This is a genomic window from Photobacterium sanctipauli (assembly GCF_003026495.1).
Classification (GTDB): Bacteria; Pseudomonadota; Gammaproteobacteria; order Enterobacterales; family Vibrionaceae; genus Photobacterium; species Photobacterium sanctipauli.
The window spans coordinates 1-112,760 of record NZ_PYMA01000007.1; the positions used below are offsets into that span (position 1 = coordinate 1).

Sequence of the window (112,760 nt, forward strand, 5' to 3'; positions counted from 1 at the left end):
TGCTCCGAAGAGATTATGCGGTATTAGCTATCGTTTCCAATAGTTATCCCCCACATCAGGGCATATTCCCAGGCATTACTCACCCGTCCGCCGCTCGCCGCCCACCAACGCACCCGAAGGATTGTTGCTGTCGCTGCCGCTCGACTTGCATGTGTTAGGCCTGCCGCCAGCGTTCAATCTGAGCCATGATCAAACTCTTCAATTAAAGTTTTGTTGGTCTCTCGACCGGCTCAATGAATACTGTTAATCCATTACCGAAGTAATGAATGAATTGACTGTGCCGAATCTTGCGATTCGATTTGGTCACTCAGTTTCATTGATAAATCTTTTGACTATCATTTCACGAGTGCCCACACAGATTGCATGGTCAAATTGTTAAAGAACAAATTATTCAACTATTTAATTACCGCTTAGCGAGGCAATCCATCGTTGAACAGGGCAGCCATTCTATCCAAACAAACTCTCGTGTCAAACACTTTTAAAATTTATTTTTTCAGGCTTTCCTTTACCGATTAGATACTGGCTTTCAAATGCCGTTCTCCGTGTCGGTGATGCGGCATTATAGGGATGAGATATTTATTGGCAAGCTTAAAATTAAAAAAAAATGGCAAGCGAACAAAAAGCAAACAAAACATAAAAACTGGTTTATTTAAACGACAAAACATTCAGCACGTCACGCCCTACGGCCTTAAACCTACGCATCTCGGGCTGAAAACAAAGCACCAGTAATTCTTGGAATATCGAATAGCGGTACTCTTTGAGTATCCGGTTGTATTCCGCCTTTCCTGTTACCCAGCGTAAGTATCCAAATAGCAAAGCCGATGGAAACACCCTCAAACTAGATTGATGGCGATCCAAAATACACTTCATGGCCGCAAGTCGCTTATATTGGTCACGGCTGATCGCCCCCGACCTATCCGTTATATAGTGACACAACGATAGATTAACGACTCCAACACTGCCAAGCTTGGCAACTTTGAGCCACAAGTCCCAATCTGAAGCTGATTTCAATGTTGGATCAAAGCCTCCAACAGCGAGTAAGGTTTGCTTCTTTACTATTACGGTACTTGTACCTATTACATTTTCTGCAAAGAGCTGTGGCGTTAAGTTAGGAAAAACAGTTACCGGCCCATCGTTCAATTGCTTTCGAAAGCGGGGCCAGTAATCGAAGCAACCAATGATTTGCTTTCCAGCTTCAGTCGTATGCATGTAATCAGTAAAACTACAAACGACATCAGGGCAATGCCGGTGGATCTCTAATTGCTGGGCTAATTTGTTGTCCAGCCAATAGTCATCAGCATCAAGAAACGCTATTAACTCATGTGAGCATTGTTCAATTCCCAAATTTCTTGCCCGGGAAGCACCAGCGCGTTCCGAATGCAGCAAGGTAATATCAGGCTGGTCAAGCAACCACTCCACTGAGCCATCTGTCGATCCATCGTCAACCACAATAATCTCCACATCAACCTCCTGAGCACGAATACTGTTTATCGCTCGAGGCAGCGTCGGCAGACAGTTGTAGTTTGGCAGCACAACACTTACTTCTATCTCTGCTCGCATCACATTCACCTTATCTTTCCGATGTAGCGTTAAGTGAATGCAATCCACACGCCAATACGTGTTGGCATCAATATTGGATAACAAGAATACCTACGCAATGAGGATGGAGCCATGAAGAAGATAGGCTATGTGATTCCGGTATTTCCCACGTTATCTGAAACATTTGTGGGGGTTGAAATGAGGGCAATGGCATCATTGGGTCACTCCGTTCAACCTTATGCATTTAGCTCTGGTCAGCACTTTCAATCTGCAGATCGCGAATTAAAACAGCAATGCCGTTATATCTCGACGTCCCCGGCCTATCCACTAAGGGGAGTGTTGAAAACTTATCGGTGCCATTCATTCATCAAGCAACAGCAAGGCTTCTCCTACCTATCACTGCTTCGGCAAGGGCTACAGTTGGCTTATTGGGCTAAACAAGATAATTGCCAACATCTTCATGCCCACTTTGCATGGCATAGCACGGCAACAGCCATCGTGGCTGCAAAGCTACTCAATATCCCGGTCTCCTTCGTTGGTCATGGCGCAGATATTTATGCCTCACCGCAAGATATCGAGAGCAAACTAAAAGCCGCTGATTTCATTTGCGCGGTGACCCAGGAAATGCAAAATGAACTTCAGAGTGCAACGGAGCGTCCTGTTTTGCATATTCCTTGCGGGATTGAAGCAAAAAAATACCCGCCACTTCCGACCCAATGGCATCCCCAAAAAGACTTTTTATTTATCGGGCGACTGGTTGAAAAAAAGGGCCTCGACACATTATTCAAAGCATTTAGCCACCTTCCTTTAGGGACCGAACTTGATATCGTCGGTGACGGACCTCTACGCAATACTTTGGAGCAACAAGTCCACCAGCTCGCCCTCCAGAACACCATTCACTTTCTTGGGGGTAAGGATGCCGCTTGGTATCAGCAACATGCCCAAAACTATAAAGCCCTTGTTGCCCCCTTCACTATTGCACCTAATGGCGATAAAGACACAGGCCCACTGGTCGTTAAAGAAGCAATGGCTTTGGGGCTTCCCGTCATTACCAGCACGCTTGCCGGCTGCAATGAAATCCTTGACCACCACTGCGGGCGGCAAGTCCCCATGGATGATCCAGAAGCCCTCTTTCATACCATGGCGTCTCACCTAAAACGATCTGTGTCATCACTGGAAAAACAAAGGCAAAGTGCCTTTCAACGCGTCACAACGACATTTGCAGCCACGACGATCGCTAAACAACTATCGAAGCAAGTGGAGGCATTATGACACCAGCATTAACCATGGGGATCTATGCCGTCGGCTTAATTGGCAGCAAGCTTATCGCCTTGGGGTTACAGCCCCTCGTAGCCCAATGGCTTGGCACAGAGCAATTTGGCCGATTGGATGTCTTAGTCACGCTCAGTTGTTTACTGACACTACTCATGACATTTGGGATCAGTGATGCCATCTATCGCTTTGCCCACGACCAACCAAAGCAAGACAGCTTGATTGGCAACGCACTCGCGCTCCTTGTTGTTATTGCAGGTTTGCTCACCCTTGCCGGGCAGCTAGCGGTACCCTGGTTACAGCAAACCCTACCGGGCGAGCCGCCAACATTTGCAATACGCTGCCTACTCATCACCCTATTTCTCAATACACTGTGCTGTGTCCCTTTCGCTATTCTTAGGCTGAAAAACAAAGCCAAACAATTTGTCACAGCCCAACTTGCCTTTGCCATCACCCAAGGAGGGGGCATTGTTTTGCTGGCGCCCAGTCACGGGGTTAATGGCATCATTGCAGCAGGACTTATTGCCCAAGCCATACAAATCCTCATTTTATGGCGATACTTCCCACGCCTCCAACTAGGCAGTACGTTATTACTTCTTCGCTATGGCCGGGCAATCACGTTCGCGGGCGTGCTCAGCTTCGTGGTACTAGGAGCGGAAAGGTGGGCAATTGCACACAGCCTTGGGCTTGACTTGCTTGCCCCCTACGCCGTAGCCATACAATGGGCTATTGCGGCAAGCTTATTACTCGAACCATTTGGGCTCTGGTGGTACCCAAAACGTTTTGCCCTAATCGACACAGCGGAAAACCGCAAGCAAGCCGCAACCATCAGTGTCATCGGCTGCCAGTTAAGTTGTTTGGTTACTGCAGGGATCATCACCATCGGCTCGCGATTTTTATTATGGTGGCTGCCCGAAGATTTTCATCCTAGTGCCGGCTTACTGCCACTGCTCGGTGTCATGGTCATGGTTAAACATGCGACGACCTTGCTTAACATCGGTTGTTACCACCGTAAAGATGGCCATAGCATCATGGCAATCGGCATAGTCAGCGCGATAACTGCGGCGGGGATTTTGCTCTTTGTCCTTCCCCAATACGGCCTCTATGCTTTTATCGGTGCCGGAATTGGATTGCAACTGCTAAGGCTTGGCCTGTTTTATTTCTGGAGCCAATACTACCTTAAGCTGCCCTACCCTTTATCCAGGCTTGCTGTTAGTTATAGCCTCATCATCCTGCTACTCATCGCCCACTACCACGCATCGGTTATCTACGAGCTAAGCTGCATCTTGCTACTTATCACCCAAGTCAGCTGGCCTTGGGTAACTCGAAAGCTCAGCATTCTTCGCCCAAAGCCACTCGATAGCTCATTAAGATCAGGTTGAAGCGTATGAAGAAGCAAAACCAATGGCTGCTAGCCCTAACCAGTTGTGGATTAGTCTTCTTTTTCTGGATGACCCAGGGAAGCTTAGTACTGCTGGTTAGCTTGCTATTCGCTTTGCCTTTCATCATTAACCAAGCCTTTCTTGTCTGTGTGGGTTTTATTATTTTTTCCTATTTCAGGATCCATGAAGCCTTTCCGCTATTGATGCCACTGAAAATTCCCCAACTATTAGCCCTTGCCAGTTTGGCAGGACTTGGCTGGCAGCTATGGCTAAATAGGGAATCAATTAGCTGGCACCGATTGCAAACCCTGCTTCTACTATTTAGCTGCTGGGTACTCATATCTTGCTTATTTGCCAGCAACCGCAGCGAAGCCTTTGCCAGTTTTAATGGTAACTTTATTAAAATCTTCATCATGGTTTTTGCGATCAGTTGGTTGCCGCAACGATTGCCACAACTCAAAATCATTCCTTCCCTCTTAATACTCAGCGGATTATTAATTGGTGGTTTGGCTCTCTACAACAAAGCTAACGGCATTGGGCTTGTTGAGGGAACCCGGGTCACAATCAGCCGAGATATTGGCTCCATGTTAGGCGATCCCAACGATTTGGCATTGGTGCTTCAATTCCCGGTGTCCTTTGCCATGGCCTATTGCTTCTACGGCCCTAAATGGCAACGAATTCTCGCCCTGCTTTCACTGCTCGTCATGATAATGAGCGTACTTGCTACCCAAAGCCGCGGTGGCCTTCTTGGGATAGCCTGCGTGTTTTTTGCCATGACGCTACTCAAAAGCCGCTCAATCATATTACCGAGCATCATTAGCGGTATCGGACTTGCCGCCTTGGTGCTACTGGCAGGGATCAGTGACCGCAGCTCGGGCGGTGCAGCTGAGTCAGGTATTGACGAGTCGGCAATGGGACGAATTTATGCCTGGCAAGCCGCAATCAATATGGCAGTCAGTAACCCCTTCACCGGTGTCGGCCTCAATAACTTTTACTACAACTACTATTTTTACTCTCCGCACTGGGATGGAAAAAACCATGCTGTTCACAGCACTTGGCTACAAATCACAGCCGAGGCGGGGTTTGCCGGATTGGTACTGTTTCTGCTTATGGTTATAGGTGCTCTGCGAGTGAGCTTTTCATTACTGAAAAGACTAGAAAAACATGAGATGCAGCCGCTGGCACAAGGCTTATGGCTTGGCATGCTCTCATTCTGCGTCAGTGGCACTTTTCTTACTCAGGGAACAACTTGGCCTCTGTATATATTAATTGGACTGTTGTTGGCACTGGATCGGCTAACCGTAAACCAGGAGAGAACATATGCGCGCATTGGTTAAAGAGCACCTTCCGGCGAATCAGCTTGCCCGCCTTAAAACATACTGGCAACACCTTCGCGGTAGCTACCTTCCCTGCATACCAATCATTCATAAAAGCTTGTACCACTTACATCTGGCAGGAAAGCAAAGCCTGCATTGCATATTGCAAAAAACCTACTTCACGCCCATGTTCATCTCCCGGCTATCAACTCGTCCACGCCAGCTGCACCTAGATTGCGGAATGCCGCAAATCCTTGGCCAGCTTGACATACAACTAGGCGAAGCCTGCCGTCTATCTGGTATTGCCACTTATTGCGGCCGAGTTTGGGGGGGAGCCACACCACAACTGATTGTTGGCAATAATGTGGATATTGGCTGGCAAAACACCATAGCCGTTGGGCGGACAATACGGCTCGACGACAATGTAAGGCTCGCCGGGAAAGTTTTTCTGGCTGGTTTTCCCGGCCACCCGTTAGACCCGCTTGCCCGAGCTGCTGGCGAACCTGATACCGAGCAGCAAGTGGGTGATATTCACCTTTGCCGTAATGTTTGGCTAGGGACGGGCGTCATGGTCATGGCTGGCGTCACCATTGGTGAAGGCAGCGTGATTGCAGCAGGGAGTGTGGTCACCAAAGATATTCCTGTCGGTGTTTTAGCCGGCGGCAACCCGGCCAAAGTCATCAAGCAATTGGAGTATTGATATGGAATTTCTTGTTTTTGGTGAAGACTGGGGGCGCCATCCATCCAGCAGCCAACATATACTTCAGGTTATAAGCCAAGACTATGACGTTCATTGGATCAACTCCATCGGGTTACGCCAACCCAAAATTGCACTTCGCGATCTGAAGCGAATTTGGGAAAAAATACGTGCGAGGGCAACACCGCCCCGACAAGTCACGCCAGCGAATACCACTCCCCCAGCAACCATTATCAAGCCGCTGGTATGGCCAATGGCACAGCATGCAATATTAAAAGCACTCAACAATTACTTATTGCAAAAGCAGCTAACAGAAAAAAAATACCGGCGTGTTGTTTGGGCTGCACTACCGAGTGCGATTGACTACCTTGATATCTGCAACAGCGACTTGGTGATCTACTACTGCGGTGATGACTTCTCTGCGCTTGCCGGCGTTGATCATCAATATGCCGAGATGGCCGAACAACGCCTGGCCGAGAGGGCCGATATCATCTTGGCTTGCAGTCCAGCGCTGCAACGCAAGTTTCCTAAAAATAAAACATTCTTGCTGCCGCATGGGGTTCATTTATCGCATTTTGCAAAACCGGCGATCGCGCCTAGTGATATAAACTTATCCCGCCCAAGCATTGGGTTCTACGGCAGCTTGAATAACTGGCTTGACCAAGCGCTGATTGTTAGCCTTGCTCACGAGCGCCCAGGAATCGATTTCTATTTTATCGGACGCCAAGATACTGATATTTCATCACTTCATAAACTCGACAACATCCACATTCTGCCAGTCAAACCCCACCACCAGCTAGCTGGTTATTTACAGCATTGGACGGTGGCTATTCTACCGTTTATCGATAACGACCAAATACGCGCATGCAACCCGCTGAAACTAAGGGAGTATATTGCTGCTGGGTGTCCGGTGATCAGCAGTGACTTTCCAGCGGCCAAGCCATATCGCTCAGTATTAACGACTGCCACCAGCAAAACGCAATGGCTTGCTGCTATTGACCACTATTGCCAATGGTCCCCATCAAAAAGGCAAAACCACTCTCATCAAGCTCAAGCGATGGTACTCAACGAAAGTTGGGAGAACCGTTCATCCCAAGTTATTGAGATAATAAAAGAAAAGATGCACAGCTGATGCTATGTCGAATTTTACAGGCACAAGATCACCACTTCCCCAACTTTGGGCATTCATCTTGCTTCCTATACAGGAGGAACCAGAAGTCCAATCTATGAGGGGGAAAAATGACAAGGACACTAACAATGCTCGGTTGCTTGCTGTTGTGGGGGTGCGCCTCACAACAACAAGCGACATCCCTCACCCTGTTCTTTAGCCCAGAGCAAGTCTCTCTTAATGCCGATCAGCAGCGTAAAATCGTCGACTTCCTTAACCAACATCCGTACCACCAGCTGGTTGCCCAAGTTGCCCCCGCCGAACTGGATAATCCGTTCGAAGCACTCATGCAGGGGCAGAAACGCATTCAAGCGGTAAACAAAGTAACAACCAGCCAAAATATTCCGATTCATCTGGAATATGCGCCGGAGCAAACCGCTGATACCCTCATTCTTAAAAGGCAGTCGCCATGAGACATCGCCTCTTTGCCAAGCTTTACCCACTCCTGCAAGCACTGTGGAACCACCGTTACCTGCTGCTGCTTCCCATGCTCATCATGCCTCTGCTCATGACGGCTGGCGGTGCGGTAAAAGCCAAGCGCTACTACGCCCAAACGACGATTTTGGTTCAGGAAGCAGCGATGCTAAACCCGTTTCTTGAAGATTTATCCATCTCGATGAACCTAAAAAAACGTATCAAGGCACTGAGAGTACTGTTACATAGCCAATTCGTTCTGGAACAGGTTGTGCTCGACCTTGGGTTAACCCCAGTCGGCAACCGAAGCCAAATTAACGCCGTTGTTAACAACCTCAGCAGCAACTTAACCGTCAACCTTATAGGCAACGATCTGGTCCAGTTGGGACTTAAATGGCATGAGCCAGAAGAAATGCCAGCAATCCTCAACAAACTATCGGCACTTTTTCTCGATAAGCTTCGTGCACCCGGCCGTGCATCCATTGATGGATCAGAGCAATTTCTCCGGCAACAACTCGAAGCCACCCTCTTTGATCTTGAGAAAGCGGAAGCCGCATTGGCCACCTTTAAGGCGGATAACGCCGGCAACCTGCCCCAACTGCAAGGTAGCCGAATTCAAACCGACGCCCAAATTAATACCCTGATTCAGGAAACTAGGCTCAAGCTGCTCAATGCGCAAGCCAAGCGGGATAACTTCTATGGTCGCCTTGCCAGTACCAATCCGGTTGTTGGTATGCTTGAAGCGGAAATCGTCAAAGCAGAAGCTGAATTGACGATGCTCCGCGCCAGCTATACCGACCGCCACTCATCCGTTAAGGCTGTACTAAGAAGGCTAAACCGGCTTAAGCAAGAACGTGTAAAACTGGTTGATCAGCAGCAATCCCTCAGCGCCCAGGAGGTCGGCCAGCTATGGCAGCGCGTTGCGAGCAATACCCAGCAACTGGACTCGCCAAGCCAACCAATTTTGATCAGCCAATTTGAACAACTACAGCAAGCAGAGAACCAAATTCAATCATTTGAAGGTGAGCTCAAATTGCTTGAAACCCAAGCCAGCCGACTGCAAGAAAAACGTGCTGAGTTTGCCCAGCTTGAGAAAGAGCTCACCATCTTGCAACGTAACTATGATGTCAAAGCGAAGATATACAACCAGCTACTTGAACGCTATGAGATGGCCAAAGTAACGGGTCAACTAGGACGATTTGAAGAGCCCGATAAGCTCAAGATCATCTCCCGCCCCAATACACCAACCCAACCTCTCAATTGGCCATGGTGGCTCAATTTTGCCATGGGGATCGGCGCCGGGCTTGGCCTTGGGCTTTCCCTTGTCTGCGCAGTGCAACTGCTCGACACCCGGTTATACCAAACACGGCAAATCGTTCGCCTCACCAACGCACCAGTATTAATCCGAGTGCCTAATTTTTCCGAGGAGATATCATGAAAACCACAACATTACAGGTTGTCCAACATCTCAGCCCAGGTGGAATAGAACGACTGGTACTCAATCTGGTTCGCTTTGCCGATCCAAATAACCAAGTATACGTTGTCGCTTTAGAAGGCGAGCAAAAACAAGCCATTAAACAATGGCCTGAACTGGCTCCCTTCCAGGGGCAATTGTATTTCCTCAATAAACCCGCAGGCCGCGATCTGAAAACAATCTTCAAGTTGCGACGGCTTATCCAAACCCTACAAGCTAACATCATCCACTCCCACCATCTGGGGCCATTGCTATATAGCCGAATCGCTTGCTTGGGAATAAACAATATTGCCCATATCCAAACCGAGCATGACAGTTGGCACCTTGATGATCCAAAGCAACAGCTCCTAACCCGGGGGCTGCTTACTGGTAGTAACATCAAATTGGTTGCCGATGCCCCCCGCATCGCCGATCAACTCAAAGCAAAAGGGATCCATGCCGATCAAACCATCATCAACGGGATCGACACCCACCACTTTTCGCCTGGCAAAATCCACACGGCCCGGCAGCAGCTTAAACTTCCGAGCAACGGGCCGATCATTGGTTGCGCGGGCCGCCTCGTGCACGAAAAAGGGATCGATACCCTGCTCGAGGCATTGGCCAAAATGCCGGAGTGCTACCAACTGGCTATTGCAGGGCAAGGTTCAAAGCAAGCCGAATTGCAAAAGCTAGCACAGCGCCTTGGCCTCGCCGGCAGGGTTCACTGGCTTGGCTACTGCGGTAACATGCTGAACTTCTATCATGCGATTGATGTTCTTTGCATGCCTTCCAGGCAGGAAGGGCTTCCACTCGCACTACTCGAGGCACAGGCCTGCGGCAAGACCGTTGTTGCGACCCATGTTGGCGGGATCCCCGATTTAATCTGCCCGCAAAGCGGACAATTGATCCCTCCCGAGCAACCAACACTACTTGCCCAAGCATTGTTAGATAAGTTGAGCCAAGCCCACCATTATTGCCAACAAACCGTGGAATACATTCGTAAAACGGCCGATGTTCGCATCATGGCGGCATCTTATGAATCGCTGGCCAAACAGTAGGGAGATCGATCATGAGCACCAGTTGGACTGTATATATCATCCTGACATTTGTGATCATCTATCACCATGTTATCTATACCGGGATCATGCTGTGGCTTGGAAAGCGCTCCCAACCAGCATCAAAGCAAGATAATAAAACTGAGCCCCACACCACCTCACCCAAGCATCTTCCTTCGGTAGCCATTCTTATCCCGGCGCACAATGAGGAAGACTTTATCGAGGATAAGCTTTCCAACCTACTGATGCTTGACTACCCACCAGCCCAGCTATCGGTATGGATATGCTGTGATGGCTGCAGTGACAAGACCGCTGAAATCATACAAACATGGAAAGAAAAATTTACCCAAGCTGGTATCCGGCTAGAGTGTAAGGTGGAGTCCGAGAACTTGGGTAAAGTCGTCCGGATCAACCAGCTGCTGGGCCAAGTGCAGGGAAGCGTCGATCTGATCGCCATGTCTGATGTCTCCGCCCTGTTGTCGATCGATGCCCTGCTCCAAGCGACTAGTAGTTTTCGCGATCCGACCATAGGAGCCTTGACCTGCAACTACCTACTCGCAGAAGCAACTGCCGGCGAGCGGCAATACTGGCAGTTGCAAAATACAATCCGGCAAACAGAGTCGCATCTGGGCAGTGTCATGGGGGGCAATGGCGCCTTTTATATCGTTCGCGCTCCGCTATTTTCACGCCTGCCCGAAGACACAATCAACGATGACTTCATTCAAACCATGCTGGTGATCAAGCAAGGCTATCAAGTACAGTTCAACCACTTTATCAATAGCGTCGAACTCTCTCCTTCCAGCGAGCAGATCACCTACCAGCGCCGGCAACGCATTGGCGCGGGCAACCTCCAGCAGTTGATCCGCTGCCGCTTCGTCTTCCGCCATTCGCATAGCGGGGCCCGCTGGCTGTTTGCTTCGGGTAAAGCCCTAAGAACCCTGATGCCCTTCATTCTGGTGAGTTATTTCCTGCTATCACTGTCCCTATCCATCCAGGGTTCAACGGCGGCAATTGTACTGACAGCACTGCAGATACTCGGTTATCTACTTTCAGCTCTGCCGCTTATTGGTATTAAAAATAAGCTCATTAACAAGCTGCATTATTTTGTCAGCGGCTATGTGGCCTCTTTAGTTGGAATGGTGCGCTTTTTACTGGGCCACTTTCAAGATGGTTGGCGCCACATACCGCCCGTCTCTAGCTACCAGGCCCAATCAACCCAGCTACTAAAGCGCGGTAGTGATCTCCTCCTTTCCGTAACCGGCCTACTCATCACCCTACCGCTATGGCCGCTCATCGCCCTCTTGATTAAGCTAGATTCCCCCGGGCCTGTTTTTTATCGCCAAATGCGGGTAGGTAAAATTTGCGAGCAACATGTCGAGTTGTTTGAGGTCATCAAGTTTCGGTCGATGTCAGCCAATGCAGAATCAAACTCTGGGGCTGCATGGGCCCTGAAAAATGACCCAAGGATCACTGGTATTGGCCACTTTCTCAGAGCCACGCGCCTTGATGAGCTGCCGCAATTTATCAATGTACTAAAGGGGGATATGTCCTTGATCGGGCCGCGGCCTGAACGACCTGAGTTTTGCGGTCGTTTGCAAAATGCATTGCCTTTCTACTTAGAGCGTACGGCCGGGTTAAAACCTGGGTTAACCGGGTTGGCGCAGGTCAACCAAGGCTACGATAACAACTTGGACGATGTAAAAAACAAAATCGGCTGGGATCACGCTTATGCACTGGCTTTAAGCTCACCATTGCAATGGCTAAAAATGGATATCGCCATTATCTTCAAAACAATTTACATCATGGTAAGAAAGCGCGGGCAATAGTTGGCATAGGGCTTGTATAAGTTAATAGACACACTACTCATTAGAAGGTCTGTTATGAGTTATACAGTTAACAATGCCAATATTGCCCTGACGCTGGAAAGTGAATTTGATGCTCACCTTGCCAGGCAGATGGAGCCAGAGTTTGAGGCTTTGAGCCAAACCGACCAAGATGAAGTGATCATCGACCTGACCCAAGTGCAGTTTATTGATTCCTGCGGCATAGGCGCCATTGTTTTCTTATACAAGCGCCTAAAAAGCAGAGGAAAAAGCTTACGCCTGCTCAATGTAAATGGTCAGCCCCGACAGCTAATGAAGATGTTACGGATAGACAAAGTGATCCCGTTAATCACCTCTGCGGAGCTTCATTGATATGGATAAGCTATCGAGCCTGCTACTGGTTGTCTTCGCCAGCGGATGTACGACTTGGCCTACATCAGGCGATAACCCCTATTCCCCCCCCAATGTTGAGCAATGGCATGAGCTGGAACACCATGGCTTCGAGCTACAGTTGCTGGCAACCCGAGGCGCTAAAATGTGCTTGCCCGGGCAATACCAGCAACTGGCAAACCTCCATAGCCAAGCCAGCCAAGAAGCGTTGGCAGGGTTTAAAGACGATGCCGACGTTACCTTGCTGGCCTACCAAACCCAATTTGCAAAAATCCAACGCCAAATGGATTGGCTCGAACACCATACCGAGTGTTTAGACACCCGCTATTCGGAAATCCAACTCAGGGATCAATTTCTGCTACTGATGCGGGTGGACAACCAGTTTGCCTTTAACCGCGCAGAGCTATTACCTGATTACCAACAAGCCTTGCGACGTGCCGCCACCATACTTAAACGCCAGGAACACTGGCACCTGCAACTCACCGGGCATACCGATACCATAGGTTCGGCCCAGAGTAATTATGACTTAGGGATGCAACGGGCTTATGCAGTAAGGCGCTATTTGGTAGCACAAGGCGCCGACACCAACCAAATTGCTATCTTCAGTGCAGGGGAAAGCGAATCGATAGAAGATCCGCAATCCCGCACCCAGCGACTCAGCAACCGCAAAGTCGAAGCCCAAGTGTTGGTCGACCACCATACCCGCTCGCCACACCGTATCTACTCGTTAAGTGACTGGCATGCAGTAAAATCACAGCTTACTCCGGGGTCATTATGAGTCGGTTACTATTGCTCCTCCTCATTTTATGCATCCCGCCAGCACTCGGGGGAAACCTCACGCCGGGAGACAGGGTCTTCTTACAGTTACCCGGGGAGAGTGATTTTGACAAGCCATTCACCATTGATGACCAAGGCCAAATCCAGCTACCGGAAATCGGCTTGGTAAATATTGCCGGCCTGAGCCTGAAAGAAGCCGAACAACGCTTACGAGACCGGCTCAATACGGTTTACCGTAACCTCGATGAGTTCAAGCTCAGCATTTTAGAGCAAGTACTAAGGGTGCAAGTACTCGGCTATGTCGAAGAGCCGGGCATGATTTCCCTGAAGCCGGACAGTAATATCCAAATGGCTATCACCGCAGCTGGCGGGGCTCGCCCCGGAGCCCAACTTGATCAGTTCAAGCTGATCCGCAACGGCCAAGCACAACAGTTCAACTACAAAGCCTACCTTGATGGCGGCGGCACCAACCTACTCCCTTCCTTGCAAGGCGGCGATACCATTTTTGTTCCAACCTCTCCTCTGCTCGGCAATGTCGAAGTCGACTTTGACGCGGCCTCATTACGCGAAGGGGGAGATGCCAACGAAGAACAAGGCATCACCATTTTCGGAGAGCTGCGCAACCCAGGTACATTTAGCTTCAAGCCCGGCATGACCGTGGTTGACGCCCTAATGCGCGCCGATGGCGTCACCCGCTATGCCGATGTCACCAAAATCCGGGTGATCACCGACAATGTCCCCTATCAATTTGATCTCAAGTCCTACTTGGATACCGGGGAAACCAAAAGCTTACCCCCAATCGCTCCGGGGTCTACCATCTTTGCCCCAATAGAAGTGGAAGATATCAATACCACGTCTAGGACCGTCTATGTGATGGGGGAAGTAAAAGCCCCGGGAGCCTATGAGAGCACACCAGACACCGGGTTTGTCGACGTCTTGGCCAATGCCGGTGGGCCAACCCGGTTTGCCGATACAACCCAGATAAAACTATTGCGAGCTGCAGGCGCCCCGATAGCTCTCAACCTAGTCACCTACACCCAAAACCCTGCCAGCTATTCATTGCCTGATATCGCCCCCGGGGATGTCATCTTTGTTCCGGAAAAAATCGACTTCAATGAAAAGTCTTGGCTCAAAGTGACCGGTGATCGCGCCATTAAAATCATTGGTGCCGTCAACAACCCAGGTCGCTTCGAGTGGAATAACAGTATGGGATTTTTGGATGTCCTCTCCCATGCCGGCGGTCCCAAACAACAGGCCAACCTAAGCAACATCAGGCTACTGCGCGATCAGCCTGGCGGGGGCAACAATGTGATCTATTTTGATTTGGAAAGCTTCATCTATGAAGGGGGCAGCTTCTCCCAACTGCCCAGCCTCTCAGCAGGCGATACCATTATCATTGACGAATTGCCCCATGATCCCACTGACAACAAATCCAGCTGGATCCGCCAGTCTGCCGACGACTCTATCTATATCTTCGGCCAAGTGGGAGCGCCAGGCCGGTATGCCTTCAATAAAGAGCTGGGGTTCCTCGACATTTTGTCAGCCGCTGATGGCCCTAACGGCGATGCCGACTTGAGGCAGATCCGCATCAGCCACCGTAATGAAAATACAGCCAAAGTCAGCCACCTTAACCTCTCTTTGTATTTCGAAACCGGGGACGAGAGCCTGCTGCCAAAAGTCGTGCCCGGTGATGTGATCTACGTTCCCAAGGAGCAAGGCAACTGGCTGGATAAGCCCGCAGAGCAGGTGGTCAGGCTAATGGGCTCGGTTAACAAACCCGGCCGCTATACCTTCAACAACCAAATGAACATTTTGGATTTGCTGGCAGAAGCTGGCGGGCCGTCCGATAGCGCGTATATCGAACGGATTATGATCGTCAATACCTCTTGCTGCGGCGATAAAACCCAAACATTCAACTTGCGCGATTATGTTATCGACCCGGCGCGTTATCCCCTGCCACTGCTTCGGCCCGGCGATACGGTATATGTGCCGAATATCAACGATTCTGTCGGCGAACAATGGCGTCAGGGGCTGAGGGACATATTGGGGATCTTCACTTTAATCGCGCTAGGAGCAGCACTATGAAGCCTTGGCTAAGCGATGAATACGACCAGCTCTTTCACCAAATACACCAACGCAGCACCCGCGTCATCACACTCTCGGGCGCATCGGGCCAATGTGGCACCTCAACCCATTGCTACTGGCTGGCCCGCCGCTGCGCCGAAGACCAACACAAGGTTTTGTTGGTCGACCTAGACCAATCCGGTACCGGCCAAGGCATGGCAGCACAGCCCTGGCACAGCGATGGCCGCGGTGAGACTGAAGCCCTTGTCCACATAACCGAGCAATTGGCGGTACTTCCGCGCCCAAGCCACGAGCGAACCATTCTCGATTTGCGTCAGCCGCAATTGCTATTCAAGGCGCTCGAGCGCTGGAAAAGTGACTACCATTATATCCTTTGTGATGTGGGCACAATGACCCATACCAACTGGCGAAATTTGCCAATCAGCGCCATTAGCCATGCCAGTGACACCAACATCCTTTGCCTTGCCGCAGGCAAAACCACCGAAAGTGAATTGCTCGCCTGCGTCAATAAGTTCGAGCAAAACGGTATCCCTTTGCTCGGTACGCTTATCAACGATAAATCCAATCCTTCGCTAGCCGATGAGATAGCCCGAGTCCTCGCAGGCAAAGCACGTTGGATACCTACACGGATCAAGGCGAAATTACTCGATATACTTAATAACAACCCTCTGCTGCAGGGCAAGTACCAATGAATAAAGGATATAGGCGATAGTCACTGGCAACTTCACTATTCTCGACAAGGCAGTCTTTATGAATCAGGTTTTATTTCAGCGTGAATTTATTCTTAGCTATGAAAATCTGCCAAGCATCCGCAAGATGCTAGATGATAAGGCGCCATCGCTACAAATCTCCCCTGATCTGTTGCAAAGCCTCAAATTGGTAAGCAGTGAGTACTGCGCCAACCTACTCGAGCACCAGCAAAAGCCAGCCGATACAATCACGATCAGTTACGGCAAGCACGAAGGACTATTCCAATATTCGATCACGGATAATGGCACCGCCTGGCCACAGCAGCAACAAAGACTGGCAGAAGCAAGCCTGCCCAATGAGCCTTGCGAGTCGGGTATGGGCTTGGCGCTGATCAAAGCCACCTTCCCCGAGTACCATTACACCAGTCACCCTGAATTCAACCAGATCACCTTTAGCCTCCCGCAACAACCGAGGCAAAACCATCTGGTCATTGTCGATGATAACCGTAGCCAGCTGGCGATCCTGACCAGCTACCTAGAGCAGCATTACCAGTTAGCCGTTTTTAGCACCGCGCAAGATGCATTAAGGTGGCTCAACACCAATCACTGCGACTTAGTGCTGACGGATCTCCACATGCCAGGTATCAACGGCATTGATTTTCGCCAGCAAGTAGCCGCTCTTGCCCAGCACCGCCTACTGCCATTTGTATTTATTTCCGGCGATAGCGTGACAGAAACCATGTCTACCGCCGCCCAATCCGGGATTGACGACTTCTTAACCAAGCCTATCAACAAACAGCACTTACTCCAGGTGTTGGCGCGTATCCTGAAGCGGCACCAACACCTCACCCAGGCTTTTGAAGATAATATCTTGCAGCAATTGGATTACTCACCTTTGGTAGAGGGCACCATCAGCGCCGCCCATTGCCATCCCGACGTCGTTATTCAGTTGGATCAAGATCCTACATTTAGCGGCGACTTTTTTGTTCGGCATACGCTTTTAGATGGCTCGTCATTGATGATCCTGGGCGATATGATGGGTCACGGCTTGATTGCAAAAGCCAATGGAGGGATCAACCTTGGCATGATCCAGGGAATACTCATGGATCCAGCCATCACGCCCGATCAACTTTGCGAGCGGCTAAACCAATACCTATTTTTGTCAAAGCCGAACAGTTTAGTCTGCCTGCTCATCGTTCACTATGGGCTCGACCATACCGCCACCCTCTACAATGCCGGTATGCCCCGGCCACTCGCTTGCCAAAATGATTGTCGGCATATCGACAACACTATTGGCCTCCTGGGCCTGTTTGAATCGATACAACTGGAGTGCCATCAAATCGTTTTAGCAAAGGGAGACAGCTTGCACTGTTACAGCGATGGCTTAATAGAATCATCCCTGCCAACGGCTCTTCGGAATAAGCTCATATCGCTCCCCGCTTCCGAACGTCATCAATGGTTATGGCGGCAAGATGCAGAAACACCGCAAGATGATCGCAGTCTATTTTCCCTATACTGGAATAGTTAGGTGGCAAACACCATCCGTGGCACTAGCAACTAAGAGGAAGCGGAGTGGAGGCGATAAATTTTTGCCAGCTGCTGCCAGCAAGCCTCGCCACTGTAGTTAGCTTTGACTAACTGTTGCTGTTGGCGCGATAGGGCTAGCCAGAACTCAGCAGGTTCATTGACGCACTGCTCAAGCTTGAACGATAGCTGTTGCCAATTATCCTCAGCAACCAAGCAGCAATTATCGACCAACGCAGGCATTTCACCGACATCGGTAGAGATAACCACCACCCCATGGGACATCGCTTCAAGGGCTGCCATCGGCATTCCTTCTGCCCTAGAGGTAATGAGCAACACATCTAGCTCCTGCCAGTGAGGCACCATCGACGGCACAGCCCCATGCCACTTAACGCCAGCACCTTCTAATAAATAAGACTGCTCCCCATCGCCATAAACATGGAACTCGCAGCCAACCGTATGCTGGTTAATCGCAATAAAGCGATCGATCCCTTTTTCATGGCTAAGCCGTCCAACAAATCCCACTTGCAGTTGTGAATGACGCTGTCGATTTGGTGGCGAGCCATCACAAGCCACAAAGTTGCGTAGCAATTCGCAATGAAACGGCTGATGCCTTTTTATTTTGGTACTGACAGCCAAGTTATACGATAGCCACCCCGTGTAGCGGTTGAGCCATTCGTAACAGGCGAGCCGACCTGATACCGATTCGCCAGCATGGTAGGTCGTCACGAGGTGATAACGCGCCAATAGCCGGCAACAACGTGAAAGTATGGATGCCTTATAGCCATGGGCATGGACAACATCTGTTGCCGCTAAGTTTTTAAAAAAGCCGATTAATGAATAACTTGAAAGAAAGCGATAAGGAATTTGCTGCCGCTCTAATTGGGCATATTGCGGGTGCGAGGGGTAATGCCTGAGGTAGACAACTTCAACCTCAATGCGCTGTGATCGCAAAAGAAGGGCCAGTTGTTGGATATGGCTTTCAATGCCACCAAAACCTGAACTGTCGACAAGCAAGTAAACCATGTATCCATTTCCTTAGGTTGATCACCTGATAAGAAAATGAATGCAAAAAAAAAGCCGAGTCTACGACTCGGCTTCTTCTTATTTAACGCGCTAGTGCTTATTCAGCAGCAGCTTCTTCCTGAGCTTCAGGACGATCTACTAGCTCGATGTAAGCCATAGGGGCTTTATCGCCAGCACGGAAACCGCATTTCATGATGCGAGTGTAACCGCCTGGACGCTGAGCAAAACGTGGACCCAGTTCGTTAAATAGTTTCGCTACTACTTCGTTATCACGAGTACGAGCGAATGCAAGACGACGGTTAGCAACACTGTCAGTCTTTGCTAGGGTAATCAATGGCTCAATTACGCGACGCAGCTCTTTTGCCTTAGGCAGGGTAGTCTTGATAAGTTCGTGACGTACCAGAGAGCCAGCCATGTTGCTGAACATCGCTTTGCGATGGCTGCTGTTGCGGTTGAGTTGACGACCACTCTTACGATGGCGCATGACCTAATCCTTCTAACTAGATATCAGTAACTATTAATCTTCAGCAATTGATGCTGGCGGCCAGTTTTCTAGGCGCATACCTAGAGACAGACCACGTGATGCCAGCACGTCTTTGATTTCTGTCAAAGACTTCTTACCAAGGTTTGGCGTTTTAAGAAGCTCAACCTCAGTACGCTGAACAAGATCACCGATGTAGTGGATCGCTTCTGCTTTTAGACAGTTAGCAGAGCGAACAGTTAGTTCAAGATCGTCTACAGGACGCAGTAGGATCGGATCGAACTCCGGCTTCTCTTCTTTCTCTTCAGGAACACGTACATCACGTAGATCTACGAATGCATCCAATTGCTCAGCTAGGATAGTAGCTGCGCGACGGATCGCTTCCTCAGGATCAAGAGTACCATTGGTTTCCATATCAATAACTAGCTTATCAAGGTCAGTACGTTGTTCTACACGTGCTGCCTCAACCGCGTATGCGATACGGTCTACTGGGCTGAATGTTGCATCAACTAGTAGACGGCCAATTGGACGCTCATCTTCTTCAGTGTGAATACGAGCAGACGCTGGTACATAGCCACGACCACGCTCTACCTTGATGCGCATGCTGATTTCAGCATTGTCATCAGTTAGGTGGCAGATTACGTGCTCTGGGTTCGCAATCTCAACATCACCGTCGTGGGTGATGTCACCTGCAACAACAGGGCCTGCACCAGATTTATTCAGAGTAAGGATAACTTCGTCTTTACCCTCAACCTTAACGGCTAGACCTTTAAGGTTTAGAAGGATCTCAAGAACATCTTCCTGTACCCCTTCTTTGGTGCTGTACTCGTGTAACACACCGTCGATTTCTACTTCAGTTACGGCACAACCCGGCATTGAAGATAGAAGAATTCGACGTAGAGCGTTACCAAGAGTGTGGCCGAAACCACGCTCAAGCGGCTCAAGAGTTACTTTTGCATGCGTAGTGTTAACTTGTTCAATATCAACAAGACGCGGCTTAAGAAATTCTGTTACAGAACCCTGCATTGTGTCCTCTCTTAACTATAGCCTTACTTAGAGTAAAGCTCGACGATCAGGTGTTCGTTGATGTCGGCAGACAAATCAGAACGTTCTGGAAGACGCTTGAACGTACCTTCCATCTTGCTGCTGTCTACTTCGACCCAAGTCGGTAGTTCACGCTGAGTAGCAACTTCTAGAGCTGCTTTAATGCGTGCTTGGTTCTTAGCTTTCTCGCGAATGCTAACAACGTCGTTTGCCGCTACCTTGAAAGAAGGAACGTTTACGACTTGACCGTTAACTAGGATCGCTTTGTGGCTTACCAGCTGACGTGCTTCAGCGCGAGTTGCACCGAAACCCATGCGGTAAACTACGTTATCTAGACGACCTTCAAGAAGCTGAAGCAGGTTTTCACCTGTGTTGCCTTTAAGGCGAGCAGCTTCTTTGTAGTAGTTACGGAATTGCTTTTCTAGTACGCCGTAAGTACGACGAACTTTTTGCTTCTCACGAAGCTGAACGCCGTAGTCAGATAGACGACCGCGACGCGCACCGTGCATGCCCGGTGCATTATCAATTTTACACTTGGTATCAATCGCGCGTACACCAGACTTAAGGAATAAGTCAGTGCCTTCACGACGGCTAAGCTTCAGCTTAGGACCCAAATATCTTGCCATGTTCTTTCTCCAGTTTTCCTAGAAACGAAACGTTATACGCGACGTTTCTTAGGTGGACGACAACCGTTATGAGGGATCGGAGTCGCATCAACAATGTTAGTGATACGGAAACCCGCAGCGTTTAGAGCGCGGATAGTAGACTCACGACCAGGACCTGGGCCCTTAACCATAACTTCCAGGTTCTTAACGCCATACTCTTTGGCCATTTCGCCAGCGCGCTCAGCAGCAACCTGTGCAGCGAACGGAGTAGACTTACGAGAACCACGGAAACCAGAACCACCTGCAGTAGCCCAAGATAGAGCGTTACCCTGACGGTCAGTAATGGTTACGATTGTGTTATTGAAAGAAGCATGAATGTGCGCAACGCCATCAGCTACTTGCTTGCGTACGCGCTTACGAGCGCGAGTTGGTTGTTTAGCCATTGTACTCTACCTTCCGATTATTTCTTGATCGGCTTGCGCGGACCCTTACGGGTACGAGCGTTGGTTTTAGTACGCTGTCCACGTAGTGGTAGACTGCGACGATGACGAAGACCACGGTAACAACCAAGGTCCATTAGACGCTTGATGTTCATGGAAACTTCACGACGTAGATCACCTTCTACAGTGTACTTAGCTACACCATCACGCAGTAGATCGATCTGCTCTTCAGTTAGTTCACTGATCTTAACATCTTCAGCGATACCCGCTTCAGCTAGGATAGCTTTTGAGCGAGTTTTACCGATGCCGTAGATCGCAGTTAGAGCGATTACAGAATGTTTCTGATCAGGAATGTTAATGCCTGCAATACGGGCCACTATTCACTCCTAGTACTTTTCAAGAATAACCGCTGCAAAGCCCGTCTAGGATACGCAGCGGTGGAACAATTCTTTTGCACACACAAAAGATTGGTTGGCTAATTTAGCCAACCTACCTTCAATTTGCAAGAAATATTTCTGCTAATTAGCCTTGGCGCTGTTTGTGCTTTGGCTCACTGCAAATTACACGCACAACACCGTTGCGCTTGATAACTTTACAGTTACGGCAGATTTTCTTAACGGAAGCACGAACTTTCATTGCTAAACTCCGTAAATGGGATAACCAGTCTTAACGGCCTGAGCCTTTAAGATTAGCCTTTTTCAAAACAGACTCATATTGTTGAGACATCAAGTGTGTCTGAACTTGAGCCATGAAGTCCATAATAACTACAACTACGATAAGTAGTGATGTACCGCCAAAGTAGAAGCGGACATTCCATGCAATCATCATAAACTCGGGGATCAGACAGATAAAGGTAATATACAACGCGCCAGCTAAAGTTAGGCGAGTCATTACTTTATCAATGTATTTCGCGGTCTGTTCACCCGGGCGAATACCAGGTACGAACGCACCAGACTTCTTCAAGTTGTCTGCCGTCTCGCGAGGGTTGAACACCAACGCGGTATAGAAGAAACAGAAGAAAATAATCGCAGCAGCATAAAGCATCACATAAAGTGGCTGACCTGGGCTTAGTGCAAGCGAAATATCACTCAACCAACCTAGGTTTTCATTCTGACCGAACCACTGAGCCAGTGTGCCCGGGAACAGAATAATGCTTGATGCAAAAATCGCTGGGATAACACCCGCCATGTTTATCTTCAACGGTAGGTGAGTGCTTTGCGCAGCAAAGACACGACGACCTTGTTGACGTTTCGCGTAGTTAACCGTAATACGGCGTTGACCACGCTCCATGAACACAACGAAGTATATAACAGCGAAAGAAAGAACCGCAATTAATAGCAGAAGAAGTACGTGCAATTCACCTTGACGCGCTTGCTCCACTGTCTGTCCAATAGCAGGTGGCAAACCTGCAACGATACCAGTAAAGATAATTACCGATATACCGTTACCGATGCCGCGCTCAGTAATTTGCTCACCTAACCACATTAAGAACATGGTACCGGTCACCAAACTCACAACCGCAACAAAGTAGAATCCAAGGCCTGGGTTAACGACCAAGCCAGGGATCATACTTGGTAACCCCGTCGCAATACCAATTGCTTGGAAGGTTGCCAAAACAAGCGTGCCGTAGCGGGTGTACTGGCTAATCTTACGACGACCAGACTCCCCTTCTTTCTTCAACTCGGCCAAAGCCGGGTGAACAACCGTTAGCAACTGGACAATAATCGAAGCCGAAATGTACGGCATAATGCCCAGCGCTAAGATTGAAGCACGCTCAAGTGCACCACCAGAGAACATGTTAAACAGTTCAATGACGGTGCCCTTTTGCTGTTCGAACAGATCGGCAAGTACAGCAGCGTCAATACCAGGAATAGGCACAAAAGAGCCCGCTCGGAAAATTAAGATAGCACCTAATACGAATAGCAGGCGAGTCTTAAGCTCTGCTAGGCCACCTTGTGCACTACGAAAATCTTGTCCTGGTTGTTTAGCCATCTGTACCTCATCCTCGAGTTAATTATTCCTCGATTTTACCGCCTGCAGCTTCGATAGCAGCTTTAGCGCCTTTAGTAACGCGAATGCCTTTAACTGTTACAGAGCGAGCGATCTCACCAGAAAGTACAACTTTCACGAACTCGATGTTCTTAGTGATCACGTTTGCTGCTTTAAGAGTTTCTAGGCTTACTACGTCACCTTCAACTTTCGCTAGCTCAGCTAGACGAACTTCAGCTGTTACAAGGCTCTTACGAGAAGTAAAACCGAATTTTGGTAGACGCTGTTTCAAAGGCATTTGACCGCCTTCGAAGCCTGGACGTACAGAACCACCTGAACGTGATTTCTGACCTTTGTGACCACGGCCACAAGTTTTACCCAGACCTGAACCGATACCACGGCCTACGCGCTTCGCAGAAGGCTTAGAACCCGCAGCCGGAGATAGAGTATTCAAACGCATTCTGATTACTCCTCAACTTTAACCATGTAGTAAACTTTGTTGATCATGCCGCGTACGCAAGCAGTATCTTCAAGTTCTACAGTGTGGTTGATGCGACGAAGGCCTAGGCCACGCAAAGTAGCTTTATGCTTCGGTAAACGACCGATAGAGCTCTTTGTTTGGGTTACTTTAATAGTTTTAGCCATGTCGATTACTCCAGAATTTCTTTAACAGAAAGACCACGCTTAGCAGCGATCATTTCTGGAGAGTTCATGCCACTCAAACCGTCAATAGTCGCGCGAACGATGTTGATTGGGTTTGTAGAGCCGTATGCTTTAGCTAGTACGTTGCGAACACCCGCAACCTCTAGCACTGCACGCATTGCACCACCGGCGATGATACCTGTACCTTCTGAAGCAGGCTGCATGTACACTTTAGAACCAGTGTGGCGACCTTTAACAGCGTGGTGTAGAGTACCGTCGTTTAGTGCAACAGTAACCATGTTACGGCGTGCTTTTTCCATCGCCTTCTGGATTGCAGCAGGTACTTCACGTGCCTTGCCGTAACCAAAACCGATGCGACCGTTACCGTCACCAACTACAGTTAGTGCAGTAAAGCTGAAAATACGACCACCTTTAACCGTCTTAGATACACGGTTAACAGCGATCAGCTTTTCATGCAAATCTGATTGAGTTTTTTCGTTAGCCATCTTCCGCCTACCTTAGAATTTCAGACCAGCTTCACGAGCAGCTTCTGCTAGTGCAGCTACACGGCCGTGGTATTGGAAACCAGAACGATCGAATGCAACTGTAGAGATGCCTTTTTCAATCGCGCGCTCAGCAATAGCTTTACCTACAGCTGCAGCAGCGTCTTTGTTACCAGTACTCTTAACCTGCTCGCGGATCGCCTTTTCTACGGTAGAAGCGGCAGCGATAACCTCAGAGCCATTTGGTGCGATTACCTGAGCGTACACGTGACGTGGAGTACGGTGTACAACTAGGCGAGTTGCGCCCAGTTCAGCAATCTTACGACGTGCTCGGGTCGCACGACGGATACGAGATGCTTTCTTATCCATAGTGTTACCTTACTTCTTCTTAGCTTCTTTAGTACGCACGATTTCATCGGCGTAACGAACACCTTTACCTTTGTAAGGCTCAGGGCTACGGTAAGCGCGAATATCAGCCGCTACCTGACCAACAACCTGCTTATCAGTACCAGTTAGTACGATTTCAGTTTGTGAAGGACATTCAGCTTTGATACCTGCTGGCAATTCGTGCTCAACTGGGTGAGAGAAGCCTAGAGTTAGAGCTACAGAGTTGCCTTTAATGGCAGCACGGTAACCTACACCCTTAAGAGTAAGCTTCTTAGTATAGCCTTCAGTAACACCAACAACCATGTTGTTAACTAGAGCACGTGCAGTACCTGCCTGTGCCCAAGCCTTATCGAAACCTTCGCGAGGACCGAAAGTGATGGTGTTCTCTTCCTGGGACAATACAACTGCTTCGTTGATAACGCGAACTAGTTCGCCTTTACCACCTTTTACAGTGATTTCCTGACCGTTAAGTTTAACTTCTACGCCGGCAGGAATAACTACTGGTGCTTTTGCAACACGAGACATTTCCTACTCCTATTATGCTACGTAGCAGATAATCTCACCGCCAAGACCCGCTTTGCGAGCAGCGCGGTCGGTCATAAGACCCTTGGAAGTGGATACAACAGCAATACCAAGGCCACCCATCACTGATGGAAGTGCATCTTTTTTCTTGTAGATGCGCAGACCAGGACGTGATACACGTTGGATTTGCTCGATAACTGGGTTAGCTTCGAAGTACTTAAGAGTAACTTCTAGCTCAGGCTTAACTTCACCAGATACAGTGTAGTCAGCCACAAAACCTTCTTCTTTTAGAAGAGCTGCGATAGCAACTTTCATTTTTGAAGATGGCATTTTAACAGCAACTTTTTTCGCTGCCTGACCGTTACGAAGACGGGTCAGCATATCCGAGATCGGATCTTGCATGCTCATAAGTCAATACTCCGTGATTCTAAAATGGATAACTGGGATTACCAGCTAGCCTTGCGCAGACCCGGAATCTCGCCTTTCATGCAAGCTTCACGAACCTTGATACGGCTTAGACCAAACTTACGTAGGTAGCCGTGTGGACGTCCAGTCTGGTTACAGCGGTTACGCTGACGAGACTTCGCAGAATCACGTGGTAGTGACTGAAGCTTAAGCACTGCATTCCAGCGATCTTCTTCAGACGCATTCACGTCGCTAATTAGAGCTTTAAGTGCAGCACGCTTTTCAGCGAACTTAACTTCTAGCTTGGCACGTTTAGCTTCGCGTGCCTTCATTGATTCTTTAGCCATTAGTAACCCTTACTTTTACTTACGGAATGGGAAGTTAAAAGCAGATAGTAGAGCATGAGCTTCTTCATCAGACTTAGCAGAAGTTGTGATAGTGATATCAAGACCACGTACACGATCTACTTTATCGTAATCGATTTCTGGGAAGATGATCTGCTCACGAACGCCCATGCTGTAGTTACCACGACCATCGAATGATTTCGGGTTTAGACCACGGAAATCACGAATACGAGGTACAGCAATTGAAATTAGACGCTCGAAGAAATCCCACATGCGCTCGCCACGTAGGGTTACTTTACAGCCAATAGGGTAGCCCTCACGGATCTTAAAGCCAGCAACAGACTTACGAGCTTTAGTGATTAGCGGCTTCTGACCTGCGATAGCAGTCATGTCAGCAGCAGCATTCTCTAGAAGCTTCTTGTCGTTGATCGCGTCACCCACACCCATGTTAAGTGTGATCTTTTCGATCCTTGGGACTTGCATGATACTCTTGTATTCGAACTTTTCAGCAAGTTCTTTAACTAGAGTCTCTTTGTAGTAATCATGCAGTTTCGCCATAGTACTACTCCAAAAATTACTTGATAGTTTCGCCAGTCGATTTGAAGAAACGAACTTTTTTGCCGTCTTCGAATCGGAAGCCTACGCGGTCTGCATTGCCTTCACCGTTAACGATGGCAACATTTGAGGCGTCGATCGCAGCTTCTTGCTCTACGATGCCACCCTGAACACCCATTGCCGGAACCGGCTTCTGGTGTTTCTTAACCATGTTGATACCTTCAACGATAACTTTACCGGTTGCTAGGACCTTAGTTACTTTACCTTTCTTACCTTTATCTTTACCAGTAAGAACGATAACTTCGTCGTTACGACGGATTTTAGCTGCCATTTTAGTCGCTCCTTACAGTACTTCAGGCGCTAGTGATACAATTTTCATGAACTTGTCATTACGAAGTTCACGAGTCACTGGGCCAAAAATACGAGTACCGATTGGTTGCTCACTAGTGTCGTTCAACAATACGCAAGCATTACGGTCAAAGCGAATGACAGAGCCGTCTGGACGACGAACGCCTTTACGAGTGCGAACAACAACCGCCTTCAGTACATCACCTTTCTTAACTTTACCGCGAGGAATCGCTTCTTTCACAGTAACCTTGATGATATCACCGATGTGTGCATAACGACGGTGTGAACCACCCAGAACCTTAATACACATTACGCGACGAGCGCCGGAGTTATCGGCTGCTTCAAGCGTACTTTGCATTTGGATCATGTTAGTGCTCCGCTTATTTTAAAAATCTAGACCCTAAACGAGTCGATAGCCTTTTCTTTAAAGGCGGCGAATAATAACACCATTTTCGACTGTTGGGTAGACAAAAAATAAACGGCCCCAATTTTTTTTCGGGGCCGCTGTGTTATCTAGTAGTTAAGTTCGCTTAGATGCGAGCTTTTTCTACTACGCGTACCAGTGTCCAAGACTTAGTCTTTGACATTGGACGACACTCACGAATCTCAACAGTATCGCCTAGGCCACACTCGTTGTTTTCGTCATGTGCGTGAAGTTTAGTCGTGCGAGTGATGTACTTACCGTAGATTGGGTGTTTCACCTTACGCTCGATTGCAACAACAATAGACTTGTCGCCTTTGTCGCTAACAACACGACCAAGCTGAGTACGAATTTGTTCGCTCATTATGCGCCAGCCTTCTCAGTCAGAACGGTTTTAACACGTGCGATATCGCGACGTACAGCTTTAAGAGTGTGAGTCTGCTGTAGTTGACCAGTCGCAGCCTGCATGCGCAGGTTGAACTGTTCACGTAGCAGGTTCACAAGCTCAGCATTCAGCTCTTCAACGCTTTTAGCGCGCAGATCTTGTGCGTTCATCACATCACCGCCTTAGTTACGAAAGTGGTCTTGATTGGTAGCTTACGTGCAGCAAGGTTGAATGCTTCACGTGCTAGTTCTTCAGGAACACCATCCATCTCATACAGAACTTTACCTGGTTGAATCTGAGCAACCCAGTATTCTACGTTACCTTTACCTTTACCTTGACGAACTTCAAGAGGCTTAGATGTAATAGGTTTGTCTGGGAATACACGAATCCAGATTTGGCCCTGACGTTTGATATGACGAGTCATAGCACGACGAGCTGCTTCGATCTGGCGAGCAGTTAAACGGCCGCGGCCAACTGCTTTAAGACCAAATGAGCCGAAGCTTACGTCAGTACCGTTCGCTAAACCGCGGTTACGACCTTTGAAAGTCTTGCGGAATTTAGTGCGTTTTGGTTGCAGCATCAATAAACTCCTTATTTACGGCTCTTGCGCTGCTTCTTAGGCTTGTCAGCCTTAGGCTCAGCAACTGGCATACCGCCTAGAACTTCACCTTTGAAGATCCAAACTTTAACGCCGATTACACCGTATTGGGTGTGAGCCGAAGAAGTTGCGTAATCAATGTCAGCACGAAGAGTGTGTAGAGGTACACGACCTTCACGGTACCACTCAGAACGTGCAATTTCAGCACCGCCTAGACGGCCGCTTACTTCTACTTTGATACCTTTAGCGCCAAGACGCATAGCGTTTTGTACTGCACGCTTCATAGCGCGACGGAACATAACACGACGCTCTAGCTGAGACGCGATGCTGTCTGCAACTAGTTGACCGTCTAGCTCTGGCTTACGAACTTCAGCGATGTTGATCTGAGCTGGAACACCAGCGATCTTAGACACGCGAGCGCGTAGTTTTTCTACGTCTTCACCTTTCTTACCGATTACTACGCCTGGACGAGCAGTGTGGATAGTCACACGGATGCTCTTAGCAGGACGCTCGATAACGATGCGTGATAGAGACGCTTTTTTCAGTTCTTTAGTAAGGAACTGACGTACCTTGAAGTCGCCGTCTAGGTTGTCAGCGAACTCTTGGCTGTTAGCAAACCAAGTGGTATTCCATGGCTTAACGATGCCAAGACGAATACCATTAGGATGTACTTTTTGACCCATTGCTTTCTCTCCTAGTCTCTTAGCGGTCTGCTACAACAACAGTGATGTGGCTAGAACGCTTCAAGATGCGATCGGCACGGCCTTTAGCACGAGGCATAATACGCTTCATGGTAGGACCTTCGTCAACGAAGATTTTAGCTACTGATAGATCATCAATATCTGCGCCTTCGTTGTGTTCTGCGTTAGCGATAGCTGACTCTAGAACTTTCTTGATTAGATCAGCAGCTTTTTTGTTGCTGAACTGAAGAATTTCTAGAGCTTGAGCAACTGGCTTACCGCGCAGTTGATCAGCAACCAAACGAGCTTTCTGCGGCGAAATGCGAGCAAAGCGATGTTTAGCGATAGCTTCCATTACCTACTCCTTAGCGCTTCTTAGCTTTCTTATCCGCAGCATGACCGCGGTAAGTACGTGTTGGTGCAAATTCGCCTAGCTTGTGACCGATCATTTCTTCAGAAACGAAAACAGGAACGTGCTGACGACCATTATGGACAGCGATGGTCAAACCGATCATCTGAGGGATGATCATTGAGCGACGGGACCAAGTCTTAACAGGCTTTTTGTCACCGCTTTCCAACGCTTTCTCTACCTTCTTCAGCAAGTGTAGGTCAATAAATGGACCTTTCTTGAGAGAACGTGGCATGGCGTATCCTCTTTAAAATTACTTATTACGACGACGTACGATGTACTTGTCGGTACGCTTGTTCTTACGAGTCTTGTAACCCTTAGTTGGAACACCCCAAGGTGTAACTGGGTGACGACCACCAGAAGTACGGCCTTCACCACCACCGTGTGGGTGGTCAACTGGGTTCATTACAACACCACGTACAGTTGGACGAACACCGCGCCAACGTGAAGCACCAGCTTTACCTAGCTCACGTAGCATGTGTTCAGAGTTACCAACTTCACCTAGGGTCGCACGACCTTCAGCAAGAACTTTACGCATTTCACCAGAACGTAGACGTAGAGTTACGTAAGTACCTGCACGTGCAACGATCTGAGCGTATGCACCAGCTGAACGAGCCAGCTGAGCACCTTTACCAGGCTTAAGTTCAACACAGTGTACAGTTGAACCTACTGGGATGTTGCGCATTGGTAGTGTGTTACCAACTTTGATCGCAGCATCTGCACCAGACTGGATAGTGTCACCAGCTTGGATGCCTTTAGGTGCGATGATGTAGCGACGCTCACCATCTGCGTAAAGAACTAGTGCGATGTTTGCACTACGGTTTGGATCGTATTCTAGGCGCTCAACTTTCGCTGGGATACCATCTTTAGTACGCTTAAAGTCAATGATACGGTACTGGTTTTTGTTACCACCACCGATGTGACGTACTGTGATACGACCGTTGTTGTTACGACCACCAGACTTAGATTTTTTCTCTAGTAGTGGTGCGTACGGCTTACCCTTATGCAGGTCAGAGTTAACCACTTTAACTACGTGGCGACGACCTGGGGAAGTCGGCTTACATTTTACAATAGCCATTCTTCTTTGCTCCTAGCCTTACTCTGCACTACCAGCGAAGTCGATGTCTTGACCTTCTTTCAAGATAACGTACGCTTTCTTCCAGTCGCTACGACGGCCTTGGCGCATACCTTGACGCTTGGTCTTACCCTTGGCTACAAGAGTATTTACAGACTTAACTTCAACCTCGAACAGTTTTTCAACTGCTGCTTTGATCTCTTTCTTAGTTGCTGTCATCGCTACTTTGAATACGATAGTGTTACCGTTTTCTGCAGCCATGGTCGCTTTTTCAGAGATGTGCGGAGCACGTAGAACTTTTAAAATACGCTCTTCAGTGATCATGCTAGCATCTCCTCAACTGCTTTAACTGCAGCAGCAGTCATTACAACTTTATCGAAAGCAATCAAGCTAACTGGATCGATTGCCGCTGCATCACGTACGTCTACTTTGTATAGGTTACGTGCTGCAAGGAATAGATTTTCATCTAGCTCGCCAGTTACGATTAGCGCATCAGTTAGCTCAAGCTCGTTTAGCTTAGCAACTAGCGCCTTAGTTTTAGGTGCTTCTACAGAGAAGTTATCAACAACGATTAGACGCTCTTGACGAACTAGCTCAGAAAGAATGCTCTTCATAGCACCGCGGTACATTTTCTTGTTAACTTTCTGGCTGTGGTCCTGTGGACGAGCAGCGAAAGTTACACCACCAGTACGCCATAGCGGACTGCGGATTGTACCTGCACGAGCGCGGCCTGTACCTTTCTGGCGCCATGGTTTAGCACCACCACCAGAAACGTCAGAACGAGTCTTCTGAGCACGTGTACCTTGACGAGCACCTGCTGCGAAAGCAACAACTACTTGGTGTACAAGCGCTTCATTGAAGTCACGCCCAAAAGTAGTTTCGGAGACAGTTAGCGCATCAGCGCCTTTGACTACCAATTCCATTACCAACTCCTCGACGTTACGCTTTAACAGCTGGTTTAACGATCACGTTGCCACCTGTAGCACCTGGTACTGCACCTTTGATAAGAAGCAGATTGCGCTCAGCGTCAACACGTACGATCTCTAGGTTTTGAGTCGTTACACGCTCAGCACCCATGTGACCAGCCATTTTCTTGCCTTTGAATACGCGACCTGGAGTTTGACATTGGCCAATAGAACCAGGAGCACGGTGAGACAAGGAGTTACCGTGGGTCATATCTTGAGTGCGGAAGTTCCAGCGCTTAACGCCACCCTGGAAGCCTTTACCCTTAGATGTGCCAGTAACGTCTACTTTTTTAACTTCGTTGAACAGCTCAACAGTTAGCTCAGCGCCAACAGCGAACTCTTCATTGTTCTCTAGACGGAATTCCCAAAGACCGCGACCAGCTTCAACACCTGCTTTCGCAAAGTGGCCAGCTTCTGGCTTAGAAACACGGTTAGCTTTCTTAGCACCAGTAGTTACCTGGATTGCGTTGTAGCCGTCAGTTTCTACAGATTTAACCTGAGAAACGCGGTTTGCTTCAACTTCAACCACAGTTACTGGGATAGAAACGCCATCTTCGGTAAATACGCGGGTCATGCCCACTTTACGACCGATTAGACCAATCATTCTCTTATCTCCCCTTAACCTAGGCTGATCTGAACATCAACGCCAGCAGCTAGGTCTAGACGCATAAGAGCGTCAACAGTTTTGTCTGTTGGCTCAACGATGTCAATAAGGCGCTTGTGAGTACGGATTTCGTACTGGTCACGTGCGTCCTTATTAACGTGAGGAGAAATAAGAACAGTGAAGCGCTCTTTGCGAGTAGGTAGAGGGATTGGACCCTTAACCTGCGCGCCAGTACGCTTAGCTGTTTCAACGATTTCCGCAGTTGACTGATCGATCAGACGGTGATCGAACGCCTTTAGGCGGATACGAATACGTTGGTTCTGCATGAGACAGAGCTCCAATAATAAAAATTACACAAACAATATCGCCACTCACACTCGCTAAGGCGAGGGAATGCCGATTGATTTATGTGAACGTAGTATCCCTATCGGATACATTGTCAGTCAATTTAATGACTGCGAACATAAGTCAGAGTATACATTTTAAGTTGCTAGGCAACTTCTTCCTCAACGCTTATTGGTTCACAACTGCAGTTACAAGACCTTTGTTGGCTTAGGCAGTGGCGAGCATTATACAGATCACAGTTTTGAACGCAAGCCCTGTTGGAAAATTAATCAAACAAGCGGTTAAGGCGTTGATGGAAACGGTTCTGAGGTTCTGAGGTTCTGAGGTTCTGAGGTTCTGAGGTTCTGAGGTTCTGAGGTTCTGAGGTTCTGAGGTTCTGAGGAAAAGCCTATTGAACTATACGGTGCAGTCAACGACGGTGCCGCGATACTTTGGTATCACAGCACCGCTTATTATCAAAAAGGTTTCAGCCCGCTTCGATGACACAAATCACCAGGCCCTAATCTTCCTCATCAACAATCTGAGCTTGGTTGTAATTGGCAATGCCCATTTTTTCAATCAAGCCAAGTTGAGTCTCGAGCCAGTCAACATGCTCTTCTTCATCTGACAAGATATCTTGGAACAAGTCGCGGGAAACATAATCGTGAACATCTTCGGCATAGGCGATGGCATCACGCAAATCGGGAATGGCCGCCATTTCCAAGGCCAAATCACACTCGAGCATTTCCTGGGTATCTTCGCCAATATTGAGCTTGCCGAGATCCTGCAAGTTCGGTAAGCCTTCAAGGAACAAGATACGTTCAATTAGGTGATCCGCATGATTCATCTCATCGATAGACTCGTGGTATTCCTTATCGGCAAGATGTTTTAAGCCCCAGTCTTTGTACATACGGGCATGAAGGAAGTATTGGTTTATTGCAACTAATTCGTTACCGAGGACTTTATTGAGGTGTTGGATGATTTTCGGATCAGCTTTCATTACAAAACACTCCTCTGTCAGTTCCCATAAGCATAGAACCGATTAGAAGAGTGTCAAAAGACACTTTGATAAAGCGTGGCGAGTTAGCTCGCTTTTTTATAACGTTCGATAGTCACCTGCTCGAGAATTTCCTTTGTTTGGCGGATGCATTTACCACACTGAGAACCTAGCGGCGTCACTTGGCGAATACCACGGATATCACTGATCCCGTGTTGGTCGGCTAGCTTCATGATTTTTTTGTCGGAAATTCCGTGGCAAAGGCAAACGTACATCTTCAAACCATCTGATTAAGTAATGGTCAAAATATAAACGAGAATAGTTTGCATTACCAGTCGCAAATATAATTACTGTTAGATTTATTAGTAATAGAAAATAGCTGGTTATTCTTAATTTAAATATGCCTACATGAAAGCCTTATTTTTAAGGCAGCCATAAAATGCAAAAAGGGAAGCCGAAGCTTCCCTTTTCTTAGTGTCGTTAGACTATTGCAAATTAAGCAACGATCTTAGCAACAACACCAGCACCTACTGTGCGGCCGCCTTCACGGATAGCGAAGCGTAGACCTTCGTCCATCGCGATAGGAGCGATTAGAGTAACAACCATCTGGATGTTGTCACCAGGCATTACCATTTCAACGCCTTCTGGTAGTTCGATAGTACCAGTTACGTCAGTTGTACGGAAGTAGAACTGTGGACGGTAGCCTTTGAAGAATGGCGTGTGACGGCCACCTTCGTCTTTAGATAGTACGTATACTTCTGATTCGAAAGTAGTGTGCGGAGTGATTGAACCTGGCTTAGCAAGAACCTGACCACGCTCAACTTCGTCACGCTTAGTACCACGTAGTAGAACACCAACGTTCTCACCAGCACGGCCTTCGTCAAGAAGCTTACGGAACATCTCAACACCAGTACAAGTAGTTGTAGTAGTGTCTTTGATACCGATGATTTCTACTTCGTCACCTACAGTGATGATACCCTGCTCAACACGACCAGTTACAACAGTACCACGGCCCTGGATTGAGAATACATCTTCGATAGGTAGGATGAACGGACGATCGATCGCACGCTCTGGCTCTGGGATGTAAGAATCTAGCGCTTCAGCTAGCTCAACGATCTTGTCTTCCCACTCTTTCTCGCCGTTTAGAGCGCCAAGAGCAGAACCCATGATTACTGGGCAGTCGTCACCTGGGAAGTCGTACTCAGAAAGAAGTTCACGAACTTCCATCTCAACTAGCTCTAGAAGCTCTTCGTCATCAACCATGTCACATTTGTTCATGAACACGATGATGTATGGGATACCAACCTGACGGCCTAGTAGGATGTGCTCACGAGTCTGAGGCATTGGGCCATCAGTTGCAGCAACAACTAGGATACCACCGTCCATCTGCGCAGCACCAGTGATCATGTTTTTAACGTAATCGGCGTGTCCTGGGCAGTCTACGTGTGCGTAGTGACGAGTTGGAGTATCGTACTCTACGTGAGAAGTAGAGATTGTGATACCACGCTCGCGCTCTTCTGGAGCGTTATCGATAGATGCGAAGTCTTTAGCCTCACCACCGTATACTTTTGATAGAGTAGTACAGATAGCAGCAGTTAGAGTAGTTTTACCGTGGTCAACGTGGCCGATAGTACCAACGTTAACGTGCGGTTTCGTACGTTCAAATTTTTCTTTAGACACGATCGTGTTCCTTCCTAGTTATGATACGCCCCATGGACATTATTTATGGGACGCGTCAGAAGTTGCTATTTTATGCGCCAACCGCAATTGGCGCAATATAGATCTTGTGATTAACCACGCTCAGCAACAATTGCGTCGGCGATATTCTTCGGTACTTCAGCATATTCGCTGAATTCCATCGAATAAGAAGCACGACCCTGCGTTGCAGAACGGAGGTCAGTTGCGTAACCAAACATCACAGATAGTGGTACTTGAGCACGGATAATTTTCAGGCCAGCAGGGCCATCATCCATACCTTCGATCATGCCGCGGCGACGGTTTAGGTCACCAACAACATCACCCATCCAATCTTCTGGTGTTGTTACTTCAACTTTCATCATTGGCTCAAGGATAACAGGGTCTGCATCAAGCGCGCCCTTCCTGAAAGCCATTGAACCGGCAATCTTAAATGCCATTTCGTTGGAGTCAACGTCGTGGTAAGAACCGTCGAACAAGGTCGCTTTGACATCCAGTACAGGATAGCCCGCAAGCACACCGTTGTTCATTTGCTCTTCGATACCTTTAGCAACAGCACCAATGTACTCTTTCGGTACCACACCACCAACGATTTCATCCACAAATACGAAGCCTTCATTAGGTTCTGAAGGTTCGATTTTCAGCCATACATGACCATATTGGCCGCGACCTCCAGACTGGCGAACAAATTTACCTTCCACTTCCGTCTTACCACGGATAGTTTCACGGTACGCCACCTGAGGCTTACCAACGTTACATTCAACACTGAATTCACGTTTCATACGGTCAACGATGATATCAAGGTGAAGCTCACCCATACCTGAAATCAATGTCTGACCAGACTCATCGTCTGTTTCGACGCGGAACGATGGATCTTCTGCTGCTAGTTTACCTAGCGCGATACCCATCTTCTCCTGATCAGCTTGAGAACGAGGCTCAACAGCAATCTGAATAACTGGCTCAGGGAACTCCATGCGCTCAAGGATAACGCGGTTATCCTGATCACACAGTGTGTCACCCGTTGTCACGTTTTTCAGACCAATCGCTGCTGCGATATCACCGGCACGGATTTCTTTAACTTCTTCACGCTTGTTTGAGTGCATCTGTACGATACGACCAAAACGTTCGCGTTTCTCTTTCACTGAGTTATAAACAGTATCACCTGAGTTTACAACACCAGAGTAAACACGCATGAAAGTTAAGCTACCAACGAATGGGTCAGTCGCGATTTTGAATGCCAGCGCTGAGAATGGTTCGTCATCGCTTGAGTGGCGCTCAACTTCGTTACCGCTTTCGTCTTCACCGCGGATAGCTTTCACTTCCGTTGGCGAAGGCAGGAATTCGATGACTGCATCAAGTACAGCCTGAACACCCTTGTTCTTAAATGCAGAACCACAAGTTGCAAGTACGATTTCGTTCGCTAGCGTACGCTGGCGAAGACCGCTCTTGATCTCTGCTTCGGTCAAGTCGCCTTCTTCAAGGTACTTGTCCATCAGCTCTTCAGAAGCTTCAGCCGCAGATTCAACCAGGTTCTGGCGCCATTCCTCAGCAAGCTCTTGCATGTCAGCCGGAATCGCTTCATAGGTAAATGACATACCCTGATCGCTTTCATTCCAGTTGATAGCCTTCATCTTGATAAGGTCAACAACGCCTGTAAAATCTTCTTCAGCACCAATATTCAGTTGAATAGGCACTGGATTCGCTCCAAGACGACTCTTGATCTGGTCAACTACACGTAGGAAGTCGGCACCAGCTCGGTCCATCTTGTTGACGAAAACCATACGCGGTACTTCGTATTTGTCAGCCTGGCGCCAAACGGTTTCAGACTGAGGCTCAACACCAGATGAACCACAGAAAACAACAACAGCACCATCAAGTACACGTAGAGAACGCTCTACTTCGATAGTAAAGTCAACGTGTCCTGGGGTGTCAATGATGTTTACGCGATGCTCTGGGAACTGAGCTTCCATACCACGCCAGAAAGTCGTAGTTGCAGCAGATGTGATAGTGATACCACGCTCCTGCTCCTGCTCCATCCAGTCCATGGTAGCTGCGCCGTCGTGAACTTCACCGATTTTGTGAGACAGACCTGTATAAAACAGGATACGCTCGGTCGTTGTAGTTTTACCGGCGTCGACGTGAGCACAAATACCGATATTACGGTAGCGCTCGATAGGCGTTTTACGAGCCACGGCAGTATCCTCTTACTAAGGGGAACCTTAGAGTATGGTTTAGGCGCAGCAAGCCAAGCTTGCTGCGCCCTATCGTTATTACCAGCTTTATTACCAGCGGTAATGTGCGAACGCTTTGTTCGCGTCTGCCATACGGTGAACGTCTTCACGTTTCTTAACAGCAGAACCTTTGTTGTCAGCCGCATCAAGCATTTCGCCTGCTAGACGCTGAGCCATAGATTTTTCACCACGCTTACGCGCAGCTTCAACCAACCAACGCATAGCTAGTGCGTTACGACGTACTGGACGTACTTCTACAGGCACCTGGTAAGTTGAACCACCCACACGGCGAGACTTAACTTCTACCGCTGGACGTACATTTTCAAGAGCTTTTTCAAAGATAGCTAGGTGTTCTTCACCAGAACGCTCAGCCATAGTTTCTAGTGCAGAGTAAACGATTTTTTCTGCAGTAGATTTTTTACCGTCAACCATTAGGATGTTAACGAATTTTGCCAGCAATTCAGATTTGAACTTTGGATCTGGAAGGATCTTACGCTGACCGATTACGCGACGACGTGGCATGGATATTCTCCGTTGTCTTCTTCAGGTTATCCAAAACTTTACAGTTTCTTCAAAAATTAAATAATTTTAGTGTTTGGCCTTACTTAACGGAATCCATTAAGACTTAGGACGCTTCACACCGTACTTAGAACGACCTTGTTTACGGTCATTAACGCCTGCACAGTCAAGTGCACCACGAACAGTGTGGTAACGAACACCCGGAAGGTCTTTAACACGACCACCGCGGATAAGAACAACTGAGTGCTCCTGAAGGTTGTGGCCTTCACCGCCGATGTATGATGTTACTTCGAAACCGTTTGTTAGACGAACACGGCACACTTTACGTAGTGCTGAGTTTGGTTTCTTAGGAGTAGTAGTGTATACACGAGTACATACACCACGCTTCTGTGGGCACGCTTCTAGTGCAGGCACGTTGCTTTTTACAACTTGCTTAGCACGTGGCTTACGTACCAACTGGTTAATAGTTGCCATTAAATAGCTCCTGAAATATTACTTTCGTAAAGATGAAAAATCTGCCTCCCAACAACAGGAGGACGCGAAATTTTAGGCATCGCACCCAAGGGTGTCAAGATGTAACCAACGATCAATCAAATGATTATTTCTTAAACACCCTAAATTTAGCTTAAATTCTCAGTAGTGAACCAAGTATTCAGCCCCACTTCATCTGAGTTTCATGGGTAACCGTTAGCGATACAAATCCTTTGTAATCAATAATTTCAGCATCGGCGCATACACGTTCACCCAAGCCTCTGGCGGTAAGATCTGCCGCCAGTAAATAAATTTTTACGCCGGTATTTTTTATTGCCTCAAAGGCTGAATTTTGACCAACCGCTGCAATAACAGCATCTTGGATCAGCAAAATAGCGTCATTTTCAGTCACGAGCGGCACGCATTGTTGGAATGCTTGGGTCTGATAAGGAGAGCTGGAAATGATATGGAGCATAGTCGCCTCAGAAAGTCAGAATGCGCTGACAGGCATGCAGATGAGAAGTCAAAGCCTCAGAATCGCAAACAGTGACATCGATGAGCAAGTCATCGCTGGTTAAACCGCGCTCTTGCAACGACGCGGCACAGACATAGACATTCTCAATGTCATAAAGATCGAACATTTTGAACGTCGAAATATAATCTCGCGACAAAATCGCCTCTGGCTGTTGTGCCTTGAGCAGCTGAAAGACGCCATCACCGATAAAGAACACATTGATATCTTCGCTGTAGGCAGAGGTTGCCAGTACAGCATCAAGCCCTTCCCTACCGACAGCCTTGCCGTGGGGAACAGAGCGGAATACAAACCCTAACGTTGTCATAATTATGCCTGCACTAGAACTGGATAACCCGGTCGGCGGTCAGCATTGCTTCTGCCAGCCCGCCTAAACCAGCCTGCTCGAACCCCTCGGCCAAGTTGGTGGCCGAAAGCTGGTTTTGCTCGGCTTCCTGCTCACCCACCACCCCGCGGCGCAGTGCCGCCGCGACGCAAGTTTGCAACTCGATATTGTGCTGCTTGGCCAGGGACTGCCATGCCGCAACCAAGTCGAACTCGTCGGAGGCCGGCGCGGTCAGTGCCGAGCCGTTATGCACGCCATCTTGGTAAAAGAACACCCGCGACAAGCGGTGCCCTTCGCCCAGCAATGCCTCGGCAAACTGGTAGGCCGTACGCGCTGACTGATCACCGTAGGCCGGCCCTTCAATTACCAGCACGTAATTCAGGCTCATTTATCGCCATCCTCGGTTTTGCGCTGGCGGATATAGAGGTATACCGTGTGCTTGGAAATATTCAGCCGCTCGGCCACGCGGTTGATCGCATCCTTAATGTCGAAAATCCCCTTATCAAACAGCTCCATCACGATCTGACGGTTTTTGGCGTTGTTCGATACATTCTTGTCGGCATTGATTTCTTCAATCGTGCGCTCAACGGTTTGGTCCACCAGCTCGTCAACATCACTGGCAAAGTTCACTGACGATGCCGCCTGCTTGGCTTCATCGGTCGGCATGAACGATTGCAAGATTTGCGAGAAAGGCGCATCCAGGTTTACGTTGATACACAGCAGGCCGATAATGTCGTTGTCGCCATTGCGAATAGCGATAGTGATCGACTTCATCAGGTCGCCGCCCTTGGCACGGGTGAAGTAGGCACGCGAGAAGTTGCGTTCAGATCCCTCGATATCCCTAAGCATGCGCAGCGCGAGATCCGTGATTGGCGAGCCAACCTTACGGCCCGTGTTTTCACCGTTGGCGATCTTGATGGCCGAGGTGTTCAAGTCAGCCAGCGAGTGCAGCACGATTTCACAGAATGGGCCGATCAGTGCTGCCAGTCCATCCACCACCGCTTCGTAAGAACGTAGGATAATGTAATCGTGCTCGGTAAATGCACGTGGCTCGATCAGGTCGTTCTCTACCATGACGTCAGGGCCAAAGTTTTCTGTAGATACCACTATCTTTCTTCCTTGCTCATTCCCATTATATTTAGCTTCAGTTGCCGCTTGGGAATATTGAAAATAAATAGAATGGGCCATAGCGCGTGACTTAGCTGGGCTAATACGACGCGGGTTGTAAAATTTCAAATCTTGCTAGCAAGTTTATCAGATTAATGACAAGAGCCTGAACATTTCTCGTTGCATATCGCACCAAGAAAACAAAAAACCCAGCAAAAGCTGGGTTTTTCATACCATTGGCTAGCGGTATTTCAATTCAATTATTTTTGAAAATCATGCCAACAGCCATGCTAATAAGCGATCACACGGGCTTATTGTACCGCTTCTTCGCTTTGCTCTGCTGGCTCGTCCGCCTTAACGATATCTAGCAGCTCAACTTCGAATACAAGCGTTGAGTTTGCTGGAATGCTTGGGTTCGCCTGAGAGCCGTATGCTAGCTCAGGTGGGATAACGAAAGTGAACTTCGAACCCACAGGCATTAGCTGAACACCTTCAGTCCAACCCGGGATCACCTGGTTTAGCGGGAATGTCGCTGGCTGGTTACGCTTGTATGAGCTATCGAACTCAGTACCGTCGGTTAGCATGCCCTTGTAGTGGACTTTTACTGTATCTGTCGCAGCCGGCTTATCGCCTTCACCCTGCGTATCTACTTGGTAAAGTAGACCAGATTCAGTCTTCACTACGCCTTCCTGCTTTTCGAACTCGGCACGGTACTCTTCACCCGCCTTGATGTTCTTCTCAGCTTCAGCCTGTGCTTGCTGCTGAACGATTTCAGATACGCGCGTATCTAGATCCTGCAACGCCTGCTGGGTTTCTTCCGGCGTCAAGCGGCTCTTGTCGGCAAATACATCACTCACACCCGCCAATACGTGCTCGCGGCTAAGCTCTAGGCCCAGCTCTTTCTGCTGGTCAAGGTTGGCAGCTAGGTATTGTGCTAGAGACGCACCGATTGCGTATGCTGCTTTTTCATCTTCAGAGGCAAATTCTACTGGTGCTGCTTCTGTTTCTGCGGCTACCTGCTCAACTTTTGCAGGCTCTGCTGGCTTAGTTTCTGCAGCTTTTTCATCTTGGCAACCAACAGCAAGTAGGATAGTTGCAGCCAAAACAGACATCTTAAGAACAGGTTTCATGTATTTCTCCATCATATACTGAGGAATGCCTCAATTTTTAATCGGCTTTTCACATTATGAAAAGCACTTTAATTCAATATACTAGTAGTGACTTCATTAATTAACCGTAGCAGGCTAATGAATAAAGTCCTACTGACACATTTCTTAACAGACCCAAGCGGAACAACACCTTAATGCTAACCAAAAGATACGTGCCTTGTTTCATTGTGGCACTTCTCCTCCTGAGCGGCTGTCTCTTTTCTGGCTCGGAGCTTAAGCGCACGGTTTTAGCCCCTGAGGGCGCCACCAGCTTGAGCCTTAGCCGTGATGGGCGCTTTGCGATCTATCACTCGACCATACAAGGTATCGTGCTATGGGATATACAGCAAAACAAAAAGTTAGCTGACTTCGGTTCTCAAGATCCACATCACAATACGGTACTTAGCAGCAAGATCTCAGACAACGGCCGCTACGCGATCACCGCCACCGCCCAAAACTTTGCGGTTTGGGATCTAGCCTGGGGGCAATCCGAAGGGCTCTGGTCTATCTCCGACGGGATCATCCGCGACGTTGCCCTGGCCAATAATGGCCAACACGCCCTGCTGGCCCTTTCCAACGGCAAGGCCCTGTACATCGACTTGGGCACCGGAAGGCGACTAGAGTTCCTTGCCCACCGAGAAAAAGTCAATTCCGTGGCCATTTCGCCCAATGGACGCTATGCCCTGTCGGGCGGCAATGATTACTTCGCCTACCTCTGGGATACCCAAAGCGGGCAAGTGCTGTATAGCTTTGAGCATGACAGCCGTATCAGCCGGGTTAGCCTACAGCGCGATGGGAAACTGGCCATGACCGCCGACGGCGGTAATGATATTACTATCTGGGATCTCACCACCGGCGAGCAACAGGCGTCGCTAGCGGTAAGGCTGCGCCAACAGAACCTGTCCAGCGCCCGTTTTTCCGATGATGGCAATATGCTCGTGACCGGCACCCCTTCCCGCAGGGTGGAGTTATGGGATACGGCAACCGGTGATAACATCGGCCGCTGGGAAGCGGCACCGCAACAAGATACTCGACCACCCGCCGCGGTGGTGTATGATGTGGCCATTACCCCAGAGGGGCTCGTGACCTCAGGAACTTCGGCAGGTATCGTCCAGCTATGGACGACGGAATAAAGCAATGACAGAAATCGAACAGCTACAGGCTCGCATCGACGAGCTAGAAATGAAGCAAGCCTTCCAAGAGCAAACCATCGAAGACTTGAACCAGGCACTGACTGCCCAGCAGTTTGTGTTGGATAAAATGCAGACACAAATGAAGTTTATGATTGGCAAAGTCAAGGGGATGGAGCCATCCAACCTCGCCAGCGAGTCGGAAGAAACACCGCCGCCGCACTATTGATAGACACAAAAACATTGATAGAAACAAAAACGGGAAGCCAGCGCTTCCCGTTTTCTATTGACTTAACCGCCATTGCGATTGGTCATTAGCAGCCGCAGCCGCCTTTTTCTTCGCCGCCGCAGCAGCCTTCTTCTTTCTCGCCGTGCTCGTGGTCGCCGCAGCTACCACCACCACAACAACCGCCACCCTGGTGGATGTGGCCGTGCTCGATTTCTTCTGCAGTTGCTTCACGCAGTGCAACAACTTCAGCGTTGAATGTTAGCGTCTGGCCAGCCAGCATGTGGTTACCGTCAACAACAACGTGGTCGCCATCAACTTCAGTGACTTCTACCGGGATTGGACCCTGATCAGTGTCAGCCAGGAAGCGCATGCCAACAGTGATTTCGTCAACGCCCTGGAATACGTTAGCAGGTACGCGCTGAACCATCGCATCGATGTGCTCACCGTATGCTTCTTCTGGAGCAACAGTCACTTCAAACTTGTCGCCAGCTTCACGGCCTTCCAATGCTTTCTCAAGACCTACGATCAGGTTGTTGTGACCGTGTAGGTAATCAAGAGGTGCTTCCGTTGTAGACTGATCAACAACTACACCATCTTCTGTTTTAACTTGGTAAGCCAGGCTTACTACGATGTCTTTAGCGACTTTCATGTTTACTCCAATATTGAACTGGGTATCAAAGGATTTCGCCCGCATGATACCGGATAAAGGCACTCAGATGCCAATATTCTGTCGAGATCTTACTCGTCTGGCTTGAAGATCCCAATAACCTGTTGTTTCGTCTGAGTGGACAGTTGCTCCGATTGCTCGACCGATTGCGGCGCCCGCACATCGGTATGCTCACAGGCCACACACTCCACCCGCTCAACGTCGTTTTCCTGCCACCAGCGCAACGTGTCCTGCTTGTTGCATGAAGGACAAACTGCACCAGCGATAAACCGTTTCTTTACCATGTTCCGCTCCTTGCCATTCCATGTTCTACCAACCGGGGTTAGTCCCAGCCATTATGCCGTTCTCTTTCCCCGCGCATTTCGCGGTCAAAGATCTCCTCCAGCTCCTTACGTGCTTCCTTAGCCCGGGATGCCAAATGGACATCCTCCGAATGCTGTGGCAGCAAGTCGCGCAAGGCGGTGGTATCGAGCTTGCGAAAGTGCGCTTCGGCCCGCTTCGCCTTATACGGATGCATACCCAGAGATATGAGGGCTTGGCGGCCAAGATCAAGGGCGCCGGCAAAAGTTTCCCGCGAGAAATGCTCCACCCCATGGCTGAGCAATTGATGGGCCTCAACCCGGCTTCGTGCCCGCGCCAAAATTTTCAGGTTCGGGAAATACTGCTGGCAAAGCGCCACCACCTCCATCACCTCATCGGGCTCATCGGTGCAAATGATAATGGCCTCAGCCTTGTCCGCCCCGGCGGCCCGCAGCAAATCCAACTGGGTCGCGTCGCCGTAGTACACCTTGTAGCCAAACTTGCGCAAGAACTGGATTTGGCTCGGATCCCGCTCCAATATCGTCACCCGGATCTTGTTGGCAAACATCAAGCGCCCAACCACCTGGCCAAAACGGCCGAACCCGGTGATGATCACCCTTGGCTCGCGGTCAATGACATCGCTTTCCAGATCGTCTTCCGCCTCTGCCTTAAAGGTATGCATAAACCATTTGTCTTGTAGCAACAGGATCAGCGGCGTGGTCATCATCGACAAGCTCACCACCACCAGCAAGAAAGAAGACAGCTCCCTGCCCAATAGCCCCTCGCCCAGCGCCGCGGTAAACAGGACGAATGCAAACTCCCCGCCCTGGCTCAATATGGCCGCCATCTGGCTGCGGGATTTTGCCCGGATACCAAACGCCCGCGCCAAGCCATACAGCAATAAGCCTTTAAGCGAAATCAACCCCAATACCGCCAACAAGATCTGCAGCGGGTACTGCAACAACAAGCCGAGGTTGACCGCCATCCCGACCGAGATAAAGAACAAGCCCAGCAGCAATCCCTTAAATGGCTCGATGGCTATCTCAAGCTCGTGGCGGTATTCACTCTCGGCCAATAGCACCCCGGCCAAGAAGGTGCCGAGTGCCATGGACAGCCCCAATGACTGCATGCCAACGGCAATACCAATCACCAACAGCAGGGCCGCGACGTTGAACAGCTCGCGCACTTCACTCAGTACCACCCAACGGAATAAAGGGCGCAATAGAAAGTGGCCGCCGACCAGCAGCGCAATAATGCCGCCGATCATCCAAGCAAAGTCGAGCCAGCTGCCCCCGCCGCCCCCTGCCAATACCGGCAGGATAGCCAACATAGGGATCACCGCAATATCTTGGAACAACAGCACCGCAAAACCCGACTGCCCGGTTTCGCTGCCGCCGAGGTTCTGCTCTTCAATAACCCGTAGTGCGATGGCTGTTGACGACAGCGCCAACCCCATCCCGACCACCAAGGCATCGCGCCAAGTAATTGCAGGCAGCCAGCCGCTGAATGCCATCACCACGCCGGCAATCACAATGCTGGTGATCACCACTTGGCTACCGCCCAAACCAAGAATAGGTTTTCGCATCTGCCACAGTTTCTTCGGGTTCAGCTCAAGCCCTATCAAAAACAGCAGCAGCACCACCCCAAATTCCGAGAAGTGCAATATCGCATCGACATCGGATATCAAGCGAAGCCCCCACGGGCCAATGGCGATCCCGGCTAGCAGGTACCCCAGTACCGACCCCAGCCCCAAACGCTGGGCGATGGGCACGGCCACCACGGCGGAGGCAAGGAACACCACACTCACCGATAAGATATCACTTGCCATATTCCACCCCGCCAAAATTGTTACCCAAAGGGGAAGTTAGCCATTGGCTGTATGCCTTCGCGTGTGCCTGCCGCTCCCCGGCAGGTACCCGCCGCGCCCAGTGCAAAACAATCGGCTTGAGCCACTCCATCCGGCACAAGGCCGCAGACAACTCGAACGGCTTGAGGATGTCGTCAATCGAGCATCGGTTGTAGCCGTCGGGGGTGTAGGCTTCTGCCGCCCCGCCCGTGGTGATCACCGAGCACCAATACTTGCCTTGGGTTTGGTTGCCTTCGCCATGGGCAAAGCCCTTGCTCAGCACCATATCCATCCACTCCTTTAAGAGCGCCGGGCAAGAATACATATATAGCGGGTGCTGAAAAACGAGGATGTCATGCGCCAATACGCGCTCGCGCTCGGCAGCCACATCGATAAAGAAATCGGGGTACTCGGCATAAATATCATGCACCGTTACATTGGGCAGGTTGGTAATCGCTTCAAGCATTTCGCGGTTGGCAACCGACTCCTGGGGATCTGGGTGGGCATAGATCACCAGAATGCGGGGCTGTCCTTGTGTTGTCATGGCATTCCTTTTCAGCCCAGGGCAATGGCCTTGGGTTGATAACTTTTATTCCTGTATATGCACATAATACATAACTTGCTGTAAATAGGATCGTTTATTCGTTTTGACTTCACGGCAAAATACCGGAATTAGCAGTCGGGGCCGCTTTTGGGGTAGACTGCCGCACAGATTCTGGCGTTAAGTATTTGCGGAGCGGGGCAACCCGGCACAGTCGATGATCACATTTTCTGAAATCCAACTTCTTCGGGGCGGTAAAATCCTACTCGACCAAGCAACAGCAACCATCCATCCGGGCGACAAGGTCGGTTTGGTTGGCAAAAACGGCTGTGGCAAGTCGACGCTGTTTGCCCTGCTGAAACATGAATTAAGCGTGGATGCCGGCAGCTGCCAGTACCCGGCCAATTGGGAGTTGGCATGGGTTGCTCAGGAAACCCCGGCCCTTGAGCGCGCAGCACTTGAATACGTGATCGACGGCGACCGCGAGTATCGCCAGCTGGAAGCCGACCTTCAGGCCGCCGAGCAAGCTGACAACGGCAACCGCGTGGCCGAGCTGCACGGAAAACTCGAAGCCATTGGCGGCTATAGCATCCAAGCGCGAGCGGCCGAGTTGCTGGATGGCCTGGGCTTTTCCCAAGAACAGATGCAGTGGCACCTCAGCCAGTTTTCCGGTGGGTGGCGTATGCGCCTTAACCTGGCGCAAGCCCTGTTATGCCGCTCCGATCTACTCCTGCTCGACGAACCGACCAACCACCTCGATCTTGATGCCGTGATGTGGCTGGAGAAATGGTTGCAAAACTATCGCGGGACCTTGGTGCTGATCTCGCACGACCGTGATTTCCTTGATCCGGTCGTGAACCGTATCATCCACATCGAAAACCAGACTATGAACAGTTACACCGGTAACTATTCGTCGTTTGAAACCCAGCGTGCCGAGAAACTGGTACTGCAGCAAGCCATGTACCAGAAGCAGCAAAAGCAAATGACACATATGCAGTCTTATATCGACCGCTTCCGCTACAAGGCGAGCAAGGCGCGCCAGGCTCAAAGCCGTATCAAGGCGCTTGAGCGCATGGAAAAGGTGCTGCCGGCCCAGTTCGACAACCCATTTAGCTTTGAATTTCGCGAGCCTAATGCCCTACCCAACCCGATCCTGATGATGGATCAAGTGGCGGCGGGCTATGACGACAACCTGATCTTGGAAAAGATCCGCCTTAACCTTGTGCCAGGCAGCCGGATCGGATTGCTTGGCCGCAACGGCGCGGGCAAGTCCACCCTGATCAAACTGCTCTCGGGCGATCTTCCCGCCAAGGCCGGTGATCTTGCCTATTCGCAAGGGGTGAAAATTGGTTACTTTGCCCAGCACCAGCTGGAAACCCTGTACCTCGACGACACGCCGGTCCAGCACATGGCGCGTATTGCCCCGCAGGCAACCGAGCAACAGCTGCGTGATTACCTTGGTAGCTTTGGCTTCATCGGTGACAAGGCACTTGAAAAAGTCGGCCCGTTCTCCGGTGGTGAAAAGGCCCGCCTGGTATTGGCGCTGATCGTATGGCAACGCCCGAACCTGCTGCTACTCGATGAGCCGACCAACCATCTAGATTTGGACATGCGCCAGGCGCTGACGCTTGCCTTGCAATCTTACGAGGGGGCGATGGTTATCGTCAGCCACGACCGTTACCTGCTGCGCGCGACCACCGATGACCTGTACTTGGTCCATGACCGCCAGGTCGTGCCGTTCAATGGCGACCTGAACGACTACCATAAGTGGCTAACCGAACAGCAGCGCAACGAGCGTCGCGAACAGCAGGCCGCCAAGCCTGAAACCAACAAGGAAAACAGTGCCGCCTCGCGCAAGGAGCAAAAACGCCTTGAGGCCGAGTTCCGTAAACTAACGGCACCGCTGCGCAAGCAAATCGACAAACTCGACAAGCAAATGGAAAAACTGGGGGCAGCGCTGGCCGACGCCGAATCGCAACTGGCCGATGCCACCATCTACGAAGTGGAAAGCAAAGCCCGCCTCAACGAGCAGCTGCAACGCCAGGCCAAGGCAAAATCCGAACTGGAAGATGTCGAAATGGAGTGGATGGACTTGCAAGAGCAGCTTGAGGCCATGGAGGCGGAGCACAACAAAGCTTAGTTAAACGGCAATATAGCAACGAGGGAGAGCAAGCATGCAACAAGGGTTTAGCGCAGACGCATTCTGGCAATTTAGCCTTGAGCACTATAGCAAAACGGGCGTGCAAGCCGCTTGCCTCTCCCTGCAAGACAATTACCTGGGCAACGTTAACCTTGCCCTGCTATTGCTTTGGCTCGATAGCCAAAATATGCCACTTCCCCCAAGCCGCCTCAACCAACTCCAAACAGCGCTGACCCGCTCAGATAAGCTACTGGCCAGCTATCGCCATCTGCGCAAGCAACTCAAGCCCTCCGTATCCAAACCGGAGTACGAGCAGCTGCTAGGGTTCGAGCTTTTGCTTGAACGCAGCCAACAACAAGATTTGATCGCCAAGCTCAACCAACAGCCTATTCCCCACAAGGTTGACACTGTTAGCCCAACAGGGAATGTGGATGCGTATTGCCAATTGCTCAACGTCCCGCAGTCGTTGATAGCCCAGCTGCAAGGCCTGCCCGGGTAATGAAGCCGGCAGCAAGCCAGAACCAACAAGCGCCAACAAGCTATGCTAGGATCCATTCCGCGCGCTATTGCGTAATAACACCGAGAAGGCCTAAAAGCCCAATCCGGCTGACAAGGAGCCCCCATGACCCCGTTCGAGCCTGCAAGTGGACTGGCAAACGCCCATGTCCAGACATTGTTGCCACGATTTCTGCGCCGCAACCCGCTATTCGAGCCGCTCACCCAGCGCATCGAAACACCCGATGGGGATTTTCTCGATCTCGCCTGGACTGCCAGTCCCGAGACTTGCACCGATGCACAACCGGTCATGATCCTGTTCCACGGCCTGGAAGGCAGCTTTCATAGCCCTTATGCCCACGGCTTGCTGCATGCCGCCCACCAGCAAGGGTGGCTAGGGGTAATGATGCACTTTCGCGGTTGCAGTGGCGAGATAAACCGCCAACCGCGCAGCTACCATTCGGGGGAAACCCAGGATGCGCGCTACTTTATTGAGTGGCTACGCCAACGGTTGCCGACCCAACCCTTATTCGCCGTGGGCGTCTCGCTTGGCGGTAACATGTTGGTGAACTATCTGGCCGAGCACCAGCACGACTCGCACCTCACCGCTGCCCAAGTGATCTCGCCGCCCTTGGATCTTGCCTCTTGCTCCAGCCGGATCCAGCAAGGCTTTTCCAAGGTATACCAGCAATACCTGCTCGGTTCGATGAAGCGCAACCTTGGCAAGAAGATCCAGGCCTTGCCGGAAGCCATGCCGCTCAAGCACGATCAAGCCGAGAAGATCCGCACCCTATGGCAGTTCGACGAGCAGGTGACCGCCCCGCTCCACGGTTTCGACAATGCCGACGATTACTACCGCCGTTGCAGCGGGCTGGGAAAACTGGCCAAGGTCTCGATCCCGTTGCGGGTGATCCATGCCAAGGATGATCCCTTTATGACCGATGCGGTCATTCCCTCCGAACCGCTGCCAGAGCATATCGACTACGATCTTTGCCACAAGGGCGGCCATGTCGGCTTTGTGTCCGGTTCGTGGCGCAAGCCGGATTTCTGGCTCGACCGTACGGTACCCGAGTGGTTCGGCAAATTTGTTGATAGTGGTATCTGTTAAAATAAACAATATAATCAGCCTATACTCCTTGGCCTACAGCGAGATAGCCGAATGATTATCCCTTGGCGAGACATCGCCCCAGAGACCCTGACCAACTTAATCGAGCACTACGTGCTGCGCGAAGGTACCGACTACGGCGAGCAAGAGCTCAGCATGGAGCAAAAGGTACAACGGGTACGCCAACTACTCGAAAGCGGCGAGGCCGTTATCGTGTTCTCTGAATTGCACGAATCCATTGATATCAAGCTGAAAAACCAGATGCGATAGGTGCCTTCGGGCACCCATTGCACCCCGCGCCCGGTAGCATTTTTGACATTCCAGCTTGACCTTACCTCACCACCCTGTTAATAACTCTTTCCGTTAATGTTAACGACAGGGTTTGTCATGTCTGCAAAACATCCAATTATTGCAGTAACAGGGTCTTCGGGTGCTGGAACGTCCACCACCTCTGAAGCGTTTCGCAAAATGTTCAATATGATGGGCATCAATGCTGCCTGGCTCGAAGGTGATAGCTTCCACCGCTTCACCCGTCCCGAGATGGACGTTGAGATCCGCAAAGCCAAGGAGCAAGGGCGCCACATCAGCTATTTCGGCCCACAAGCCAATGACTTTCCCCTGCTAGAGAATTTCTTCCGCCAGTATGGCGAGGACGGCAGCGGCAAGTTCCGCCGCTACCTGCATACCTTCGATGAAGCCGTGCCCTACAACCAAATGCCGGGCTCATTTACCCCGTGGCAGGAGTTGCCGGAAAATACCGATGTATTGTTTTACGAGGGGTTGCACGGCGGGGCGGTAGACGGCGAGACCAATGTTGCCCAACACGTTGATTTATTGATCGGCATGGTGCCAATCGTCAACTTGGAGTGGATTCAGAAGATTGTCCGGGATACCCGAGACCGCGGCCATTCGCGAGAAGCCGTGATGGAGTCTATCGTCCGCTCGATGGACGACTACCTGAACTACATCACGCCGCAGTTCTCCCGTACCCATATCAACTTCCAGCGGGTACCCACGGTTGATACCTCCAACCCGTTCAGCGCCAAGGCCATTCCCAGCCTCGACGAGAGCTTTGTGGTAATCCGCTTTCGCGGGATCAAAAATGTCGACTTCCCCTACCTGCTGTCAATGATCCAGGGCTCGCACATGTCACGCCACAACACCTTGGTGGTGCCAGGTGGCAAGATGAGTTTTGCAATGGAGCTGATCATGCGGCCGCTGATCCAGCAGCTGATTGATACCGGAAAAATTGGGTAGGAACTTTAATGATAAAGGCAACGTCATAGCGTTGCCTTTAGTTTCATGAGGCCAATGGCCCTATGGCCAGGCCTTCGTGCCGCTCTTACTCAGCAACCACCTCGTAAGAGTGGGTCATTTCGACGCCTTCACCCAGCATCAGGCAAACCGAGCAGTATTTCTCCAGCGAGTCTGCGACTGTTTTTGCCACCAAGGCTTCATCCAGATCATGGCCCGTGACCACAAAGTGCAGATTGGCCGTGGTGAAAATGCGCGGGGCCTGCTCGCGGCGCTCCGAAGTAATCTGCGCTTCACAGCCGGTAATATTTTGTCCCGCTGACTTCAAACCATCGACCACATCGACCGAACTGCAACCGCCGGCAGCCATCAAAACCAACTCCATCGGACTTGGTGCTTTTTCACCCCCATTGCCGTCCATTACGACACTGTGGCCAGAATTTGACTGGCCAAGGAAAGTCATATTTTCGACCCATTTCACTCGCGATTGCATTGTATTCTCCTTACTACTATTAGGGTGTTTTGCCATTATCTGACAACTGTGTGATCATGTGCACACTTATGACTACGAAATGACCATTCTCGATAGATCAATATCAAGAAATGCACGCTGAAAAAAGATAAACTTTGAACTAATTATTCACGTGAGCTTGCAGCCCAGCTGTTGACTGAATATCCTAAACGACGAACAGATATTATGTGGCCCATCCCAGATTATATGGACGTCGTTATTGGGCAACAAACGCAGAGGAAGTTAGTAATATGGTTCCAGGTAAACCTCAAACAGATCCAACTCTAGAGTGGTTTCTTTCGCATTGCCACATTCACAAATACCCATCAAAGAGTACTTTGATTCATGCGGGTGAAAAAGCAGAAACTCTCTACTACATCGTTAAAGGTTCTGTTGCTGTCCTAATCAAGGATGAAGAAGGCAAGGAGATGATCCTGTCTTACCTAAACCAAGGTGACTTCATTGGTGAGCTAGGCTTGTTCGAAGAAGGCCAAGAGCGTACAGCTTGGGTTCGAGCAAAAACCCCTTGTGAAGTGGCAGAGATTTCATTCAAGAAATTCCGCCAGCTTATCCAGGTTAACCCTGATATCCTAATGCGCCTGTCAGCTCAGATGGCAAGCCGCCTTCAGGTAACTAGCCAAAAAGTTGGTGACCTTGCGTTCCTAGACGTGACTGGCCGTATAGCCCAGACGCTTCTAAACCTTGCTAAGCAGCCGGATGCAATGACGCACCCAGACGGTATGCAAATCAAGATCACTCGCCAAGAAATCGGTCAAATCGTTGGCTGTTCTCGCGAAACCGTTGGTCGTATCTTGAAGATGCTAGAAGAGCAGAACCTCATTTCTGCCCACGGTAAAACTATCGTGGTTTACGGCACGCGTTAATCCTGCCGTTGACACCATAATGCTAAAAGCCGCCGCCAAGGCGGCTTTTTTATACCCAAAGGGCATTTCTGCCAGCGCCCTCACCTTTTCTCCCTTGTATCCCCGCCCCTAGATGCTACATTGTGCATATCTACGTTAATGGAAACACGTACTACCAATTGGCATCAGCCATGGGCGATGGCATTGGTATCACCAACATGGATGCTAGAGATATGGATATCGAGCGCTTTTCACCTAACCACTACGCTGCCGGCAATACTGGCTATCCCGCAAGTACCATTGCCCCATTGCCGCCAACAGTAGAAATGACCGGCTTCAGTGGCAGCCGCCATTACCATGAGCAGCAAGCCGCAGCCAGAAGCAGCAAAGGGCAGCTACCCAAAAATGAGCTTGGCTTTCCGCCACTCGACAGCCTGTACCACTAGCAACTAGCAACTAGCAACTAGCAACTAGCAACTAGCAACTAGCAAATCACTATCCAATAAAGAGCCCACAGCGCGAGTGCAACTGTGGGCTGTATGTACTTTGCTGCTGTTGCCCGCCAGCGCTAGCCACTGGCCAACGGAGCGGCTAACCGCTAGTCTTGCCCAGAATGGGTGCTTTCGAAAATCTTGTCTGCCGAGGCTTCAACAAAACCGCGGTACAACTCACCGTCGGCGGTTGGGTAGCGCTTGGCAAACTCATAAAAGCCACCGGGGATAGCGTACACGCCATCGGTAAACCCGACCTCGACCTTGTCGGCAATGGTCGACGATTGCTCCAGCATCACTTCAGGATTGCCCTTCACTTCACCGCCTGACTCGTTAATGCTAAAGCCATTGTGGCGCAGTAGGTGGTTGACCTCGGCAACTTCGGTAAACTGCTCCAATTGGTTGATGCTCACAGTAAAGTGGTTAGCACCAAAGCCATGGGCAGCCAGCCAGCCCGCGTATTCACTTTCTGCCGCAAGCAACTCGTAGGTCGCGTAGTCGAGATCCCAGTACCGCCCACCGGAAAGGAAGGCCGGGTTATGCATAACTTCCTCAGGAACCTGATCCACCAACTCGCGAACGGTTTGCTGCAGCAGCGAACTGAACTGGCCGACAAGCAATTCGCTAATGAACACCTTGGGCAGATCAGGGTTCGGATGCTCAAAGTGCTCGGCATACAGCTTCTTGGCTTCAAAGTGGTATTTGCCGCAGGGCTTGTAGCCCATTGCGATAAATGGCGCCGCCAACCTATCCAGGCCAACCTTGGGCAAGTTAAACGTGCGCAACGCAATATGGTCGTTTAACAGTGGCTCATCTTCGGTTAATAGATCCTGCACCTGAGCCGCCGACGGGCATAGCCGCTGGGTATAGTCTTGCCATAGCTGGTCAAATAATTGCACTACCCTTTCCATGACTCTCATATCCTCTTCACTAATCGAAAATACGCTCTGTGTTCGTATACTATAGGCTCAGGCCCGGAGATAGCTGTGCCGGCAACTCGGTTTGCTCACCCTCCATCGATGCCATCGGGTAAGCACAGTAGTCAGCCGCATAATACGCGCTCGGGCGAAGGTTGCCGGAAGCACCCGGTCCGCCAAACGGCGCATCACCACTGGCGCCCGTGAGCTGGCGGTTGCGGTTAACGATCCCCGCTCGGATATTGTCGATGAAGTACTGCCACTCGCCGTCATCGGTCGATACCAAGCCTGCGGACAAGCCATAGCGGGTGTCATTCGCCAACTCGACCGCTTGGGCAAGATCATCGTAACGAACCACCTGCAGCAGCGGCCCGAAATACTCCTCATCCGGCAGCTCGGCAACCGCGCTAACCTCGATGATCCCCGGTGTCACTATCGCCCCCTGACCGCGAGTCGCCGCCAGCAAGGATTCGCCGCCCAGTGCAACCAGCTGCGCCTGCGCCGCCAAGATATTTTCCGCCGCCACATCGGAGATCTGCGGCCCCATAAACGGTGCCGGCTCATCAAACTGGCCACCAACCCGGATCTGCTTGGTCATGTCGACCAACCTTGCCAGCAAGCGATCGCCCACCTCACCTTTTGGCACATACAAACGGCGCGCACAGGTACAGCGTTGGCCGGCACTGATAAATGCCGATTGAATAATAGTGTAGACAGTGGCATCCAGCTCGCCATATTGCTCGGAGATCACCATCGGGTTGTTACCCCCCATCTCCAGCGCCAGCATCTTGCCCGGCTGGCCAGCAAACTGGCGGTGCAGGATATGCCCGGTGTTGGCACTGCCGGTAAACAACAAGCCATCAATGCCCTTGTCGCCTGCCAGCGCCTCGCCCGCCGCCCGCGCCCCCTGTACAAGGTTAATCACCCCATCAGGCAAGCCGGCTTGCTGCCACAGTTTCATCGTCACTTCGGCAACCTTAGGGGTTAGGTCCGAAGGCTTGAACACCACGGTATTTCCCGCCAACAATGCCGGCACAATATGACCGTTCGGCAGGTGTCCCGGGAAGTTATAAGGACCAAACACCGCCATCACCCCCAGTGGGCGGTGGCGCAACACGGCCTGACTTCCCGCCACTTCCTTCTGCTTGCCACCAGTACGCTCGTGGTAGGCACGCAATGAAATAGCAATTTTCCCCACCATAGCACCGGCCTCGGTGCGCGTTTCCCACAATGGCTTACCCGTTTCCTCGGCAATCACCATTGCGATATCTTCGCTATTGGCTTTCACCAAGTCGGCAAAGCGCTCAACGATAGCTTGTCGCTCGGCAAGGTCGGTATTGCGCCACAGGCCCAGTGCATGACGGGCACTGGCAACGGCTTGCTGTACTTGCCCAGCCGTGGCAGCGTTACCCTGCCAAATCACGTCACCGTTAAACGGGTTAAGCGACTGCATGGCCTCCCCCTCGCCTGGCAACCATTGTCCGGCAATCCATTGTGTCATTGTCGTTCTCCTTACTGGGTGATCAGGCGTACCTGATCACCATCTTGTACTTGCAGTGCTTTTGCCATTTCAGCCGAAATGACCGCGGCTTCGCCTTCGATACCCACGGTGCCAGCCACCGCACGGAAGTGCTCAAACGAAGTATTGCTAATGATGCACTCGCTCCCCTTGCCCGGTAAGCCGATTTCAACCCGGCACAGCTGCGAGTGTCGTACCGACTCAATGTTTCGGACATCGCACTCAACCGTCGGGCCGGCGTCAAAAATATCGACATAGCCCCGGCAGGTGAAGCCTTCCTTCTCCAGCAGGCGCAACGCTGGGCGGGTTTTCTCGTGTACCTCGCCGATCACCGCTTGGGCCTCTGGGCTCAGCAGGTTGACGTAGATCGGTAGCTTGGGCATCAGATCGGCAATAAAGCCTTTCTTGCCAATCCCGGTCAGGTAATCAGCAAGGGTGAAGTCAATCGAGAAGAAGTGCTGTTTCAGCCATTCCCAGAACGGTGAGTTACCGTTTTCATCCGACACCCCGCGCATTTCGGCTATCACGGTATTGTCAAACCGCTGCGGGTGCTCGGCCATCATCAAGAAGCGGCATTTGGACAACAGTCGGCCATTCGCCCCCTCCCGCCACTCAGGGCGAAGAAACAAGGTGCAAAGCTCACTGACACCGGTGTAGTCGTTGCCGAATGTCAGCACCTTCACCGCATTGTGGACATTCAGCCGGCGGGACGAGTGCACGACTGTGCTCAGGTGATAGGTGTAGAAGGGGTTATCAAGGCCGATTGCCGCCTCTATTGCTGTCGTCCCGGCAATTTCCCCGGTTTCGGTATCTTCGGCCACCATCAGGTAGCCTTCCGGCCCCGCCTTGGTCACAGCCTTGGCGAAGCTTTCCTCTGAATGCTTGATCCGGTTAAGCAAGATCTCGTCATTCACAGGCAAGGACGTAAAACCGTGCCCGGACTCTTCGGCACATTGCAATAGCGCCGGAAGATCAGCGGCAGTAATAGGACGTATAACCAGCATCGAATTCCCTCCTGATGCAGGATGCAGCCAACCACGCCGCATCCCTATTGATATGGTTCTGGCTAATGCCAGAAGCAGCCGTCAAGCTCCTGCCAACGGCTGCTCAAGTGGTAAGATTATTGATAAATTTTGGCAATCGCCCGCTCTAGGCGCGCCATGCCCTCGTCGATGTCTTCTTTGCTGATCACCAAAGACGGGGTAAAGCGCACAACATTGGCACCCGCGATCAGTACCATCAAGCCTTCTTCGCCGGCCGCGACCAGAATGTCACGCGCCCGGCCCTGCCACTCCTCGGTGAGGGCAGCCCCAAGCAACAAGCCCTTGCCGCGTACTTCGTCAAAAATAGGGTACTTGGCATTGATGGCCTGCAGCGCGTCGCGGAACCATTGCTCACGCTCTTTCACCCCGGCCAGCACCTGCGGCTTGCTCACCTCGCTGACCACGGCCTCGGCCACGGCACAAGCCAATGGGTTACCGCCATAGGTTGAACCATGGGTACCAATTTTAAGGTGGGTCGCCAGCTCGCTGGTGGTTAGCATCGCGCCAATTGGAAAACCGCCTCCCAGCGATTTCGCCGTGCTAAGAATGTCTGGTGTCACCCCCAGACCTTGGTAAGCATAGAAATCGCCGGTACGGCCATTACCTGTTTGTACTTCATCGAAGATCAGTAGGGCATTATGCTTGTCGCACAACTCCCGCACTCCCTGCACAAACTCGGCGGTCGGGGCAATGATACCGCCCTCGCCCTGCAGCGGCTCCATCATCACCGCACAGGTGCGATCGGACATGTGCTCTGCAAGGCTAGCAAGATCGTTATAGGCAAGGTGGGTAACATCACCCGGCTTTGGCCCGAAACCGTCAGAGTAGGCAGCTTGGCCGCCGACCGTCACCGTGAAGAAGGTACGGCCATGGAAGCCTTGCTTGAACGAAATGATTTCAGATTTTTCTGGACCGAACTTGTCTGCGGCATAGCGGCGGGCAAGTTTTAGCGCCGCTTCGTTGGCCTCGGCACCAGAGTTTGCAAAGAACACCTTGTCGGCGAAGCATTGCTCAGTTAACAATTTGGCAAGGCGCAGTGCCGGCTCATTGGTCATGACGTTACTCAAGTGCCATAGCTTGTCTGCCTGCTCCTTGAGCGCATCGACCATAACCGGATGACAGTGGCCCAGGCAGCTCACTGCGATACCGCCAGCAAAATCGACATACTCCCGGCCAGCTTGATCCCAAACTCGCGCACCTGCCCCTTTCACCGGGATCACTTCCATCGGCGAGTAGCAAGGCACCATGACCTCATCAAAAAGCTGGCGTTCTACGTTGAATTCCTTTGCCATTATCGTTTCCTTCTGCATTTATTGCCTTAAGCATAGTATTTACATTTTATTAACCAATTCCAATAGCAGAATATTTTTTATTGCCGCTGAAAATTGGGTTAACTCTCAATTCAATACATATTTATGCGCGTAAGAGGAAACTTTATTAAGCCCAAGATACGTAAAGGTGTTTTTCCTGTTAGGAAATAAAACTACGGGCAAGGAAAAAGCTGCATAATCTTTCCCCAACGCAAAAATGCCAACAAAGATGCAGAAATGTTAAAAAAGTGACTGCGATCGCGCCGATGAGACAAGAAAAAAGGAAAAAAAGTGGCAGGATACCGAACAAGGCGGGGATTGCCGCTAACAAAATTCAGGTATAGCGGCATATTTGCAGAATAAAATCCTGCGCAATGGAATTATCTATTGGCTGCGGCGAAGAAAGTTAGCCAAGAGCTGGTGTCCCTGCTCGGTCAAAATGCTCTCTGGGTGGAACTGCACGCCTTCAATCGGCAAGGTTTTATGGCGGATCCCCATGATTTCATCACGCATGCCGTCTTTTTCCGTCCAGGCGGTGACTTCAAAGCAATCCGGCAGGGTATCGGCCTTGACCACCAGCGAGTGGTAGCGGGTCACGGTCAGCGGGTTGTTCAAGCTGGCAAATACGCTGCTGTCGGTATGCACCACCGGGGAGGTTTTGCCGTGCATCACTTGACGGGCACGCACCACATCACCACCAAACACCTGGGCGATGGACTGGTGGCCCAGGCAAACCCCCAAGATTGGCAGCTTTCCGGCAAAGTGGCGAATGGCCTCAAGGGAGATCCCGGCTTCATTGGGGGTGCAAGGACCAGGCGAGATCACCAAGTGGGAAGGCGCCAATGCTTCTATACCCGCAATATCGATTTCGTCATTACGGACGACCTTCACCTCGACACCCAACTCGCAAAAGTACTGGTAAAGGTTGTAGGTAAACGAGTCGTAGTTATCGATCATCAACAGCATGGGTACAGCAGCTCCCTGAAAATTACAGCGGCCTATTTTGCTACAGGGCGAGAGAAAGGCAAGCTATCGCGAAAAAAAACCGGCCCAAGGCCGGTTTCTTTTCGTTACAAGCTGTCTTCGCGCTTATGGGCGAGCAACAAAACCTACCGCTTCGTAGGCTTTCTTCAGTGTTTCAGCAGCACGCGCAGAGGCTTTCTCGGCACCCGCTTTCATGATCGCATCCATGTAGGCACGGTCTTCGCGGATACGCTTGTATTCCGCCTGGATTGGCTCAAGCATGGTCACAATAGCCTCGCCCACGTCCTTCTTGAACGGGCCGTACATCTCAACGCCCTGGTATTGCGCTTCGATTTCAGCAAAGGTCTTGCCGGTTGCCGCCGAGTACAGGCCCATCAGGTTAGAGATACCCGCCTTGTTCTCGATATCATGGGCGATACGCGGTGGGGTTTCGGTATCGGTCTGCGCCTTGTTGATCTTCTTGATGATCGACTTAGGCTCTTCGAGCAAGGTGATCACGTTCTTGCGGTTGTCATCCGACTTCGACATCTTCTTGGTCGCGTCCTGCAGGCTCATTACCCGTGCATTCACTGTCGGGATGTATGGCTCTGGCACCTGGAAGATGGCTTCGCCGCCACCGTAGATGTTGTTGAAGCGGGTGGCAATATCGCGCGCCAGCTCCAAGTGTTGCTTCTGATCGCTACCAACCGGCACTTGGTGCGCACCGTACAGCAGGATATCGGCCGCCATCAGCACCGGGTAGCCGAACAGGCCAACGTTAACATCGTTAGCATGGCGCTGAGACTTGTCCTTGAACTGGGTCATACGGCTTAGCTCACCCATTTGGGTGTAGCAGTTCAGCAACCAACCCAGCTGCGCGTGCTCCGGCACGTGAGACTGGACAAACAGCGAGCTCTTCTTCGGATCAACACCCACAGCCAGGCAAATTGCCAGCGCATCCAGTGTGGCCTCGTGAAGCGCTTTCGGGTCCTGGCGAACAGTGATCGCGTGTAGGTCTACCACACAGTACTGGCAATCGTAGTCATCCTGCATCTGTTCCCACTGACGCAGCGCACCTAAATAGTTACCAATACTTAATTCGCCAGAAGGCTGCACGCCACTCAATACAATGGGTTTGGTCATGATGAGAATTTCCTATGTCACTCAAGTAAACAGCGGCCAAAAGCCGCTGAATGAAATTAAATTTGTCGCTAGCCCTTGGCTAACTGTACTAGCTATCTAGTTTAACTGTTTCTGCCAGTTGGCTAAAGTGATCCAGTACAATATCTGGCTCACTCGCGCTGATTGGCTGGCCGTAGTTATAGCCATAGGTTAGGCCAACAACATAACATGTCGCCGCTTTTGCCGCCAAGATATCATTACGCGAGTCGCCCACCATCAGCATTTCGCTGGCTGCCAGTTGATGCTTTTCCATCAGCCAGTGCAGCGCGTATGGATCCGGCTTTTTCAGCGGGAAGGTGTCGCCGCCAATTACATCGACAAAATAGTCAGCGATACCGTGCTGCTCAAGCAGGTGCGGCACAAACTGCGCGGGCTTGTTGGTCACGATTGCCATTGGGATCTTGGCCAAGTGGAATGCCGCCAAGGTGTCTTTCACCCCGTCGTACAAGGCGCTCTTCTGGTGGCCGCCTTCATCATAGAAGCGATCAAACAGTTGGCGTGCTTGCTTGTGCAGTTGCGGATCAAGCCCAGGATCGACATCAATGCTGCGGCTTAGGGCACGGCCAATCAAAATATCGGCACCGTTACCAATCCAAGTCGTCACCTGCTCCACCGTCACGCCCGGGCGACCAAGGGCTTGCATGGTTTTGTCTGCCGCTTCAGCCAAGTCGGGCACACTGTCGAGCAGTGTGCCGTCAAGGTCAAAAGCAATAAACTTAATGCCTTCGAACGCTTTCATTAACGCTCAACCTTCGCCAGTTCAGCACGCATTTCATCAATCACGGCTTTGTAGTCCGGCTGGCTGAAGATGGCCGAGCCAGCAACAAACATATCGGCACCCGCCTCGGCGATTTCACGGATATTATCCACTTTTACGCCACCGTCGATTTCCAGGCGGATCTGGCGGCCAGAAGCATCGATGCGCTTGCGCACTTCGCGCAGCTTGTCCATGGTATTCGAAATAAACGACTGGCCACCAAAACCAGGGTTTACCGACATCAGCAAAATCATGTCCACTTTGTCCATGATGTAATCAAGATAGTGCAGCGGCGTGGCCGGGTTAAAAACCACGCCCGCCTGACAACCATGCTCTTTGATCAGCTGCAAAGTACGGTCAAGGTGCTCGGTTGCCTCGGCGTGAACAGTGATCATCGTCGCGCCCGCTTTGGCAAAGTCAGGGATGATACGGTCAACAGGCTTAACCATTAGGTGAACATCAATCGGGGCTGTAATACCGTAGTCGCGCAGTGCCTTACACACTGGTGCGCCAAAAGTCAGGTTCGGTACATAGTGATTGTCCATCACGTCGAAATGCACAACATCAGCACCTGCAGCCAGTACTTTTTCAACATCTTCGCCCAAGCGAGCAAAGTCTGCAGATAGGATAGATGGAGCGATCAAAAAGTCCTTCATGTTCAGCCTCTATAGGGTACAAACGAAAACGTTATCGTTAATCGGCGCAATTCTACCCGATCCAATATCGGATGTCTTAGCTAAACTAAAAAACGGCACAATAACCTCAGGGAAGGCTGATGGGGAAGCAAGAGGCACCAAAAAACGACAGGCAAGGCACGGGGATCATCCAGGTATTGGCCAGTGTGGCAGCCGCCCTGTTCGGTGTGCAATCGGACAAGAACCGGCGGCACGATTTTAGCCAGCACACGGCCTGGCCCTTTATTATCGGCGGAATTGTACTTATTGCGGCGTTTGTGGCCTTGCTGATCGGGGTAAGCCACCTTGTTGCCGGCTAAAGGCGGTTATTCAACCTCAGCGCCAGGCTTGAACAGCGCCAGCAGCTCATCCACCTTGTTGCGGCCTCCGCCATTGCGGCTGATGGTGCGCTTGACCTTCACAACCGACAGATCGGCACCGTGGTACAAACGGCGTGTCAGCGTGGTGTCGTGGTTGGAAATCAGCACCGGGATATCGCGTTCGCGTGCCGCCTTCTCTGATACATCGGCCAATGCCGCCTGATCATCCAAGCTAAAGCCATTGCCAGCATAAGAGGTGAAGTTGGCGGTCGTTGAAAGCGGCGCATACGGCGGATCGCAATAAATCACACACCCTTTACGGGCACGGGAAAATGTCTGCTGGTACCCCTCGCACACAAACGTCGCGCGCTTGGCCTTTTCCGAGAAGTAGTACATTTCGGCTTCGGGGAAATACGGCTTTTTATAAGAGCCGAACGGCACATTGAAACCGCCCTTCTTGTTATAGCGGCACAGGCCATTAAAGCCATGGCGGTTCATGTACAGGAAATACAACGAACGCAGGTATGGATCTTGGGTGTTATTGAAGGCTTCGCGGATCTCCAAGTACGCCCCTTTTTGGTTGTACTCGGGGGTAAACAATGCCTTCGCATCCTTGATGTACTGCTCAGGCTGGTTCTTGAGGATATTGTACAGGTTGATCAGGTCCGGGTTGATATCGGCCAACAGGTACTGTTCGAAGTCGGTATTTAGGAACACGGAACCGGCACCCACAAAAGGCTCAACCAGTTTGCGTGCAGGCGGAAGGCGGCGTTCAATATCCTCGACCAGGGAATACTTGCCCCCGGCCCATTTAAGGAATGCACGATGCTTTTTCATTCAGCTAACCACCAATACCGACTTTGTTACGAAAGGTGGCGGATTGTACACCATTTCATACCGTCACTGATACCGCTAACCGGGAAATATCTCGGCCAATCGCGTTATTTCACCCGCTCGATTTCGGTATGGATCTGGCGATAGGATTTCACCCACGGCTGGAGTGCCTGAATACGCTGCGGTAATTGGGTCTCGGCACGGCGCGCCGCCACCACATTTGGGTAGTCGCCAGTGACGATAATGAACCACGGCACCCCGTTACGGCGGGTTTCATAGACACTCGCCAACGAATCAATGTCGTAGTCGTCAATAAACTTACTGGCCGCATCCAACGACTTCATCGCCGCCAGTTGCAAAGCGTAATGGTTGGCATCAACCGATGTCAGCGCCTCGCCAAGTACCGATGCCGGCACTGATGTTTGGGGAGCTGGTTGAACAGCGGTAGACGATGTTTGGCTTGGGGTTGTATCCGTGCTTGGTTCAGCATCGACAGTATTTGTTTCACCCCCAGCTTGGGGCTGTTCACTGGCCCCGCCTTCGGGCAACACCGGTTGCAGCGTATCGCGCATATCAACCACGGCCTCTTCGCCCGAGCCACCGAGATCTTGCTCGGAAATCATCGCGTCCACCACGTCCGACGGCACGACCACGCGCTGGTTGGTTTCGCTGCGCCCAACCGTCAGCCCCTCAATCGACACTTCCGGCGGCAAGTTATGGCTGTCATCTGCGCTGGTATCAACAGCACCAGCAGAAGCCGTCTCTTCCGGCTCGACGGGGCTAGCCTGCTCCTCTTCCGCCAGGTTGGAAGATAGATCCATGGTGCCTGTTACGTCGACTTCGGCCAAGGCCTCATCAAGCTGTGCTTGCCCGACCCCGCCCGCAACCTCATTGGTCGCCGATGGGTAGAGCCAGCCTACAATCGCCGCCACCGCGATCACCAACAGTACAGCCATCACCACCAATGGCGATGGTTTTCGAGAAGTTTGATTAGCCATATCCTGATGCTCTCCCTGCTCCAATTTGACCAGCTCCCCCGGTTTAGGGGCGACCTTGCTCGCTCTTTCTCGCAATAAACGCCGTCCCTGGGCGTCCAGCGGTTCTGCCGCAAACATTGTTTCGACAAAGGTTTGCACCTCTTGTTCCGCCAGCGGTGGAATTTCCACTTCAAGCGGCAACTGCCCCTGCCCATGGGAGGTTGACTCGAGGTACTTGTCCAACCGGCCGGTATGGCTAAACAGCAGCACATTCACCTGCCAGTCTGGCTCAGCCTGGCCTTTTTGCACCAAGGCCCATAGCTCGGCAATGATGGCTGGGCTTAATAGGTGGGCATCATCCACGACCAGTAATAGTTGGACTGGGTATTGGCCCAAAATCCGCTCGATACTTTGCAGCAGGGGATCATGCTCGTTGAAAACCGCATTCGGGGCGAGTTGCTGGAGTATGATTGCCCGGTGCTGGGCATCGCTTTGGCTTGGGTGGCACAGCATCAGCACCTGTTGGCTGGCATCAGCCCAGTTTTCAAGGTAGCGCTGCGCAAGCCACGTTTTACCCGCCCCCTCACCACCGGTGATTGGGATCAGGTTGGAGCTAAAACGGGTAAGGAATTGAATTCGGGAAAGGAGTTGGACCTGGGAATCCAGGTCCAAAGACATTACATGCATGCCACTGCTCATCGGGGCCTACATTACTTTTCAGCAATCACGCGCTGCAACACAGTTTCAGGCACGCCGGCAACCACTTCTGCTTGACCAATGCCTGTCGGCAAAATCAAGCGCAATTGGCCAGACAATACTTTCTTGTCGCGCATCATGTGCTTCATGTAACTGTCGAATGACATCCCCTCAGGCCCCTTAACCGGTAAGTTGGCCTTTTCCAGCAAGCGAATGATTCGCTCGACATCGGCGGATGACATTAGGCCCTGGTACTGAGCCGTCAGTGCAGCCTGTACCGTGCCAGCAGCCACTGCCTCACCGTGCAACCAGTTGCCATAACCCATTTCCGCTTCGATAGCGTGGCCAAAGGTATGGCCAAGGTTTAGCAATGCCCTAACACCCGATTCTTTTTCATCGGCCGCCACGACATCGGCTTTGATTTGACAGCAGCGAGCAATCGCATAGCTCAGGGCATCGTTATCCAACGCCTGCAGCTTCTCGATATTGTCTTCAAGCCAGCTGAAGAACTCCGCATCGGCAATAATGCCGTACTTAATCACTTCAGCCATCCCAGCCGCGAACTCGCGGGCCGGTAGCGTATTCAGGCAGTGGTTATCAATAATCACTGCTTTTGGCTGGTAGAAGGCACCAACCATGTTTTTGCCCAGCGGGTGGTTTACAGCCGTTTTGCCCCCTACCGACGAGTCAACTTGCGATAGCAAGGTGGTCGGTACCTGAACAAAATCCACCCCGCGCTGGTAACACGCCGCCGCAAACCCGACCACGTCGCCAATCACGCCGCCGCCAAGGGCAACAATCACCACGTCGCGGGCATAGTTGCCTTCTAGCAAGAAGGTCATGATTTGGTTAAACGTATCAAGGGTTTTGTATTGCTCGCCGTCAGGCAAGGAAAGGAGTGCGACTTCGCAGGATAGTGAACGGATAGTCCCGATGACCTTATCGGCATACAACGGGGCTACCGTTTCATTACTGACCACAACAACGCGTCGCCCTGCTGGGATCGCAGAGGAAAATAACGCCGGGTTATCAAATAACTCGGCGCCGATTGAAATTGGGTAACTTCTGTCACCGAGGTTGACGTTGATCCGTTCCATGGCCAGCTCTCTGTATCTAATTAACGCTCTTCAAGCATCTTGATGATTTGGTTTGCAACTACCTTCGCGCTCTGGTCATCAGTGCGTACCACGTAGTCAGAAACTTCTTCATACAATGGATTACGCTCTTCTGCAAGAGAAACCAACACATCGCGAGGCGTATCAGTTTGCAGCAGAGGACGCTTTTTATCGCGCTGCGTACGTGCAAGCTGCTTCTCGATAGTCGTCTCAAGGTATACAACGATACCGCGAGCAGACAGGCGGTTGCGGTTGTCTTTGCTCTTCACAGAGCCACCACCAGTTGCCAATACGATACCTTGCTTCTGAGTCAGATCATCAATCACGTTCTCTTCGCGAACGCGGAAGCCTGCTTCACCCTCAACATCAAAAACCCAGCTGATGTCTGCGCCTGTGCGATCTTCGATTACTGAGTCAGAATCAAAGAACTCCATGTGCAGCTGCTGTGCAAGGTGTCTACCGATAGTACTTTTGCCGGCACCCATTGGGCCGACCAGGAAAATATTTCGTTTTTCAGCCATTTTTAGCAATTTTACGCGCGGTTAATAAAACGACACCGCCCGCAGGCTTTCTCTATGAATAAGCCCGAGGCGCCAACTTCCTCACTTTTAATTCGTGATAAGACCGAAAATTATCTCAGGTCTAGACGGCCTTTGGCAATAGTTAGAGCCGTTATTTATTCCAGCCCCGCTAAGCTCCTAGCTATCAATAGTAAGCTTTTATCAGAATTTTGCCGCGATTATCGTTGAAAAGAAGCAATTTAGGCTATTGATAGACGATCTTTGGGGTGACGAAAATCAATAGTTCCCGCTTGGCAAGCTCTTCCAGTTTATGGCGGAAAAGTGCGCCAAGCACGGGTAAATCCCCGAGTAAGGGCACTTTACGCACCGAGTTATTCAGGGCGTGCTGGTATATGCCGCCAAGCACAACCGTTTCGCCATTTTCGACCAGCACCTGGGTACCGATGCGCTGGGTATCGATCGCCACCGCTTCGCCCGTGCCGGTATTCACGACCGAACCCGGTTTGTCTTGGGTTACCACCAAGTCCAATACCAATTTCCCGTCGGGGGTGATTTGCGGTGTGACCATCAAGCTCAGCACCGCTTTTTTGAAGCCCACCGACACCGCCCCGCTCGATGATGCCTCCAGGTATGGGATTTCTGTCCCCTGCTCAATATAGGCCATCTTCTTGTTGGTGGTCATCAAGCGCGGGCTCGAGATAATTTCGGCTTTGTTTTCCGATTGCAAGGCAGACAGTTCTAGATCCAGCAAGACATCGCCAATTTTCGCCACTTGGAATGCTATGCTCGATGCCCCGGCCTTGGTCGCGGCAAGGTTCACATTGAGAAAATCGTCAACGGTGGCCTCATCTTCCAGCAAGCCAATCGAATTGAGGTTACTTTCGATAGAGCCGCCAACCGTATTGTTACCGTTTGTCGACAAGATCCCCCAGCGAACGCCTAGCTCATCGACATCCCCTTCGTTGACCGTGACAATCCGCGCCTCGATCTGCACTTGCTTCACGGGCACATCCAACGCGGCGACAATATCGCGAATATTGGTCAAGCTATCGGGGATATCATTGATGATCAGGGAATTGGTACGCGCATCGATGTGCAACGAGCCGCGCGCAGACAACATGCTCTCCCCATCTTCTTCGCCAAGCAGCAAATCCCCTAGATCGGTCGCCTTGGCATAGCTGATCTGGATGATCTCAGAGCGCAATGAGGCAAGCTCTTCTTCTTTGCGCTTAGCCGCCAACTGCTGCTGCTCACCCTGGGCCAACTCGTCTTTGGGCGCAACCAGCACCACCGAGCCTTGCTCGCGCTTATCAAGCCCCTTGGCTTTGAGGATAATATCGAGCACTTGTTGCCACGGCACGTCGTCAAGTCGCAATGTCAAGTTGCCCTGCACCGAGTCGGACACCACCAGGTTAAAGTCGTTGTACTCAGCGATAAGCTGAAGCACATTGCGGACAGGAACATCTTGAAAATTTATCGAGATAGGCTTGCCATCATAGGTGATCTGGGTTGGGACGTCGGCGGCTGCCAGGGCGGCCTCTACAACGGCAATCGAGACCTCGACGGCACGCCCCTCGCTGCTGTAGTCATAGCGAAATGTACCGCTCATCGTCACCACCAGCCTCACACCGCGCTCGGTCCTGAATGTTTCGACGGTACTGACCTGGGTACCGAAATCCGCAACATCGAGCAAATAGACCATTTCGTCGCGGATAGTAGTGTCATGGATATCGATATAGAGTTGCTTGCCCGATTGGCGCATATCCACCAATGATCGCGCCTGGGCCAGCTCGATGAGCAGCAGGCCTTCAGATTGCGCCGTCCGCTGAAAATCAATCTTGGTCACCTGGTTTTCCGCCGCCTGCGCCCCCCACACAGAGCCAAAGGCAAGAAGGCAAACCAACCCCGCCACCTTTGCCACGCAATTCCTACACCCCAACCAACTAACTAGCCCCAAAGCCGTCCTTGCCATCATCATCCGTCTCAATTTATATGCCTTATACGTCGCTATCATGCTTGACCAGGGCCAGGGAGCTCGCTCTTTTAATCCAGCACCCCTCGCCATCAGGCAATACTTCTTCAATCTCTACGGCCTTCCGGCCGACCTGCTTAATCCTGCCTTGGTTTAACCCTATGTAGTGCCCTTCCCTCACTTTGGCCAACTTGCCTTCCGGGGTGTAAATCAACGCCCATAGCTGCTCGGCATCCCCTATCACCCCTCGCATGCTTAGCTGGGCCAACGGGTAGCGCTCCAGCGGCGCGCGTTGCGATCGCACCGTCGGCTGCCAACAAGCCAATTTTTGTCCACCCAGTACCTCCCCGGGCTCCGGGTAGGGCTGCATAAAAGGCGAGCGGGTACTGGTCATCACAAACGATTCGGCAACGAAGGTCGGCTGCTCCTCCAAGGGCTCGACACTCGCATGCGCCTGTTGATGGGAGTGGCTAATAAACTGGGCCACCGAGTCGTCATTGGCCTTGCACCCCATCAAGCCGACCAGCCACAAGCCGGCAACCCAAATGCGTCGCTTCATCCTTGCTCCTTGACCGGCGCCTTAAACCGATATGTTGTCGCCGATACCCTGAGCGTGAGTTGGCCTTTCACTTCGGTGCCCTGGGGCTTTTTCAACTCGATATCTTTTAAGGTGACAATCCGAGACAACTTGGCAATATCCTCAACAAACAAACCGATATCTTCATATTCCCCAGTCAAAACAATGCTGATCGGCAGTTCAAAGTACAACCCGTGCTCCACCCTCGACGCCCACTCAATACGTTGAAACTCAAGCCCATTGCGCACACCGATATCGTTGACGCTGCTCAGTAGGCTGGCTAGCTCCTCTTCCTCGGGCAATTGGCGGACAACAAACTGGTAGCGGTCTTCCAAGATTTCAATTTGCTGCCTCACCTTGGGCAAGGCCGCGACCTGGTTAGCCCGACGTACCAACTGCTGCCGCAAATCAGCCTCGGTCAATTTCACCCGGGCCAGCTCATCCTGCATCGGGGTGATCCAATACCAGTATCCGGCCACGGCAAGGACGGCTGCCAATAAAGCGGCCACCACACACTGGGCCGCAAAGGGCCACTCCATCATTTCATCGAGCTCGAGCTCATGCCAATCAGTCACCGGGGAGCTCCTTCTTGCCTTGCTTTATCGCCAGCAACGCCTCTTGGGGTGTTCGCAGCACGAATGACGCTTTGAATTGGGTCTTTTCACGCTCTTGCTCCCCCTTCTCTAGCACGATGGAATGCATATTCACCTGGCTCAGCCACTCTGATGATTCAGCGTTCGATAACAGCGTGGCCAAGCGGCCGTTCGAGTCGCCGACGCCCTCGACCTTGGTATGGCTGCCAGTCATCACCAGTGATTTAAGGTACACCCCTTGGGGCACAACACTGGGTAATAGGCTCATCAGGCGGGTGATATGGTTACGCCCTTTTTGAATATCGGTGATCACCGCCAAGCGCTGGCTAAGTGCATCACGCTGCCTGTCCATCTCGGGCAGCAGCGACAACTGCTGCTCGAGCAACCTGATCTCATTCGACAATTGGCTATTGCGCTCATGTTGGATCTGTTGCTGCTGGCCAAGAAAACCCGAGGCAAGCCATAACCCAAAAGCGACCATGCCTGCCACGCCAGCCAGTAAGGCAGTAAAACGTTGCCGGTGTTGGCGCCGCCTTTCTTCACGCCAAGGAAGCAGGTTGAGTTTGGCTATCATGCCGCCGTCCCTCGAACAGCCAATCCCGCGGCCACAGCATATTGCCCGAGCATCCCCTGCTCCAGCGCCGCATCAATTTTCTGGCTGCGCTCAAATACCGCCAATGGGTGTAGCCCTTTCACGCTGATCCCGAGCATCCGCTGCAACACTTGGTGCACAACAAATTGCTGGCCGCCGCCGCTCAGCCAAACCCCTTGCAATGTCGCCCGGGGGTGGGTCGAGTTATACAGTTGGAATTGACGCCTGAGGTTATCGGCCAGCAACTTGGTAAAGCGCTCCCTCGCCTCTAGGTTTGCCGTATCCGTTGAACCTGCAAGATCCATCTGGGTGGATGGCTTTTCGAATGATTCCGCGCCGAAGGCAAGCTCCCGGTGGTATGCCGCACTATTGGCAGGGTTGACGCAAAATGCGGTTCGGCATTGGCCGACATCGACCACCCCCCACTGGCCATCGGTCTCGTGGCTTTGGGCGGTGACCGATTCAAGCCAGAGCAAGGCATGGGTTTGCAGTTCCACCACCTGTGGTTTCAACCCGGCCTTGCGCAATACCGCCACCCGGTTTTCAACCGTTTCCCTGCGGGCGGCAAACACTTGGTAGGGCAAGGTGGGTGCCGGCTCGGCAAACGAGTCGGTCGCGAGCGGGAAAAAATCGGTACTTAGCTCTTCAACGGGGAACGGCGACGAAGCACTGAGGGCCTGCTCAACCGCAAACACCGCCTCGTCTTCGCTCAAGCTGGTGTCGAGCTGAATCACCTTGCTGATCACCGCGCTATCGGGCAGCGCAAGCACGGCATTGCGGGCCCCGAAAGGCAGGCTCTTTTTTAATTTACGTACAGCTGACAACAAGGAAGGGGCATTTACGCTATGCTGCTCGTTAAGTACCGGAGTCGTTAAGATGACCTCGGCGAAAGCCACTAGTTCTAGATCGGTTTTCTTCTGTCTTAACACCACCGCCTTGACACTGTGGTGGCCAATATCAATCCCAATAGTTAGTGGGTTCCGAAACATACCGTGCTATGCTCCCTAGTAAGCGGAAAAGCAAAATGTTTTGAAAAACAAACACCGCGTTATGGCGTTAATTTTACTGAAGTTATCTTTATACTATCGGTAGATGGATATTAAACGCGCGAATGTTGGTGTAACGGGAATTCTCAAGTGAAGTTCATAAAGCGATTACTCATACTTGCATTGATTTGCATAATTCTTGGAGTCAGTACAATCTTTGGTTTCTACCTCTATGTGAAGCCAGAGCTGCCGGATGTTGCAACATTGAAAAATGTTGAATTACAGACACCTATGCAGGTATTCAGTGCTGATGGCAAACTGATCTCCCAATTCGGAGAGAAGCGCCGGATCCCGTTGACCCTTGATGAAATCCCGCCGCAAATGGTCAATGCCGTTATCGCAACCGAAGATAGCCGCTACTATGATCACCCGGGTATCGACCCTATCGGTATTGCCCGTGCCGCTTTCGTGGTGGCAACATCGGGGAGCGCCAAGCAGGGTGCGAGTACCATCACCCAGCAGCTCGCCCGTAACTTTTTCTTGACCAACGAGAAGAAGATCATGCGAAAAATCAAAGAGATTTTTATCGCTATCCATATCGAGCAACTGCTGACCAAGGATGAAATCCTTGAGCTTTACCTCAACAAAATCTATTTGGGCTACCGCTCCTACGGTGTCGGTGCCGCGGCACAAGTTTATTTCGGTAAGGAGGTCAATGATCTGACACTGAGTGAACTCGCCACGATCGCCGGCCTGCCGAAGGCACCGTCAACCATGAACCCGATTTACTCGGTTGATCGCGCAACCTCGCGACGCAACGTAGTACTTGGCCGTATGCTGTCTGAAGGCTACATTACCCAAGCCGAGTTCGACCAAGCCCGCTCCGAACCGATTGTTGCCCGCTACCACAGTGCCGAAATTGAGCTAAACGCGCCGTATTTTGCCGAGCGTGCCCGTGCATGGATGGTCGAGCGCTACGGCGAAGATGCCTATACCTCGGGCATGCGTATTTACACCACGGTTGATCCAAAGCTCCAGCGAGCAGCCCAGCAAGCCGCTATCGACAACCTGCTCGGCTATGATCAGCGCCACGGCTTCCGCGGCGAAGTTGCTACCCTGTGGCAACCAGGCCAGGCGGCATGGAGCAATGAGCAAATCGACGACCACCTAGCCAAGCAGCCAACCTATGGCCAGCTGATCCCGGCGGTGGTGGTTGGTGTCGAAGGCAAAACCGCCTCTGTTGTCACCAAAGCCGGTGAGCAACAAACCCTAGAATGGGATGGCATGAAGTGGGCAAGGAAGTTCATCACCGACACCCGCCAGGGCCCGGCACCAAAGAACGCCAGCGATATCTTGGCGGCCGGCCAGCAAATCTGGGTACAGCTCAGGGGTGAGAACTGGGTGCTAAGCCAAGTGCCCGATGCCAACACCGCGCTTGTTGCGGTTTCACCACAGAACGGTGCGGTGAAAGCAATGGTGGGCGGCTTTAACTTTGTTCACAGCAAATTCAACCGTGCGACCCAATCGGTCCGCCAGGTTGGCTCGGCTATCAAGCCGTTTATCTACTCTGCCGCTCTTGATAACGGCATGACCTTGGCATCGCTGGTGAACGATGCCCCAATCAACCGCTGGGACCAGAGCATGGGCACCGCATGGCGCCCTAAGAACTCGCCACCAACCTACAACGGCCCTACCCGCCTGCGTATTGGCCTGGCCCAGTCAAAGAACGTGATGGCCGTGCGTGTACTGCAGAATGTTGGCCTGGATGAGACTATCGACTTCCTGACCCGCTTTGGCTTCAAGAAGAAGGACTTGCCGCGCGCTGAGCCTTTGGCGCTGGGTGCGGGCAGCCTGACACCGCTTGAAGTGGCGCAAGGTTTCGCGGTCTTCGCCAATGGCGGCTACTATGTCGACCCGTACTTCATCGAGCGCGTCGAAGACCCATATGGCAACCTGATTTACCAAGCCAACCCAGACATTGTGTGCAACAGCGAATGCCAGCGCGAGCAACAGCAAGCGGGCAATGTGGTCGCCAGCACTAGCCCGGTATTAAACGACATCGCCATCAGCGAGCAACAGCTAAGTACCTCAGGCAGCAGCCAGGAAAAAGATCAGCAAGCTGTGCAGTATGCACCGCAGGTGATCTCCGAGCAGAACGCTTTCTTGGTGCGTGAAATGCTGGAAAGCAATATCTGGGGCGGCGGTGACTGGCGTAACGGTACCGGCTGGAACGGTACGGGTTGGCGAGGCCAGGTGCTAAAACGCCGTGATGTCGGCGGCAAGACCGGTACCACCAATGACTCGAAAGATACTTGGTATTCAGGCTTCGGCCCGGGTATTGTTGCCACCTCGTGGGTTGGCTTCGATGATCACAGCCGCAACCTCGGCCGGGTGTCTTGGAACAACAACCTCGACAAGAACCAAATTTCGGGTGCTGAGGCCGGCGCTAAAACTGCCCAGCCAGCATGGGTCAGCTTCATGAAAACGGCGCTTGAGGATGTGCCTGTCCAGCGCAAGCAATTGCCGGATGACATCGTCAAGGTTCGCATCGACCGTGATTCGGGCAAGCTGAGCAGCCGCAACGACTTCACCTCAATGTTCGAGTACTTCGAGAAGGGTACCGAGCCGACGGAGGTGGTCAGCGATCGCGCCGAAGATCAGATCTTCTCGGGGGACAGCTCAGACGAGCTATTCTAGCCAAGCACCAAAACGACAAAGAGCACCGCAAGGTGCTCTTTTTGTATCAGTTGTATCAGTTGTATCAGTTGTATCAGTCGCTTAATCGTCTGCCGGCAACTTGGTCGCAATATGCTGCTGGATCAGCTCCGCCAGTTTCTCATAGCGCGCCTTGAGCGGCGATCCCGGGCGGTAGGCCAAGGTGATAAGGCGGGTTGGCACTGGGTTTTCTGCCGTTATGTAACAAACCCCGTCGCGCTGGCGCTCCTTGGGGATAGCCAGCTGCGGGAGCAAGGTGATCCCGCTTCCCGCCGCGACCATATTGCGCAAGGTTTCGAGGCTGGTTGCCTTGAAGCTGCCATCCTCGGTCGCGCCAGCGGCAAAACAGAACCCCATCGCCTGATCCCGCAAGCAGTGGCCGTCGCCCAACATCAAGACGGTTTCGCCGCTCAGCCCCACCATGTCAAAGCAATCAAGCGATGACCAAGGGTGGTCTTCCGGCACGGCCAGCACCATAGGTTCATGGTAAAGCGGTAGCTCAATAAAAGGTTCCGTCTCTTCGACGGCTGCCAAGATGATGCAATCAAGCTTGCCTTCTTCCAACTGCTTCACCAGTTGATGGGTTTGCGCCTCATGCAGGAAAAGCTCAAGTTCAGGGAAATTGGCTTTGATCTGAGGAATTATATGCGGCAGCAGGTAGGGCCCAACGGTGGGGATGAAACCGATATGCAAAGGCCCGGACATGCTCTCGCCCTGCTGGCTCGCCAACTCGGTCAATACTTTCACTTCCAACAATACTTTTTGCGCCTGCGCGACTAAGCTCAAACCGGCATCGGTAAAAAGTACCTTGCGGCTGGTTCGCTCGAGCAATGCAACACCCAACTCATCTTCCAGTTTGCGGATTTGGCCGCTCAGGGTCGGTTGGCTGACAAAGCACGCCTCGGCTGCCTTGCGAAAATGCTTATGCTCGGACAGGGCGACCAGGTATTCAAGATCACGGATATTCATCGCTAACCACTTTGATAGAAATAAACTATCAAAACCATAGCAGCAAACGATTAGAACTATCAAGCCAGAAATCACATAATCATCACATCAACAGGGAGCAACGAGAGATACACTCCGGTTGTAACAAAAAAACCATTAAGCATTTAAAGTTAAAGGAAAAGATTATGTTTGCATCTAAAGAAGGCCAAGCAATCCCTCAGGTAACCTTCCACACTCGCCAAGGCGATCAGTGGGTCGACGTGACAACCAACGAGCTATTCGACAACAAGACCGTTATCGTATTCAGCCTACCGGGCGCGTTTACCCCGACTTGTTCTTCTAGCCACCTACCACGCTACAACGAGCTGGCGCCTATCTTTGCCGAGCACGGTGTCGACGACATCCTATGTGTATCGGTCAACGATACCTTTGTAATGAACGCTTGGAAGGCTGATCAGGAAGCTGAAAACATCACCTTCATCCCAGATGGCAACGGCGAGTTTTCCAAAGGCATGGGCATGCTGGTTGATAAAGAAGAGCTTGGTTTCGGTCCTCGTTCATGGCGTTACAGCATGCTGGTTAAAAACGGCGTGGTAGAGAAGATGTTCATCGAAAACGAAGAGCCGGGCGACCCGTTCAAGGTTTCTGATGCCGACACCATGCTGAAATACATTGCCCCTAGCCACCAGCTGCAGGAGTCAATCACTGTATTTACCAAGCCAGGCTGTCCTTTCTGTGCCAAAGCAAAGCAAAACCTTATCGACAAAGGTTTGCAATATGAAGAAGTGGTACTGGGTAAAGACGCAACAACCGTTAGCCTACGCGCAATCTCTGGCCGCAGCACGGTACCTCAAGTATTCATCGGTGGTAAGCACATCGGTGGCAGCGAAGAGCTAGAAGCTTACCTAGGCTAAGCCCCAGCCATAACAATAATACGGCCCGGTGTTGCACTGGGCCAACAAGCAAGACTTTGTGGAGAAAGCAGATGAAAACGTTGAATGTTGATGTGGCCGTGATCGGTGGTGGTACGGCTGGACTGGGTGCTTACCGCGCAGCAAGGGCGCACACAGATAGCGTAGCAATGATTGAGGGCGGCCCATACGGCACCACATGCGCACGGGTTGGTTGCATGCCATCAAAGCTACTGATCGCCGCAGCAGAAAGCGTTCATCAAATTGAAAAAGCACCTGCTTTCGGTGTCCACCCACAAGGCGAGATCGTGATTAACGGCCGCGAGGTGATGGACCGCGTCAAGCGCGAGCGCGACCGTTTTGTTGGCTTCGTATTGGAAGGCGTTGATGAGATCCCGGCCGAAGACAAAATTACTGGCTATGCAAAGTTCGTTGACGACAACACACTGACCGTTGATAACCACACCCAGATTAATGCCAAGCGCATTGTGATCGCCACGGGCTCTCGCCCGGCCTACCCGGCGGTATGGAACGAGCTAGGCGACCGCCTGATCATCAATGATGATGTCTTTGATTGGGACGATTTACCCAATTCGGTCGCGGTATTTGGCCCAGGCGTGATTGGCCTTGAGCTCGGACAAGCACTGAAGCGCCTTGGTGTCGACGTGGTCATGTTCGGCTTGGGTGGCCAAGTAGGCCCGCTAACCGATCCAGCAGTGATGGCCTATGCCGATAAAGCCTTCAACGAAGAGTTCTACCTCGATGCCGATGTTAAGGTAGAAAGCATGAAGCGCGCAGGCGACAGTGTCGAAATCCAATACCTTGATAAGTCAGGCGAGTTACAAACCATCAATGTCGATTACGTGCTGGCCGCCACGGGCCGCCGCCCGAATGTCGACAAACTGGCCATAGAAAATACCCAAATGGAGCTGGATCAACGCGGCGTACCCGTTGCAGACCACTTCACGCTGCAAACCTCGGTGGAATCCATTTTCATTGCCGGTGATGCCAGCAACCAGTTACCTTTATTGCACGAGGCAGCCGACCAAGGCCGAATTGCCGGCGATAACGCAGGCCGCTTCCCCGACATCCGTGCCGGCCTGCGCCGTTCGAAAATTTCTGCGGTATTCTCAGATCCGCAAATCGCAATGGTCGGTGAAAGCCACAAGGAAATCACCGAACGCCTAGGCAACTGCGGCTGCTTTGAAACCGGCATCGTTTCATTCGAGAACCAAGGCCGCTCGCGGGTGATGCTGCGCAACAAGGGTGTCCTGCATGTCTATGGCGAGCATGGTACCGGCCGCTTCCTTGGTGCCGAGATGATGGGCCCGAATGCCGAGCACCTCGCCCACCTATTGGCATGGGCACACCAAAACAAGATGACCGTGGCCGAAATGCTAGATATGCCTTTCTACCACCCGGTCATTGAGGAAGGCGTTCGTACCGCGCTGCGAGATCTGAACGCCAAGCTCCACCTCGGCCCAGAGATGATCAAGCATTGCTTGGACTGCGGCCCAGGCTGCTAACCGAATATCCTACTTTCCTTGCACTACCGACCCGCCCTCCCTGTGAGGGCGTTTTTCTTTTTACGCCCAGCCTGCTAACCTTGCCCAACCACCACCAGACAAGTCAACGCCATGGCCCATTGCCGTCACTGCACCTCAAGCCGGATCAAACAGAAGCTCGGCCGCTGCCGCCGCTGCGTTTTGCAGCTATTGCTGCTGGCACCGCTAAGCTGGCTGGTATGGTGGTATTTTTATCTTGCCACGCCCACATCGGTTGAATCCCTAACCCTGCTGTTTGCCGCTTCGGGCTTTACCGCCCTATTGGCCTTGCATGGTATTGCTGCACTGGCTATCCGCCACGCCAGAAAGCAAAAACCCGACGCTTAGCGCCGGGCTTTGATACAAAATACCCCTGATCTAGGCATGCTTGCCGTTAAACGACCAGGCTATGCCACATTCACGGTTGGGATCACTTGCTCTTGATCCAAGCGTACTTCCAGCGCAACCTCATCACAAGCGTGCTGGCGAGGACAGCGGTCACAGTCTTTCATCACCTTCTCAGGCAACAGCGACTTCGACGTTGGGATAAAGCCCTGCTTCATGAAGAACTCAGGCACACGGGTCAGCACAAAGACCTTCTTGATAGCCATTTGATCGGCTTTCTCAATCAGGTGCTCGACAATCGCCTTGCCCTGCCCCTGTTGCTGCCAACCGGCCTCAACACCCAAGGAGCGGATTTCGGCCAAGCCGGAGTCATAAACATACAAGGACGCACACCCCGTTACCGTACCATGGTGCTCGGCTACGGCGAACGAGCCAATATCACGTACCAGTTCATTACGCAGCCTTGGCAGGTTCTCGCCAAGCCCCGCCCAATAGGCGACCATGCCCTCGATAGCATCGAGATCGGTCAGGCGCGCCCCGCGAACTTTGACCCCTGGCGAGTAACGCTTCTCTAGGCGCTTCTCGGCCTGGCTGATCGCAAAGTCGACCTGGTTCGGTGCCACACCACCAAGTGCACAACGCTTCTCCAAGCAAGACTCAATCGTCAGGATAGGATATACATCGTTGTCTATCACCTCGGAGAAGCCCTTCATTTCTTCCAGCGACAACTCTTCCAGTGCGCAGCCCTTGGCAATGGCCGCCACTACCGCAACCCCGACAATATGGTGCGCTTCACGGAACGGGATCCCCTTCGCCACCAAGTAATCGGCTAGCTCTGTCGCATTCGAGTAACCCTGCATCGCCGCTTCCAGCGTACGCTCTTTGTTCACTTTGATACCATCGAAGCACAACGCGGCCATTTCCATGCATTCATGCCAGCTATCAAGGGCATCGAACAAGCCTTCCTTGTCTTCTTGCATATCCTTGTTGTAGGCCAGCGGCAGTGCCTTCACCGTCATCATCATACCGGTCATGGCGCCGTATACCCGGCCGCACTTACCACGGATCAGCTCAAGCGCATCCGGGTTTTTCTTCTGCGGCATCAGTGACGAGCCGGATGTCACGGTATCGGCCAACTCGATAAAGTTAGACTCGCCGGAGTTGTAGAAGATCAAATCTTCGGCCATGCGCGACAGATGAAGCATCGAAATCGACGCCGTGGATAGCAGCTCCATCACATGGTCACGATCCGAAACCGAGTCCAGGCTGTTACGGGTTGCGCGTTGGAAGCCCAGGCTATGGGCCAGCACTTCACGGTCAATCGGGTAAGCTGTCCCCGCAAGGGCGCCCGAGCCCAGCGGACAGGTATCCAACCGATCCATCGCATCTTGCAAGCGCGAGTAGTCACGCTCGAACATTTCAACATAGGCCAAACACCAATGGGCAAAGGTAACCGGCTGGGCACGCTGAAGGTGGGTGTAACCCGGCAATACCGTACCTTGGTGATCACGGGCAACCGAGACCAGCTGGTTCTGAAGCTGATCAAGCATCAACAGCAGCTGCTGGCCTTGCTGGCGGCACCATAGCTTGAGGTCGGTGGCAACCTGGTCGTTACGCGAACGGCCGGTATGAAGCTTCTTGCCCAAGTCACCGACCTTGGCAATCAACTGCTGCTCAACCCAACTATGGATATCTTCGGCATCCGAGCGCAGGATCTGCTCCGGATCTTCCATTACCGCCAACTTAAGCTCGTTAAGTGCCAGCTCCAACTTCTGCTGCTCTTCATCGGTCAGGACATTCACCTGACGCAATGCCTTCGACCAAGCAATCGAGCCCACGATATCTTGCTCCGCCAAACGGTAGTCAAAACGCAATGAATCGTTGAACTGCTTAAACCGTGTGTCAGCTGCCTGACTGAACCGTCCGCCCCAGAGTGCCATGGTACTTCTCCTATGTTTCCTACTCGACTTGCTCGTTGCTGCTAATTATGGGTATTACTTTTTCTGCTCGTTCAGGGCACGGATGCGGCTTGCCAGCGAGTAAAGGCGGATGAAGCCACCAGCATGGCTGTGATCGTAAACCTCATCTTCACCAAATGTTGCAAACTCTTCTGAATACAAGCTGTTAGCAGAGCGCTTCTGAACAACGGTAGCTTGACCTTTATACAGTTTTACCACAACCTCACCGCTCACATCTTGCGCCAATTCATCGGCTGCAGCAAGAAGCGACTTACATAGCGGGGTAAACCAGCGGCCATCGTAAATCAGGTGGGAAGCCTTGAGGCCAATGCTCTCACGGAACTCGTAAGACTCCTTGTCCAGCACCAACTGCTCAACCGCACGCAGGGCTTCGTTCATGATGGTGCCCCCCGGGGTTTCGTAGCAACCACGCGACTTCATACCAACCAAGCGGTTTTCCACGATATCGATACGGCCAACACCGTGCTCGGCACCTTTGTCGTTCAGGTAAGTCAGGGCATTGAGTGGCGACATTGCTTCGCCGTCAACTGCCACAATTTCACCCTTTTCGACCAGCACAGACACAAGCTCAGGCTTCTCAGGCGCATCTTCTGGATCTTTGGTCCATACCCAGCAAAGCTCGTTTGGCTGGTTCCAAGTATCTTCCAGCACACCACCTTCGGTAGAGATATGCCACGCATTCGCGTCACGCGAGTAAATCTTTTCCAGCGAAGCCGTACATGGAATGTCACGCTCAGCCAAGTAATCAAGCAGGGCTTCACGGCTACGCAGATCCCACTCACGCCATGGGGCAATCACCGCCAGTTGTGGTGCCAGCGCCGCATAAGCACTTTCGAAACGCACCTGATCGTTACCCTTGCCCGTACAACCGTGGCAAAGTGCATCAGCGCCGACTTCCAGTGCACACTCAACCTGCGCCTTGGCAATGATTGGACGTGCCATTGACGTACCCAGCAGGTACTTGCCTTCGTAGATCGCACCGGTTTTCAGGCTTGGGTAGATGTAGTCCTTCACCATTTCTTCTTTCAGGTCGGCGATGTAGCAAGACGACGCGCCCGAAGCCAGTGCCTTCTCCTCGATGCCTTCCAGCTCAGCTTCGCCCTGGCCAACATCGGCCACAAAGGCGACCACTTCACAGTCATAGTTTTCTTTCAGCCATGGAATGATGGCCGATGTGTCCAGACCGCCGGAATAGGCCAATACTACTTTAGATACCTTGCTCATAATTCTCTCCTAGTTACCTGCTCGACGGTCACCCCGCTCAGGTGATTAATGTGTCCGTGTATACAATTTGTTTTGCTGGAGCTTGGCTACAGCGAGAATTTGGTTCCGATGCTCTGGCCATCAAACAAGTCGGCCAGCTTATCGGGATAACGCCATGTCGCCACTTCAATCGGGCGACCCAGTGCCTTAGCCGCATCAAATGCCGCACGCACTTTGACAATCATGCCGTCGGTGATCACCGCCTGGGTGATCAGCGCCTCGGCTTCAGATTCGGTTAATTGGTTAATCAAGCGCCCTTTGCCATCCAGCACCCCGCTAACGTCAGATAGCAAAACCAGCTCCGCATCGAGGGCAGCCGCCACTGCAACCGCAGCTTGGTCGGCATTCACGTTCATCAGAGCGCCGTTGCTGTCGAGGCCGATCGAGCTGACGATAGGCAGAAAGCCCGCCGCCATGATCTGGCTGATCAATTTGCTGTCGCCCGGTGCCGCCTTGCCCACCGCACCCAACTCGGGATCCAGCTCGCTAATTTGGCATAGGCCGCCATCAGCCAAGCTAAGGCCTACCGCTGCCACACCAGCTTTCTGAGCCTGGCCCTGCAGCAACTTGTTTGCCGTTCCCGCCAAGGCACCGGCGATATAAGGAATTTGCTCAGCCGGGGTTACACGCAAGCCGTCTTTCTTCACGGTCTCTAGCTGCAACTTGGCCATCAGATCATCGACGAGGTAGCCGCCACCGTGAACCAATAACAGGGGACGCTGTGCTTGCTGCTGATATTGGCCAATTGCCCCAAACAGTTTTTCCAGCGTTTCGGTGCATGAAAGAACCGCACCGCCCAATTTAATTACAAAAGGAACCTGACTCATGACACTACTCCTAAACCAACGCCGTCAACTGCGGGAAACCATTTCGAATATTTATGCATTGCATCGCTTGGGACGATGCACCTTTCAATAAGTTATCAATCGCGGATGTTAAAATAATGTGCCCGCCGTGTAACTTCCATCCAATATCGCAGAAGCAAGTATTGACTACCGACTGTAGGTTTGCCGCTTGCTCACCAAGTAATCTCACCGCATTTGCTTCGCCTTGGGTTTCATAGGCACAAGCCATGGCTGCCGCGACTTGCTCGCTATCCACACCGTCGGCTAGCTTCGCGGTGATCGTTGCCAAGATACCGCGCTTGAAGTTGCCAAGGTGCGGGGTAAAAATCACATCTTGGCCTAGGTGCGAGGCAATTTCCGGCTGGTGGCGGTGGTTGAAAATACCGTAAGCTTGCAGGCTTACTTCGCAAAAGCTGTTGGTCATCGTCGCTTTGCGTCCGGCACCGGACACGCCGCTCACTGCATTAATGACGGGCAGCTGGTTGCCGTCGATAAGGCCCGCTTCAATCAGCGGCTTCAGTGCCAACTGCGACGCTGTCGGGTAGCACCCTGGTACTGCAATAAGCTGGGCGTTCGCTATTTCGGCTTTATTCCATTCAGCCAAACCGTACACGGCTTGATCCAGCCACTCGGAGTGTTGATGAGAGAAGCCATAATACTGGGTGTAGAATTCATCGCCCTTCACCCTAAACGCGCCTGATAAGTCAAACACCTGACAACCTTCCGCTAAAAAAGTAGGCGCCAAGTCGTGGCTGACTTCATGGGCAGTGGCCAACAGCACAATATCGGCTTGCTGGGCAACGCTGCCAGGATCGGCCAACGGCTGGAGCGGTAGATCCACAATCCCTTTTAGCTGACCGTGCAGGTCGCTGATCGGCTTGCCGGCATCCAGGCTGTTTGCAGAAACATACAACCCCTTCAATGCAAGCTGAGGGTGTGCCTGTACCATTTTTGCCAGTTCTGCGCCTGTGTAGCCGCTGGCACCAATAATGAAGGTGTTCAACATAATAAATCCGTTTTTTGGGGTTGTTGGTTATCGGGTGTTCAAGTAGCAGCCTAGCTGCCGGGGGGCGCAATAAGTGCACCAAGCGAGTGAGACTTAGCGTCGTCGGAGGGCATTCAGATTTTGAATAGTCGCTTGGCTCATGTTAACAGTTTCCTATACAGCTTGAGTCAATCAGTTATTTCAACAATAACAAATTCAGTAAAATTCGAGGAAAACGCAAATAACTTTTTATGCACGTCTTTTGAATTAATATGTTTACAGATTAATCTTGCGCCTGTCAACAACCCGCAGGGAAAAAGTTGCAAATTAAGCACCATTCTTCTCGCGTCTTTATGCTGCTTCTTGCTGGCTTCTTTGCTGTTCGAAATTGCACTAGTGAAAGCAACTATCGAAAAGCGTGTTAACGATAAGTTATCAGCAAATTACTTCACAAAAATGCAAGGTGTCAGACGATCACGTCAATTCGGTGATAAAACACACTATTTTTGTGCTTCTTGCCGAAAAATTAAGAAAATTTGTTACAAATCCAATTTCATATCATGACAAAAATCAATGTTGTGTCGTTTTCTTTCTTCTAATTGCAATCCATGTTGACCTTAAAGTGGGATCGCGGATAGATTGTGGTCATACAGAAAAGAAATTGGATGTAACAAATTTACGAGATGGATGCGATATGAACGAAAAGTACAGCGCGCTAAAAAGCAACGTAAAAATGCTTGGCCAACTGCTCGGTAATACTATTAAAGATGCCCATGGTGATGATTTATTTGGAAAAGTAGAGAACATTCGCCAGTTGTCTAAATCTGCCCGTGGCGGTAATCAGGATGATCGCGCTAAGCTGATCGATGAACTGCAAAACTTACCCGACGAGCAGCTGTTACCTGTTGCTCGAGCCTTCAGCCAGTTCCTCAACCTGACCAACATCGCTGAGCAATACCATACGGTTTCGCGCCACTGCGAAGAAAATATTTGCAGCCCAGATTCCATTGATGCCCTTTTTGGCAAACTTAGCAGCCAAGACATCAGCAAATTCGACTCGATTCAGGCCGTGCGCGATCTGAATATCGATCTGGTCTTAACGGCCCACCCGACGGAAATTGCCCGTCGCACCATGATCCACAAACTGGTTCAAATCAATAAGTGCCTATCCAAGCTGGAGCTGAGCGAGCTATCCAATAGCGAACGCCAGAAAGTCGAGCGCCGCCTAGAGCAACTGATTGCCCAGGCATGGCATTCGGATGTGATCCGCAAGCAGCGCCCTACCCCGTTAGACGAGGCCAAGTGGGGCTTCGCCGTGGTAGAAAACTCGCTATGGCAAGCGGTACCAGAATTCCTGCGCCAGTTTGACGAGAAGCTGACCAGCCACCTGGGTGAAGGCCTGCCGATTGATGCCGCGCCAGTGAAGTTTTCTTCCTGGATGGGTGGCGACCGCGACGGCAACCCGTTCGTGACTTCCAACGTCACACGTGAAGTGTTGCTACTGTCACGCTGGAAAGCGGCTGATCTGTACTTGGGCGATATCCAAGAGCTAGTTAGCGAACTGTCGATGGTGCAATGTAATGACAAGGTTCGCGAGCTAGCGGGTGACGAGCACGAACCGTACCGTGCGATCTTGAAAGATCTTCGGGCCAAGCTAACCAACACCCGCGATGTGTTGGATGCCAAGATCAAAGGGCTTGATGTTCCAAACTTTGGCATCATTACCGACGTCGATCAGCTTTGGGATCCGCTATATGCCTGTTACCAGTCGCTGCACGAGTGCGGTATGGGCATTATTGCCGACGGCCACTTGCTGGATGTATTACGCCGCATCAAGTGCTTCGGTGTACACTTGGTTCGCCTTGATATCCGCCAGGAAAGTACCCGCCACTCCAATGTGATTTCCGAGCTAACCCGTTACCTGGGCCTAGGTGATTACGATCAGTGGAGCGAGCAGGACAAAGTTGCCTTCCTGGTTCGCGAGCTATCCTCCAAGCGTCCGCTGCTTCCGCGTGACTGGGAGCCATCAGACGAAGTCCGCGAAGTTATCGAGACCTGCAAGGCCATTGCCGAGCAACCACGAGAAGCGCTGGGTGCCTACGTTATCTCAATGGCGCGTACCGCTTCCGACGTCCTTGCCGTCCACCTACTACTGCAAGAAGCTGGCTGCCCGTTCCGTATGGACGTGTGCCCACTGTTCGAAACCCTCGACGACCTTAACAATGCCGAAGCGGTTATCAAGCAGCTAATGAACATCGACTGGTACCGTGGCTTTATCCAAAATTTCCAGATGGTCATGATCGGTTACTCTGACTCAGCCAAAGATGCGGGCGTGATGGCAGCGGGCTGGGCACAGTACCGCGCGATGGAAGCCTTGGTATCGGTCTGTGAAGAAGCCAATGTCGAACTCACCCTTTTCCATGGCCGTGGCGGCTCTATTGGCCGTGGTGGTGCACCAGCCCATGCAGCATTGCTGTCCCAGCCACCTCGCAGCCTGAAAGGCGGCATGCGTGTAACCGAGCAGGGCGAGATGATCCGCTTTAAGCTTGGCCTGCCAGAAGTGGCGGTAAACAGCCTGAGCTTGTACGCGAGTGCCATCCTGGAAGCCAACCTTCTGCCACCACCGGAGCCCAAGCAAGATTGGCGCGAACTGATGGACGTGCTATCTGAGGTCTCTTGCGAGGCCTACCGCGACGTCGTACGCGGTAACGAGGAATTTGTGCCTTACTTCCGCGCCGCAACCCCGGAGCTGGAACTCGGCAAGCTGCCTCTGGGCTCACGCCCGGCTAAGCGTAACCCGAAAGGCGGTGTGGAAAGCCTGCGCGCCATTCCTTGGATCTTCGCCTGGAGCCAAAACCGTTTGCTACTGCCTGCTTGGCTTGGCGCGGGTAAAGCCATCCAGTTCTCGATCGACAAGGGCCACGCCCCGCAGCTGGAGGAGATGTGTCGTGAATGGCCATTCTTCTCTACCCGCCTAGGTATGCTGGAGATGGTATTTACCAAAACCAATATCGGTATTGCGGAATACTATGATCAGCGCCTGACTGACAAGTCGCTATGGCCGTTGGGCCAGCAGCTGCGCGACCAGCTTCAGAAAGACATCAAGGCGGTACTGACGGTCGAAAACAGCGATCACCTAATGGAGCAAAACCCATGGGGCGCGGAAGCGATTCGCTTGCGTAATATCTACGTCGAGCCATTGAATATGCTTCAGGCCGAGCTACTGTACCGTACCCGCCAACAGGCGGAGCCATCACCGATGATGGAAGAGGCCTTGATGGTCACCATCGCCGGTATCGCAACCGGTATGCGCAACACAGGTTAAGCCCTTTATAGGCAATAAGTTAAAAGGCCACATCATGTGGCCTTTTTTACGTTATCTCGTTTTTCTACTACAAAATCTAGAGTGGCTCATAAATGAGACACTCTGTAACTAGCTGCATAGTCTAGGGTAGATATTAATGCTGTGAAAGCAGATGAATCAAAACAGATTGCAGTGCATAAATAATCGTAAAGTGCGGCAAGATGTAGACCAGCATCACAAGATGAGCAATTGGTTACACTAGATTTTCGTGATATCACTCTCTGGTGTCGAAAAATAGCACATTGATGTGTATGCTACGTGATCTCGATCGGGCACTGCAACAAGACGATTATAAAAACGCCAAAGAGCGAAGGGTAACGTTAGTCTGATTGATTTCTATATTTTTGTAGTATTTTAACGGATAGAAGAGATGTCACTACCACATGTTATATTAACCGTGCTGAGCAGTCGCGACGCAACCGGTTACGATATCACGAAAGAATTTTCCCACAGTATTGGTTACTTTTGGAAGGCGAGCCACCAGCAGGTGTACCGCGAGCTAAACAAAATGGCCAGTAACGATCAGGTGACCTGCAAGCTTGAACCGCAGGAAGGCAAGCCAGACCGTAAAGTTTACTCAATTACCGAGTTAGGCCGCCAGACCCTGTTCGAATGGTTCCAAGAGCCTGCACGCAACCCAACTATCCGTGACGAGTTCTCGGCTAAATTGGTTGTTTGCAGTGTTTACAACTCAGAGCCAATGCAACACCAGCTAGAAGCGCTAATCGAAGAGTCTCACACTTTGATCAGCCACTACAACGAGATGGAGAAGGTACACTTCGCCGATTACCAGAACATGGATCGCCAATCTCGCCTTGACCGCCTAACCCTACGCCGTGCTATCCACAACCGCCAGGCGTGGATTAACTGGGCAGAGGAAGTGCTGGTTGAACTTAAAGAGATGGATGCGCCTAACAGCCCAATCGCTCTTTAATTCCCATTCTCTGGGCTATTAAGCTAGCAAAAACGAAAAAGCCGCTGATACAGCGGCTTTTCTTTTGTCTCTTGCCTATGGTTTGTGGCGCTTATTGCGCAGCTGCGCGTACGCCCAAAGTGTGGCAAATTGCATAGGTCAACTCGGCACGGTTCAAGGTGTAGAAGTGGAAGTCCTTCACGCCCTCGCGGCTAAGGATGCGCACCATGTCAATCGAGTTGCTCGCCCCTACCATCTGGCGGCTCAGCAAATCGTCGTCCAGCCCTTCGTACTGCTTCTCCATCCAATGTGGGATTTTCACATTGTTGATACCCGCAAATCGCTTGGCTTGCGTCATGTTCGAAACCGGCAGGATCCCCGGTACGATTTCAACATCGATACCCGCCGCCACACAGCGGTCGCGAAAACGCAGGTAGCTTTCTACATCAAAAAAGAACTGGGTAATGGCACGGCTAGCACCCGCATCCACCTTGCGCTTAAGGTTGATAAGATCGGCCTGGGCACTTTTGGCCTCAGGGTGCACTTCAGGGTAAGCCGCAACCGAAATATCAAAATCCGCTTCGGCGCGCAGCAGCTCGACCAGATCCGCCGCATACATATCCGGCTTAACGCCTTGGGCTGGAAGATCGCCACGCAGGGCAACGATATCGCGGATGCCGTTGCTCCAGTAGTCGCGGGCAATCGTGCGTAATTCATCGCGGGTGGCATCAATACAAGTCAGGTGCGGCGCTGCCACCAAGCCTGTTTGATCTTTGATGTCTTTGATAATGGAGTGGGTACGGTCACGCTCACCGGAGTTGGCACCGTAAGTCACCGAGACAAACTTAGGCTTAAGCGTCTTTAGTCGGTGGATAGAATTCCATAGGGTCTGTTCCATCTTCTCGCTGCTCGGCGGAAAAAACTCAAATGAAACGTTGATGTCGCCGTTAATATCAGCAATATTCTGGTTTAGCGCATCCAAATGGCTTGCGTGTGAATAACCCATAATGCAATCCTTCCTACTTAATGGCCCTGTGGCCTCTCCCTAAACTTCACGTCTCAAATAACCGTTTAGACGTCTATATGTCTACAGAATGTCTTGTAACCAATTTAATGTCAACATGATGATCATGAATATTTTTCAACTTGATGTTGAAGAAACTGCAACATTGGCGAAAAGCAAAAAGCCTGCGAGCAGCAGGCTTTAGTACCAGCACCTTAACAGGCGACGCAATTCGCTATCGGCAGGGCTTTGTCCAGTTTTTATCGCTACTAAAGCAACCATTAATCAGCCAAACCCTCTTTGCGGTTTTACTACAACATCGTTGCCAAACGGTTGATGTCCGACAGCAGCGCACCGGCTGTCACATCACGACCGGCGCCCGGCCCACGGATCACCAACGGGTTATCGCGGTACCATTGGCTCTCAATGGCAAAGATATTATCGCAAGGTAGCAGGTTGGCCAGGGCATGCTCGCTTGGCAGCGCCTCGACCCCAACCACGGCTTTGCCATGGCGATCCAAGCGGGCAACATAGCGAAGTACCTTGCCTTCCTTCTGCGCCTTGACCAATCGCTCGTACAGTTGCTCGTCCAATACCGACGCCTGCTCGAAGAAACCGTCCAACGTCAGGTCCGCAAGCTGCTCCGGTACCAGAGTTTCGACCTTCACCTGCTCAGGCTCCAGCGTCAGGCCCGACTCGCGGGCCAGGATCACCAGCTTGCGCATCACATCACTACCGTCGAGATCGTGGCGGGGATCTGGCTCGGTCAGCCCCTGTTGCCAAGCCTGCTCGATAAGCTGCGAGAACGGCATAGAACCATCATATTGCTGGAACAACCACGACAGCGTGCCGGAGAAAATACCCGACAAGGCAATAATGGTGTCCCCGCTTTCCGACAAATCACGCACGGTATGGTTGACCGGCAAGCCCGCCCCCACCGTTGCGTTGTAGAGCCAATTGCGGCTGCTCTTGGCAAACGCATCGATAACCTTGTGGTACTGCTCGCCCGATGCCGAGCCGGCCACTTTGTTAGCCGAGATCAGATGCAAGCCACTTTCCGCGATCTGCGGATAGCGCTCGGCCAATACCTGGCTTGCTGTCACGTCGAGCACAATCACATCATCATAGGAATGGTTCTGCAACGTGGTTAGCCACTCGTCACCCTGATAGCCAACGGCCTCGTCATCAAAGGCTGACAACGCATCAGCCGGGGCAATACCGGAAAAATCAATCCAGTGGCGGCGGCTATCAATCACGCCCACCAGGGTGAAGCTCATGCCGTGGCGCTTCTCAAGTACCGCCTTCTCGGTCTCGAATAGCTCCAACCAACGGCTGCCGATGTTGCCCTTGCCGCACAGCACCAAACCGATACGCTTCTGGGCCTGGAACAAGTTCTGGTGGATTTGCTGGATCAAATTATCGGTATCGGCCTGGCGCAATACTGCCACCAAGCTCAGCCCCGAATCCGACTCGGTAATAAACTCCACCGGTTGCGATTTCAACTGCTGGTAGAAGCCGTAGCAATGAACGGCATTGTTCACCACACCGGCACCGACGGCTGCAACCAACGAGAAACCATCACGCAATTTCAGCTCGGCAGCAATACCGCTATCTTGCAGTAGGGCAAGCACGCTGTTGACCACCTCGGCAGTGTAAGCAAGCTGGATCTGCCCCTTATCCGCCGCGGCATATTGTGCCAGCGGCAGCAACTGGGCACGCTGCAAGAGACGCTCAAGCTCGGCCAAAATCGGGGCAAAGTCATGGGAGCGCGCGACATCCAACTCGATCAGGCAGACATCGTCCAGCGAAGTAATGATCTTGGCACCACGACCGGAGGCCAGTACCCGCTCAACCCGGGTTGAGCCCGATTCCGGCTGGTGGCTGCAGCGCAAGGTCAAGTCGATTGCACTCTGTGCAACCGGCTGAAGCGTACGGCTGTGCAGCACAGGAGCCGCCAAGCGAGCCAGTTCGCTGGCCTCATCCAGCCGGAGCAAAGGCAACAGGCATGCATCGCCCACCTTGCGGGGGTCGGCACTGTAAACGCCTGCCACATCACTCCAAATGGTGACCCTGGACACCTCTGCTAGGGCACCAATCACGGTTGCGGAGTAATCCGAACCGTTGCGGCCAAGCAGTACCGTCTCGCCCGCGTTGTTCTGTGCCATGAAACCGGTGATCACGATACGGTGCTGGTTATGCTGGGCCAGCTGGCCCTTCAATAGCGGCCAAGACTGGGCACGATCCACTTCAGGCTGTGCCGCACGCTCGGCGCGCAGGAATGTTCTTGAGTCGAGCGACGTCGCAGGCATGGCTTGCTGGCTCAATAGCGCTGCCAACAAGCGCGCCGACCACTGCTCGCCATGGCCCAGTACATAAGCGATATCAACCTCGGTTAGCGGGCTCTCGCCAAGGCGGGCAAGCTCCGCCAACTCAAGGTGCAACTGGGTCTGCAAATCATCGGCAAGCTCACCGGTTAGCAATGATTCAATCAGTTGCTGCTGGAACTGGCGTAGCGCTTGCAAGGTTTCATGGGCTTGGCGGCCGTCTTTTTCCAGCAGCTCGACCCATTGGATCAAATTATTGGTGGTTTTGCCGGCAGCCGACACAACAACCAAATCGTTCTCGCCGGAGTATTCCCGTAAAATTTCAACAACGCGGCGATAACATTCCGGGTCGGCTAAACTACTGCCGCCAAACTTATGCAGCTGGCGCGGGGCGACTTGTGTCATTCGGCCACCTCCGCCGCTTGTTTGAATGCCTGATCCAGATCTGCAATCAAGTCATCGGCATCTTCAAGGCCAACCGACAGGCGCAGCAAGGATGGCTTCAGGCCCGCTTCAGCCTGTGCCTCGTCCGACATCGCACGGTGGGTCATGCTTGCCGGGTGGCAAATCAAGCTTTCAGTGCCCCCCAGAGACTCCGCCAGCGAGAAGAACTTCAAACCATGGACGAAGGTTTCTAGCTGCGCATAGGTGCCAGCAATTTCAAAGCTCAGCATCGAGCCGAAGCCCTTCTGCTGCTTGATTGCAATCTCGTGCCCTGGATGCTCAGGCTGGCTCGGGTGATAAATTTGGCCAACCAGCGGTTGTTGCTGGAGGTAGGCCAGGATCTTGGCGCTGTTCTCTTCGTGCAAGCGCATTCTCGGTGCCAAGGTACGAAGGCCGCGCAGGGTCAGGTAAGCATCAAACGGTGCCCCTGTCGCGCCAATACAGTTCGCCCACCAGGCAATTTCTTCAGCCTGCTCGGCATCTTTGGAAATCAACACCCCGCCAACCACGTCCGAATGGCCGTTGATGTACTTGGTGGTCGAGTGAATAACAAAGTCAGCACCCAATGAAATCGGCTGCTGGAGGATTGGCGACAGGAAGGTGTTATCGACAGCGACGAGTGCCCCATGCTGCTTAGCGTCGCGGCACAGCGCCTCGACATCGACAATGCGCAACAGTGGGTTAGACGGGGTTTCAACCCAGACCAGCTTCGGCTCTTGCGCCAGCGCCTGAGCCAACGCTTCCGGATCGGTCTGGTCAACAAACAGCACCTTGAAGTCACCCTTGTTGGCGCGGGTGTTAAACAGGCGGTAAGTGCCGCCATAGCAGTCATGTGGCGCAACCACCAAGTCACCCGGGCCAAGCAACGCCGACGCCAACAGGTTAATCGCGGCGGTACCACAGCTGGTGACTACCCCGCCTGCACCGCCTTCGAGTTCAGCGAGTGCGTCTGCGAGCATATTACGGGTCGGGTTACCAGAACGGGAATAATCGTATTGTGGAAGCTCACCCAATTGTGGGAAGCTGTAGGTTGATGTCAGGTAGATCGGCGGCACAACAGCGTTGTGCTGGGTATCTGACTCAATGCCAGTACGAACGGCTATAGTGGCAAGCTTCTTATCACTCATATTACTTTCCTTGTCGGCGGGCAAAACCCTGCTGCGAATAACGTTTACGCAACAACATAACCACATTCAACAAAGACGTCAACACTTCTAGACGTCTATATGTCTTTGCTTATGGCAGTAAATCCGGCTAGAATTCACCCTCATTATATTTTTTCAATCTAATATCGCTGAGAAGGTTAACAATGGCAGAGTGGAATGGGGAATACATCCGTCCATACGCGGAACACGGTAAGAAAAACGAGCAAGTAAAAAAAATTACTGTTTCGATCCCATTGAAGGTACTAAAAATCTTGACCGACGAACGTACGCGCCGTCAAGTCAACAACTTACGCCATGCAACTAACAGCGAGTTGCTGTGCGAAGCCTTCTTGCACGCCTACACGGGCCAGCCCCTGCCAACCGATGAAGATATCCGTAAGGATCGCCCGGAAGACCTGCCAGCCGAAGCCAAGGCGCTGATGGAAGAAATGGGCATCAAATACGAAGAGATTGACGAGTAAGCCCGCTCGCGTTGAGCAGACACAAAAAAACCAGCCCGCGGCTGGTTTTTTTTGTTTTCGGGCAACGGAAACTTAGCTTTCCATGTAACCCACAGACATCTCAATTTGTGCAACGCCCGAGTCAATCGCAGCTTGGGCAACCGCTTTAGCAACGCGTGGAAGCAGGCGCGGATCCATTGGCTTTGGAATGATGTAATCAGCACCAAACTCCAGCTTATCGGCGCCGGCCGCGGCAACAACTTCTGCCGGCACTGGCTCTTTGGCCAATTCACGAATTGCCGATACCGCCGCCAATTTCATTTCGTCGTTGATCTGGCTGGCGCGAACATCCAATGCACCACGGAAGATGAACGGGAAGCAAAGCACGTTGTTAACTTGGTTCGGGTAGTCAGAACGGCCAGTACCCATGATCAGGTCATCACGAACTTCGTGGGCCAGCTCTGGCTTGATTTCAGGATCCGGGTTAGAACAGGCAAATACCACAGGCTTGGCCGCCATCAGCTTCAGCGCTTCCGGTGAAAGCAGATCCGGACCAGATACACCCACAAAGATATCCGCACCCTCGATAACATCTTCCAAAGTACGCTTGTCGGTGTTGTTGGCAAACAGCTGCTTGTACTCGTTGATATCGTCACGGCGCGTGTGGATCACCCCCTTACGGTCAAGCATGTAGATTTTCTCGCGCTGGGCACCGCATTTGATCAGCAGCTCCATACAAGCGACAGCCGCAGCACCGGCACCTAGACAAACGATCACCGCTTCGCCAATCTCTTTGCCTTGAAGCTCAAGAGCGTTCAGCATACCCGCAGCGGTAACGATCGCAGTACCGTGCTGGTCATCATGGAACACAGGCACGTTACAGCGCTCAATCAGGCGTTTTTCGATTTCGAAACAGTCAGGAGCCTTGATGTCTTCAAGGTTGATACCACCAAAGGTATCGCTAATGTTAGCCACCGTATCAACGAACTCGTCGATAGTGCGGTGCTTAACTTCGATATCGATCGAGTCTAGGCCAGCAAAGCGTTTAAATAGCAGCGATTTACCTTCCATTACCGGCTTGGAGGCCAATGGACCAAGGTTACCCAGGCCGAGGATCGCCGTACCGTTGGTGATCACGGCAACCATGTTGCCCTTACCCGTATACTTATACACATTCTCAGCATTTTGTGCGATTTCACGGACTGGCTCAGCCACGCCCGGGCTATAGGCAAGGGCAAGATCTTCAACCGTATCGGCCGGCTTGGTTAGCTCAACGGCAATTTTTCCTGGTACTGGGTAGGCATGGTAGTGCAACGCTTGTTGGCGAAAATCTTCAGACATAGTGTTCGGAATCCTGACTGGAGGTGACTTTATTTTGGAATTTAGAAGTGGATCATATTCTATAGCAGCACAAAATCCTAGCACCGAACATCTGGTCATTCCAATAATTCTTGAGTGGAATAGTCAAGTAACTGATAGGAAGAAGAAATTGCGCCTCGTCTAGCTTCTGATTGATAAGAGGATTATTTTTCAACCCGCATCGCCAATAGTTAAGACGTTCACTCTAGCCGGTAAAGTTGTTGGGTTATCTCAAAAAAGAAGGGGGTTGCCAATGAATATATTGGCCCAGCAATTTGGGAGGCATGCCAGCAGGCAGTTAAGTCATATAAAAAATAGATATAAAAAAGGGACGCCGTAGCATCCCTCTTCTTTCAACAGTTTCTGGCAATTACTTGCTAGAAAGAGCACCGAAACGCTTGTTGAATTTGTCGATACGACCACCAGTGCTAACCTGACGCTGCTTACCAGTGTAGAAAGGGTGACACTTGTCGCAAACATCAAGGTTGATGTCTTTACCCATAGTAGAGTTAAATACGAAAGTGTTGCCGCAAGAACAACGAGCGTTAACTTGAGTGTACTGTGGGTGGATACCTTGTTTCATGGGATAACCTCAATAGTAAGGCCGTGTCGCTCTCCCGATCCAAAGCCGGGCACCACACGTCGTTAATAACAGTAAGCGTAACGGCAGCAAATAAGCCAATACGCCGAATTCAGGCGGCGTATAGTAATCAATCGTCCCTCCCAGATCAACAGATACGCTCCTTTTTTCACCGCTTTGCTGCTAGCGGCTTAGCAAGGTACACTTCTTTATCTTAGTACATGCGGATCTTGCGGTTAAATATGACGCCCAACATTGCCCGAGTGGCCCTTCCTGTTCCCCTTGATAAACAGTTTGATTACCTCATCAAGCCCGACCAAAATCCGGTGGTCGGCGGTCGGGTCAAGGTGCCTTTTGGCCCCAAGCAACATGTTGGTATCGTCACCGCAATCACTGACAACTCAGAATTTTCAATCGGCAAGCTCAAGCCGCTCACGGCGGTGCTGGACGCGTCGCCGCTATGGCAGCCTCCCTTGTTCAAACTGCTAGGTTGGGCCAGCGGCTATTACCAATACCCGCTCGGCGATACCCTTGCCAATGCAATGCCGACCCTGCTGCGCAAGGGGCGCGAAGCCTCCCCCTCGAGCTTGAAAATGTGGCAACTCACCCATGAAGGCCGAGAGCAACCTATTACGGCGCTCAAACGTGCCCCGCGCCAAGTACAGGTGCTCAATGCCCTGCGTCAAGGCAAGGTGAGCCACGAGGCGCTGTTGGCAGAAGAAGTCAGTACAGCCATTTTGAAGACCTTGGCAGACAAAGGCTGGATTGAAACCGTCGCGGAAAAGCCGGCCCATAAGCACTGGCTACGCAACTTCGCCGTCACCGAAGAAAAGCCGCGGCTCAACGAGGAGCAGGCCCTGGCGATTGCCAGTGTGAACGCGAACCCGGACTTTGGCTGCTACTTGCTAGAAGGCGTGACCGGCTCGGGCAAAACCGAGGTTTACCTCAACCTTTTGGAGCCGGTACTGGCCGCGGGCAAGCAAGCGCTGATTTTGGTCCCTGAAATTGGCCTGACCCCGCAAACCATCAACCGCTTTCGCCGCCGCTTCAATGTGCCGCTGGAAACCATCCACTCGGGCCTGAACGACAGTGAAAGGTTGGCCGCCTGGCTGGCGGGGCGCGATAACCAAGCAGGCATCATTATCGGTACCCGCTCCGCCCTGTTCACCCCGTTTGCCAATTTGGGGATCATCATTGTCGATGAAGAGCATGATGCCTCCTACAAACAGCAGGACAGCCTACGCTACCACGCCCGCGATCTGGCGGTGATGCGCGCCAACCGCGAGAATATCCCGGTCGTGCTCGGCTCGGCGACCCCGGCATTGGAAAGCCTCCACAACGCCAAGAGCGGCAAGTACCACCACCTCACCCTGACCCGCCGTGCCGGGCAAGCACAGTCGGCGCGCCATGGGGTGCTGGACGTCAAGGGGCTCTATTTGGATGCGGGGCTATCAGCACCGCTGATCGCCAGGATGCGCAAGCATTTGGAAGCGGGCAACCAAGTCATGCTGTTCCTTAATCGCCGGGGCTATTCACCGGCGATAATCTGCCATGAGTGCGGCTGGCTGGCCGAGTGTAAGCGCTGCGATGCCTACTACACCTTCCACCAGCAAAGCGGCGAACTGCGCTGCCACCACTGCGCGACCCAGCGCCCAATCATGCCCCAATGCGGCAACTGCGGCTCGACCCAGCTCAACGCGGTGGGCGTGGGCACCGAACAGTTAGAACAGCAGCTGGCAACCCTGTTTCCCGAATTCAAGGCCGTCCGTATCGACCGCGATAGCACCCGCCGCAAGGGCAGCTTAGAGGGCTACCTGGAGGCTATCCGCAACAACGAGTACCAGATACTGATCGGCACCCAGATGCTGGCCAAGGGGCACCATTTCCCCGACGTGACGCTGGTTAGCCTGATTGATGTCGACAGCGCCCTGTTCAGCAACGACTTTCGTGCCGCCGAGCGCTTGGCGCAACTTTTTATCCAGGTGGCGGGGCGAGCTGGCCGGGCAAGCAAGCCGGGGGAAGTGGTATTGCAAACCCACCACCCGGAGCATGCCTTGCTGCAATCGCTGCTGCACAAGGGTTACGACCACTTTGCCACCGATGCGCTGCGCGAGCGCAAGCAGGCGTGGTTGCCCCCTTATACCTACCTCACCCTGTTCCGGGCAGAAGCCAACCAAAGCGATCAAGTTGAGCAATTTTTGCAGCAGGTTCGCGGTATTTTCGAATCAAGCCCAATCTTCAGCCAGGAAACCATGGTGATGGGCCCCAACCCGGCCCCGCTGGCACGCCGGGCCGGTCGCTATCGCTGGCAATTGCTGCTACAAGCACCGGATCGCAAGACCTTGCAGCAGTTGCTGAGTATTGCCAAACCGGCAATCCAGCTTTTGCCGCTGGCCAAGAAAATTCGCTGGTCGATCGATGTCGAACCGCAAGATTTAACTTAAAATGAACAATGCGACACACGTCACACCTTGAATGTAATTTATGCTATTTTAAGCATGTTTAATCCTGTGCAGACAGCCTACAATAACAGGCTCGCTGGTACAGGTGTCTGCCCGATTTGGCCATGATCCTCCAGCGGTCAAAGAGAGAAATATAAATAGAGAGGAACTGCAATTATGGCGACAATGAAGGATGTTGCCCAGCTTGCCGGTGTGTCGACGGCCACGGTTTCCCGTGCCCTGATGAACCCGGAAAAAGTGTCAGCGTCAACTCGTAAAAAGGTTGAACAGGCTGTCATGGATGCTGGCTATTCACCCAACTCACTGGCTAGGAATCTCCGTCGCAACGAATCAAAAACCATCGTCACTATCGTGCCTGATATCTGTGATCCTTACTTTACAGAAATCATCCGCGGTATTGAGGAAGCAGCCATGGAGCATGGCTACCTGGTCTTGCTTGGCGATAGCGGGCAACAAAAGAGCCGCGAAAACTCTTTCGTCAACTTGGTTTTCACCAAGCAAGCCGACGGCATGCTACTGCTCGGTACCGACCTGCCCTTTGATGTCAGCAAGCCAGAGCAAAAAAACCTACCGCCTATGGTCATGGCCTGCGAGTTCGCCCCAGAGCTTGAGCTGCCAACCGTCCACATCGATAACCTGACCGCGGCCTTTGAAGCAGTGAACTACCTGGCGCAAATGGGCCACAAGCGCATCGCCCAAATCGCCGGTCCGGATACCGCGGCACTGTGCCAGTTCCGCTCGCAAGGCTACCAGCAAGCTTTGCGCCGAGCGGGGGTTGAGCTAAACCCGGCTTACACGGTTAAAGGTGACTTTAGTTTCGCCGCGGGCGCCCGTGCGGTCACTGCATTGCTTTCGCTGCCTGAGCCGCCAACGGCACTGCTTTGCCACAACGACGTCATGGCTATCGGTGCCATGCAACAGGCCAAGCGCCTTGGTTTCAAGGTACCGCAAGACTTGTCGATTGTCGGCTTCGATGACATCCAGTTTGCCGAGTACTGCGATCCACCGCTAACCACGGTATCCCAGCCGCGCTACGAAATTGGCCGCCAGTCAATGATGATGCTGCTTGATATGCTGAAGGGTAAAGAGATCTCGTCAGGTTCGCGCCTGCTCGATGCCAAGTTGGTGATCCGCGAAAGTGCGGCGCCACCAGCAAACTAACCCCCCAAGCGACTGATGAGCTTATGTTTTGGGCATAAGCTCACAAAAACCATGTTATTCCCTGTAAGTATCTGCGCTCACTGTGCACACAACACTGGTCAGTTCAGGGGCAAGTTTGTAACATAGTGCCATTGTTCTTCCCAACGACCGATCATCACCGTGGCAACCAAAGATTATGTAAAGCGCGGCCGCTCGCCGAAAAAAACAACGCGTAACAGTCGCAAAGCACCACCTTCAGCGGGTTTTCCATTCAAATGGGCAACCATTGCCGTGATTTTGGTCGCTAGCCTCGGCTATGGTCTTTACTACCTCTCGACGACGCCAGCACCGGCCCAACCAGAGCCCGAGCCCGTTAAAACCGCACCGAAACCGGTTGCAAAACCTCAGCCTAAGCCAAAAGCCGAACCTAAGCCGCTGCCGCCAAAGCCAGAGGAAAAGTGGCGCTATATCGAAGAGCTGGAAAACAAAGAAGTGCAGGTGGAAGCCAAGAAAGAGCAAGCACCAACCCGCCCTTACCTAATGCAATGCGGCGCCTACCGCAGCGAGAGCCAGGCGGAAGAGCGCAAGGCCATGATCGCCTTCCAGGGCATGACCAGCCAAATCAAGGTCAGCCAAGGCGAGAAAGGCAAGTGGTACCGCGTCGTGCTTGGCCCCTACCAGCAAAAACGCAAAGCAGAAAGCGATCGCAACCAGTTGCGCCGAGCCGGTATCGAGCCTTGTGCCATCTGGTTCTGGGAGTAATCGCCAGACCAGCCTGAATATACCCGAAAAGGATGCGCCCGCATCCTTTTCTTGTTTCTGCCCTTGAAAGTCCCGGCCACGACCCCCAAGTATTAGATAGACCGACACCGGCATGAGCCGGAAAGACACAAAGAGGTAAAACCGTGACAACTATCGTATCTGTTCGTCGTAACGGTAAAGTCGTTATCGCAGGTGATGGCCAAGTATCGCTAGGCAACACCGTAATGAAAGGTAACGCTCGCAAAGTGCGCCGTTTATACAACAACAAAGTTCTAGCAGGCTTTGCTGGCGGCACTGCTGACGCCTTCACCCTATTCGAACGTTTCGAGCGCAAGCTGGAAATGCATCAGGGCCACTTGCTGAAATCAGCAGTCGAGCTGGCCAAAGACTGGCGTACCGACCGTATGCTACGCAAACTGGAAGCCCTATTGGCCGTGGCCGATGAAACCGGCTCTTTGATCATTACCGGTAACGGTGATGTGGTTCAGCCTGAAAACGACCTGATCGCCATTGGCTCAGGCGGTAACTTTGCCCAAGCAGCGGCCACCGCCCTGCTGGAAAACACCGATCTGGACGCCCGTGAGATCGCAGAAAAATCGTTGAAGATTGCAGGCGACATCTGTGTATTCACCAACCACCACCACACCATTGAAGAGCTAGACGCAAAATAAGGAACCGCCATGTCTGAGATGACGCCACGCGAAATCGTTCATGAGCTTGACCGCCATATTATCGGCCAAGACAAAGCCAAACGCGCCGTTGCTATTGCCTTGCGTAACCGCTGGCGCCGCATGCAGCTGCCTGAGGAGCTGCGTGTTGAAGTAACGCCAAAAAATATCCTGATGATCGGCCCAACCGGTGTGGGTAAAACCGAAATTGCCCGCCGCCTGGCCAAGCTGGCCAACGCGCCGTTCATCAAAGTGGAAGCCACCAAGTTCACCGAAGTGGGCTATGTCGGTAAGGAAGTCGAGACGATTATCCGCGACCTAACCGATGTTGCCGTGAAGATGACCCACCAGCAGGCCATGGAGAAAGTCCGTTTCCGCGCCGAAGAGCTGGCAGAGGATCGTATTCTGGATATCCTGCTGCCACCGGCACGCGATGCTTGGGGCCAAAACGAAGAAGCCGACAACAACTCATCGGCTCGCCAGTCGTTCCGCAAGAAGCTGCGCGAAGGCAAGCTGGATGACAAAGAAGTCGAGATTGAAATCGCGGCACCGCAAATGGGTGTGGAAATCATGGCCCCTCCGGGTATGGAAGACATGACCAACCAGCTTCAGGGCATGTTCCAAAACCTGGCGGGGAACACTACCAAAAAGCGCAAGATGAAGATCAAGGACGCGATGAAGGCGGCAACCGAAGAGGAAGCAGCCAAGCTGGTTAACCAGGAAGAGCTAAAAGAACAGGCAATCTTCGCGGTTGAGAATAACGGTATCGTCTTCCTTGATGAAATCGACAAGATCTGTAAGCGCGGCGAGTCGTCGGGCCCGGATGTATCTCGCGAAGGTGTCCAGCGCGATTTGCTACCACTGGTTGAAGGCAGCACGGTCTCGACCAAGCACGGCATGGTGAAAACCGACCACATCCTGTTTGTTGCCTCTGGTGCCTTCCAGGTGGCGAAGCCGTCGGATCTGATCCCTGAGCTTCAGGGCCGCCTGCCAATCCGTGTTGAGTTGGAAGCACTAACCAGCAACGACTTCAAGCGTATCCTAACCGAGCCAAATGCCTCACTGACCGAGCAGTACAAGGCGCTGATGGCGACCGAGTCGGTGGATATCGAATTTGACGAAAGCGGTATCAACAAACTGGCCGACGCGGCATGGCAAGTGAACGAGACTACCGAGAATATTGGTGCCCGCCGCCTGCACACGGTGATGGAGCGCTTGATGGAAGAGCTGTCTTTCGATGCCACCGAGAAATCCGGTGATAAGATCATCATTGACGAAAACTATGTGACCACCCGCTTGGGCGAACTGGTCGAAGACGAAGATCTGAGCCGCTTCATCCTATAAGCAAGGTAGCAGTTTCTACCAACCAACAGCCAAACGGTGCCTTTGTGGCGCCGTTTTTTTGTTCTCAAACAAACATTATGGCGATAAAGTTGCCCAATAATTCAGTTCAGCCATAATAGCCCATAAATTGAGTCCACTCGCTAAAGACCGACATTATGAAATCATCTTCTCTCGCAATTTGGCTAGACGCAGCACGTCCTAAAACTCTGCCGTTAGCCATCGCCTCAATTGTTTGTGGCAGTGCAGTAGCAGGATGGCAAGGAAGTTTCTCTGCATTGGTTGCGGGCCTAGCCCTGCTAACCGCTCTTTTACTACAAATTTTATCCAACTTGGCCAATGACTACGGGGATGCAGTCAAGGGCACGGATAACGATCAGCGCCTCGGGCCGCAGCGTGCCATCCAGTCTGGGCTGGTCACGCCGGCAGCCATGCGAAAGGCCATGATCCTCAACATCGTGCTCACGGCAGTCAGTGGCCTTAGCCTGATCTTCCTGGCCACCGACAACCTGCAAGACATGTTCGGTTTCATGCTGCTCGGCTTGATGGCCATAACCGCATCGATTGCCTATACCGTGGGCAACAAGCCGTACGGCTACCGTGGCTTGGGAGATTTGTCGGTGCTGATGTTCTTCGGCTGGCTTGGTGTCGCAGGTACCTACTACCTGCAGGCGGGCCAAATCGACTCGATTATTATGCTGCCGGCCACCGCCTGTGGCTTGCTGGCAGTAGGTGTATTGAACATTAACAACCTGCGCGATATCGACAACGACCGCGCCTGCGGCAAGCTGACACTGGCGGTCCGCATGGGACCGGAGTGGGGTCGCAAGTACCACCTATTCCTGTTAGCAGGCAGCGTGGTTTGCCTGGCTTTGTTTGCCCTGCTAGAGCTGCATTCGCCGTTTGGTTGGCTGTTTATCCTCAGCGCGCCGTTGCTATTTAAGCATGGCAAGCAAGTGATGCAATCGGCAGATGGCGCGGCGCTACGCCCGATGATGGCGACCATGGTTAAATGCGCCCTGCTTACCAACTTGCTTTTTGCCGCTGGCGTCGTACTGGCAGCCGCTTAGTGCAAGGGCTGTGCTTCAACGCATTTTACTTGTGTGAAGCGCAGCTAACTGATTATACTTTCAACAAGTTAAGCCAAGAATCGTCCTACCGGGCGCTGGCTGTCACCCCTTTTCAATTGCCACAAGAAGAAACGCGCTTATGGAATACAATACGTCCGAACTATGCGACATCTACCTCGACAAGGTCGACGTGGTCGAACCTATGTTCAGTTCTTATGGCGGCCGTAGCTCATTTGGCGGCCAAGTCACCACCATCAAATGCTTCGAGGACAGCGGGGTCATCCGCTCGGTGCTGGAAGAAAACGGCGCAGGCCGGGTGCTGCTTATTGACGGCGGGGGATCGTTGCGCCGGGCACTGGTTGATGCCGACCTTGCCCAGCTTGCTGCCAACAATGAGTGGGAAGGGTTAATCATTTATGGCTGTGTCCGCCATGTCGATGATCTCGACGAGTTGGAAGTGGGTATCCATGCTATGGCTTCCATTCCTGTCGGCGCCGATGAGCAAGGTATTGGTGAAGTGGACGTTGCAGTCAACTTCGGCGGGGTGACCTTCCTGCCGGAAGATCATATCTATGCCGACAACACCGGGGTGATCCTATCGCCGGAGCCGCTAGATATCGAATAGGCTAATGCCTACCGACAGTTACAGATAAAAAAACAGAGCCGGCCGGCTCTGTTTTTTTGTGTTCGGTAAGGGCTAGGGCACTCGCCACCGCCCGCAAGCAACACTTACTCTACGTGTTCCATTTTACCTAGCAGCGCACGAACGCGCTCTTGCCATGCAGCGTGGTCGTTGCGTAGCTTGTGGTTGTCCTGCTCTAGTGCTTCGCGACCCGAACGCAGTTCCTGTGCTTCGCTTGCCAGGCTATCGTTTTTTTCTTTTAGTTCTTCAATTTCCATCTGTAGCAGAGAAATTGTATCAACAGCCATTTGTACTTTGGCTTCCAGCTTTTCCAACATTTCTAATGACATATTGTTCACCTGTTCTCAGCCTATCTGATTGCCCTAACCATTAAGGCAATTTCCCACAGGCATGTTTACGATTCTATGCCACCTATTCTAACGACCCTATCGCGGTCTGACACCCACAAAAATCCCGCTTTGTGGCAAATGAGTAAAATTCACCCAATTCTGATAGTTTTTTTGCTTTCTGCCTTTCACCCAGCTCGCACCGGCAGAGGCAGCCCCCTTCATACCCGCCCGCTTCGTTGCCACCACCGCCCAATTGAGCAAGATCCAACCAAGCGGGATAAATGCCCTGCTACCTCGGGGGCAAATGCGTAAAATTGCGATCAAACTCTATTTTAATGCAGCGGCGGCATGCTAATTTTCATTTTGATCGTATCTCTCTTGGATTTATCCAAGAACTTGCCCATCTGGCACATCCGACCTTTTTAGGTCGGATTTTTTATTCATATACAACACCTTACATATAAATCCTTTCAAAAATCTTCTATTGAGCAATTTCTGTTCCATTTGCAACAGTTGCTTCGGCGATCTTAGCAACCGTTTGCGCGAACGCTCAAACAATGAAAAGAAATTATGCTCGAACGCACACTTTTCACCCAGTTTCATTTCTTTTGTTTGTAGTTAGAGTAAATTACCTAGCCATAAAAAATAGAAAGTAATACCCCTACGACATTAAACAAAAGGACTGAACAATGACTACGCAAAAACAGCATACGTTGCTCGGCGAGTGTATCGCTGAGTTTATCGGCACCGGGCTGCTGATTTTCTTCGGGGTCGGCTGTGTGGCCGCCCTCGTACTGACTGGCGCCGAATTCGGCCAGTGGGAAGTTAGCATCATGTGGGGCCTGGGTGTCGCCATTGCGATCTACTGCACCGCCGGCGTATCCGGCGCCCATATCAACCCAGCCGTCACCATTGCCCTTGCCCTTTTTCACGGCTTCGATAAACGAAAAGTCCTGCCGTACATCGCCGCGCAGCTGCTCGGGGCCTTCTGTACCGCCGCCTTGATCTATGGCTTGTACAGCAACCTGTTCAGCGACTATGAAGCTGCCAATGGTATTGTTCGTGGTAGCGAGGCAAGCCTTGCCACAGCCGGGATCTTCTCGACCTACCCGCATGCAGCCCTGTCGTTTGTTGGCGCATTCGCAGTGGAATTCGTGATCACGGCGGTACTGATGTTTGCCATTCTTGCCATTGGCGACGAAAAGAACGGTGCCCCACGCGGTGCAATGGGGCCATTGCTTATCGGTATCCTGATTGCGGTGATTGGTGGTTCACTGGGGCCGCTAACCGGCTTTGCCATGAACCCGGCCCGTGATTTCGGTCCTAAATTCTTTGCATTCCTTGCCGGTTGGGGTGACATGGCCCTGACAGGCGGTAAAGACATTCCGTATATGATTGTCCCTATCTTAGCGCCAATCATGGGGGCAGCATTTGGTGGCTGGCTATACCCGAAAGCCGTCGGTGCCTACCTGCCTGGCAATAAATGTACACTGCCGAACCAGTGCGAAGACACTGATGAAAGCGCAGCGGCTAACGCCTAAGACTTAAGAAAAGAATACCTCTCTACTACCCTTATATAATGACAATTAGAGGAAACCGTCATGACTACAGAGCAAAAATACATTGTCGCACTTGATCAGGGTACCACCAGCTCACGTGCCGTTGTGCTTGACCACAACGCCAACATTGTGTGCTCGTCACAACGCGAATTCACCCAAATCTATCCGAAAGCGGGATGGGTTGAGCATGATCCTCTCGAAATTTATGCAACGCAAAGCTCTACCTTGGTTGAGGCGCTGGCAAAAGCCGGGATCAGCTCAGACCAAGTGGCTGCCATCGGTATTACCAACCAACGAGAAACCACCATTGTGTGGAATAAAAATACCGGCAAGCCTGTTTACAACGCCATTGTATGGCAGTGCCGCCGTACGGCTGATACCTGTGAAGATCTCAAGGCCCAGGGCCTGGAAGAGTATATCCGCGAGAACACCGGCTTGGTGGTTGACCCTTATTTCTCGGGTACCAAAATCAAGTGGATCCTGGATAACGTAGAAGGCGCACGCGAGGAAGCAGAAGCCGGCAACCTGCTGTTCGGTACGGTGGATACCTGGATGATTTGGAAGATGACCCAGGGCCGCGTTCACGTAACTGACTACACCAATGCCTCGCGTACCATGGTATTCAACATCAATACCCTGGAATGGGACGAGAAGCTGCTGAAAGCTCTGGATATCCCGCTCTCGATGATGCCGGAAGTGAAGTCTTCATCAGAAGTTTACGGCCAAACCAACATCGGTGGTAAGGGCGGTACCCGTATCCCAATCGCCGGTATCGCGGGCGACCAGCAAGCCGCGCTATTTGGCCAAATGTGTGTGGAAGCCGGCCAGGCGAAAAACACCTATGGCACGGGCTGCTTCCTGCTAATGAACACCGGCAAGGATAAAGTCACCTCGCACAACGGCCTGCTCACCACCCTAGCTTGTGGCCCGAAAGGCGAAGTGGCCTATGCATTGGAGGGCGCGGTATTTATGGGCGGCGCTTCTATCCAGTGGCTACGCGATGAGGTGAAGTTGCTTGATGATGCCAAAGACTCAGAATACTTTGCCGAAAAAGTCGGTAGTGCCAATGGCGTTTACGTCGTACCTGCCTTTACCGGACTGGGTGCACCATACTGGGACCCGTATGCCCGTGGCGCGATTGTCGGCTTGACCCGTGGCGTTAACTCCAACCACATCATTCGTGCGACGCTGGAAAGTGTTGCCTACCAGACCCGCGATGTATTGGATGCAATGCAGGCTGACTCCAACATCAACCTGGCTTCACTGCGCGTGGATGGCGGTGCGGTTGCCAACAACTTCTTGATGCAGTTCCAATCAGATCTGCTGGACACCGAAGTACACCGTCCGGTCGTGACTGAGGTAACGGCACTGGGCTCGGGCTACCTTGCCGGCTTGGCGGTAGGCTTCTGGGGCAGCATTGATGAGCTGAAAAACAAGGCAGAGATCGACCGTAAGTTCCTACCTTGTTCAGATGACGACAAGCGTAACCGCCGCTACCGCGGTTGGAAGCGTGCCGTCGAGTGCGCCAAAGGCTGGGCGGCTGAAGACGACATCTAACATCCCCCCTAGCGAGTAACACCAAAGGCCTGCACATGCAGGCCTTTTTCATGCCTGATCCTTCGATACCAGCACGAATTTGCCCCTTTTCACAGAAGATTTTTGTTTTAGCGCAAACGTTTCACTGAGAGCTGTGGTAGAATCGCCGCCAGAATTTACACCCCACTGATTTCTACTTCTGGAGTTACCATGAAACGCGATTTGGCGATGGCATTTTCCCGTGTCACTGAAGGTGCAGCACTTGCAGGCTACAAATGGCTTGGCCGCGGCGACAAGATTGCAGCTGACAACGCAGCTGTTGAAGTTATGCGCACCCTACTAAACCAAACCGAGATCGAAGGTGAAATTGTTATCGGTGAAGGTGAAATCGATGAAGCGCCAATGCTTTACATCGGTGAGCAAGTCGGTACCGGCGGCGACGCGGTAGATATTGCGGTTGACCCAATCGAAGGTACCCGCATGACGGCCATGGGTCAGAACAATGCACTGGCAGTACTGGCAGCTGGCGAGAAAGGCTCATTCCTAAAAGCCCCTGACATGTACATGGAAAAATTGGTTGTTGGCCCTGCGGCCAAGGGCGCGATTGACCTTGCCAAGCCGCTGGCTGAAAACCTTGAGAACATCGCAGCCGCGCTGGGCAAAACCTTGGATACCCTGGTTGTTACCACGCTGGCCAAGCCTCGCCACGATGCCATCATCGCTGAAATGCAGGCAATGGGCGTGCGCGTATTCGCTTTCCCTGACGGTGACGTGGCCGCTTCTATCCTAACTTGTATGCCAGACAGCGAAGTGGACGTGATGTACTGCATCGGCGGCGCACCTGAAGGTGTGGTGTCGGCAGCGGCCATTCGCGCGCTAGGCGGTGACATGCACGGCCGCCTGCTTCCTCGTCACGAAGTCAAAGGCGATACCCCAGAAAACCGCGAGCACGGCGAAAGCGAAATTGCCCGCTGTAAAGAAATGGGCATCGAGACCAACATGGTGCTTCGCATGGAAGACATGGCGCAAAGCGACAACGTTATCTTCGCCGGTACGGGTATCACCAAGGGCGATCTGCTTGACGGTATCAGCCGCCAGGGCGATATCGCGACCACCGAGACCCTGCTGATCCGTGGTAAGTGCCGCACTATCCGCCGTATCAAGTCGACCCACTACCTCGCGCGTAAGGACGACGCCATTAAGGGCCACATCCTTTAATACCGGCTGGTCGAAAAACCTTCCAAGGCGCACTTCCTAGTGCGCCTTTTGTTTATCTGCTCTTTCCCCGCTCCCCCGCAGCAGTTAAAGACTTTGTAAAGTTGTTGCTTTATTTAGCAGGCTGGCTACATAATTAACTAACGGAGTAGATAGCGGCTGATATGAAAACAATAGATAAAATCCTATATCACATGAAGCGGGAAGGTCCCGTGACCGCCAAGGTGCTTGCCGAGGAATTCAAGCTCACCACCATGGGGGTGCGCCAGCACCTGCAAGGCTTGGAGGAGGAAGGCCTGGTTGACTTCGAGGATGTCAAAGTCAAGGTGGGGCGCCCGACCCGCCACTGGCAATTGACCCGTAAAGGGCATGGCCGCTTCACCGACCGCCATGGCGATCTTATTATTCAAATGCTTGATTCTGTCGAGGAGTTGTTTGGCGCTGACGGGCTTAGCCAAGTCGTCGAAAGGCGGGAGAATCAAACCTTTGAACAATACCAATCGCAGCTGGGCTCGGCGTCAGATATCGAAGAAAAACTGCAAATACTGGCTAAACTAAGGGAACAGGAAGGCTATATGGTAGAGCTCCATCAAGATGGCGATGCCTTCATCTTGATCGAGAACCACTGCCCAATTTGCCATGCCGCTAAACGTTGCCCTTCACTTTGCCAATCTGAGTTATCGGTTTTCCAGCGCTTGCTGGGTGACAATTATCAGGTCGAGAGAAATGAACACATTATCGCCGGAGAGAGGCGCTGCGCTTATCGAATAATAAAATCATAACGAGGAGATAACTATGGCTGACTGGATCCCTGCTGAGGTGATTACCAACCGTCATTGGAACAATGATTTATTTAGTCTTGTGCTCAAAGCCAATATCGAGCCCTTCAAGGCCGGCCAGTTTACCAAGCTGGGACTGGAGATAGACGGCAAAATGGTCCAGCGTGCCTACTCCTTCGTTAACCCCCCGGGCGATGGCAATATCGAGATATACGCCACCCGCGTTGCCGACGGGTTGCTATCCCCCCGCCTCCACTCCCTTGAGCAAGGCGACACCGTCTATGTCTCTGCCCGGGCCAACGGCTATTTTACCCTAGACGAAGTCCCTGAAGGCGAGCACTTATGGCTGCTTGCCACGGGAACCGCCATTGGGCCCTACCTGTCGCTGCTAAGGGAAAAAGCAGTATGGCAGCGGTTTCGCAAGGTCATCCTGATCCACGCGGTACGCTTCTCGGCCGATCTGAGCTACCAGGGGGAAATCAACACCCTCAAGGAAAACTACCCAGAGCAATTGATTGTCCAACCCTTTGTCAGCCGCGAGCCCGCGGTACTGTCACTGCCGGGCAGGATCCCCCAGGCCATTGAAGACGGTATGCTTGAGCGCCGCGTCGGGCTGCCGCTGGTGCCAGAGAAAAGCCAAATCATGATTTGCGGCAACCCTGAGATGGTCAAGGAAACCAAGGCCGTACTCGAAGCAAAAGGCTTTACCAAGAACCTTCGCCGCAAGCCGGGGCAAATCACTGTCGAGCATTATTGGTAACCAAGCCCGCTCCCCCGCCCCATCCAAACCCTCTGCCTGGCCGCTATGCATAGCGGCCATTTATTGTCTGATACCCTGTCTCACTCCTGAGCCACTTTTGCTGCAACGCAGTGACTAAATTTAGTGCATAACCACTCAATAACTTTACCAATCGCCAAAGGTGACATTCGACTTCATTACCTTTCGAAGTCATGCCGTAGCAATGTGGAGTGCCGTATGCAGACCCTACCCTCTTTTGACGAGCTAAAAGCAATGGCTGAAAACGCCCCTGAAGAGCTGGAGGCATTGCGCCTCTCGATGAGCGAGGAAATCATAAACAATGCCAGCGAAGCCATGCAGCCTCGCTTGCGGGCGCAAATGAGCCATATCAACCAAGTGATCGCAACAGGCAAGAACCCCAACCACACCAACATCCTGCTGATGTCGGAGTTGCAGCAACAGCTCAAGCGCTTTGCCCTGGCGCTCAATGCCCCCGAAACCCTCAAGGCGCATTGCGCCGAGATAAAACCCTTTACCCGTCCGAACCCGCCGGGCGATAGCTCGGCTAGCAGCAAACCTTAAGGAAACACTCGGTATCCATATCGCGAATATCGATAGTCAAGCTGTTGATGGTCGAGGCATGCTGCTCAAGGATAACCATCAACTCGCGGGCTAGCTCCCGCTTCTGCTCGGCACTGCGACCAGATAGCATAGTAAGCTCTATATGAATAAAACTATGCAGATCCCCTTCGTCACCCACCAGCCAGTTGTGGCAAGGGTAACTGCGGGATTTCACCGAATCGGCTTCAAATAGCCCGCACCCCAACAATACTTGGTGCAAGTCTTCCAGTAGGCCAGGGATACTGACGCGCTCGGCAACCGGGTCGGCATATTCCATAACTAAATTTGGCACAACATCCTCCGTGAAGTGGCTGCGGTGCTTTGCCAACACCAAAAAGCAGGTTCTCGGCAGTAAAACCAACCACAGCAGAACTTTATTTTAATTCCCGCCCACATTAACGGATCCATTGCTGACAAGCCAAACAAACAGGCTATATTTCAACCATTGATCACTCTCTTTGTTGTTTGGGGCAATGCCGGTATTTCCAGCAAGCTGAAAAATATTTCCTCACAACGGTTCACTTTTTGCGGCGAAAAGGGTACAACCGAGCACAGAAATGATTTCGGACAGTAAAATAAATACATAAGCTGTTATATATTTACAGCTATACCCAATAGCCTAGTCATTTGGCATTAGATCACTAGACTATTCGGTATTGACCTTTTTACATCAAATTGATTTGGAGAAAAGCTATGCGCCATCCTGTGGTTATGGGTAACTGGAAGCTAAACGGTAGCAAGGAAATGGTATCTAACCTACTTAAGGGCCTAGATGCTGAACTTAAAGGCCTAGAAGGCGTTGACGTAGCCGTTGCTCCACCAGCTATGTATCTTGACCTAGCAGAGCAGCTAATCAACAAAGCAGAAAGCAAAATCATCCTTGGTGCACAGAACGTTGACGTTAACGCGAGCGGTGCATTCACAGGCGACATCTCGCCAGAAATGCTGAAAGACTTCGGCGCTAGCCACATCATCATCGGCCACTCTGAGCGTCGTGAATACCACAACGAGTCAGACGAGTTCGTTGCTAAGAAATTTGCTTTCCTAAAAGAGCACGGCCTAACACCTGTACTATGTATCGGTGAGTCTGAAGCTCAGAACGAAGCTGGCGAAACAGTTGCAGTTTGTGCTCGTCAAATCGACGCTGTGATCAACACTCAGGGTGTTGAGGCGCTAAACGGTGCAATCATCGCTTACGAACCAATCTGGGCTATCGGTACTGGTAAAGCGGCAACAGCTGAAGATGCACAGCGCATCCACGCAGCAATCCGCGCTCACATCGCTGACAAGAGCGAAGAAGTCGCTAAGAACGTTGTGATCCAGTACGGCGGTTCTGTTAAGCCAGACAACGCTGCAGCATACTTCGCACAGCCTGACATCGACGGCGCACTAGTTGGTGGCGCAGCGCTAGACGCAGCAAGCTTTGCAGCTATCGCGAAAGCCGCGGCTGAAGCAAAGAAATAATCAACACCTACGTTGATGTGAAAAAGCTACCCTAGGGTAGCTTTTTTATTGCCTACCGCTTTCGCCCAGGCAAGGCTTCAGGCATAAAAAAAACCGGCCTAGGCCGGTTTTTTTGCTAACAAGGCTGATTAGAACAGCTTGTCTGCCAGCGCGTACAGATCTTTGCGAACTGGGCGCTTCATGTTTTCGATAGCATCGATGATGTCGTGGTGAACCATCTTCTCGTTCTGGATACCCACGCAACGACCGCCGTGACCTTCCATAAGAAGCTCAACCGAGTATGCACCCATGCGAGACGCCAGGATACGGTCGAATGCCGTTGGCTGACCACCACGCTGGATGTGGCCAAGCACAGTGGCACGTGTTTCGCGGCCAGTTTCATCTTCGATGTACTTCGCCAGCTCGTTCGCGTCGGTCATTAGCTCGGTTAGGGCAATGATCGCGTGCTTCTTACCTTTGTAGATCCCTTCTTTGATCTTCGCCAGTAGCTCTTCTTTGTTCAAGCCAGTCTCTGGTGTGATGATGTACTCACAACCACCTGCAATCGCTGACATCAGTGTTAGATCGCCACAGTGGCGGCCCATCACTTCAACGATAGAAATACGCTGGTGCGAAGAAGACGTGTCACGTAGACGGTCAATCGCGTCGATAACCGTGTTCAGTGCCGTTAGGTAACCAATGGTGTAATCAGTACCCGCAACGTCGTTGTCGATTGTGCCTGGCAGACCGATACATGGGTAGCCCATCTCAGTCAGCTTCTTCGCACCCATGTACGAACCATCACCACCGATAACAACCAATGCGTCAATGCCGTGGATCTTCAGGTTTTCAATCGCCTGAGCACGTACTTTCTCATCTTTGAATTCAGGAAAACGTGCAGAACCCAAGAACGTACCGCCCTTGTTGATCACGTCTGATACGCTTGAGCGCGTCAGTTTTTCGATACGGTTCTGGTGCAGGCCCTGATAGCCGTCGTAAACACCGTATACTTCCAGGCCTTCAGACAATGCTGCACGAACAACACCGCGAACTGCCGCGTTCATACCAGGTGCGTCACCACCACTGGTCAATACACCAATCTTCTTAATCATGGTTACCCTCTGACTTTGGGAAATGAAAATTCAAATCCGGCACGAGTTGCCAAGGTTCCCCCTCTCGGCATCACAAACTGTGAAAAGTTTATGCTCGTGTAAACTGTAACTTTCCTACTAATGTAGGAGTATTACAATTTTGATAAAAAATTTTGTTGATTCATATCACGATAGCCTCCGACTTCTCTCACACACCGCTTAGATGCGTGGGGAGGCCCGTTGATCACAACGAAACAGTGAATGCTCTGATTGATAAACCACTTGGGTAAGACACACGGGTTTGCCCATCATCTACCACAAGTATACAACCTGAGATCAGAGCCACCAGTTGTGCGCTGGGAGGGGTGATAACCGCTGGTGATTGTGCATTCATCCATGATAATCACACCTGATAAAACAGCACAGGCTGGTCAATACCCCGCAGTATAGCTGTTTTACAACGAAAATTAATAACAAAAAAAATGCAAAGCCATGAATTTTTGTAAACGCTTAACACCACTTTATCGAAAAAAACCGCCACAATCGTGGCGGTTTTTAACCTTGTTAGGCAACAGAGGTTACCCGCTTAGTTCGCGCGGCGTTCTTCCATGCGGCTCTGGCACTTCTCGGCACGCTCTGCCTGCAGCTCCTGGTACTTGGTTTTCTGCTCAGGCGTTAGGATATTCATCATTTCGTGGCGCTTTTCCATCATCGCAACGCGGCGTTCCACCTGCTGCTCACTCATTTGCTCAGCCAAGGCGCGAACCGCTGCCTCGTCGAAGTCTTCTGCTAGCATCAGGGCTTGCATCTGCTGGTGCTGCGCTTGCATCGCGGCATGCTTGTCAGCCATATCGCCGCGCATCTCATCACGGTTAGCCTGGCGCAGCTCCTTCATCTGCTCTTTCTGCTCCGCAGTTAAATCAAGCTGGCGGAAGATTTTGTGGCCGTCTTTCATTCCACACTGGTGATGCCCTTTACCACCATGGTGCTTGCCGCCACCATAAGCCAACGCTGAAGCCGAACCAAGGGCAAGAGGAAGGGCGATGGCTACTGCTAGGGTCTTCTTAAATGTTGTCATGGTATTCGTCTCCAATGTTTCACTTATTTGTATGGGGAAGTGCTGGTTCGCATTCCGTCATCGGGTATGGATATAGAATACGCCTTGCAAGGTAAAGCGCTGTCTGGATAACGTAAAATTGCGTAAAGCCAGATGGCTTTTACTTGGCTCCCTGTTTGACTTTAGGGATACTTAAATCACCCGCTCTATGAATAAAGGTAACAGCCATGGCGAAGATCCTGCTAGTTGATGACGATACTGAACTGACTTCATTGCTCACCGATATCCTCGAAATGGAAGGGTTTGACGTAGTCGAAGCCAATAATGGCGAGCAAGGCTTGGCGCAGGTCAACGACAGCGTTGATCTGATCTTGCTTGATGTCATGATGCCGGTCATGAACGGCACCGAAATGCTACGCCGCCTACGGGAGAAACATGCCACACCGGTACTGATGTTGACCGCCAAGGGGGAAGAGATCGACCGTGTGCTCGGGCTTGAGCTGGGTGCCGACGACTACCTGCCAAAACCCTTTAGCGACCGTGAACTACTGGCCAGAATGCGTGCCATTTTACGCCGCACCCAATCATCAGGCCCAACGACGAAATCCGGCCAAGATGATCTCACCTACCAGGGGATCACCATATACCCAGGCCGCCAGGAAGTGCTCTGCAAAGGAGAGCCTATCGACATGACGG

124 protein-coding genes and 1 rRNA gene (1 of these 125 running past the window's edge) are annotated in these 112,760 nt (G+C 51.7%); 46 read left to right on the plus strand and 79 right to left on the minus strand.

All coding sequences use genetic code 11. The features are described 5' to 3' along the window. Both C9I98_RS12310 and C9I98_RS12315 read right to left on the minus strand, forming a co-directional pair. Positions 1–205: ribosomal RNA gene (locus C9I98_RS12310) — 16S ribosomal RNA — on the minus strand; the annotation flags it as partial. A gap of 440 nt (positions 206–645) precedes the next feature. Next, positions 646–1,560 carry a glycosyltransferase family 2 protein gene (locus C9I98_RS12315; RefSeq protein WP_051902364.1) on the minus strand — a complete coding sequence of 305 codons (915 nt, stop codon included), beginning with the start codon at positions 1,558–1,560 and terminating at the stop codon, positions 646–648. 111 nt (positions 1,561–1,671) lie between these two features. Here C9I98_RS12315 and C9I98_RS12320 point away from each other — a divergent pair, with 111 nt between their 5' ends. The 14 genes from C9I98_RS12320 to C9I98_RS12385 all read left to right on the plus strand — a co-directional run bounded on the left by C9I98_RS12320 (position 1,672) and on the right by C9I98_RS12385 (position 17,588). Further along, on the plus strand, positions 1,672–2,811 hold the full coding sequence (locus tag C9I98_RS12320; RefSeq protein ID WP_036825193.1) for a glycosyltransferase: 1,140 nt from the start codon (positions 1,672–1,674) through the stop codon (positions 2,809–2,811). Next, on the plus strand, positions 2,808–4,193 hold the full coding sequence (locus C9I98_RS12325) for a lipopolysaccharide biosynthesis protein (protein ID WP_051902362.1): 1,386 nt from the start codon (positions 2,808–2,810) through the stop codon (positions 4,191–4,193). The genes C9I98_RS12320 and C9I98_RS12325 overlap by 4 nt, the downstream gene beginning before the upstream one ends. Positions 4,194–4,198: 5 nt before the next feature. Continuing rightward, positions 4,199–5,530, plus strand: a complete 1,332-nt coding sequence (locus tag C9I98_RS12330) for an O-antigen ligase family protein (RefSeq protein WP_107272034.1) — start codon at positions 4,199–4,201, stop codon at positions 5,528–5,530. Then, entirely contained in the window at positions 5,514–6,209 is a 696-nt protein-coding gene (locus C9I98_RS27030; protein WP_036827993.1) for an acyltransferase, read from the plus strand. Before C9I98_RS12330 ends, C9I98_RS27030 begins: the two co-directional genes overlap by 17 nt. A 1-nt stretch (position 6,210) precedes the next feature. Next, positions 6,211–7,338, plus strand: a complete 1,128-nt coding sequence (locus C9I98_RS12340) for a glycosyltransferase family protein (protein WP_036827991.1) — start codon at positions 6,211–6,213, stop codon at positions 7,336–7,338. A gap of 107 nt (positions 7,339–7,445) precedes the next feature. Then, complete coding sequence (locus C9I98_RS12345) at positions 7,446–7,787, plus strand: hypothetical protein (RefSeq protein ID WP_107272035.1); 342 nt, start codon at positions 7,446–7,448, stop codon at positions 7,785–7,787. Beyond that, complete coding sequence (locus C9I98_RS12350; RefSeq protein ID WP_036825605.1) at positions 7,784–9,226, plus strand: GumC family protein; 1,443 nt, start codon at positions 7,784–7,786, stop codon at positions 9,224–9,226. Before C9I98_RS12345 ends, C9I98_RS12350 begins: the two co-directional genes overlap by 4 nt. Further along, a complete protein-coding gene (locus C9I98_RS12355) occupies positions 9,223–10,299 on the plus strand; it encodes a glycosyltransferase (protein WP_107272036.1) in 1,077 nt (358 codons plus the stop codon). Before C9I98_RS12350 ends, C9I98_RS12355 begins: the two co-directional genes overlap by 4 nt. A gap of 11 nt (positions 10,300–10,310) precedes the next feature. Beyond that, positions 10,311–12,122 (plus strand): sugar transferase, encoded by a 1,812-nt coding sequence (locus C9I98_RS12360; protein ID WP_036831056.1) that lies wholly within the window; start codon positions 10,311–10,313, stop codon positions 12,120–12,122. 54 nt (positions 12,123–12,176) lie between these two features. After that, the gene (locus C9I98_RS12365; RefSeq protein ID WP_036831058.1) at positions 12,177–12,491 is read left to right on the plus strand and encodes an STAS domain-containing protein; all 315 of its coding nucleotides are present in this window, start codon (positions 12,177–12,179) and stop codon (positions 12,489–12,491) included. Between the two features lies 1 nt (position 12,492). Further along, positions 12,493–13,287, plus strand: a complete 795-nt coding sequence (locus tag C9I98_RS12370; protein ID WP_036831060.1) for an OmpA family protein — start codon at positions 12,493–12,495, stop codon at positions 13,285–13,287. Next, a complete protein-coding gene (locus C9I98_RS12375) occupies positions 13,284–15,371 on the plus strand; it encodes an SLBB domain-containing protein (RefSeq protein WP_036831062.1) in 2,088 nt (695 codons plus the stop codon). Before C9I98_RS12370 ends, C9I98_RS12375 begins: the two co-directional genes overlap by 4 nt. Next, entirely contained in the window at positions 15,368–16,063 is a 696-nt protein-coding gene (locus C9I98_RS12380; RefSeq protein ID WP_036831064.1) for a P-loop NTPase family protein, read from the plus strand. Before C9I98_RS12375 ends, C9I98_RS12380 begins: the two co-directional genes overlap by 4 nt. Positions 16,064–16,121: 58 nt before the next feature. After that, the gene (locus tag C9I98_RS12385) at positions 16,122–17,588 is read left to right on the plus strand and encodes a response regulator (protein ID WP_107272037.1); all 1,467 of its coding nucleotides are present in this window, start codon (positions 16,122–16,124) and stop codon (positions 17,586–17,588) included. A 29-nt stretch (positions 17,589–17,617) separates the two neighbouring features. Here the strand turns inward: C9I98_RS12385 and C9I98_RS12390 are convergent, their stop codons facing one another. The 40 genes from C9I98_RS12390 to fkpA form a co-directional block, all read right to left on the minus strand. Next, positions 17,618–18,610 carry a glycosyltransferase family 4 protein gene (locus C9I98_RS12390; RefSeq protein WP_036817721.1) on the minus strand — a complete coding sequence of 331 codons (993 nt, stop codon included), beginning with the start codon at positions 18,608–18,610 and terminating at the stop codon, positions 17,618–17,620. 97 nt (positions 18,611–18,707) lie between these two features. Continuing rightward, on the minus strand, positions 18,708–19,094 hold the full coding sequence (rplQ, locus tag C9I98_RS12395; protein WP_007468807.1) for a 50S ribosomal protein L17: 387 nt from the start codon (positions 19,092–19,094) through the stop codon (positions 18,708–18,710). A 33-nt stretch (positions 19,095–19,127) separates the two neighbouring features. After that, the gene (locus C9I98_RS12400) at positions 19,128–20,117 is read right to left on the minus strand and encodes a DNA-directed RNA polymerase subunit alpha (protein WP_036817720.1); all 990 of its coding nucleotides are present in this window, start codon (positions 20,115–20,117) and stop codon (positions 19,128–19,130) included. Between the two features lie 23 nt (positions 20,118–20,140). Further along, a complete protein-coding gene (gene rpsD / locus C9I98_RS12405; protein WP_036817718.1) occupies positions 20,141–20,761 on the minus strand; it encodes a 30S ribosomal protein S4 in 621 nt (206 codons plus the stop codon). A gap of 32 nt (positions 20,762–20,793) precedes the next feature. Beyond that, entirely contained in the window at positions 20,794–21,183 is a 390-nt protein-coding gene (rpsK, locus tag C9I98_RS12410; protein WP_036817716.1) for a 30S ribosomal protein S11, read from the minus strand. Positions 21,184–21,200: 17 nt separating this feature from the next. After that, positions 21,201–21,557: a 30S ribosomal protein S13 gene (gene rpsM, locus C9I98_RS12415; protein WP_036817714.1), complete on the minus strand. Its 357-nt coding sequence runs from the start codon at positions 21,555–21,557 to the stop codon at positions 21,201–21,203. Between the two features lie 145 nt (positions 21,558–21,702). Continuing rightward, positions 21,703–21,816: a 50S ribosomal protein L36 gene (gene rpmJ, locus C9I98_RS12420; protein WP_000868186.1), complete on the minus strand. Its 114-nt coding sequence runs from the start codon at positions 21,814–21,816 to the stop codon at positions 21,703–21,705. Positions 21,817–21,846: 30 nt separating this feature from the next. Continuing rightward, positions 21,847–23,172 carry a preprotein translocase subunit SecY gene (gene secY / locus C9I98_RS12425; protein ID WP_036817712.1) on the minus strand — a complete coding sequence of 442 codons (1,326 nt, stop codon included), beginning with the start codon at positions 23,170–23,172 and terminating at the stop codon, positions 21,847–21,849. A 22-nt stretch (positions 23,173–23,194) separates the two neighbouring features. Beyond that, entirely contained in the window at positions 23,195–23,629 is a 435-nt protein-coding gene (gene rplO, locus C9I98_RS12430; RefSeq protein ID WP_036817709.1) for a 50S ribosomal protein L15, read from the minus strand. Between the two features lie 5 nt (positions 23,630–23,634). Continuing rightward, positions 23,635–23,814: a 50S ribosomal protein L30 gene (gene rpmD, locus C9I98_RS12435; protein WP_005302823.1), complete on the minus strand. Its 180-nt coding sequence runs from the start codon at positions 23,812–23,814 to the stop codon at positions 23,635–23,637. A 5-nt stretch (positions 23,815–23,819) separates the two neighbouring features. Beyond that, positions 23,820–24,317 (minus strand): 30S ribosomal protein S5, encoded by a 498-nt coding sequence (rpsE, locus tag C9I98_RS12440; RefSeq protein WP_036817708.1) that lies wholly within the window; start codon positions 24,315–24,317, stop codon positions 23,820–23,822. A 12-nt stretch (positions 24,318–24,329) separates the two neighbouring features. Further along, complete coding sequence (gene rplR, locus C9I98_RS12445; protein ID WP_107272038.1) at positions 24,330–24,683, minus strand: 50S ribosomal protein L18; 354 nt, start codon at positions 24,681–24,683, stop codon at positions 24,330–24,332. A 9-nt stretch (positions 24,684–24,692) separates the two neighbouring features. Beyond that, positions 24,693–25,226, minus strand: coding sequence for a 50S ribosomal protein L6 (gene rplF / locus C9I98_RS12450; RefSeq protein WP_036816283.1), 534 nt, complete (start codon positions 25,224–25,226; stop codon positions 24,693–24,695). A 12-nt stretch (positions 25,227–25,238) separates the two neighbouring features. Next, a complete protein-coding gene (rpsH, locus tag C9I98_RS12455) occupies positions 25,239–25,631 on the minus strand; it encodes a 30S ribosomal protein S8 (protein ID WP_036816282.1) in 393 nt (130 codons plus the stop codon). A gap of 38 nt (positions 25,632–25,669) precedes the next feature. Continuing rightward, positions 25,670–25,975: a 30S ribosomal protein S14 gene (rpsN, locus tag C9I98_RS12460; protein ID WP_036816280.1), complete on the minus strand. Its 306-nt coding sequence runs from the start codon at positions 25,973–25,975 to the stop codon at positions 25,670–25,672. Between the two features lie 15 nt (positions 25,976–25,990). Then, positions 25,991–26,530 carry a 50S ribosomal protein L5 gene (gene rplE, locus C9I98_RS12465; protein ID WP_036816277.1) on the minus strand — a complete coding sequence of 180 codons (540 nt, stop codon included), beginning with the start codon at positions 26,528–26,530 and terminating at the stop codon, positions 25,991–25,993. Positions 26,531–26,546: 16 nt separating this feature from the next. After that, on the minus strand, positions 26,547–26,858 hold the full coding sequence (gene rplX, locus C9I98_RS12470; protein WP_036816273.1) for a 50S ribosomal protein L24: 312 nt from the start codon (positions 26,856–26,858) through the stop codon (positions 26,547–26,549). A gap of 12 nt (positions 26,859–26,870) precedes the next feature. Continuing rightward, the gene (rplN, locus tag C9I98_RS12475; RefSeq protein ID WP_036816270.1) at positions 26,871–27,242 is read right to left on the minus strand and encodes a 50S ribosomal protein L14; all 372 of its coding nucleotides are present in this window, start codon (positions 27,240–27,242) and stop codon (positions 26,871–26,873) included. Positions 27,243–27,405: 163 nt separating this feature from the next. Continuing rightward, positions 27,406–27,660 carry a 30S ribosomal protein S17 gene (gene rpsQ, locus C9I98_RS12480; protein WP_036816268.1) on the minus strand — a complete coding sequence of 85 codons (255 nt, stop codon included), beginning with the start codon at positions 27,658–27,660 and terminating at the stop codon, positions 27,406–27,408. Then, positions 27,660–27,851 carry a 50S ribosomal protein L29 gene (gene rpmC, locus C9I98_RS12485; RefSeq protein WP_007469134.1) on the minus strand — a complete coding sequence of 64 codons (192 nt, stop codon included), beginning with the start codon at positions 27,849–27,851 and terminating at the stop codon, positions 27,660–27,662. The genes rpsQ and rpmC overlap by 1 nt, the downstream gene beginning before the upstream one ends. Beyond that, entirely contained in the window at positions 27,851–28,261 is a 411-nt protein-coding gene (rplP, locus tag C9I98_RS12490; RefSeq protein ID WP_036816266.1) for a 50S ribosomal protein L16, read from the minus strand. The genes rpmC and rplP overlap by 1 nt, the downstream gene beginning before the upstream one ends. A gap of 11 nt (positions 28,262–28,272) precedes the next feature. After that, positions 28,273–28,962: a 30S ribosomal protein S3 gene (rpsC, locus tag C9I98_RS12495; protein ID WP_036816264.1), complete on the minus strand. Its 690-nt coding sequence runs from the start codon at positions 28,960–28,962 to the stop codon at positions 28,273–28,275. Between the two features lie 19 nt (positions 28,963–28,981). Beyond that, on the minus strand, positions 28,982–29,314 hold the full coding sequence (gene rplV / locus C9I98_RS12500) for a 50S ribosomal protein L22 (RefSeq protein ID WP_007469139.1): 333 nt from the start codon (positions 29,312–29,314) through the stop codon (positions 28,982–28,984). A gap of 10 nt (positions 29,315–29,324) precedes the next feature. Beyond that, entirely contained in the window at positions 29,325–29,603 is a 279-nt protein-coding gene (rpsS, locus tag C9I98_RS12505) for a 30S ribosomal protein S19 (protein WP_005302795.1), read from the minus strand. Between the two features lie 18 nt (positions 29,604–29,621). After that, a complete protein-coding gene (rplB, locus tag C9I98_RS12510; protein ID WP_036816262.1) occupies positions 29,622–30,446 on the minus strand; it encodes a 50S ribosomal protein L2 in 825 nt (274 codons plus the stop codon). 18 nt (positions 30,447–30,464) lie between these two features. Beyond that, positions 30,465–30,767, minus strand: coding sequence for a 50S ribosomal protein L23 (gene rplW / locus C9I98_RS12515; RefSeq protein ID WP_007469145.1), 303 nt, complete (start codon positions 30,765–30,767; stop codon positions 30,465–30,467). Continuing rightward, positions 30,764–31,366, minus strand: coding sequence for a 50S ribosomal protein L4 (rplD, locus tag C9I98_RS12520; RefSeq protein WP_036816260.1), 603 nt, complete (start codon positions 31,364–31,366; stop codon positions 30,764–30,766). Before rplD ends, rplW begins: the two co-directional genes overlap by 4 nt. Before the next feature lie 16 nt (positions 31,367–31,382). Further along, the gene (rplC, locus tag C9I98_RS12525) at positions 31,383–32,012 is read right to left on the minus strand and encodes a 50S ribosomal protein L3 (protein ID WP_036816258.1); all 630 of its coding nucleotides are present in this window, start codon (positions 32,010–32,012) and stop codon (positions 31,383–31,385) included. A 14-nt stretch (positions 32,013–32,026) separates the two neighbouring features. Further along, positions 32,027–32,338: a 30S ribosomal protein S10 gene (gene rpsJ / locus C9I98_RS12530; RefSeq protein WP_002541412.1), complete on the minus strand. Its 312-nt coding sequence runs from the start codon at positions 32,336–32,338 to the stop codon at positions 32,027–32,029. A gap of 518 nt (positions 32,339–32,856) precedes the next feature. Then, on the minus strand, positions 32,857–33,336 hold the full coding sequence (gene bfr, locus C9I98_RS12535) for a bacterioferritin (RefSeq protein ID WP_036828479.1): 480 nt from the start codon (positions 33,334–33,336) through the stop codon (positions 32,857–32,859). A gap of 83 nt (positions 33,337–33,419) precedes the next feature. Next, positions 33,420–33,608 carry a (2Fe-2S)-binding protein gene (locus C9I98_RS12540; RefSeq protein WP_036828481.1) on the minus strand — a complete coding sequence of 63 codons (189 nt, stop codon included), beginning with the start codon at positions 33,606–33,608 and terminating at the stop codon, positions 33,420–33,422. 220 nt (positions 33,609–33,828) lie between these two features. Next, positions 33,829–35,013 carry an elongation factor Tu gene (tuf, locus tag C9I98_RS12545; RefSeq protein ID WP_107272039.1) on the minus strand — a complete coding sequence of 395 codons (1,185 nt, stop codon included), beginning with the start codon at positions 35,011–35,013 and terminating at the stop codon, positions 33,829–33,831. 110 nt (positions 35,014–35,123) lie between these two features. After that, complete coding sequence (gene fusA, locus C9I98_RS12550; RefSeq protein WP_036818324.1) at positions 35,124–37,220, minus strand: elongation factor G; 2,097 nt, start codon at positions 37,218–37,220, stop codon at positions 35,124–35,126. A gap of 90 nt (positions 37,221–37,310) precedes the next feature. Then, on the minus strand, positions 37,311–37,781 hold the full coding sequence (gene rpsG / locus C9I98_RS12555) for a 30S ribosomal protein S7 (protein ID WP_036818327.1): 471 nt from the start codon (positions 37,779–37,781) through the stop codon (positions 37,311–37,313). 96 nt (positions 37,782–37,877) lie between these two features. After that, the gene (gene rpsL, locus C9I98_RS12560; protein WP_004399892.1) at positions 37,878–38,252 is read right to left on the minus strand and encodes a 30S ribosomal protein S12; all 375 of its coding nucleotides are present in this window, start codon (positions 38,250–38,252) and stop codon (positions 37,878–37,880) included. A 178-nt stretch (positions 38,253–38,430) separates the two neighbouring features. Then, positions 38,431–38,724, minus strand: a complete 294-nt coding sequence (gene tusB, locus C9I98_RS12565) for a sulfurtransferase complex subunit TusB (protein ID WP_036818330.1) — start codon at positions 38,722–38,724, stop codon at positions 38,431–38,433. A 7-nt stretch (positions 38,725–38,731) separates the two neighbouring features. Then, the gene (tusC, locus tag C9I98_RS12570; RefSeq protein ID WP_036818332.1) at positions 38,732–39,088 is read right to left on the minus strand and encodes a sulfurtransferase complex subunit TusC; all 357 of its coding nucleotides are present in this window, start codon (positions 39,086–39,088) and stop codon (positions 38,732–38,734) included. Between the two features lie 13 nt (positions 39,089–39,101). Beyond that, positions 39,102–39,494, minus strand: a complete 393-nt coding sequence (tusD, locus tag C9I98_RS12575; RefSeq protein WP_107272040.1) for a sulfurtransferase complex subunit TusD — start codon at positions 39,492–39,494, stop codon at positions 39,102–39,104. Further along, positions 39,491–40,213, minus strand: a complete 723-nt coding sequence (locus tag C9I98_RS12580; RefSeq protein ID WP_036826257.1) for a helix-turn-helix transcriptional regulator — start codon at positions 40,211–40,213, stop codon at positions 39,491–39,493. Before C9I98_RS12580 ends, tusD begins: the two co-directional genes overlap by 4 nt. A gap of 311 nt (positions 40,214–40,524) precedes the next feature. Continuing rightward, positions 40,525–41,343, minus strand: a complete 819-nt coding sequence (fkpA, locus tag C9I98_RS12585) for an FKBP-type peptidyl-prolyl cis-trans isomerase (protein ID WP_107272041.1) — start codon at positions 41,341–41,343, stop codon at positions 40,525–40,527. Between the two features lie 173 nt (positions 41,344–41,516). Here fkpA and C9I98_RS12590 point away from each other — a divergent pair, with 173 nt between their 5' ends. Both C9I98_RS12590 and C9I98_RS12595 read left to right on the plus strand, forming a co-directional pair. Beyond that, positions 41,517–42,494 carry a WD40 repeat domain-containing protein gene (locus tag C9I98_RS12590; RefSeq protein ID WP_036825668.1) on the plus strand — a complete coding sequence of 326 codons (978 nt, stop codon included), beginning with the start codon at positions 41,517–41,519 and terminating at the stop codon, positions 42,492–42,494. Positions 42,495–42,498: 4 nt separating this feature from the next. Then, positions 42,499–42,720 carry a SlyX family protein gene (locus C9I98_RS12595; protein ID WP_036825671.1) on the plus strand — a complete coding sequence of 74 codons (222 nt, stop codon included), beginning with the start codon at positions 42,499–42,501 and terminating at the stop codon, positions 42,718–42,720. Between the two features lie 85 nt (positions 42,721–42,805). On the opposite strand, the gene slyD is transcribed toward C9I98_RS12595, so the two are convergent. From slyD to kefG, 4 genes are all read right to left on the minus strand, one after another. Then, on the minus strand, positions 42,806–43,369 hold the full coding sequence (slyD, locus tag C9I98_RS12600) for a peptidylprolyl isomerase (protein WP_036825674.1): 564 nt from the start codon (positions 43,367–43,369) through the stop codon (positions 42,806–42,808). Between the two features lie 89 nt (positions 43,370–43,458). Further along, on the minus strand, positions 43,459–43,671 hold the full coding sequence (locus C9I98_RS12605) for a YheV family putative zinc ribbon protein (protein ID WP_036825678.1): 213 nt from the start codon (positions 43,669–43,671) through the stop codon (positions 43,459–43,461). Between the two features lie 38 nt (positions 43,672–43,709). Then, positions 43,710–45,515, minus strand: coding sequence for a glutathione-regulated potassium-efflux system protein KefB (gene kefB, locus C9I98_RS12610; protein WP_107272042.1), 1,806 nt, complete (start codon positions 45,513–45,515; stop codon positions 43,710–43,712). Next, positions 45,505–46,077, minus strand: a complete 573-nt coding sequence (gene kefG / locus C9I98_RS12615; RefSeq protein ID WP_051902023.1) for a glutathione-regulated potassium-efflux system ancillary protein KefG — start codon at positions 46,075–46,077, stop codon at positions 45,505–45,507. The genes kefB and kefG overlap by 11 nt, the downstream gene beginning before the upstream one ends. A 214-nt stretch (positions 46,078–46,291) precedes the next feature. Between kefG and C9I98_RS12620 the strand changes: the two genes are divergently transcribed. From C9I98_RS12620 to C9I98_RS12640, 5 genes are all read left to right on the plus strand, one after another. Beyond that, a complete protein-coding gene (locus C9I98_RS12620) occupies positions 46,292–48,214 on the plus strand; it encodes an ABC transporter ATP-binding protein (RefSeq protein ID WP_036819196.1) in 1,923 nt (640 codons plus the stop codon). Positions 48,215–48,248: 34 nt separating this feature from the next. Beyond that, positions 48,249–48,713 (plus strand): TIGR02444 family protein, encoded by a 465-nt coding sequence (locus tag C9I98_RS12625; RefSeq protein WP_036819193.1) that lies wholly within the window; start codon positions 48,249–48,251, stop codon positions 48,711–48,713. Positions 48,714–48,836: 123 nt separating this feature from the next. Beyond that, positions 48,837–49,817: a hydrolase gene (locus C9I98_RS12630; protein ID WP_036819190.1), complete on the plus strand. Its 981-nt coding sequence runs from the start codon at positions 48,837–48,839 to the stop codon at positions 49,815–49,817. A gap of 51 nt (positions 49,818–49,868) precedes the next feature. Beyond that, positions 49,869–50,084: a YheU family protein gene (locus tag C9I98_RS12635; protein ID WP_036819188.1), complete on the plus strand. Its 216-nt coding sequence runs from the start codon at positions 49,869–49,871 to the stop codon at positions 50,082–50,084. A gap of 117 nt (positions 50,085–50,201) precedes the next feature. Further along, on the plus strand, positions 50,202–51,071 hold the full coding sequence (locus C9I98_RS12640) for a phosphoribulokinase (protein WP_036819186.1): 870 nt from the start codon (positions 50,202–50,204) through the stop codon (positions 51,069–51,071). 85 nt (positions 51,072–51,156) lie between these two features. Here the strand turns inward: C9I98_RS12640 and C9I98_RS12645 are convergent, their stop codons facing one another. Continuing rightward, positions 51,157–51,561 (minus strand): OsmC family protein, encoded by a 405-nt coding sequence (locus C9I98_RS12645; protein ID WP_036819184.1) that lies wholly within the window; start codon positions 51,559–51,561, stop codon positions 51,157–51,159. Between the two features lie 269 nt (positions 51,562–51,830). Here C9I98_RS12645 and crp point away from each other — a divergent pair, with 269 nt between their 5' ends. Together crp and C9I98_RS12655 are read left to right on the plus strand one after the other, a co-directional pair. Further along, positions 51,831–52,463, plus strand: a complete 633-nt coding sequence (crp, locus tag C9I98_RS12650; protein ID WP_036801200.1) for a cAMP-activated global transcriptional regulator CRP — start codon at positions 51,831–51,833, stop codon at positions 52,461–52,463. A 122-nt stretch (positions 52,464–52,585) separates the two neighbouring features. Continuing rightward, positions 52,586–52,888: a hypothetical protein gene (locus C9I98_RS12655; protein ID WP_146153879.1), complete on the plus strand. Its 303-nt coding sequence runs from the start codon at positions 52,586–52,588 to the stop codon at positions 52,886–52,888. 152 nt (positions 52,889–53,040) lie between these two features. On the opposite strand, the gene C9I98_RS12660 is transcribed toward C9I98_RS12655, so the two are convergent. The 8 genes from C9I98_RS12660 to rpe all read right to left on the minus strand — a co-directional run bounded on the left by C9I98_RS12660 (position 53,041) and on the right by rpe (position 61,280). After that, entirely contained in the window at positions 53,041–53,844 is an 804-nt protein-coding gene (locus C9I98_RS12660) for a DUF1338 domain-containing protein (RefSeq protein WP_036828153.1), read from the minus strand. Between the two features lie 49 nt (positions 53,845–53,893). Continuing rightward, positions 53,894–55,351: a succinylglutamate-semialdehyde dehydrogenase gene (gene astD, locus C9I98_RS12665; RefSeq protein WP_107272044.1), complete on the minus strand. Its 1,458-nt coding sequence runs from the start codon at positions 55,349–55,351 to the stop codon at positions 53,894–53,896. An 11-nt stretch (positions 55,352–55,362) separates the two neighbouring features. Beyond that, positions 55,363–56,373, minus strand: coding sequence for an arginine N-succinyltransferase (astA, locus tag C9I98_RS12670; RefSeq protein ID WP_036827490.1), 1,011 nt, complete (start codon positions 56,371–56,373; stop codon positions 55,363–55,365). A gap of 116 nt (positions 56,374–56,489) precedes the next feature. Next, a complete protein-coding gene (locus C9I98_RS12675; RefSeq protein ID WP_107272045.1) occupies positions 56,490–57,704 on the minus strand; it encodes an aspartate aminotransferase family protein in 1,215 nt (404 codons plus the stop codon). Positions 57,705–58,106: 402 nt separating this feature from the next. Continuing rightward, positions 58,107–58,688, minus strand: a complete 582-nt coding sequence (locus C9I98_RS12680) for an aminodeoxychorismate/anthranilate synthase component II (protein ID WP_107272046.1) — start codon at positions 58,686–58,688, stop codon at positions 58,107–58,109. 123 nt (positions 58,689–58,811) lie between these two features. Beyond that, on the minus strand, positions 58,812–59,828 hold the full coding sequence (gene trpS / locus C9I98_RS12685; RefSeq protein WP_036823220.1) for a tryptophan--tRNA ligase: 1,017 nt from the start codon (positions 59,826–59,828) through the stop codon (positions 58,812–58,814). An 88-nt stretch (positions 59,829–59,916) separates the two neighbouring features. Continuing rightward, positions 59,917–60,606, minus strand: a complete 690-nt coding sequence (locus tag C9I98_RS12690; RefSeq protein WP_036823217.1) for a phosphoglycolate phosphatase — start codon at positions 60,604–60,606, stop codon at positions 59,917–59,919. Then, the gene (gene rpe, locus C9I98_RS12695) at positions 60,606–61,280 is read right to left on the minus strand and encodes a ribulose-phosphate 3-epimerase (RefSeq protein WP_036823214.1); all 675 of its coding nucleotides are present in this window, start codon (positions 61,278–61,280) and stop codon (positions 60,606–60,608) included. The genes C9I98_RS12690 and rpe overlap by 1 nt, the downstream gene beginning before the upstream one ends. A gap of 119 nt (positions 61,281–61,399) precedes the next feature. Here rpe and C9I98_RS12700 point away from each other — a divergent pair, with 119 nt between their 5' ends. Then, positions 61,400–61,618: a DUF2970 domain-containing protein gene (locus C9I98_RS12700; RefSeq protein ID WP_036823210.1), complete on the plus strand. Its 219-nt coding sequence runs from the start codon at positions 61,400–61,402 to the stop codon at positions 61,616–61,618. Positions 61,619–61,624: 6 nt separating this feature from the next. On the opposite strand, the gene C9I98_RS12705 is transcribed toward C9I98_RS12700, so the two are convergent. From C9I98_RS12705 to pilM, 10 genes are all read right to left on the minus strand, one after another. Next, positions 61,625–62,455 (minus strand): Dam family site-specific DNA-(adenine-N6)-methyltransferase, encoded by an 831-nt coding sequence (locus tag C9I98_RS12705; RefSeq protein WP_036823208.1) that lies wholly within the window; start codon positions 62,453–62,455, stop codon positions 61,625–61,627. A gap of 104 nt (positions 62,456–62,559) precedes the next feature. Further along, positions 62,560–64,107 (minus strand): AAA family ATPase, encoded by a 1,548-nt coding sequence (locus C9I98_RS12710; protein ID WP_245907151.1) that lies wholly within the window; start codon positions 64,105–64,107, stop codon positions 62,560–62,562. A 32-nt stretch (positions 64,108–64,139) separates the two neighbouring features. Beyond that, a complete protein-coding gene (aroB, locus tag C9I98_RS12715) occupies positions 64,140–65,222 on the minus strand; it encodes a 3-dehydroquinate synthase (RefSeq protein ID WP_036820688.1) in 1,083 nt (360 codons plus the stop codon). A gap of 20 nt (positions 65,223–65,242) precedes the next feature. Beyond that, positions 65,243–65,761, minus strand: coding sequence for a shikimate kinase AroK (gene aroK / locus C9I98_RS12720; protein ID WP_036820685.1), 519 nt, complete (start codon positions 65,759–65,761; stop codon positions 65,243–65,245). Positions 65,762–66,005: 244 nt separating this feature from the next. Beyond that, positions 66,006–67,607: a type IV pilus secretin PilQ gene (locus C9I98_RS12725; RefSeq protein WP_420848086.1), complete on the minus strand. Its 1,602-nt coding sequence runs from the start codon at positions 67,605–67,607 to the stop codon at positions 66,006–66,008. After that, positions 67,604–67,651, minus strand: coding sequence for a hypothetical protein (locus C9I98_RS27125; protein WP_425440727.1), 48 nt, complete (start codon positions 67,649–67,651; stop codon positions 67,604–67,606). The genes C9I98_RS12725 and C9I98_RS27125 overlap by 4 nt, the downstream gene beginning before the upstream one ends. A 107-nt stretch (positions 67,652–67,758) precedes the next feature. Next, positions 67,759–68,292 (minus strand): pilus assembly protein PilP, encoded by a 534-nt coding sequence (locus C9I98_RS12730; RefSeq protein WP_036820683.1) that lies wholly within the window; start codon positions 68,290–68,292, stop codon positions 67,759–67,761. Further along, the gene (locus tag C9I98_RS12735) at positions 68,289–68,885 is read right to left on the minus strand and encodes a type IV pilus inner membrane component PilO (RefSeq protein ID WP_036820681.1); all 597 of its coding nucleotides are present in this window, start codon (positions 68,883–68,885) and stop codon (positions 68,289–68,291) included. Before C9I98_RS12735 ends, C9I98_RS12730 begins: the two co-directional genes overlap by 4 nt. Then, positions 68,878–69,477, minus strand: coding sequence for a PilN domain-containing protein (locus tag C9I98_RS12740; RefSeq protein WP_036820679.1), 600 nt, complete (start codon positions 69,475–69,477; stop codon positions 68,878–68,880). The genes C9I98_RS12735 and C9I98_RS12740 overlap by 8 nt, the downstream gene beginning before the upstream one ends. Continuing rightward, a complete protein-coding gene (gene pilM / locus C9I98_RS12745; RefSeq protein WP_107272048.1) occupies positions 69,474–70,484 on the minus strand; it encodes a type IV pilus biogenesis protein PilM in 1,011 nt (336 codons plus the stop codon). Before pilM ends, C9I98_RS12740 begins: the two co-directional genes overlap by 4 nt. 147 nt (positions 70,485–70,631) lie before the next feature. On the opposite strand from pilM, the gene C9I98_RS12750 reads away from it, so the two are divergent. Next, complete coding sequence (locus tag C9I98_RS12750; protein ID WP_107272049.1) at positions 70,632–73,178, plus strand: penicillin-binding protein 1A; 2,547 nt, start codon at positions 70,632–70,634, stop codon at positions 73,176–73,178. An 81-nt stretch (positions 73,179–73,259) separates the two neighbouring features. Here the strand turns inward: C9I98_RS12750 and oxyR are convergent, their stop codons facing one another. Next, positions 73,260–74,165, minus strand: a complete 906-nt coding sequence (oxyR, locus tag C9I98_RS12755; protein ID WP_107272050.1) for a DNA-binding transcriptional regulator OxyR — start codon at positions 74,163–74,165, stop codon at positions 73,260–73,262. A gap of 164 nt (positions 74,166–74,329) precedes the next feature. Between oxyR and C9I98_RS12760 the strand changes: the two genes are divergently transcribed. The 3 genes from C9I98_RS12760 (at position 74,330) to C9I98_RS12770 (ending at position 76,947) form a co-directional block, all read left to right on the plus strand. Further along, positions 74,330–75,058 carry a glutathione peroxidase gene (locus C9I98_RS12760; protein ID WP_036824220.1) on the plus strand — a complete coding sequence of 243 codons (729 nt, stop codon included), beginning with the start codon at positions 74,330–74,332 and terminating at the stop codon, positions 75,056–75,058. Positions 75,059–75,129: 71 nt separating this feature from the next. Further along, entirely contained in the window at positions 75,130–76,581 is a 1,452-nt protein-coding gene (locus tag C9I98_RS12765; protein WP_107272051.1) for a dihydrolipoyl dehydrogenase, read from the plus strand. Between the two features lie 111 nt (positions 76,582–76,692). Then, a complete protein-coding gene (locus C9I98_RS12770; protein WP_036831323.1) occupies positions 76,693–76,947 on the plus strand; it encodes a DUF3624 domain-containing protein in 255 nt (84 codons plus the stop codon). Positions 76,948–77,006: 59 nt separating this feature from the next. Here C9I98_RS12770 and argH read toward each other — a convergent pair whose 3' ends face one another. The 4 genes from argH to argC form a co-directional block, all read right to left on the minus strand. Further along, positions 77,007–78,884 carry an argininosuccinate lyase gene (gene argH, locus C9I98_RS12775; RefSeq protein WP_036831326.1) on the minus strand — a complete coding sequence of 626 codons (1,878 nt, stop codon included), beginning with the start codon at positions 78,882–78,884 and terminating at the stop codon, positions 77,007–77,009. Between the two features lie 54 nt (positions 78,885–78,938). After that, on the minus strand, positions 78,939–80,147 hold the full coding sequence (locus C9I98_RS12780; protein WP_036831327.1) for an argininosuccinate synthase: 1,209 nt from the start codon (positions 80,145–80,147) through the stop codon (positions 78,939–78,941). An 86-nt stretch (positions 80,148–80,233) separates the two neighbouring features. Continuing rightward, positions 80,234–81,013, minus strand: coding sequence for an acetylglutamate kinase (gene argB / locus C9I98_RS12785; protein ID WP_036831329.1), 780 nt, complete (start codon positions 81,011–81,013; stop codon positions 80,234–80,236). Positions 81,014–81,023: 10 nt separating this feature from the next. Next, on the minus strand, positions 81,024–82,037 hold the full coding sequence (argC, locus tag C9I98_RS12790; RefSeq protein WP_036831331.1) for an N-acetyl-gamma-glutamyl-phosphate reductase: 1,014 nt from the start codon (positions 82,035–82,037) through the stop codon (positions 81,024–81,026). A gap of 673 nt (positions 82,038–82,710) precedes the next feature. Between argC and ppc the strand changes: the two genes are divergently transcribed. Both ppc and C9I98_RS12800 read left to right on the plus strand, forming a co-directional pair. After that, positions 82,711–85,341, plus strand: a complete 2,631-nt coding sequence (gene ppc, locus C9I98_RS12795; RefSeq protein ID WP_036824936.1) for a phosphoenolpyruvate carboxylase — start codon at positions 82,711–82,713, stop codon at positions 85,339–85,341. A 409-nt stretch (positions 85,342–85,750) separates the two neighbouring features. Beyond that, a complete protein-coding gene (locus tag C9I98_RS12800) occupies positions 85,751–86,314 on the plus strand; it encodes a PadR family transcriptional regulator (protein WP_036824934.1) in 564 nt (187 codons plus the stop codon). Between the two features lie 91 nt (positions 86,315–86,405). Here the strand turns inward: C9I98_RS12800 and metF are convergent, their stop codons facing one another. The 3 genes from metF to C9I98_RS12815 form a co-directional block, all read right to left on the minus strand. Beyond that, positions 86,406–87,299: a methylenetetrahydrofolate reductase gene (gene metF, locus C9I98_RS12805; protein ID WP_036826392.1), complete on the minus strand. Its 894-nt coding sequence runs from the start codon at positions 87,297–87,299 to the stop codon at positions 86,406–86,408. Between the two features lie 308 nt (positions 87,300–87,607). Continuing rightward, entirely contained in the window at positions 87,608–90,025 is a 2,418-nt protein-coding gene (locus C9I98_RS12810; protein WP_107272052.1) for a bifunctional aspartate kinase/homoserine dehydrogenase II, read from the minus strand. Next, positions 90,022–91,191 (minus strand): O-succinylhomoserine (thiol)-lyase, encoded by a 1,170-nt coding sequence (locus C9I98_RS12815; protein WP_036830935.1) that lies wholly within the window; start codon positions 91,189–91,191, stop codon positions 90,022–90,024. Before C9I98_RS12815 ends, C9I98_RS12810 begins: the two co-directional genes overlap by 4 nt. Before the next feature lie 182 nt (positions 91,192–91,373). Here C9I98_RS12815 and metJ point away from each other — a divergent pair, with 182 nt between their 5' ends. Then, a complete protein-coding gene (gene metJ, locus C9I98_RS12820) occupies positions 91,374–91,691 on the plus strand; it encodes a met regulon transcriptional regulator MetJ (RefSeq protein ID WP_036830933.1) in 318 nt (105 codons plus the stop codon). A 72-nt stretch (positions 91,692–91,763) separates the two neighbouring features. Here metJ and C9I98_RS12825 read toward each other — a convergent pair whose 3' ends face one another. After that, the gene (locus C9I98_RS12825) at positions 91,764–93,011 is read right to left on the minus strand and encodes a malic enzyme-like NAD(P)-binding protein (protein WP_036830931.1); all 1,248 of its coding nucleotides are present in this window, start codon (positions 93,009–93,011) and stop codon (positions 91,764–91,766) included. 388 nt (positions 93,012–93,399) lie between these two features. Continuing rightward, a complete protein-coding gene (gene rpmE, locus C9I98_RS12830; protein WP_036830929.1) occupies positions 93,400–93,612 on the minus strand; it encodes a 50S ribosomal protein L31 in 213 nt (70 codons plus the stop codon). Positions 93,613–93,851: 239 nt separating this feature from the next. Here rpmE and priA point away from each other — a divergent pair, with 239 nt between their 5' ends. The 7 genes from priA to rraA all read left to right on the plus strand — a co-directional run bounded on the left by priA (position 93,852) and on the right by rraA (position 101,677). Next, a complete protein-coding gene (gene priA / locus C9I98_RS12835) occupies positions 93,852–96,053 on the plus strand; it encodes a primosomal protein N' (protein WP_107272092.1) in 2,202 nt (733 codons plus the stop codon). A 174-nt stretch (positions 96,054–96,227) separates the two neighbouring features. Beyond that, positions 96,228–97,232: a DNA-binding transcriptional regulator CytR gene (cytR, locus tag C9I98_RS12840; RefSeq protein ID WP_036819932.1), complete on the plus strand. Its 1,005-nt coding sequence runs from the start codon at positions 96,228–96,230 to the stop codon at positions 97,230–97,232. Positions 97,233–97,391: 159 nt separating this feature from the next. Further along, a complete protein-coding gene (locus C9I98_RS12845; protein WP_036819931.1) occupies positions 97,392–97,973 on the plus strand; it encodes an SPOR domain-containing protein in 582 nt (193 codons plus the stop codon). 143 nt (positions 97,974–98,116) lie between these two features. Further along, positions 98,117–98,644: an ATP-dependent protease subunit HslV gene (gene hslV, locus C9I98_RS12850; RefSeq protein ID WP_036819929.1), complete on the plus strand. Its 528-nt coding sequence runs from the start codon at positions 98,117–98,119 to the stop codon at positions 98,642–98,644. Between the two features lie 9 nt (positions 98,645–98,653). Further along, positions 98,654–99,985: an ATP-dependent protease ATPase subunit HslU gene (gene hslU, locus C9I98_RS12855; RefSeq protein WP_036819927.1), complete on the plus strand. Its 1,332-nt coding sequence runs from the start codon at positions 98,654–98,656 to the stop codon at positions 99,983–99,985. Between the two features lie 155 nt (positions 99,986–100,140). After that, entirely contained in the window at positions 100,141–101,052 is a 912-nt protein-coding gene (locus tag C9I98_RS12860; protein ID WP_036819925.1) for a 1,4-dihydroxy-2-naphthoate polyprenyltransferase, read from the plus strand. Positions 101,053–101,191: 139 nt separating this feature from the next. Continuing rightward, on the plus strand, positions 101,192–101,677 hold the full coding sequence (rraA, locus tag C9I98_RS12865; RefSeq protein WP_036819923.1) for a ribonuclease E activity regulator RraA: 486 nt from the start codon (positions 101,192–101,194) through the stop codon (positions 101,675–101,677). 104 nt (positions 101,678–101,781) lie between these two features. Here rraA and zapB read toward each other — a convergent pair whose 3' ends face one another. Beyond that, positions 101,782–102,024 (minus strand): cell division protein ZapB, encoded by a 243-nt coding sequence (gene zapB, locus C9I98_RS12870; protein WP_036819921.1) that lies wholly within the window; start codon positions 102,022–102,024, stop codon positions 101,782–101,784. Positions 102,025–102,713: 689 nt separating this feature from the next. On the opposite strand from zapB, the gene C9I98_RS12880 reads away from it, so the two are divergent. The 6 genes from C9I98_RS12880 to C9I98_RS12905 all read left to right on the plus strand — a co-directional run bounded on the left by C9I98_RS12880 (position 102,714) and on the right by C9I98_RS12905 (position 108,434). Continuing rightward, complete coding sequence (locus C9I98_RS12880) at positions 102,714–103,565, plus strand: MIP/aquaporin family protein (protein ID WP_036822377.1); 852 nt, start codon at positions 102,714–102,716, stop codon at positions 103,563–103,565. Positions 103,566–103,625: 60 nt separating this feature from the next. Further along, a complete protein-coding gene (glpK, locus tag C9I98_RS12885) occupies positions 103,626–105,140 on the plus strand; it encodes a glycerol kinase GlpK (RefSeq protein ID WP_036822375.1) in 1,515 nt (504 codons plus the stop codon). A gap of 189 nt (positions 105,141–105,329) precedes the next feature. Continuing rightward, positions 105,330–106,337, plus strand: a complete 1,008-nt coding sequence (glpX, locus tag C9I98_RS12890; protein WP_107272054.1) for a class II fructose-bisphosphatase — start codon at positions 105,330–105,332, stop codon at positions 106,335–106,337. A 161-nt stretch (positions 106,338–106,498) separates the two neighbouring features. Next, positions 106,499–107,116, plus strand: coding sequence for a helix-turn-helix transcriptional regulator (locus tag C9I98_RS12895; RefSeq protein WP_107272055.1), 618 nt, complete (start codon positions 106,499–106,501; stop codon positions 107,114–107,116). A gap of 13 nt (positions 107,117–107,129) precedes the next feature. Further along, on the plus strand, positions 107,130–107,873 hold the full coding sequence (locus tag C9I98_RS12900; RefSeq protein WP_107272056.1) for a ferredoxin--NADP reductase: 744 nt from the start codon (positions 107,130–107,132) through the stop codon (positions 107,871–107,873). 216 nt (positions 107,874–108,089) lie between these two features. Next, positions 108,090–108,434 (plus strand): DUF3135 domain-containing protein, encoded by a 345-nt coding sequence (locus C9I98_RS12905; protein ID WP_036829235.1) that lies wholly within the window; start codon positions 108,090–108,092, stop codon positions 108,432–108,434. Here the strand turns inward: C9I98_RS12905 and C9I98_RS12910 are convergent. Continuing rightward, positions 108,418–108,765 carry a 5-carboxymethyl-2-hydroxymuconate Delta-isomerase gene (locus tag C9I98_RS12910; protein ID WP_036829238.1) on the minus strand — a complete coding sequence of 116 codons (348 nt, stop codon included), beginning with the start codon at positions 108,763–108,765 and terminating at the stop codon, positions 108,418–108,420. The two genes, C9I98_RS12905 and C9I98_RS12910, sit on opposite strands and share 17 nt — an antisense overlap. A 401-nt stretch (positions 108,766–109,166) precedes the next feature. On the opposite strand from C9I98_RS12910, the gene tpiA reads away from it, so the two are divergent. After that, positions 109,167–109,937: a triose-phosphate isomerase gene (tpiA, locus tag C9I98_RS12915; protein ID WP_036828623.1), complete on the plus strand. Its 771-nt coding sequence runs from the start codon at positions 109,167–109,169 to the stop codon at positions 109,935–109,937. A 128-nt stretch (positions 109,938–110,065) separates the two neighbouring features. Here tpiA and pfkA read toward each other — a convergent pair whose 3' ends face one another. Together pfkA and C9I98_RS12925 are read right to left on the minus strand one after the other, a co-directional pair. Then, positions 110,066–111,028, minus strand: coding sequence for a 6-phosphofructokinase (gene pfkA, locus C9I98_RS12920; RefSeq protein ID WP_036827848.1), 963 nt, complete (start codon positions 111,026–111,028; stop codon positions 110,066–110,068). Positions 111,029–111,593: 565 nt separating this feature from the next. Then, complete coding sequence (locus tag C9I98_RS12925) at positions 111,594–112,085, minus strand: CpxP family protein (RefSeq protein ID WP_036825116.1); 492 nt, start codon at positions 112,083–112,085, stop codon at positions 111,594–111,596. A 206-nt stretch (positions 112,086–112,291) separates the two neighbouring features. Between C9I98_RS12925 and C9I98_RS12930 the strand changes: the two genes are divergently transcribed. Then, on the plus strand, positions 112,292–112,760 hold the 5' portion of the coding sequence (locus C9I98_RS12930) for a response regulator (RefSeq protein WP_036825113.1). Its footprint extends 224 nt past the window's final position; only the first 469 of its 693 coding nucleotides appear in the window; it begins with the start codon at positions 112,292–112,294; the stop codon falls past the right edge of the window.

What these genes read in the sequence shown, in the direction of transcription:
- C9I98_RS12340 (WP_036827991.1), top strand. Translation starts at nt 6,211, where the DNA reads ATGGAATTTCTTGTTTTTGGTGAAGACTGGGGGCGCCATCCATCCAGC.
- astD (WP_107272044.1), bottom strand. Translation starts at nt 55,351, where the DNA reads ATGACACAATGGATTGCCGGACAATGGTTGCCAGGCGAGGGGGAGGCC.
- C9I98_RS12765 (WP_107272051.1), top strand. Translation starts at nt 75,130, where the DNA reads ATGAAAACGTTGAATGTTGATGTGGCCGTGATCGGTGGTGGTACGGCT.
- pilM (WP_107272048.1), bottom strand. Translation starts at nt 70,484, where the DNA reads ATGTTTCGGAACCCACTAACTATTGGGATTGATATTGGCCACCACAGT.
- C9I98_RS12880 (WP_036822377.1), top strand. Translation starts at nt 102,714, where the DNA reads ATGACTACGCAAAAACAGCATACGTTGCTCGGCGAGTGTATCGCTGAG.
- argC (WP_036831331.1), bottom strand. Translation starts at nt 82,037, where the DNA reads ATGTTGAACACCTTCATTATTGGTGCCAGCGGCTACACAGGCGCAGAA.
- C9I98_RS12705 (WP_036823208.1), bottom strand. Translation starts at nt 62,455, where the DNA reads ATGAAAAAGCATCGTGCATTCCTTAAATGGGCCGGGGGCAAGTATTCC.
- rpsN (WP_036816280.1), bottom strand. Translation starts at nt 25,975, where the DNA reads ATGGCTAAAGAATCAATGAAGGCACGCGAAGCTAAACGTGCCAAGCTA.
- trpS (WP_036823220.1), bottom strand. Translation starts at nt 59,828, where the DNA reads ATGACCAAACCCATTGTATTGAGTGGCGTGCAGCCTTCTGGCGAATTA.
- C9I98_RS12325 (WP_051902362.1), top strand. Translation starts at nt 2,808, where the DNA reads ATGACACCAGCATTAACCATGGGGATCTATGCCGTCGGCTTAATTGGC.
- tusB (WP_036818330.1), bottom strand. Translation starts at nt 38,724, where the DNA reads ATGCTCCATATCATTTCCAGCTCTCCTTATCAGACCCAAGCATTCCAA.
- zapB (WP_036819921.1), bottom strand. Translation starts at nt 102,024, where the DNA reads ATGTCATTAGAAATGTTGGAAAAGCTGGAAGCCAAAGTACAAATGGCT.
- ppc (WP_036824936.1), top strand. Translation starts at nt 82,711, where the DNA reads ATGAACGAAAAGTACAGCGCGCTAAAAAGCAACGTAAAAATGCTTGGC.
- metJ (WP_036830933.1), top strand. Translation starts at nt 91,374, where the DNA reads ATGGCAGAGTGGAATGGGGAATACATCCGTCCATACGCGGAACACGGT.
- C9I98_RS12680 (WP_107272046.1), bottom strand. Translation starts at nt 58,688, where the DNA reads ATGCTGTTGATGATCGATAACTACGACTCGTTTACCTACAACCTTTAC.
- rraA (WP_036819923.1), top strand. Translation starts at nt 101,192, where the DNA reads ATGGAATACAATACGTCCGAACTATGCGACATCTACCTCGACAAGGTC.
- C9I98_RS12380 (WP_036831064.1), top strand. Translation starts at nt 15,368, where the DNA reads ATGAAGCCTTGGCTAAGCGATGAATACGACCAGCTCTTTCACCAAATA.
- rpsH (WP_036816282.1), bottom strand. Translation starts at nt 25,631, where the DNA reads ATGAGCATGCAAGATCCGATCTCGGATATGCTGACCCGTCTTCGTAAC.
- rpsJ (WP_002541412.1), bottom strand. Translation starts at nt 32,338, where the DNA reads ATGCAGAACCAACGTATTCGTATCCGCCTAAAGGCGTTCGATCACCGT.
- C9I98_RS12730 (WP_036820683.1), bottom strand. Translation starts at nt 68,292, where the DNA reads ATGAAGCGACGCATTTGGGTTGCCGGCTTGTGGCTGGTCGGCTTGATG.
- C9I98_RS12660 (WP_036828153.1), bottom strand. Translation starts at nt 53,844, where the DNA reads ATGGAAAGGGTAGTGCAATTATTTGACCAGCTATGGCAAGACTATACC.
- rplX (WP_036816273.1), bottom strand. Translation starts at nt 26,858, where the DNA reads ATGGCAGCTAAAATCCGTCGTAACGACGAAGTTATCGTTCTTACTGGT.
- C9I98_RS12595 (WP_036825671.1), top strand. Translation starts at nt 42,499, where the DNA reads ATGACAGAAATCGAACAGCTACAGGCTCGCATCGACGAGCTAGAAATG.
- C9I98_RS12925 (WP_036825116.1), bottom strand. Translation starts at nt 112,085, where the DNA reads ATGACAACATTTAAGAAGACCCTAGCAGTAGCCATCGCCCTTCCTCTT.
- rplD (WP_036816260.1), bottom strand. Translation starts at nt 31,366, where the DNA reads ATGGAATTGGTAGTCAAAGGCGCTGATGCGCTAACTGTCTCCGAAACT.
- tusC (WP_036818332.1), bottom strand. Translation starts at nt 39,088, where the DNA reads ATGACAACGTTAGGGTTTGTATTCCGCTCTGTTCCCCACGGCAAGGCT.
- rpsS (WP_005302795.1), bottom strand. Translation starts at nt 29,603, where the DNA reads ATGCCACGTTCTCTCAAGAAAGGTCCATTTATTGACCTACACTTGCTG.
- rpsE (WP_036817708.1), bottom strand. Translation starts at nt 24,317, where the DNA reads ATGGCTAACGAAAAAACTCAATCAGATTTGCATGAAAAGCTGATCGCT.
- C9I98_RS12760 (WP_036824220.1), top strand. Translation starts at nt 74,330, where the DNA reads ATGTTTGCATCTAAAGAAGGCCAAGCAATCCCTCAGGTAACCTTCCAC.
- C9I98_RS12860 (WP_036819925.1), top strand. Translation starts at nt 100,141, where the DNA reads ATGAAATCATCTTCTCTCGCAATTTGGCTAGACGCAGCACGTCCTAAA.
- fkpA (WP_107272041.1), bottom strand. Translation starts at nt 41,343, where the DNA reads ATGAAACCTGTTCTTAAGATGTCTGTTTTGGCTGCAACTATCCTACTT.
- C9I98_RS12365 (WP_036831058.1), top strand. Translation starts at nt 12,177, where the DNA reads ATGAGTTATACAGTTAACAATGCCAATATTGCCCTGACGCTGGAAAGT.
- C9I98_RS12620 (WP_036819196.1), top strand. Translation starts at nt 46,292, where the DNA reads ATGATCACATTTTCTGAAATCCAACTTCTTCGGGGCGGTAAAATCCTA.
- C9I98_RS12630 (WP_036819190.1), top strand. Translation starts at nt 48,837, where the DNA reads ATGACCCCGTTCGAGCCTGCAAGTGGACTGGCAAACGCCCATGTCCAG.
- rplN (WP_036816270.1), bottom strand. Translation starts at nt 27,242, where the DNA reads ATGATCCAAATGCAAAGTACGCTTGAAGCAGCCGATAACTCCGGCGCT.
- C9I98_RS12625 (WP_036819193.1), top strand. Translation starts at nt 48,249, where the DNA reads ATGCAACAAGGGTTTAGCGCAGACGCATTCTGGCAATTTAGCCTTGAG.
- metF (WP_036826392.1), bottom strand. Translation starts at nt 87,299, where the DNA reads ATGGGTTATTCACACGCAAGCCATTTGGATGCGCTAAACCAGAATATT.
- argH (WP_036831326.1), bottom strand. Translation starts at nt 78,884, where the DNA reads ATGGCACTCTGGGGCGGACGGTTCAGTCAGGCAGCTGACACACGGTTT.
- rplP (WP_036816266.1), bottom strand. Translation starts at nt 28,261, where the DNA reads ATGCTGCAACCAAAACGCACTAAATTCCGCAAGACTTTCAAAGGTCGT.
- C9I98_RS12740 (WP_036820679.1), bottom strand. Translation starts at nt 69,477, where the DNA reads ATGATAGCCAAACTCAACCTGCTTCCTTGGCGTGAAGAAAGGCGGCGC.
- C9I98_RS12355 (WP_107272036.1), top strand. Translation starts at nt 9,223, where the DNA reads ATGAAAACCACAACATTACAGGTTGTCCAACATCTCAGCCCAGGTGGA.
- C9I98_RS12375 (WP_036831062.1), top strand. Translation starts at nt 13,284, where the DNA reads ATGAGTCGGTTACTATTGCTCCTCCTCATTTTATGCATCCCGCCAGCA.
- C9I98_RS12905 (WP_036829235.1), top strand. Translation starts at nt 108,090, where the DNA reads ATGCAGACCCTACCCTCTTTTGACGAGCTAAAAGCAATGGCTGAAAAC.
- C9I98_RS12895 (WP_107272055.1), top strand. Translation starts at nt 106,499, where the DNA reads ATGAAAACAATAGATAAAATCCTATATCACATGAAGCGGGAAGGTCCC.
- rpmJ (WP_000868186.1), bottom strand. Translation starts at nt 21,816, where the DNA reads ATGAAAGTTCGTGCTTCCGTTAAGAAAATCTGCCGTAACTGTAAAGTT.
- C9I98_RS12780 (WP_036831327.1), bottom strand. Translation starts at nt 80,147, where the DNA reads ATGAGCAAGGTATCTAAAGTAGTATTGGCCTATTCCGGCGGTCTGGAC.
- rpsQ (WP_036816268.1), bottom strand. Translation starts at nt 27,660, where the DNA reads ATGAGCGAACAAATTCGTACTCAGCTTGGTCGTGTTGTTAGCGACAAA.
- rplV (WP_007469139.1), bottom strand. Translation starts at nt 29,314, where the DNA reads ATGGAAGCTATCGCTAAACATCGCTTTGCTCGCATTTCGCCGCAGAAA.
- C9I98_RS12810 (WP_107272052.1), bottom strand. Translation starts at nt 90,025, where the DNA reads ATGACACAAGTCGCCCCGCGCCAGCTGCATAAGTTTGGCGGCAGTAGT.
- priA (WP_107272092.1), top strand. Translation starts at nt 93,852, where the DNA reads ATGACGCCCAACATTGCCCGAGTGGCCCTTCCTGTTCCCCTTGATAAA.
- C9I98_RS12770 (WP_036831323.1), top strand. Translation starts at nt 76,693, where the DNA reads ATGGCCCATTGCCGTCACTGCACCTCAAGCCGGATCAAACAGAAGCTC.
- C9I98_RS12390 (WP_036817721.1), bottom strand. Translation starts at nt 18,610, where the DNA reads ATGGTTTACTTGCTTGTCGACAGTTCAGGTTTTGGTGGCATTGAAAGC.
- rpsL (WP_004399892.1), bottom strand. Translation starts at nt 38,252, where the DNA reads ATGGCAACTATTAACCAGTTGGTACGTAAGCCACGTGCTAAGCAAGTT.
- tusD (WP_107272040.1), bottom strand. Translation starts at nt 39,494, where the DNA reads ATGAGCCTGAATTACGTGCTGGTAATTGAAGGGCCGGCCTACGGTGAT.
- C9I98_RS12605 (WP_036825678.1), bottom strand. Translation starts at nt 43,671, where the DNA reads ATGGTAAAGAAACGGTTTATCGCTGGTGCAGTTTGTCCTTCATGCAAC.
- kefG (WP_051902023.1), bottom strand. Translation starts at nt 46,077, where the DNA reads ATGACAACACAAGGACAGCCCCGCATTCTGGTGATCTATGCCCACCCA.
- rplR (WP_107272038.1), bottom strand. Translation starts at nt 24,683, where the DNA reads ATGGATAAGAAAGCATCTCGTATCCGTCGTGCGACCCGAGCACGTCGT.
- argB (WP_036831329.1), bottom strand. Translation starts at nt 81,013, where the DNA reads ATGAGTCAGGTTCCTTTTGTAATTAAATTGGGCGGTGCGGTTCTTTCA.
- rplQ (WP_007468807.1), bottom strand. Translation starts at nt 19,094, where the DNA reads ATGCGCCATCGTAAGAGTGGTCGTCAACTCAACCGCAACAGCAGCCAT.
- secY (WP_036817712.1), bottom strand. Translation starts at nt 23,172, where the DNA reads ATGGCTAAACAACCAGGACAAGATTTTCGTAGTGCACAAGGTGGCCTA.
- bfr (WP_036828479.1), bottom strand. Translation starts at nt 33,336, where the DNA reads ATGAAAGCTGATCCGAAAATCATCCAACACCTCAATAAAGTCCTCGGT.
- C9I98_RS12640 (WP_036819186.1), top strand. Translation starts at nt 50,202, where the DNA reads ATGTCTGCAAAACATCCAATTATTGCAGTAACAGGGTCTTCGGGTGCT.
- rplF (WP_036816283.1), bottom strand. Translation starts at nt 25,226, where the DNA reads ATGTCTCGTGTTGCAAAAGCACCAGTAGTTATTCCTGCCGGCGTAGAA.
- rpmD (WP_005302823.1), bottom strand. Translation starts at nt 23,814, where the DNA reads ATGGCTAAAACTATTAAAGTAACCCAAACAAAGAGCTCTATCGGTCGT.
- C9I98_RS12345 (WP_107272035.1), top strand. Translation starts at nt 7,446, where the DNA reads ATGACAAGGACACTAACAATGCTCGGTTGCTTGCTGTTGTGGGGGTGC.
- rpmE (WP_036830929.1), bottom strand. Translation starts at nt 93,612, where the DNA reads ATGAAACAAGGTATCCACCCACAGTACACTCAAGTTAACGCTCGTTGT.
- C9I98_RS12645 (WP_036819184.1), bottom strand. Translation starts at nt 51,561, where the DNA reads ATGCAATCGCGAGTGAAATGGGTCGAAAATATGACTTTCCTTGGCCAG.
- C9I98_RS12385 (WP_107272037.1), top strand. Translation starts at nt 16,122, where the DNA reads ATGAATCAGGTTTTATTTCAGCGTGAATTTATTCTTAGCTATGAAAAT.
- C9I98_RS12350 (WP_036825605.1), top strand. Translation starts at nt 7,784, where the DNA reads ATGAGACATCGCCTCTTTGCCAAGCTTTACCCACTCCTGCAAGCACTG.
- C9I98_RS12900 (WP_107272056.1), top strand. Translation starts at nt 107,130, where the DNA reads ATGGCTGACTGGATCCCTGCTGAGGTGATTACCAACCGTCATTGGAAC.
- C9I98_RS12675 (WP_107272045.1), bottom strand. Translation starts at nt 57,704, where the DNA reads ATGGCAAAGGAATTCAACGTAGAACGCCAGCTTTTTGATGAGGTCATG.
- C9I98_RS12315 (WP_051902364.1), bottom strand. Translation starts at nt 1,560, where the DNA reads ATGCGAGCAGAGATAGAAGTAAGTGTTGTGCTGCCAAACTACAACTGT.
- aroK (WP_036820685.1), bottom strand. Translation starts at nt 65,761, where the DNA reads ATGGCTGAAAAACGAAATATTTTCCTGGTCGGCCCAATGGGTGCCGGC.
- cytR (WP_036819932.1), top strand. Translation starts at nt 96,228, where the DNA reads ATGGCGACAATGAAGGATGTTGCCCAGCTTGCCGGTGTGTCGACGGCC.
- rpsK (WP_036817716.1), bottom strand. Translation starts at nt 21,183, where the DNA reads ATGGCTAAACAACCAACTCGCGCTCGTAAGCGCGTACGCAAGCAAGTA.
- C9I98_RS12370 (WP_036831060.1), top strand. Translation starts at nt 12,493, where the DNA reads ATGGATAAGCTATCGAGCCTGCTACTGGTTGTCTTCGCCAGCGGATGT.
- rplC (WP_036816258.1), bottom strand. Translation starts at nt 32,012, where the DNA reads ATGATTGGTCTAATCGGTCGTAAAGTGGGCATGACCCGCGTATTTACC.
- rplO (WP_036817709.1), bottom strand. Translation starts at nt 23,629, where the DNA reads ATGCGTTTGAATACTCTATCTCCGGCTGCGGGTTCTAAGCCTTCTGCG.
- astA (WP_036827490.1), bottom strand. Translation starts at nt 56,373, where the DNA reads ATGCTGGTTATACGTCCTATTACTGCCGCTGATCTTCCGGCGCTATTG.
- C9I98_RS12800 (WP_036824934.1), top strand. Translation starts at nt 85,751, where the DNA reads ATGTCACTACCACATGTTATATTAACCGTGCTGAGCAGTCGCGACGCA.
- rpsD (WP_036817718.1), bottom strand. Translation starts at nt 20,761, where the DNA reads ATGGCAAGATATTTGGGTCCTAAGCTGAAGCTTAGCCGTCGTGAAGGC.
- rpsG (WP_036818327.1), bottom strand. Translation starts at nt 37,781, where the DNA reads ATGCCACGTCGTCGCGTAATCGGTCAGCGTAAGATCCTTCCAGATCCA.
- tpiA (WP_036828623.1), top strand. Translation starts at nt 109,167, where the DNA reads ATGCGCCATCCTGTGGTTATGGGTAACTGGAAGCTAAACGGTAGCAAG.
- glpX (WP_107272054.1), top strand. Translation starts at nt 105,330, where the DNA reads ATGAAACGCGATTTGGCGATGGCATTTTCCCGTGTCACTGAAGGTGCA.
- C9I98_RS12320 (WP_036825193.1), top strand. Translation starts at nt 1,672, where the DNA reads ATGAAGAAGATAGGCTATGTGATTCCGGTATTTCCCACGTTATCTGAA.
- C9I98_RS12815 (WP_036830935.1), bottom strand. Translation starts at nt 91,191, where the DNA reads ATGAGTGATAAGAAGCTTGCCACTATAGCCGTTCGTACTGGCATTGAG.
- C9I98_RS12330 (WP_107272034.1), top strand. Translation starts at nt 4,199, where the DNA reads ATGAAGAAGCAAAACCAATGGCTGCTAGCCCTAACCAGTTGTGGATTA.
- hslU (WP_036819927.1), top strand. Translation starts at nt 98,654, where the DNA reads ATGTCTGAGATGACGCCACGCGAAATCGTTCATGAGCTTGACCGCCAT.
- kefB (WP_107272042.1), bottom strand. Translation starts at nt 45,515, where the DNA reads ATGGCAAGTGATATCTTATCGGTGAGTGTGGTGTTCCTTGCCTCCGCC.
- C9I98_RS12590 (WP_036825668.1), top strand. Translation starts at nt 41,517, where the DNA reads ATGCTAACCAAAAGATACGTGCCTTGTTTCATTGTGGCACTTCTCCTC.
- rplB (WP_036816262.1), bottom strand. Translation starts at nt 30,446, where the DNA reads ATGGCTATTGTAAAATGTAAGCCGACTTCCCCAGGTCGTCGCCACGTA.
- rplW (WP_007469145.1), bottom strand. Translation starts at nt 30,767, where the DNA reads ATGATCACTGAAGAGCGTATTTTAAAAGTTCTACGTGCTCCGCACATC.
- rpe (WP_036823214.1), bottom strand. Translation starts at nt 61,280, where the DNA reads ATGAAGGACTTTTTGATCGCTCCATCTATCCTATCTGCAGACTTTGCT.
- aroB (WP_036820688.1), bottom strand. Translation starts at nt 65,222, where the DNA reads ATGGAACGGATCAACGTCAACCTCGGTGACAGAAGTTACCCAATTTCA.
- glpK (WP_036822375.1), top strand. Translation starts at nt 103,626, where the DNA reads ATGACTACAGAGCAAAAATACATTGTCGCACTTGATCAGGGTACCACC.
- C9I98_RS12540 (WP_036828481.1), bottom strand. Translation starts at nt 33,608, where the DNA reads ATGTACGTTTGCCTTTGCCACGGAATTTCCGACAAAAAAATCATGAAG.
- C9I98_RS12700 (WP_036823210.1), top strand. Translation starts at nt 61,400, where the DNA reads ATGGGGAAGCAAGAGGCACCAAAAAACGACAGGCAAGGCACGGGGATC.
- C9I98_RS12825 (WP_036830931.1), bottom strand. Translation starts at nt 93,011, where the DNA reads ATGTCTGAAGATTTTCGCCAACAAGCGTTGCACTACCATGCCTACCCA.
- oxyR (WP_107272050.1), bottom strand. Translation starts at nt 74,165, where the DNA reads ATGAATATCCGTGATCTTGAATACCTGGTCGCCCTGTCCGAGCATAAG.
- C9I98_RS12710 (WP_245907151.1), bottom strand. Translation starts at nt 64,107, where the DNA reads ATGTCTTTGGACCTGGATTCCCAGGTCCAACTCCTTTCCCGAATTCAA.
- C9I98_RS27030 (WP_036827993.1), top strand. Translation starts at nt 5,514, where the DNA reads ATGCGCGCATTGGTTAAAGAGCACCTTCCGGCGAATCAGCTTGCCCGC.
- crp (WP_036801200.1), top strand. Translation starts at nt 51,831, where the DNA reads ATGGTTCCAGGTAAACCTCAAACAGATCCAACTCTAGAGTGGTTTCTT.
- C9I98_RS12360 (WP_036831056.1), top strand. Translation starts at nt 10,311, where the DNA reads ATGAGCACCAGTTGGACTGTATATATCATCCTGACATTTGTGATCATC.
- slyD (WP_036825674.1), bottom strand. Translation starts at nt 43,369, where the DNA reads ATGAAAGTCGCTAAAGACATCGTAGTAAGCCTGGCTTACCAAGTTAAA.
- rpsC (WP_036816264.1), bottom strand. Translation starts at nt 28,962, where the DNA reads ATGGGTCAAAAAGTACATCCTAATGGTATTCGTCTTGGCATCGTTAAG.
- C9I98_RS12635 (WP_036819188.1), top strand. Translation starts at nt 49,869, where the DNA reads ATGATTATCCCTTGGCGAGACATCGCCCCAGAGACCCTGACCAACTTA.
- C9I98_RS12690 (WP_036823217.1), bottom strand. Translation starts at nt 60,606, where the DNA reads ATGAAAGCGTTCGAAGGCATTAAGTTTATTGCTTTTGACCTTGACGGC.
- C9I98_RS12400 (WP_036817720.1), bottom strand. Translation starts at nt 20,117, where the DNA reads ATGCAGGGTTCTGTAACAGAATTTCTTAAGCCGCGTCTTGTTGATATT.
- pfkA (WP_036827848.1), bottom strand. Translation starts at nt 111,028, where the DNA reads ATGATTAAGAAGATTGGTGTATTGACCAGTGGTGGTGACGCACCTGGT.
- rpmC (WP_007469134.1), bottom strand. Translation starts at nt 27,851, where the DNA reads ATGAACGCACAAGATCTGCGCGCTAAAAGCGTTGAAGAGCTGAATGCT.
- rplE (WP_036816277.1), bottom strand. Translation starts at nt 26,530, where the DNA reads ATGGCGAAACTGCATGATTACTACAAAGAGACTCTAGTTAAAGAACTT.